Origin of the sequence: Brevibacillus sp. B_LB10_24 (genome assembly GCF_046036945.1) — a bacterium.
In the GTDB taxonomy this organism is placed as follows: Bacteria; Bacillota; Bacilli; order Brevibacillales; family Brevibacillaceae; genus Brevibacillus_C.
Genome location: NZ_JBJQOQ010000015.1, coordinates 1 through 115,343, shown reverse-complemented (window position 1 = coordinate 115,343; position 115,343 = coordinate 1). Strand labels below are relative to the sequence as shown.

At 52.4% G+C, this 115,343-nt stretch carries 106 protein-coding genes and 2 pseudogenes (1 of these 108 running past the window's edge); 68 read left to right on the top strand and 40 right to left on the bottom strand.

Going from position 1 to position 115,343, the window contains the following annotated elements; all coding sequences use genetic code 11:
- Positions 1–1,021, top strand: the 3' portion of a protein-coding gene (locus ACI7RC_RS15340; protein WP_408109097.1) for a glycosyltransferase family 2 protein. The gene continues 170 nt to the left of window position 1, outside the view; the window shows 1,021 of its 1,191 coding nt (coding positions 171–1,191); its start codon lies off the left edge, out of view; its stop codon occupies positions 1,019–1,021.
- A gap of 70 nt (positions 1,022–1,091) precedes the next feature.
- On the opposite strand, the gene sspK is transcribed toward ACI7RC_RS15340, so the two are convergent.
- Positions 1,092–1,223: a small acid-soluble spore protein K gene (sspK, locus tag ACI7RC_RS15335; RefSeq protein ID WP_408109096.1), complete on the bottom strand. Its 132-nt coding sequence runs from the start codon at positions 1,221–1,223 to the stop codon at positions 1,092–1,094.
- A gap of 86 nt (positions 1,224–1,309) precedes the next feature.
- Between sspK and ACI7RC_RS15330 the strand changes: the two genes are divergently transcribed.
- The 3 genes from ACI7RC_RS15330 to ACI7RC_RS15320 all read left to right on the top strand — a co-directional run bounded on the left by ACI7RC_RS15330 (position 1,310) and on the right by ACI7RC_RS15320 (position 3,316).
- Positions 1,310–1,579, top strand: coding sequence for a DUF3886 domain-containing protein (locus ACI7RC_RS15330; RefSeq protein ID WP_408109095.1), 270 nt, complete (start codon positions 1,310–1,312; stop codon positions 1,577–1,579).
- Between the two features lie 143 nt (positions 1,580–1,722).
- Entirely contained in the window at positions 1,723–3,084 is a 1,362-nt protein-coding gene (locus ACI7RC_RS15325; RefSeq protein WP_408109094.1) for a glucose-6-phosphate isomerase, read from the top strand.
- A gap of 1 nt (position 3,085) precedes the next feature.
- Entirely contained in the window at positions 3,086–3,316 is a 231-nt protein-coding gene (locus ACI7RC_RS15320) for an excisionase family DNA-binding protein (protein WP_019121529.1), read from the top strand.
- Positions 3,317–3,326: 10 nt separating this feature from the next.
- On the opposite strand, the gene ACI7RC_RS15315 is transcribed toward ACI7RC_RS15320, so the two are convergent.
- The gene (locus ACI7RC_RS15315) at positions 3,327–3,707 is read right to left on the bottom strand and encodes a DUF1259 domain-containing protein (protein WP_408109093.1); all 381 of its coding nucleotides are present in this window, start codon (positions 3,705–3,707) and stop codon (positions 3,327–3,329) included.
- A gap of 139 nt (positions 3,708–3,846) precedes the next feature.
- Between ACI7RC_RS15315 and ACI7RC_RS15310 the strand changes: the two genes are divergently transcribed.
- The 3 genes from ACI7RC_RS15310 to ACI7RC_RS15300 all read left to right on the top strand — a co-directional run bounded on the left by ACI7RC_RS15310 (position 3,847) and on the right by ACI7RC_RS15300 (position 6,470).
- Positions 3,847–4,983, top strand: a complete 1,137-nt coding sequence (locus ACI7RC_RS15310) for a zinc-dependent alcohol dehydrogenase (RefSeq protein ID WP_408109109.1) — start codon at positions 3,847–3,849, stop codon at positions 4,981–4,983.
- Positions 4,984–5,142: 159 nt separating this feature from the next.
- Entirely contained in the window at positions 5,143–5,550 is a 408-nt protein-coding gene (locus ACI7RC_RS15305) for a YugN family protein (RefSeq protein ID WP_408109092.1), read from the top strand.
- A 125-nt stretch (positions 5,551–5,675) separates the two neighbouring features.
- Entirely contained in the window at positions 5,676–6,470 is a 795-nt protein-coding gene (locus ACI7RC_RS15300) for an NAD kinase (protein WP_408109091.1), read from the top strand.
- Between the two features lie 74 nt (positions 6,471–6,544).
- On the opposite strand, the gene ACI7RC_RS15295 is transcribed toward ACI7RC_RS15300, so the two are convergent.
- The gene (locus ACI7RC_RS15295) at positions 6,545–6,793 is read right to left on the bottom strand and encodes an AbrB/MazE/SpoVT family DNA-binding domain-containing protein (RefSeq protein ID WP_019121526.1); all 249 of its coding nucleotides are present in this window, start codon (positions 6,791–6,793) and stop codon (positions 6,545–6,547) included.
- 228 nt (positions 6,794–7,021) lie between these two features.
- Between ACI7RC_RS15295 and ACI7RC_RS15290 the strand changes: the two genes are divergently transcribed.
- The 5 genes from ACI7RC_RS15290 (at position 7,022) to spoVAE (ending at position 10,095) form a co-directional block, all read left to right on the top strand.
- On the top strand, positions 7,022–7,228 hold the full coding sequence (locus ACI7RC_RS15290; RefSeq protein ID WP_408109090.1) for a DUF1657 domain-containing protein: 207 nt from the start codon (positions 7,022–7,024) through the stop codon (positions 7,226–7,228).
- 136 nt (positions 7,229–7,364) lie between these two features.
- On the top strand, positions 7,365–8,225 hold the full coding sequence (locus tag ACI7RC_RS15285; RefSeq protein WP_408109089.1) for a DUF421 domain-containing protein: 861 nt from the start codon (positions 7,365–7,367) through the stop codon (positions 8,223–8,225).
- Positions 8,226–8,249: 24 nt separating this feature from the next.
- A complete protein-coding gene (gene spoVAC / locus ACI7RC_RS15280) occupies positions 8,250–8,723 on the top strand; it encodes a stage V sporulation protein AC (protein ID WP_408109088.1) in 474 nt (157 codons plus the stop codon).
- A 3-nt stretch (positions 8,724–8,726) separates the two neighbouring features.
- The gene (gene spoVAD, locus ACI7RC_RS15275) at positions 8,727–9,731 is read left to right on the top strand and encodes a stage V sporulation protein AD (protein ID WP_408109087.1); all 1,005 of its coding nucleotides are present in this window, start codon (positions 8,727–8,729) and stop codon (positions 9,729–9,731) included.
- A 13-nt stretch (positions 9,732–9,744) separates the two neighbouring features.
- On the top strand, positions 9,745–10,095 hold the full coding sequence (gene spoVAE / locus ACI7RC_RS15270; protein WP_408109086.1) for a stage V sporulation protein AE: 351 nt from the start codon (positions 9,745–9,747) through the stop codon (positions 10,093–10,095).
- A gap of 56 nt (positions 10,096–10,151) precedes the next feature.
- On the opposite strand, the gene ACI7RC_RS15265 is transcribed toward spoVAE, so the two are convergent.
- Positions 10,152–10,298 (bottom strand): hypothetical protein, encoded by a 147-nt coding sequence (locus tag ACI7RC_RS15265; RefSeq protein WP_408109085.1) that lies wholly within the window; start codon positions 10,296–10,298, stop codon positions 10,152–10,154.
- Between the two features lie 81 nt (positions 10,299–10,379).
- Positions 10,380–11,162 carry an undecaprenyl-diphosphate phosphatase gene (locus ACI7RC_RS15260; RefSeq protein WP_408109108.1) on the bottom strand — a complete coding sequence of 261 codons (783 nt, stop codon included), beginning with the start codon at positions 11,160–11,162 and terminating at the stop codon, positions 10,380–10,382.
- 224 nt (positions 11,163–11,386) lie between these two features.
- Between ACI7RC_RS15260 and ACI7RC_RS15255 the strand changes: the two genes are divergently transcribed.
- The 3 genes from ACI7RC_RS15255 (at position 11,387) to ACI7RC_RS15245 (ending at position 15,112) form a co-directional block, all read left to right on the top strand.
- Positions 11,387–12,307 carry a CvfB family protein gene (locus ACI7RC_RS15255; RefSeq protein ID WP_408109084.1) on the top strand — a complete coding sequence of 307 codons (921 nt, stop codon included), beginning with the start codon at positions 11,387–11,389 and terminating at the stop codon, positions 12,305–12,307.
- 135 nt (positions 12,308–12,442) lie between these two features.
- Complete coding sequence (locus ACI7RC_RS15250) at positions 12,443–14,068, top strand: peptide ABC transporter substrate-binding protein (protein ID WP_408109083.1); 1,626 nt, start codon at positions 12,443–12,445, stop codon at positions 14,066–14,068.
- Positions 14,069–14,305: 237 nt separating this feature from the next.
- Entirely contained in the window at positions 14,306–15,112 is an 807-nt protein-coding gene (locus tag ACI7RC_RS15245) for a CPBP family intramembrane glutamic endopeptidase (RefSeq protein ID WP_408109082.1), read from the top strand.
- A gap of 5 nt (positions 15,113–15,117) precedes the next feature.
- On the opposite strand, the gene ACI7RC_RS15240 is transcribed toward ACI7RC_RS15245, so the two are convergent.
- The 9 genes from ACI7RC_RS15240 to ACI7RC_RS15200 form a co-directional block, all read right to left on the bottom strand.
- Positions 15,118–15,864, bottom strand: a complete 747-nt coding sequence (locus ACI7RC_RS15240) for a cyclase family protein (RefSeq protein ID WP_408109081.1) — start codon at positions 15,862–15,864, stop codon at positions 15,118–15,120.
- Positions 15,865–15,906: 42 nt separating this feature from the next.
- Positions 15,907–17,220 (bottom strand): ABC transporter substrate-binding protein, encoded by a 1,314-nt coding sequence (locus ACI7RC_RS15235; protein WP_408109080.1) that lies wholly within the window; start codon positions 17,218–17,220, stop codon positions 15,907–15,909.
- A gap of 280 nt (positions 17,221–17,500) precedes the next feature.
- On the bottom strand, positions 17,501–18,286 hold the full coding sequence (locus tag ACI7RC_RS15230) for an IclR family transcriptional regulator (RefSeq protein WP_408109079.1): 786 nt from the start codon (positions 18,284–18,286) through the stop codon (positions 17,501–17,503).
- A 116-nt stretch (positions 18,287–18,402) separates the two neighbouring features.
- On the bottom strand, positions 18,403–19,491 hold the full coding sequence (locus ACI7RC_RS15225; protein WP_408109078.1) for a C45 family autoproteolytic acyltransferase/hydrolase: 1,089 nt from the start codon (positions 19,489–19,491) through the stop codon (positions 18,403–18,405).
- Between the two features lie 132 nt (positions 19,492–19,623).
- Positions 19,624–21,195, bottom strand: a complete 1,572-nt coding sequence (locus ACI7RC_RS15220) for an ABC transporter substrate-binding protein (RefSeq protein ID WP_408109077.1) — start codon at positions 21,193–21,195, stop codon at positions 19,624–19,626.
- A gap of 53 nt (positions 21,196–21,248) precedes the next feature.
- Positions 21,249–22,835 carry a N,N-dimethylformamidase beta subunit family domain-containing protein gene (locus tag ACI7RC_RS15215; RefSeq protein WP_408109076.1) on the bottom strand — a complete coding sequence of 529 codons (1,587 nt, stop codon included), beginning with the start codon at positions 22,833–22,835 and terminating at the stop codon, positions 21,249–21,251.
- Positions 22,836–22,837: 2 nt separating this feature from the next.
- Positions 22,838–24,172: an aspartate aminotransferase family protein gene (locus tag ACI7RC_RS15210; protein WP_408109075.1), complete on the bottom strand. Its 1,335-nt coding sequence runs from the start codon at positions 24,170–24,172 to the stop codon at positions 22,838–22,840.
- Positions 24,173–24,175: 3 nt separating this feature from the next.
- Positions 24,176–25,198: a transketolase family protein gene (locus tag ACI7RC_RS15205; RefSeq protein ID WP_408109074.1), complete on the bottom strand. Its 1,023-nt coding sequence runs from the start codon at positions 25,196–25,198 to the stop codon at positions 24,176–24,178.
- Entirely contained in the window at positions 25,176–26,033 is an 858-nt protein-coding gene (locus tag ACI7RC_RS15200; protein ID WP_408109073.1) for a transketolase, read from the bottom strand. Before ACI7RC_RS15200 ends, ACI7RC_RS15205 begins: the two co-directional genes overlap by 23 nt.
- Before the next feature lie 277 nt (positions 26,034–26,310).
- On the opposite strand from ACI7RC_RS15200, the gene ACI7RC_RS15195 reads away from it, so the two are divergent.
- The 12 genes from ACI7RC_RS15195 (at position 26,311) to ACI7RC_RS15140 (ending at position 38,292) form a co-directional block, all read left to right on the top strand.
- On the top strand, positions 26,311–27,264 hold the full coding sequence (locus ACI7RC_RS15195; RefSeq protein ID WP_408109072.1) for an ABC transporter permease: 954 nt from the start codon (positions 26,311–26,313) through the stop codon (positions 27,262–27,264).
- 53 nt (positions 27,265–27,317) lie between these two features.
- Positions 27,318–28,238, top strand: a complete 921-nt coding sequence (locus ACI7RC_RS15190) for an ABC transporter permease (protein WP_408109107.1) — start codon at positions 27,318–27,320, stop codon at positions 28,236–28,238.
- A gap of 12 nt (positions 28,239–28,250) precedes the next feature.
- A complete protein-coding gene (locus ACI7RC_RS15185; RefSeq protein ID WP_408109071.1) occupies positions 28,251–29,276 on the top strand; it encodes an ABC transporter ATP-binding protein in 1,026 nt (341 codons plus the stop codon).
- Positions 29,248–30,249 (top strand): ABC transporter ATP-binding protein, encoded by a 1,002-nt coding sequence (locus ACI7RC_RS15180; protein ID WP_408109070.1) that lies wholly within the window; start codon positions 29,248–29,250, stop codon positions 30,247–30,249. Before ACI7RC_RS15185 ends, ACI7RC_RS15180 begins: the two co-directional genes overlap by 29 nt.
- A gap of 24 nt (positions 30,250–30,273) precedes the next feature.
- A complete protein-coding gene (locus tag ACI7RC_RS15175) occupies positions 30,274–30,423 on the top strand; it encodes a hypothetical protein (protein WP_408109069.1) in 150 nt (49 codons plus the stop codon).
- A gap of 40 nt (positions 30,424–30,463) precedes the next feature.
- Positions 30,464–31,321, top strand: coding sequence for a LysR family transcriptional regulator (locus ACI7RC_RS15170; RefSeq protein WP_408109068.1), 858 nt, complete (start codon positions 30,464–30,466; stop codon positions 31,319–31,321).
- A 217-nt stretch (positions 31,322–31,538) separates the two neighbouring features.
- Positions 31,539–32,663 carry a C45 family autoproteolytic acyltransferase/hydrolase gene (locus ACI7RC_RS15165; protein ID WP_408109067.1) on the top strand — a complete coding sequence of 375 codons (1,125 nt, stop codon included), beginning with the start codon at positions 31,539–31,541 and terminating at the stop codon, positions 32,661–32,663.
- A 40-nt stretch (positions 32,664–32,703) separates the two neighbouring features.
- Positions 32,704–34,311 carry an ABC transporter substrate-binding protein gene (locus ACI7RC_RS15160; protein WP_408109066.1) on the top strand — a complete coding sequence of 536 codons (1,608 nt, stop codon included), beginning with the start codon at positions 32,704–32,706 and terminating at the stop codon, positions 34,309–34,311.
- Between the two features lie 76 nt (positions 34,312–34,387).
- A complete protein-coding gene (locus ACI7RC_RS15155) occupies positions 34,388–35,338 on the top strand; it encodes an ABC transporter permease (RefSeq protein WP_408109065.1) in 951 nt (316 codons plus the stop codon).
- 17 nt (positions 35,339–35,355) lie between these two features.
- On the top strand, positions 35,356–36,273 hold the full coding sequence (locus tag ACI7RC_RS15150; RefSeq protein ID WP_408109064.1) for an ABC transporter permease: 918 nt from the start codon (positions 35,356–35,358) through the stop codon (positions 36,271–36,273).
- 17 nt (positions 36,274–36,290) lie between these two features.
- Positions 36,291–37,301 carry an ABC transporter ATP-binding protein gene (locus ACI7RC_RS15145; protein WP_408109063.1) on the top strand — a complete coding sequence of 337 codons (1,011 nt, stop codon included), beginning with the start codon at positions 36,291–36,293 and terminating at the stop codon, positions 37,299–37,301.
- Positions 37,291–38,292 (top strand): ABC transporter ATP-binding protein, encoded by a 1,002-nt coding sequence (locus tag ACI7RC_RS15140; protein ID WP_408109062.1) that lies wholly within the window; start codon positions 37,291–37,293, stop codon positions 38,290–38,292. Before ACI7RC_RS15145 ends, ACI7RC_RS15140 begins: the two co-directional genes overlap by 11 nt.
- 323 nt (positions 38,293–38,615) lie before the next feature.
- Here ACI7RC_RS15140 and ACI7RC_RS15135 read toward each other — a convergent pair.
- Positions 38,616–39,532, bottom strand: a pseudogene (locus ACI7RC_RS15135) (TRAP transporter permease); the annotation flags it as partial.
- On the bottom strand, positions 39,505–39,687 hold the full coding sequence (locus ACI7RC_RS15130; protein WP_408109061.1) for a hypothetical protein: 183 nt from the start codon (positions 39,685–39,687) through the stop codon (positions 39,505–39,507). The pseudogene ACI7RC_RS15135 and the gene ACI7RC_RS15130, both read right to left, overlap by 28 nt.
- A gap of 191 nt (positions 39,688–39,878) precedes the next feature.
- On the opposite strand from ACI7RC_RS15130, the gene ACI7RC_RS15125 reads away from it, so the two are divergent.
- On the top strand, positions 39,879–40,940 hold the full coding sequence (locus ACI7RC_RS15125) for a tetraprenyl-beta-curcumene synthase family protein (protein WP_408109060.1): 1,062 nt from the start codon (positions 39,879–39,881) through the stop codon (positions 40,938–40,940).
- Here ACI7RC_RS15125 and ACI7RC_RS15120 read toward each other — a convergent pair.
- A complete protein-coding gene (locus ACI7RC_RS15120) occupies positions 40,937–41,110 on the bottom strand; it encodes a DUF5325 family protein (protein WP_408109059.1) in 174 nt (57 codons plus the stop codon). The two genes, ACI7RC_RS15125 and ACI7RC_RS15120, sit on opposite strands and share 4 nt — an antisense overlap.
- Positions 41,111–41,418: 308 nt before the next feature.
- Between ACI7RC_RS15120 and ACI7RC_RS15115 the strand changes: the two genes are divergently transcribed.
- The 3 genes from ACI7RC_RS15115 to ACI7RC_RS15105 all read left to right on the top strand — a co-directional run bounded on the left by ACI7RC_RS15115 (position 41,419) and on the right by ACI7RC_RS15105 (position 43,689).
- Positions 41,419–41,769 (top strand): hypothetical protein, encoded by a 351-nt coding sequence (locus ACI7RC_RS15115; RefSeq protein WP_408109058.1) that lies wholly within the window; start codon positions 41,419–41,421, stop codon positions 41,767–41,769.
- A 157-nt stretch (positions 41,770–41,926) separates the two neighbouring features.
- Positions 41,927–42,421: a cation:proton antiporter regulatory subunit gene (locus ACI7RC_RS15110; protein WP_408109057.1), complete on the top strand. Its 495-nt coding sequence runs from the start codon at positions 41,927–41,929 to the stop codon at positions 42,419–42,421.
- 53 nt (positions 42,422–42,474) lie between these two features.
- A complete protein-coding gene (locus ACI7RC_RS15105; protein WP_408109056.1) occupies positions 42,475–43,689 on the top strand; it encodes a cation:proton antiporter in 1,215 nt (404 codons plus the stop codon).
- 62 nt (positions 43,690–43,751) lie between these two features.
- On the opposite strand, the gene ACI7RC_RS15100 is transcribed toward ACI7RC_RS15105, so the two are convergent.
- Positions 43,752–44,243 carry a cation:proton antiporter regulatory subunit gene (locus tag ACI7RC_RS15100; RefSeq protein ID WP_408109055.1) on the bottom strand — a complete coding sequence of 164 codons (492 nt, stop codon included), beginning with the start codon at positions 44,241–44,243 and terminating at the stop codon, positions 43,752–43,754.
- Between the two features lie 284 nt (positions 44,244–44,527).
- On the opposite strand from ACI7RC_RS15100, the gene ACI7RC_RS15095 reads away from it, so the two are divergent.
- The 4 genes from ACI7RC_RS15095 (at position 44,528) to ACI7RC_RS15080 (ending at position 63,142) form a co-directional block, all read left to right on the top strand.
- Positions 44,528–52,150, top strand: a complete 7,623-nt coding sequence (locus ACI7RC_RS15095) for a SpvB/TcaC N-terminal domain-containing protein (protein WP_408109054.1) — start codon at positions 44,528–44,530, stop codon at positions 52,148–52,150.
- Positions 52,150–52,962 carry a formylglycine-generating enzyme family protein gene (locus ACI7RC_RS15090; protein ID WP_408109053.1) on the top strand — a complete coding sequence of 271 codons (813 nt, stop codon included), beginning with the start codon at positions 52,150–52,152 and terminating at the stop codon, positions 52,960–52,962. The genes ACI7RC_RS15095 and ACI7RC_RS15090 overlap by 1 nt, the downstream gene beginning before the upstream one ends.
- A gap of 212 nt (positions 52,963–53,174) precedes the next feature.
- Complete coding sequence (locus tag ACI7RC_RS15085; protein WP_408109052.1) at positions 53,175–62,822, top strand: Tc toxin subunit A-related protein; 9,648 nt, start codon at positions 53,175–53,177, stop codon at positions 62,820–62,822.
- Positions 62,819–63,142, top strand: coding sequence for a nucleotidyltransferase domain-containing protein (locus ACI7RC_RS15080; protein ID WP_408109051.1), 324 nt, complete (start codon positions 62,819–62,821; stop codon positions 63,140–63,142). Before ACI7RC_RS15085 ends, ACI7RC_RS15080 begins: the two co-directional genes overlap by 4 nt.
- 172 nt (positions 63,143–63,314) lie before the next feature.
- Here the strand turns inward: ACI7RC_RS15080 and ACI7RC_RS15075 are convergent, their stop codons facing one another.
- Entirely contained in the window at positions 63,315–64,733 is a 1,419-nt protein-coding gene (locus ACI7RC_RS15075) for a sigma-54 interaction domain-containing protein (protein ID WP_408109106.1), read from the bottom strand.
- A gap of 479 nt (positions 64,734–65,212) precedes the next feature.
- Between ACI7RC_RS15075 and ACI7RC_RS15070 the strand changes: the two genes are divergently transcribed.
- Positions 65,213–66,133 (top strand): proline dehydrogenase family protein, encoded by a 921-nt coding sequence (locus ACI7RC_RS15070; RefSeq protein WP_408109050.1) that lies wholly within the window; start codon positions 65,213–65,215, stop codon positions 66,131–66,133.
- 100 nt (positions 66,134–66,233) lie between these two features.
- Here the strand turns inward: ACI7RC_RS15070 and ACI7RC_RS15065 are convergent, their stop codons facing one another.
- The 3 genes from ACI7RC_RS15065 to ACI7RC_RS15055 all read right to left on the bottom strand — a co-directional run bounded on the left by ACI7RC_RS15065 (position 66,234) and on the right by ACI7RC_RS15055 (position 69,648).
- Entirely contained in the window at positions 66,234–67,124 is an 891-nt protein-coding gene (locus ACI7RC_RS15065) for an RNA polymerase sigma-70 factor (RefSeq protein WP_408109049.1), read from the bottom strand.
- 15 nt (positions 67,125–67,139) lie between these two features.
- Positions 67,140–68,420 carry a phytoene desaturase family protein gene (locus ACI7RC_RS15060; RefSeq protein ID WP_408109048.1) on the bottom strand — a complete coding sequence of 427 codons (1,281 nt, stop codon included), beginning with the start codon at positions 68,418–68,420 and terminating at the stop codon, positions 67,140–67,142.
- A 184-nt stretch (positions 68,421–68,604) separates the two neighbouring features.
- Entirely contained in the window at positions 68,605–69,648 is a 1,044-nt protein-coding gene (locus ACI7RC_RS15055; protein WP_408109047.1) for an acyltransferase family protein, read from the bottom strand.
- 132 nt (positions 69,649–69,780) lie between these two features.
- Here ACI7RC_RS15055 and ACI7RC_RS15050 point away from each other — a divergent pair, with 132 nt between their 5' ends.
- Positions 69,781–70,713, top strand: coding sequence for a DNA-3-methyladenine glycosylase family protein (locus ACI7RC_RS15050; protein WP_408109046.1), 933 nt, complete (start codon positions 69,781–69,783; stop codon positions 70,711–70,713).
- 86 nt (positions 70,714–70,799) lie between these two features.
- Positions 70,800–72,107 (top strand): bifunctional DedA family/phosphatase PAP2 family protein, encoded by a 1,308-nt coding sequence (locus tag ACI7RC_RS15045; protein WP_408109045.1) that lies wholly within the window; start codon positions 70,800–70,802, stop codon positions 72,105–72,107.
- Between the two features lie 80 nt (positions 72,108–72,187).
- On the opposite strand, the gene ACI7RC_RS15040 is transcribed toward ACI7RC_RS15045, so the two are convergent.
- Positions 72,188–73,111, bottom strand: coding sequence for a DMT family transporter (locus ACI7RC_RS15040; protein ID WP_408109044.1), 924 nt, complete (start codon positions 73,109–73,111; stop codon positions 72,188–72,190).
- Between the two features lie 146 nt (positions 73,112–73,257).
- A complete protein-coding gene (locus ACI7RC_RS15035) occupies positions 73,258–73,725 on the bottom strand; it encodes a DinB family protein (RefSeq protein ID WP_408109043.1) in 468 nt (155 codons plus the stop codon).
- Positions 73,726–73,961: 236 nt separating this feature from the next.
- Between ACI7RC_RS15035 and ACI7RC_RS15030 the strand changes: the two genes are divergently transcribed.
- Positions 73,962–75,332 carry an MDR family MFS transporter gene (locus tag ACI7RC_RS15030; RefSeq protein ID WP_408109042.1) on the top strand — a complete coding sequence of 457 codons (1,371 nt, stop codon included), beginning with the start codon at positions 73,962–73,964 and terminating at the stop codon, positions 75,330–75,332.
- 101 nt (positions 75,333–75,433) lie between these two features.
- Positions 75,434–75,943, top strand: a complete 510-nt coding sequence (locus ACI7RC_RS15025) for a phage holin family protein (RefSeq protein ID WP_408109041.1) — start codon at positions 75,434–75,436, stop codon at positions 75,941–75,943.
- Positions 75,944–75,954: 11 nt separating this feature from the next.
- On the opposite strand, the gene ACI7RC_RS15020 is transcribed toward ACI7RC_RS15025, so the two are convergent.
- A complete protein-coding gene (locus tag ACI7RC_RS15020; protein WP_408109040.1) occupies positions 75,955–76,857 on the bottom strand; it encodes a DMT family transporter in 903 nt (300 codons plus the stop codon).
- A gap of 48 nt (positions 76,858–76,905) precedes the next feature.
- On the opposite strand from ACI7RC_RS15020, the gene ACI7RC_RS15015 reads away from it, so the two are divergent.
- From ACI7RC_RS15015 to ACI7RC_RS15005, 3 genes are all read left to right on the top strand, one after another.
- The gene (locus tag ACI7RC_RS15015) at positions 76,906–77,352 is read left to right on the top strand and encodes an aminoacyl-tRNA deacylase (RefSeq protein ID WP_408109039.1); all 447 of its coding nucleotides are present in this window, start codon (positions 76,906–76,908) and stop codon (positions 77,350–77,352) included.
- A 235-nt stretch (positions 77,353–77,587) separates the two neighbouring features.
- Entirely contained in the window at positions 77,588–78,511 is a 924-nt protein-coding gene (locus ACI7RC_RS15010) for an FAD-dependent oxidoreductase (RefSeq protein ID WP_408109038.1), read from the top strand.
- Positions 78,512–78,540: 29 nt separating this feature from the next.
- A complete protein-coding gene (locus ACI7RC_RS15005) occupies positions 78,541–78,780 on the top strand; it encodes a glutaredoxin family protein (protein ID WP_408109037.1) in 240 nt (79 codons plus the stop codon).
- Positions 78,781–78,862: 82 nt separating this feature from the next.
- Here the strand turns inward: ACI7RC_RS15005 and ACI7RC_RS15000 are convergent, their stop codons facing one another.
- The 6 genes from ACI7RC_RS15000 to ACI7RC_RS14975 are packed head-to-tail and all read right to left on the bottom strand — an operon-like array spanning position 78,863 to position 80,830.
- On the bottom strand, positions 78,863–79,087 hold the full coding sequence (locus tag ACI7RC_RS15000; RefSeq protein WP_408109036.1) for a spore germination protein: 225 nt from the start codon (positions 79,085–79,087) through the stop codon (positions 78,863–78,865).
- Positions 79,088–79,097: 10 nt separating this feature from the next.
- Entirely contained in the window at positions 79,098–79,472 is a 375-nt protein-coding gene (locus tag ACI7RC_RS14995) for a spore germination protein GerPE (RefSeq protein WP_408109035.1), read from the bottom strand.
- Positions 79,473–79,494: 22 nt separating this feature from the next.
- Positions 79,495–79,707, bottom strand: coding sequence for a spore gernimation protein (locus tag ACI7RC_RS14990; RefSeq protein ID WP_408109034.1), 213 nt, complete (start codon positions 79,705–79,707; stop codon positions 79,495–79,497).
- Positions 79,704–80,327, bottom strand: coding sequence for a spore germination protein GerPC (gerPC, locus tag ACI7RC_RS14985; RefSeq protein ID WP_408109033.1), 624 nt, complete (start codon positions 80,325–80,327; stop codon positions 79,704–79,706). Before gerPC ends, ACI7RC_RS14990 begins: the two co-directional genes overlap by 4 nt.
- Before the next feature lie 48 nt (positions 80,328–80,375).
- Positions 80,376–80,582, bottom strand: coding sequence for a spore germination protein GerPB (locus ACI7RC_RS14980; RefSeq protein ID WP_408109032.1), 207 nt, complete (start codon positions 80,580–80,582; stop codon positions 80,376–80,378).
- A gap of 2 nt (positions 80,583–80,584) precedes the next feature.
- Positions 80,585–80,830: a spore germination protein gene (locus ACI7RC_RS14975; RefSeq protein WP_408109031.1), complete on the bottom strand. Its 246-nt coding sequence runs from the start codon at positions 80,828–80,830 to the stop codon at positions 80,585–80,587.
- Positions 80,831–81,009: 179 nt separating this feature from the next.
- On the opposite strand from ACI7RC_RS14975, the gene ACI7RC_RS14970 reads away from it, so the two are divergent.
- Entirely contained in the window at positions 81,010–81,231 is a 222-nt protein-coding gene (locus ACI7RC_RS14970; protein ID WP_408109030.1) for a hypothetical protein, read from the top strand.
- Here the strand turns inward: ACI7RC_RS14970 and ACI7RC_RS14965 are convergent.
- The gene (locus tag ACI7RC_RS14965; protein ID WP_408109029.1) at positions 81,195–81,707 is read right to left on the bottom strand and encodes an Hsp20/alpha crystallin family protein; all 513 of its coding nucleotides are present in this window, start codon (positions 81,705–81,707) and stop codon (positions 81,195–81,197) included. The two genes, ACI7RC_RS14970 and ACI7RC_RS14965, sit on opposite strands and share 37 nt — an antisense overlap.
- A 237-nt stretch (positions 81,708–81,944) precedes the next feature.
- On the opposite strand from ACI7RC_RS14965, the gene ACI7RC_RS14960 reads away from it, so the two are divergent.
- Genes ACI7RC_RS14960 through ACI7RC_RS14950 form a run of 3 tightly spaced genes read left to right on the top strand, consistent with a single transcriptional unit; the run spans position 81,945 to position 85,324 of the window.
- Complete coding sequence (locus ACI7RC_RS14960; RefSeq protein WP_408109028.1) at positions 81,945–83,021, top strand: Fe(3+) ABC transporter substrate-binding protein; 1,077 nt, start codon at positions 81,945–81,947, stop codon at positions 83,019–83,021.
- Entirely contained in the window at positions 83,022–84,677 is a 1,656-nt protein-coding gene (locus ACI7RC_RS14955) for an ABC transporter permease (RefSeq protein ID WP_408109027.1), read from the top strand.
- The gene (locus ACI7RC_RS14950) at positions 84,674–85,324 is read left to right on the top strand and encodes an ABC transporter ATP-binding protein (protein WP_408109026.1); all 651 of its coding nucleotides are present in this window, start codon (positions 84,674–84,676) and stop codon (positions 85,322–85,324) included. The genes ACI7RC_RS14955 and ACI7RC_RS14950 overlap by 4 nt, the downstream gene beginning before the upstream one ends.
- 6 nt (positions 85,325–85,330) lie before the next feature.
- Here ACI7RC_RS14950 and ACI7RC_RS14945 read toward each other — a convergent pair.
- A pseudogene (locus tag ACI7RC_RS14945) lies at positions 85,331–85,411 on the bottom strand (S-layer homology domain-containing protein); the annotation flags it as partial.
- A gap of 145 nt (positions 85,412–85,556) precedes the next feature.
- On the opposite strand from ACI7RC_RS14945, the gene ACI7RC_RS14940 reads away from it, so the two are divergent.
- The 21 genes from ACI7RC_RS14940 to qoxD all read left to right on the top strand — a co-directional run bounded on the left by ACI7RC_RS14940 (position 85,557) and on the right by qoxD (position 106,338).
- A complete protein-coding gene (locus tag ACI7RC_RS14940; protein ID WP_408109025.1) occupies positions 85,557–86,009 on the top strand; it encodes an AfsR/SARP family transcriptional regulator in 453 nt (150 codons plus the stop codon).
- 149 nt (positions 86,010–86,158) lie between these two features.
- The gene (locus tag ACI7RC_RS14935; RefSeq protein WP_408109024.1) at positions 86,159–86,749 is read left to right on the top strand and encodes a hypothetical protein; all 591 of its coding nucleotides are present in this window, start codon (positions 86,159–86,161) and stop codon (positions 86,747–86,749) included.
- Between the two features lie 38 nt (positions 86,750–86,787).
- A complete protein-coding gene (locus ACI7RC_RS14930; RefSeq protein ID WP_408109023.1) occupies positions 86,788–88,290 on the top strand; it encodes an outer membrane protein assembly factor BamB family protein in 1,503 nt (500 codons plus the stop codon).
- Positions 88,291–88,303: 13 nt separating this feature from the next.
- The gene (locus ACI7RC_RS14925) at positions 88,304–90,082 is read left to right on the top strand and encodes a DUF2207 domain-containing protein (RefSeq protein WP_408109022.1); all 1,779 of its coding nucleotides are present in this window, start codon (positions 88,304–88,306) and stop codon (positions 90,080–90,082) included.
- A gap of 16 nt (positions 90,083–90,098) precedes the next feature.
- Positions 90,099–90,647 carry a LemA family protein gene (locus tag ACI7RC_RS14920; RefSeq protein WP_408109021.1) on the top strand — a complete coding sequence of 183 codons (549 nt, stop codon included), beginning with the start codon at positions 90,099–90,101 and terminating at the stop codon, positions 90,645–90,647.
- 75 nt (positions 90,648–90,722) lie between these two features.
- On the top strand, positions 90,723–91,052 hold the full coding sequence (locus tag ACI7RC_RS14915; RefSeq protein WP_408109020.1) for a DUF3870 domain-containing protein: 330 nt from the start codon (positions 90,723–90,725) through the stop codon (positions 91,050–91,052).
- A 242-nt stretch (positions 91,053–91,294) separates the two neighbouring features.
- Positions 91,295–92,542, top strand: coding sequence for an ABC transporter substrate-binding protein (locus ACI7RC_RS14910; RefSeq protein ID WP_408109105.1), 1,248 nt, complete (start codon positions 91,295–91,297; stop codon positions 92,540–92,542).
- A gap of 15 nt (positions 92,543–92,557) precedes the next feature.
- The gene (locus ACI7RC_RS14905; protein ID WP_408109019.1) at positions 92,558–93,433 is read left to right on the top strand and encodes a branched-chain amino acid ABC transporter permease; all 876 of its coding nucleotides are present in this window, start codon (positions 92,558–92,560) and stop codon (positions 93,431–93,433) included.
- A 20-nt stretch (positions 93,434–93,453) separates the two neighbouring features.
- Positions 93,454–94,476: a branched-chain amino acid ABC transporter permease gene (locus ACI7RC_RS14900; protein ID WP_408109018.1), complete on the top strand. Its 1,023-nt coding sequence runs from the start codon at positions 93,454–93,456 to the stop codon at positions 94,474–94,476.
- Positions 94,473–95,993 (top strand): ATP-binding cassette domain-containing protein, encoded by a 1,521-nt coding sequence (locus ACI7RC_RS14895; protein ID WP_408109017.1) that lies wholly within the window; start codon positions 94,473–94,475, stop codon positions 95,991–95,993. The genes ACI7RC_RS14900 and ACI7RC_RS14895 overlap by 4 nt, the downstream gene beginning before the upstream one ends.
- A gap of 18 nt (positions 95,994–96,011) precedes the next feature.
- A complete protein-coding gene (locus ACI7RC_RS14890) occupies positions 96,012–96,323 on the top strand; it encodes a DUF3870 domain-containing protein (RefSeq protein ID WP_408109016.1) in 312 nt (103 codons plus the stop codon).
- Between the two features lie 156 nt (positions 96,324–96,479).
- Positions 96,480–97,496 carry an LLM class flavin-dependent oxidoreductase gene (locus ACI7RC_RS14885; protein WP_408109015.1) on the top strand — a complete coding sequence of 339 codons (1,017 nt, stop codon included), beginning with the start codon at positions 96,480–96,482 and terminating at the stop codon, positions 97,494–97,496.
- 22 nt (positions 97,497–97,518) lie between these two features.
- Positions 97,519–98,061 carry an NADPH-dependent FMN reductase gene (locus ACI7RC_RS14880; protein ID WP_408109014.1) on the top strand — a complete coding sequence of 181 codons (543 nt, stop codon included), beginning with the start codon at positions 97,519–97,521 and terminating at the stop codon, positions 98,059–98,061.
- 5 nt (positions 98,062–98,066) lie between these two features.
- Entirely contained in the window at positions 98,067–99,020 is a 954-nt protein-coding gene (locus tag ACI7RC_RS14875; RefSeq protein ID WP_408109013.1) for a hypothetical protein, read from the top strand.
- A gap of 14 nt (positions 99,021–99,034) precedes the next feature.
- Entirely contained in the window at positions 99,035–100,303 is a 1,269-nt protein-coding gene (fahA, locus tag ACI7RC_RS14870; protein WP_408109012.1) for a fumarylacetoacetase, read from the top strand.
- A gap of 19 nt (positions 100,304–100,322) precedes the next feature.
- Positions 100,323–101,477: a homogentisate 1,2-dioxygenase gene (locus ACI7RC_RS14865; protein WP_408109011.1), complete on the top strand. Its 1,155-nt coding sequence runs from the start codon at positions 100,323–100,325 to the stop codon at positions 101,475–101,477.
- A 138-nt stretch (positions 101,478–101,615) separates the two neighbouring features.
- The gene (lepB, locus tag ACI7RC_RS14860; protein ID WP_408109104.1) at positions 101,616–102,173 is read left to right on the top strand and encodes a signal peptidase I; all 558 of its coding nucleotides are present in this window, start codon (positions 101,616–101,618) and stop codon (positions 102,171–102,173) included.
- 325 nt (positions 102,174–102,498) lie between these two features.
- Positions 102,499–103,440, top strand: coding sequence for a cytochrome aa3 quinol oxidase subunit II (gene qoxA / locus ACI7RC_RS14855; protein ID WP_408109010.1), 942 nt, complete (start codon positions 102,499–102,501; stop codon positions 103,438–103,440).
- A 68-nt stretch (positions 103,441–103,508) separates the two neighbouring features.
- Positions 103,509–105,455 (top strand): cytochrome aa3 quinol oxidase subunit I, encoded by a 1,947-nt coding sequence (gene qoxB, locus ACI7RC_RS14850; protein ID WP_408109009.1) that lies wholly within the window; start codon positions 103,509–103,511, stop codon positions 105,453–105,455.
- Entirely contained in the window at positions 105,455–106,051 is a 597-nt protein-coding gene (gene qoxC, locus ACI7RC_RS14845; protein WP_408109008.1) for a cytochrome aa3 quinol oxidase subunit III, read from the top strand. The genes qoxB and qoxC overlap by 1 nt, the downstream gene beginning before the upstream one ends.
- 2 nt (positions 106,052–106,053) lie before the next feature.
- A complete protein-coding gene (gene qoxD / locus ACI7RC_RS14840; protein WP_408109007.1) occupies positions 106,054–106,338 on the top strand; it encodes a cytochrome aa3 quinol oxidase subunit IV in 285 nt (94 codons plus the stop codon).
- A gap of 21 nt (positions 106,339–106,359) precedes the next feature.
- Here the strand turns inward: qoxD and ACI7RC_RS14835 are convergent, their stop codons facing one another.
- From ACI7RC_RS14835 to ACI7RC_RS14805, 7 genes are all read right to left on the bottom strand, one after another.
- A complete protein-coding gene (locus tag ACI7RC_RS14835) occupies positions 106,360–106,587 on the bottom strand; it encodes a hypothetical protein (protein ID WP_408109006.1) in 228 nt (75 codons plus the stop codon).
- A gap of 174 nt (positions 106,588–106,761) precedes the next feature.
- Entirely contained in the window at positions 106,762–108,165 is a 1,404-nt protein-coding gene (locus tag ACI7RC_RS14830; RefSeq protein WP_408109005.1) for a M20 family metallopeptidase, read from the bottom strand.
- Between the two features lie 40 nt (positions 108,166–108,205).
- On the bottom strand, positions 108,206–109,462 hold the full coding sequence (locus ACI7RC_RS14825; RefSeq protein WP_408109004.1) for an amidohydrolase: 1,257 nt from the start codon (positions 109,460–109,462) through the stop codon (positions 108,206–108,208).
- A gap of 49 nt (positions 109,463–109,511) precedes the next feature.
- The gene (locus ACI7RC_RS14820; protein ID WP_408109003.1) at positions 109,512–111,047 is read right to left on the bottom strand and encodes an AbgT family transporter; all 1,536 of its coding nucleotides are present in this window, start codon (positions 111,045–111,047) and stop codon (positions 109,512–109,514) included.
- Positions 111,048–111,367: 320 nt separating this feature from the next.
- The gene (locus ACI7RC_RS14815) at positions 111,368–112,687 is read right to left on the bottom strand and encodes a hypothetical protein (protein ID WP_408109002.1); all 1,320 of its coding nucleotides are present in this window, start codon (positions 112,685–112,687) and stop codon (positions 111,368–111,370) included.
- Between the two features lie 102 nt (positions 112,688–112,789).
- Positions 112,790–113,770: an MBL fold metallo-hydrolase gene (locus ACI7RC_RS14810; RefSeq protein WP_408109001.1), complete on the bottom strand. Its 981-nt coding sequence runs from the start codon at positions 113,768–113,770 to the stop codon at positions 112,790–112,792.
- 123 nt (positions 113,771–113,893) lie between these two features.
- Complete coding sequence (locus ACI7RC_RS14805; RefSeq protein ID WP_408109000.1) at positions 113,894–114,727, bottom strand: protein-glutamine gamma-glutamyltransferase; 834 nt, start codon at positions 114,725–114,727, stop codon at positions 113,894–113,896.
- Positions 114,728–115,343 lie beyond the last annotated feature (616 nt).

The window sequence follows — 115,343 nt, the reverse complement described above, 5'->3', positions numbered from 1 at the left end:
CCAGCTTCGACCGGTCTGTTTGCAACAGCCGCAGAAGTACAGCGAGCTTCTATACGAGGGAGTGAAGGCAGCCAGGGGAGACCTGCTGATTTTTTCCGGCGCCAATATGATTGTCCCTCGTTCTTTTGTAGGTACGCATATCCAGGCCCATCGCCAAAAGGAAAAAATCATATTGGTCGGAACCATGTACCGTCGTGTCTACTCGGTGTTTTATCCGAACTTCTCAGAGCGGCAAAAATCCGAATGCCTCGCCTGGCTGCAGGACTATCCGCAGATCAAGCGGCCGCACACCATGGATCGGATCGTGCCGCTGCTGGATGAGAAACAGGTGGAGACGGAATACCTGACGGAAATAGGGCTGACCGGAAAAGAAACGGACGAATGGGAGGAGCCGCATCGGAGGAATGACACTTATTCAGATGATGAACCCTGGCGCCTGTTCCAGACGCAGCACCTCTCCGTTGAAAAGTCAGCGTTTCAGCTAATCAGGCAGATACCTCCTGCTTCCAACCAAGCGGAAGCGAATCGGAGGATTGGGTTTCGGCTCTTTCATGCCGGGTACACATTCCAGTTGAGCGATAAACTCGTCGGCATTTATCAGGAGTATCCCCAAGTTCAATGGGGCGCGGGCAGGCAAACGCCGCAGGAAGCGGAAGCTGAGCTGAGTCGGATCGAACCGGAGCCGCCGCCGACCGATCCGCCGACCGATCCGCTGACCGGTCAGCAAGGAACAAGTCCCCAGCCAGTCAGTCACGTACCGGTTTACCCGCTGCCGCATGTGCCGATTCCACAACACAGTTCAAGGCAGCCAGGGCGGCGAAGCGCAAGGCATGCTGCAAGCGGCAAACGGAAACACTCGGCTCGACGGCGGCGCAAGCGCAGGCAAAGGCAGCGGTCGCGAAGCAGACAAAAACAGGCGGAAGGACAACACCCCAAACGAAAAAGCCGCTCTCGGCGAGAACGGGGGAAGCACTCCCGGGGAGAACGGAAAAAGCGGAAAAAGAGCAAGAAAAAACGATGATTTCCGAAGTGAATCGGGTATGCGGAAAGGGATCCGCCTGGCACAGCGTTCGTCTATGCCAGGCGGGCGTTTATCTGTTCTCTTTCATTCGCTCCTGTGGCTGACTGTTGATGGAGCCGTCAGAGCGGACAGCCTCTGACTGGGATTTGGGGCCGCGTATGTCAGCCGTCTGCCCGAAGTCTTTTTCTTTGTTGCGAACCATGCTCATCCCTCCTCTCATTGGCTCTCCCTAGTATGGCCGGAAATGGTACAATGGATGAGACGCAAATTGGGGAAAGGGGCTTATGTATGGCTAAGAAACAAAAAAAACAGCAGGGCCGTGCGCCTGCCGCACCCATGCCAGAGCAAAAAGCGGGACAGAGCTTGAAAGATCTGCTGGGCGATGAGGCATTGGCCAAGCTGAAACAGGTGGAACGCGAGCTGAAAACCGCGAAACAAGAGGAAGAAGCGGCAGAGGCAGAGCGCCGCCGCCGCGAGCTTGCCGAAAAAGAAAAGAATAAATCATTCGCCGAGCTATTGGCCGACTACGATAAAAAAGGCGGCGGAAAATACAGTTAGGGCAAAGGCGAAAGTATTTGCCACCTCTCTCATAAGGTAGTAAAAAAGCTTCTGCCCTCTGCGTGAAGCTTTTACCCGAGCATGCGCCAGATGCAGACATCGGGGTACTTCTTTATGCGAAAGGAAAGGGGTGGCTGCACCGGATGAGCCAGCCAATTCGCTTTGACTTTGCAAACGCACGGCCTTTTGTCAAAAGCCACGAGTGGGAATACCTGGGCCCGGCGGTACGGCAGGTACACGACATGCTGCATCGCCGCTTAGGTCCGGGAAACAGCTCGCTTGGCTGGCTCGAACTGCCGCTATCCGCCGATCCGGCAGAGCTTGTCCGGGTCAAACGGGCAGCCGCAAGAATTCGGAATGACTCTGAGGTGTTTGTCACCATCGGCATCGGCGGTTCCTGTCTGGGAGCAAAAGCAGCCATAGAGGCTCTTGGCCATACTTTTTCCAACGTGCTTCCGCGCAAGCTGCGGACGTCGCCGGAATGTTATTTCGCCGGGAACACGCTTAGTCCCGTATACGTCTCTCATTTGTTCGATGCTATCGAGGGGAAAGAGATATCGATCAACGTGGTCTCCAAGTCTGGCTCAACGATCGAGCCGGCAGTGGCATTCCGCCTGTTTCGCGATTACCTGGTGCGGAAGTACGGGACGGAAGGAGCCCGGCGCCGCATCTATGTGACGACGGACACACAGTCCGGCATCCTGCGGAAGCTGGCCGATAGCGAGGGCTATGAAAGCTTTGTCATCCCCGGCGATATCGGCGGCCGTTATTCGGTGCTGACTGCTGCCGGGCTGCTGCCCATTGCGGTGAGCGGCGCCGACGTCGACGAACTGCTGGCTGGCGCCGCCGCTGCCTGTGAGCTGTGCCAAAGCCCGGAGCTGGACGAGAACCCGTGCTATCAATACGCGGCAATCCGCAACCTGCTCTACCGCAAAGGGAAGGAAATCGAGCTGTTTGTCACCTGTGAACCGCAGTTCCGGTATTTTTCCGAATGGTGGAAACAGCTTTTCGGGGAGTCGGAAGGGAAGGACGGCAAAGGGATCTTTCCCGCATCCGCAGAGTTTTCCGCCGACCTTCACTCGCTTGGACAGTACATCCAAGACGGACGACGCGATTTATTTGAAACGGTGCTGTCGATAGCCACCCCGGCCCGAGACGTGATACTGAAGGCAGAACCCGCCAATTCCGACGGACTTAACTACCTTGCCGGAAAAGGCATAGATTATCTCAATAAAAAAGCACAGGAAGGCACCTTGCTGGCCCATACGGACGGGGGAGTGCCCAATCTGGTAATCGAGGTGGAAGCGGCTTCGGCTTACCACCTGGGAAGTCTTTTCTATTTTTTTCAAAAGGCGTGTGCAATCAGCGGGTATATGATGGGAGTCAATCCGTTTGACCAGCCTGGAGTGGAAGCGTATAAGGCAAACATGTTCGCTCTGCTGGGAAAACCGGGCAGTGAAGCCCAACAGGCCAGACTGATTGAACGGCTGTACAGGAGTAGATAGTATGTATTTGACAGTAAAAGAGACGGCGGCGTATCTGGATCTGCCGGAATCATTTATCCTGGAAAAAATCTCGGAAGGCAGAATACGCGCCGTCCACAATGGCGAGGAATACATGATTAACAAGGAGCAATTCCACTTTCATCTGGAACAGATCAAGAAGCTGAAAGAATTTGAGCGTGAAGAAAAATTTGAACCGATTCCCGAGAGTTACGATTACAAGGATGAGGACTAATGGAGCTGCGTTATTTCAGCACATTGAGTGCTTTTCTAAGTCTTTTTGCAAATGTTACAGGGTTTTCCACTACTTCGATATGAACATACATTAATCGGGGCTTCTCGAATAGCCAGTGGTTATGGATCGCAGTTACCTTAAAACCTTGTTTGCGGGCAGCATCAACAAAACGATTGACTTCTCTTTGCAAGACCGTGATTTCCCCCGTGTTTAACGTTCTGCCTTGCTTATCGGGCGATTGAATGACGATCTCGTGCTCCGTGTCATAATTCCTGCCCAGGATCTTGGCGTGAAGATTTCGCTTGATCATGATGGAGCAGGTGTCGTTCGACATGCCTTTTCCGCCTAATATGCGAGCTAAACGGCTGCACAGCTGCTTGGATATTTTCATTGCTTGTTCCTCCTTTACCATTTTTCTCGTACACAATATGCCGGAAACGAAAAGTTGTACTAGACCTCTTGCTCAATCTTTCGCCTTTCAGGATAATGCCTTTCGGAGTTGGGGAGTAATGTAGGGAGAGGTGATGGAAGTGAGAGCAGTCACGTATCAAGGCATCAAGGATGTCCAAGTCAAAGAAGTAAAGGATCCCGTCTTGCGGGAAAAGGAAGATATTCTCGTTCGCGTGACCAGTACGGCTATCTGTGGTTCTGATCTCCATTTGGTTCACGGATTTATTCCCAATATGTACGAGGATTACATTATCGGGCATGAACCAATGGGCATTGTCGAAGAAGTTGGACCAGAGGTGACCAGGGTGAAAAAAGGGGATCGCGTCGTCATCCCTTTCACCATGGCGTGCGGCCGCTGCTACTACTGCCAGCACAATCTGGAGAGCCAGTGCGATCATTCCAACCCCCATGGAGATGCGGGAGGATATCTGGGCTACTCGGAGACGTTCGGAGGATTTGCAGGGGGACAGGCGGAGCTGCTCAGGGTGCCATACGGAAACTTTACCCCTTTTGTGGTGCCCAAGGAGTGTGAATTGGAGGATGAGAAGCTGTTGTTTCTCTCCGACATTATCCCTACGGCGTACTGGGGCGTGGATAACGCCGGCGTCAAGCCGGGTGATACGGTGGTGGTCCTGGGATGCGGTCCAGTCGGTTTGCTGACCCAAAAATTTGCCTGGATGAAAGGGGCCAAGCGAGTCATTGCCGTCGACTACATCTCCTATCGATTGGAGCATGCGAAGAACAAGAACCGTGTTGAAGTCTTTGACTTTACCCAGATCGAAAACATCGGCAGCCACCTGAAGGAAATCACGGGCGGCGGCGCTGACGTCGTGATCGACTGTGTCGGCATGGACGGGAAAATGACCGTGTTAGAGTTGGTAGAAAGCGCTCTGAAGCTTCAAGGCGGCGCGCTGGGAGCGATCGTCATCGCCAGCCAGGCTGTTCGCAAAGGCGGCACGATCCAGCTGGTCGGAGTGTACGGCGCCCGCTACAACGCGTTTCCATTGGGCGATCTGTTCGGGCGCAATATCACGTTGAAAATGGGACAGGCTCCGGTCATTCACTACATGCCTGAATTGTATCAGAAAATCGTCCGAAACGAATTCGACCCGACCGACATCATTACCCACCGACTGCCGCTTGAGCAGGCGGAGCACGCCTATGAAATCTTTGATACCAAGGAAGACGGCTGCATTAAGGTCGTATTGAAGCCTTGACGTTTCCGCTGCCGGAAAAAAGGATCAGCTTGTTGCTTGTGAACAAGCTGATTTTTTTTACACAAACAACGTTTTTACCGGCGTGGCGCGGAAGGTACAGAGTACAATTCTGCCTTTTGTCGCAAACTACTGTTGAAACAGGGAAAGGCAGGGATTTGCATGCAGAGCATCAACAGCAGAATCGAGGGGCAGACAGGCGAATTTGGCGTAATTGGCGAGATGCTGGCTGCGGACGGCTTTACATTGGCCAGTAATTGGGATTATGACAAAGGGTTTTTTGACAGGCAGTTGGACGATCAAGCAATGGTCTTTTTGCGAATCCCCTTCGTCGTCCAACGAGGTGTGCTGGACGAAGCTGACGCCGATATTGAACTGCACAAGCCGTTTGTTCTCAAGCACATCTACCAGACCGGCGTGGATGAGGATGTCAGCGCTTATACCGGTCCGGTTGCCGCGCCGATGCTGGATCAGTTTCAAGAGCCGCTCGAGAAGGACGCTGAAGTCGAGCCGGAATGGGTGGATAAGGCCGCAGAGGTGCTGCGGACGGTCGAGTCGCGTTTTAGCTGAGGGCTTTCACACATAGAAAACGGGTGAGGACGAGAGAATCCTCACCCGTTTTCTGCTGTTCAAATGCTGTGATTCTGCACATGTGGTATAGTGGAAGCAACGAAAAATAGAGTGAGGCCGGTTACATGAAAATTGCTATGGTATTGCGAAAAGACGAATATACGCGGGAAGTGGAACAACAGGTAAGAAGAAAACTGCTGCAATCAGGGGCCTATCAGTTTGTCGACGATCCCGCCGGGGACCCGGATCTCGTCTTGTCGATCGGGGGAGACGGCACGTTTCTGGAAGCGGTGCACCAATACGGATTTGCCCCCCATTACGTCGGCATCCACACCGGACACCTGGGGTTTTACGCTGATTGGCGTCCGGATGAGATCGACCAATTCGTTCAGTCGCTGGCAGAGGGAAATCCGGTCATTGTGGAATATCCGACAGCGGAGTGCCAGATTCATACAGCGGATGGAAAGACCCATACAGAATGGGTGATCAATGAAATTGTCCTGCGCAATGCCTCGCTCTCCACTCTGGTCGTTAGCGTCTTTATCAACGGCAAAGAGTTTGAGACGTTTCGCGGCGACGGCCTGATCGTCTCCACGCCATCCGGAAGCACCGCCTACAACAAAGCAGTGGACGGGGCGATCGTCCATCCCTCGATCGAGGCAATTCAACTGTCCGAAATCGCTTCGATCAACAACCGAATGTACCGGACCATCAACAGCTCGCTGGTACTGCCCAGGCACCATGAGATTGAACTGATCGTCATGAATCCGAAGATCATGATCGGCCTGGACCGCGAGCAAGATGTCTGGAAAGGCGTTCGCTCGATTACCTGCCGGGTCGGAAGCAAAAAAGTAAAATTCGCCCGGTACAAACAGCTGTCTTTTTGGGAAAGAGTCCGCAAATCGTTTATCTCGGAATAGCGCAAAGACGCATGACAAGCGAAACCGGCTTTTGAGCTTGAACAAGTCTCAAAATCCGGTTTCGTTTTTTTATTTTATCCTTTTGTCACCGGTATCTCATTTAAACAAGTGTGGCAAACCATCTTCCCTTTAAAATGGGTGACGTTGTCTGCCATTCCGCAAAAGATGCAGGCAGGGGCGTATTTCTTCAAGATAATCCGCTCGTTGTCGACAAAAATTTCCAAGGCGTCTTTGATGTCGATGTCGAGAGTTCGTCTTAATTCGATCGGAATGACGATTCTTCCCAGTTCATCCACCTTTCTTACAATGCCTGTCGCTTTCACGTATGTATTCCCCTCTCATACTTTTTTCCACAAGCAAAAATTGCTTTGTTGGTTTTTATTTTACCAATATTCCTAATAATTGTCACTTGATAAATGTTGTCTTTTCTTCGAGTTCGAGATTTCAGTCAGTCCTTGTTGGGCGATAGGCTAAAAAAATCACACGAAGGCAGGCATAATGTAGTGCTTTTGGTTGAACATAAGAGTTGTAACGTAAGGAGGTGACTAGTCATGACCGTATCCAGCCAGGTAAAACAAACACTTGCCAGCCTGAAAGGCGCTCAGGCTAACTTGGAATCCTTTGCGCTCGCTACCCAGAACAAGCAGGCGAAGCAGCTGTTCACCCAAGCAGCCCAAACAACACAGTCCATTTGCGACACCTTGGAACAGCGCGTGGTGCAATTGGAGACTGAGGAGCCGCAATACAAGGGGTTTTAACCAAACCCTGTCGGGAGAGGCCGCCCTCTCCCTCTCTTCTCTTAAGATACGAGCACATATAGCTTCCTTGTAGAAGAACCAGCTTCTTCGAAGGGTTTCAAACGTAGCTTTTCTTACCTGTAGGGGAGGTTGTCTAATGCCCGAGTGGCTAAATATCGTCATCCGGTCGATCGGATCACTGCTGTTCTTATTTCTACTGGCAAAAATTCTTGGCAAGCGTCAGCTTCGGCAATTGACATACATCGAATACATTGTCGGAATCTCGATTGGCGAGATCGTCGGATTTATCGCGACCGATCTGGAAGGTTCCTGGCAGATGGGTTTCTTGGCCATGGCGATCATCGCGATGTTTCCCGTGGTCCTGCAGTGGATTTCGATGAAAAGCAAGAGCATTCGCAACGTCGTAGAAGGCAACTCCACCGTTTTGATCAAAGACGGCAAGGTATTGGAAGATAATATGAAAAAAGAGCGGCTGTGCACCGATGATTTGATGGAGCATTTGCGAATGAAAAACGTCTTTCGCGTCGCCGATGTCGAATTCGCCGTGCTGGAATCGAATGGTGATGTAAGCGTCCTTCTCAAGTCGGAAAACCAGCCGCTCACCGCTAAGCATTTAGGCATTGTGCTTTCGCCGGAACGAGAGCCGCAGACGGTCATCATGGACGGGGAGATTATGGACGAACCGCTTGCCACCATCGGACTCAACCGCGGCTGGCTCAGAACGGAGCTGGAAAAAGCAGGTGTTACACTGGAGAATGTCTTTATCGGGCAGGTCGACAAAAACGGGGAGCTCTTCCTCGATCTTTACGACGACAAGCTGCAGGTTCCTCAGCCGCAAGTGCCAAAAGCGACCTATGCTACCTTGAAAAAGTGCCAGGCGGACCTGGAATTGTTCGCTTTGTCGACGCGTAGTGAAGAGGCGAAATCCAGGTACAGTTGGGAAGCGAAGCGGCTGCAGCAGGTGATCGACGATCTGGTTCCGCTGTTGACCCGCTAGTGAAGAGAGTGAAGGTGATGAAGAATGGCTAACAACAAGAAAAAGAAGCTGACTCCGACCCAGCAGCAGTACCAGGAACTGGCAAAACGGCATGAGCCGCCCCGCCCCCTCGCGAAAAACTTCGTCCGCGCCTTTCTCGTCGGGGGAGTGATCTGTTTGCTTGGTCAAGCAATCCAGGAGGTGTTTATCCGGTATTTCCATTTTACGGAAAAGACGGCCGGCAGTCCGACGCAGGCGGTGCTCATCCTGATCTCCGTCGTTTTGACGGCAATTGGCTTATACGACCGGATCGCACAATGGGCAGGGGCGGGAACGGCGGTACCTGTGACCGGCTTTGCCAATTCTCTCGCTTCGGCAGCAATCGAACACAAGAGCGAAGGCTACGTACTCGGCGTAGGCGGCAATATGTTCAAGATAGCCGGACCGGTTATCGTCTTTGGCGTTTTTGCCGCGTTCGTGATCGGTCTGATCAAGACGCTGATTACAATGGGGGGCTGACCAATGCTTATAGGGCATCAAACATGGGTGTTTCCCTCAAGACCGGTGATCCTGTCATCGGCGGCTGTCGGCGGTCCATTTGAAGCGGAAGGGCCGCTTTCCAGCGATTTTGACACGCTGCACGGAGATACTTTTTTAGGCCAGGACAGCTGGGAAAAGTCGGAAAGAACCCTTCTGGAGGAAGCGTGCGACAAGGCAATTGAAAAAGCAGGGCTGACGAAGGAACAGGTGCATTTTTTCCTCGGCGGCGACCTGATGAATCAGATCATCTCATCCAGCTTTGCCGCCCGGACGCTGACGATCCCCTATCTGGGCCTGTTCGGGGCCTGTTCCACAACAATGGAGGGCCTGGCTCTTGCTGCCTTGATCGTTGACAGCCAATCGGGTGACTACGTCTTGACCGGCTCGTGCAGCCACAACTCTTCCGCGGAAAAGCAGTACCGCTACCCGACGGAGTACGGCGGACAAAAGCCTCCGACAGCACAGTGGTCCGTCACCGGAGCGGGCGCGGCAGTAGTAGGCAGCAAGGGGAACGGGCTGCACGTTACCTCGGCGACGATTGGCCGCGTTGTCGACATGGGGCTCAAGGACCCGTTCAACATGGGAGCGGCGATGGCCCCGGCGGCGCTTAACACGATTGAAACGCATTTCCGCGAACGCCAGCTTCCCCACGACTATTACGATCTGGTCGTCACGGGCGATCTGGGCCGGGTTGGACACGGCATTCTCTCTGAACTGCTCCCCAAGCATAAAATCAACCTGCCGCTTGACCGGTACCGCGACTGCGGCATGCTCATCTACGGGGACAACCCCAGCGTTTGGTCGGGAGGCAGCGGAGCCGGCTGCGTGGCATCGGTTACATACGGACATCTCTTGCGCAGCATGGAAAAAGGGGCGTGGAAGCGGATCCTGGTGGTGGCAACCGGCGCCCTGCACTCGCCGATGACCTATCAACAGGGGGAGAGCATACCCTGCATCGCACATGCTGTCTCGATCGAATCAGCATAGGAGGAAGTGGACGATGATCTTTGTCTGGGCTTTTATCGTCGGAGGTATCATATGCCTGATTGGTCAATTTCTCTTGGACGTGGTCAAATTGACGCCCGCCCATACCATGACCTTGTTGGTAGTGGCAGGAGCCGTTCTCGACGGTGTGGGGCTTTACGAGCCTTTGATCAAATTTGCCGGAGCTGGGGCATCGGTACCGATCACCAGCTTTGGCAATGCACTGGTTCACGGGGCGATGGCAGAAGCGGAGCGGGACGGCATCATCGGCGTCATCACCGGGATTTTCGAAGTGACGAGCGCCGGAATCTCCGCCGCGATCGTTTTCGGCTTTTTTGCCGCCCTGCTGTCCCGGGCCAAGGGCTGACTTGTGGCCGTCTTCATGGCGAAAAAAAAGAACGCGGGGTCTTTTTTCCCCGCGTGTTATTGTTTCTTCTGCTGTTTGCGACGGCGGCTGCTCTCCCCTTGGTTCTCCCCGGTGTGGAGGTCGTCTGCAATTGTGCTGCTCGTCAGTCCTGTGACTGCCAAACCTTTTTCGTTTAGCGGATCAGGCGTCGTTCTCTTGCTCATGCTGGTCACCTCTTTCTTGGATGTAATGCTAGTTTGGCGCTATAGGAGAAGCGGTAACCATCCAGATTTTGAGCGGGGTCTTCACCAGTGTCCCAGCCACTGTGTCAACAAGATCGCTGCACCGAGCACCCAGACGTACAAGGCAAAGCCCTTCATCGTCCCGCTGCTGATGACCCGCACCATCCAGCGGATCGCAAAATAGCCAAATAAGGCGGCAAATCCGGTTCCTGCCAGCATCGGCAAGAGCGAGACGGATTCCAGCTTGTCGTCCAGCAAATCTTTGGCAGAAAGGGCCGTTGCCCCGAGGATCGCCGGAAGCGACAGCAAAAAGGAAAACCGGGCGGCATCTGCGCGATTGATCCCGCGCATCAGCGCTCCGGCGATCGTCAGTCCGGAACGGGAGATTGCGGGAAGGATCGCAGCACCCTGCAGGGTCCCGATCAGCAAACTGTCGAGATAGCTGATCTGCTCAAAAGAACGCTGCCCTTTTGGCAGTGTTTCGACTGCCCAGAGTATCAGTCCGGTCGCGACGAATTCAAATCCAATTGTCTGGCCGGTACGGGAAATTTCCTCGAAATAGTCCTTAAACACCAGGCCGATCACTGCGGTTGGAATCGTCCCGGCGATCAATAGCCTTGTCAAACGGCTGAACGGATGGGTGATGACGTACTTCACCTCCGGCCAAAAGGCGATGACCACAGCCAGCAGCGTCCCGAAGTGGAGCAGGGTGTCAAACAAAAGACCAGCCTCTCTCAGCCCGAACAGCTTGCCGAACAGAACCAGATGGCCGGTGCTGGAGATCGGCAGGAATTCGGTCAAGCCTTGGATGATCCCAAGAAAAATCGATTCAATCATGTCAGGCATGTTCATCTCTCCCGATACATTTTGCGGTTGGATGGACAGGGCACTCTGTTTCATCTTTATGACAACCGCGCGCCGGACATGCCAGATTTCTGCCGGCCTGTAGTTTTTGCGGTGGGATGGCGTCAGATATGACCGCTTGCGGTCCACTAAATCATGACCGTTTCGTGTATAATCAGGAGGTTACAGGTAAATTCTACATTAATGAATGGCGAGGAAGTGGTACTGTGAAGCGAACATCTCCCGAAAATCGGCTGCAGGCCGGAACAGTGGCAACCATGGAGGTTGTCCGGACAGCGGCGTTTGGTTATTTTCTGTCAGACCAGCAGACAGAGGTTCTCCTGCATCACAATGAAGCGACCAGACAGCTGACCCAAGGAGAACGTGTGGAAGTCTTTCTCTACCACGATCACCAGAATCGGCTCGCGGCTACGATGAAAATGCCTTTTGTGAGCCTGGGGGAGTACGGCTGGCTGGAGGTAGTGGACGTCAATCCGCGAATGGGTGTTTATTTACATAACGGCATCGCCAAAGACCTTTTGCTGTTTATGGACGATTTGCCGAAGCTCCGCGATGAGTGGCCGCGTGCCGGTGACAAACTGCTCGTCACCTTGCAGTTGGACAAACGGGGGAGACTTGCGGCCAAACTGGCCGGTGAGGAGGAGATCGGTAAGATCGCAGTCCCGGCAGATTCCGATCTGATGAACAAGTGGTTGGAGGGCACGGTGTACAAGGTAATAGGCAGCGGCGCGTTTGTCCTTACCGAAGGGGAGCACATCCTGTTCGTTCACCGCGACGAGATGACCAGCCCGCTGCGGTTGGGCGAGGATGTCAGCTGCCGGGTCAGCTACGTGAGGGAAGATGGACGGCTCAACGGTTCGATGCGGGCGCGTAAAGAGCAGCGGTACAGCGAAGATGCCGCGCAGCTGCTGCGCTATATGACGAGCCGCGGCGGGGCCATGCCGTATACAGATGATACTCCTGCCGAGATCATCAAGGAAAAATTCGGGATCAGCAAAGCCGCTTTTAAACGGGCGCTGGGCAAGCTGCTGAAAGAGCGAATGATAGAGCAGGAGCCGGGGTGGACTCATCTGAAGCGGGAGGTATTGCACAAGAGCCTGCAAGAGCAAGAGGAAACCGCTGAGTGACCCTTAATATTTATTTAGGAAACTTCATCAGATAGAACGAAAAATAAATTATGGTTAAACTATTATCGTTTACCTTTCATACGATTTTGATCTGGGGTATCTTTAAGAAAAGATCGACATCAAGGGGGAACTATCTTGAAGAAAAACGTGTTAGTGTTAGCCAGTTCTATTGTGATTCTCGGTGCTGCACTAGCTGGATGCGGATCGGCTCCGGCAGGCGATACCGCCGCGAAAAGCTCGGCTCAAGCGGGCAGCACCGGCGGGAAAGATTTGCGCATCAACATTCCTTCCGAACCTCCAACCATCGATCCGGGCTTGGCGGAGGACTCTACGTCCAATACGGTCATCAAGGCGATCTTCGACGGATTGTACCGCCTGGACCAAGACGGCAAACCGCAGCCGTCCGTAGCGGAGAAGGTAGACATATCGACAGACGGACTCACGTACACCTTCCATCTGCGCGACACCAAGTGGAGCAACGGCGACCCGGTTACGGCGAAAGATTTTGAATTCGCCTGGAAGCGGGCGCTTGATCCAAAAACAGCTTCCAACTACGCATACCAACTGTACTATCTGAAAAATGGCGAAGCTTACAACAAAGGACAAGCCAAGGCTGACGATGTCGGAGTCAAAGCCAAGGATGACAAAACACTGGTCGTCAATTTGGAAAATCCGACTCCCTTCTTCTTGGAGCTGACAGCATTTACCACATATCTCCCGGTGGAACAAAAACTGGTAGAGGAAAATCCGAAATGGGCGAATGAAGCCAGCACGATGGTTTCCAACGGCCCGTTCAAATTGGACACCTGGGAACATAAAAGCAAAATCACGCTTTCTAAAAACGACAATTACTGGGACAAAGACGTTGTCAAATTGGACAAGATCCAAATGAGTATGATCGATGCCGATGACACGGTCCTCAACATGTTTGACAACGGCGAGCTGGATTGGGCAGGAGCCCCGTTGAACTCGCTGCCGACCGATGCCATTCCGGCACTGAAAGACGCCGGCAGACTGCATATCTATCCGGTATCCAGCGTGTACTGGTACAAGTTCAACACGGAAAAACCGCCGTTCAACAACGCGAAGATCCGCAAGGCGTTCGCCTACGCGATCAACCGCCAGGAGATCATCGACAACCTCTTGCAGGCCGATCAAAAACCGGCACTCGGGGCAGTACCGTCGGGGATGTCGCTCAACCCGCAGGGCTACTTCAAGGACAACGATGCTGAGACCGCGAAGAAGCTGTTGGCGGAAGGCATGAAGGAATTGGGCATTGACAAGCTGCCGCCGATCACTTTGTCCTATAACACCAGCCAGGGACACCAGCAAATCGCCCAAGCTGTGCAGGATCAGTGGAAGAAAAACCTCGGCGTCGATGTGAAACTGGAAAACCAGGAGTGGAAAGTATACATCGACTCGCTGCATCAAGGAAACTATCAAATCGGCCGGATGGGCTGGAACGCCGACTTTAACGATCCGATGACCTTCCTCGATGCGTTCAAGGAGAAAGACGGCGGAAACAACGATACCCACTGGGAAAATCCGAAGTACAAAGAACTGTTGGATCAGGCGCTGAAGGAAGCAGACATCGAGAAGCGCAAAGCACTGATGAAAGAGGCGGAACAAATCCTGATGGATGAGATGCCGGTTGCGCCGGTTTACTTCTACACCAGTTCTTATGTGGCCAATCCGAATCTGAAAGGCGTCGTGACCGACCCGTTCAACCATATTGACTTCAAGTGGGCGACGCTTGAATAGATGAGAAAACGACTTGGGTGCTCTTAGAGAACTCAAGTCGTTTTATCGTTCAGCATTGTCAGTTTTATTGTGTTCAATGATATTTCCAACGGGATTGAAGAGGACGTTCTGGATGCATTAAAATTACTTAGAAGGCAGCATCTCAACTTTCTGGCAAAGATCTAGGAAGAAGGAGCAAGAGCATAAAAGAAAACATGTGAAAATGTTAAATGCAACAAACATGGGAGTCAAAAGATTATGAACATAGGTAATAAATCCTCAAATCATTCTCCCTGGATCTTTTTCTTATTGGTTTTCATTCTCGCCATTCCGTTCTGGTTAATGGGAATGGCAGGAGAACAATTTTTGCAGAAAGAAATACACATAAACCTTCCCCTCAGTGCGCTTATGTTTGTCTGCCCGACAATCGCGGCTTTGATCCTTGTCCGCAGGAATGATGGATCAGATGGCATAAAACAACTAGTAAAGGCGGCTTTTCCTTATCGGATCAAGAAAAAGATCTGGTATGTACCTGTCTTTCTCTTGGAGCCTTTTATCATGATTTTCGCATATGGATTAATGAAAATAATGGGGGAATCGATCCCTGACTTGCAAATTACCGTTTTGAAGATACTAGCCTTTTTCTTGGTGTTTTTAATCGCAGGAATATGTGAGGAGATAGGCTGGCAAGGATATGCCTATGACGCGATGGAGAAACGGTGGAATGCTTTATGGGCTAGTATCATGTTAGGATTTGTGTGGCAAATATGGCATATAATCCCTCACCTTCAAATCCACCCGCCTGAATGGATCATATGGCAATGTGCTGGCTCGGTTTTATTGCGAGTTCTGATTGTTTGGCTTTATCAAAACACAGGAAAAAGTATACTAGCAGCAGCTATATTTCATGCTATGAATAACGTTTGTTCATTTTTGCTTCCCAATTACGACTCAAGTATCGCCCCATTCTCAGTCTTTATCATCACAGCATTCGTAACGGTAATCATTACATTTTTATGGGGTTCGAAAACATTAGCTTGTTATAGATTCAAACGCACAAGTTAACGGGGTTAACCAAGCAAGAACGGTCTGATCGGAGAGCCGGAGCCTGCTTTGATTTTAAGCGGGATTGCAAGGAAGATTCCGGTCGCCGGAGCCTTGTCCATGTTGTGAAACCCTTCCATAATCAGTATATTCTTCGGCAGAAAGTACTTGCGGTGACCATAGGCGCTTGTAACGACACCGTCTTTTACGGAAATATCGACGGCAGCCGTATCAGCGCCGATCGCCTTGATTCCCGCTTCGCAGAAGTAGCGGCAGACCTCCTCTGTCAATCCGGGCTCGTTTTTCTCCCACCAGGTTCGCTCTTTGGGGTTGGTACTCTCCGGTTTATAGTATTGGTCCCAGCCGAAATCCAGGAGCACGATATCACCCTGGTTTGGCGAAAAATTCTCTTTGCGTTCGACCTCTTTGATGATCTGCAGTGTCACCGGTTCACCTGGTTGCGGGTTGTATGCGGAAAGATCGTATTTCTTATAAGGTCCGATCAGATAATCTGCCGGAAAGTCGTCGATCGTGGCCAACTCGGGAAAATTGTGACGCGGGGCATCGACGTGTGAACCCGTGTGTTCTGACATGACAAGTGTCTGGGCGTAGTAACCGTTTTGATCGAAATTTCTGGCATTTGTGATCACCCCTAATTTATCGTGGGTTGGCCAGCCAGGCATGTTGTGCTCGAACAAAGGTGATATATCATAGACGGTGAAAGAGTGAAAGAGACGCAAAAAGGTCTGCACAGCGTCGTTGTCGGTACTCATTTTCGTGATTCCTCCTTGATATCTGGCGGCGCGGAAGACGAATTATTGTGAATTCCTGGTATTCCAGAGTACAGGACCTTCAAAGTAGTGATATCCCTCTACCTTCTTAGTTACTGCCCAGATATCTGTATAGTCTCCGATTTTTACAAAAGGAAGGTACTCCCATGAGTATGCCTGCAATTCATCCCACAGTTTCTTGGCATCTTCTTGAGACTTCGATGTTTTGATCGCGTACAACAAATCGGTGATTTTATCATCTACCGGGCCGCTGAAAAAGCGGGAATTTAAAAAGACGTTTTCTACCGGTGTCGAGACGATCGGATATCCGGTGATCAGTAGATTCCACTTTGTCGGATCCTCCCGCATGCTCACGACGGTCGCCCAATCATAAGTCTGCAAGTTGACTTTTATCCCAATGCTTTCAAGCTGCTCCTTGACGATGACGGATGAATTGTAATTAAATGGATATTCACGAGTGGCCAGGAAGGTAATTTCTTCCCCGTTGTAACCAGCCTCCTGCAAGAACTGTTTGGCTTTCTGCGGATCAGACAGGTTGTATTGTTCGCCGCCAGCTTTACTGTACCAATTTACTTGTTCCGGGAGCATATAACTGGAGTTCATCCTGGACAGATCCTTGTCGGAGAAGGCGCCTAGCAGTATTTTTTCAGAATCCAGGGCAGCGTTAACAGATTGTCTCATTTTTACATTGGCAAACACACCTTGTTTCTTATTGAAGATGAGGTTTAGTTCGCCGGCAATGTTCGTGCCTGTCTCCAGATCTGAACGGCTCTTTAGTTGTTGGTAATTCTCATGCGGCAAATACAGGCCAACGTCGTACTGCCCGGTTTGAACTCCGGCAATCCGAGTGGATGCGTCTTTGACGATCTCGAAGTAAAGATCGTCGACAAGGGCTGCTTTTTTTCCGGATATTCCGTCTGCAGGCATCTCCACGGATTGGTAGTCAGCATATTTCGTCAAGTGGATGTATTGGTCGGGCTTCCATTCGTTAAGCTGGAAGGGCCCTGTCCCGACGTACTCTTTTACACCTTTGGCATCGGCCGATTCAATGATTTCCTTCGGCATGATCGCGGCAAATTGAGTTGAAGCTGCCAGTGCCGTTAAAGCCAGGGAAGAAGGCTCTTTCAAATGCAAGGTGACGGTGTATTCGTCTGCGGCTGAAAATGTCGCATCGCTTAGAATCACCTGGACTGATGAAGATTTCTCTTTCCACCTGTTCATAGAGGCGACGACATCTTCAGCGGTCATCGTTTTTCCATTGTGGAACTTCACGTCTTTTCGCAAATGGAACGTGTAGGTCGTTTTATCTTCGGTTTGGTCTATGGATTCAGCCAACATCGGAACAACTTCGTATTTCGAGTTTAACGTTACAAGAGTCTCAAAAATATGCCTGGCAACATCCCTTGTAGGCGACGACGTCGTTACGTGCGGATCAAGTGTTGGCGGTTGGGAGGGGTACGCTATTCTTAATTCGCCGCCGTCAGGATTACTGCCCGTATCAGAGCTTTCTGTTGTGTTCGAACTGCATCCGAACAAAGGTAATGCCAACAAGAATACAAATATCAGAGATTTGATTTTTACGGCTCCCATTTACAATCCTCCAGATATGATTTTTTGTCTAAGGAGCCCACCCCAGCGATTTAGAGATCTGTTTAGCGGTGTCTACAACAAGTTGGGCAATTTCTTCCTCGCGCTCAGGCGGAATTCTCTGGATCGTGCTGCTGAGACTGATTGATCCGACGACATGTCCCATATGATTGTACACGGGTGCTCCGATACTGGATACTCCTAGCGTTACGTCCTCAAAACTCACAGAATACCCTTTTTCCCGGATATCGCGAATCATCTCCCAATAAACGGCGGGATCAGTTATCTGCAGCGCTTTGGTTTCTAATGGCGCTGACAAGATTTGCGACACTTGTTCGTCATCAAGGTTTGCCAGTATCGCTCTGGGTGCGGCTCCGATATAGAGAGGCCAAGTATCACCGACATTTAAGGTGAGCACTTGGACATCCTTGCCTTCGATTCTCTCGATACATACTGCTTTTAGACTATTTAAGATGCAGAGAAAGCTCGTATCACCTGTCTTCTCGGTCAGGTGGGTTAACGCCGGCAGTGCTGCCTGGCGTAAATTGATCCTTCTTTGGACAATTCCTCCCAGTTCCAGAAAGCGAATTCCCAGACGGTAGGTACCTGTTCGTTCCCCGATCTCCACCATACCGTCACTCATCAGAGTATTTAGAATTCGATAGCAGCTCGTTTTGTTAATACCGGCAAGTTGAGCAATTTCGGTGAGTCCAATACCGTCTTTTGTCTTCTCCAGAACGGAGATGACAGTGAGCGCTTTATCAAGGACGCCAACTGTCTCCTTCATTTTCGTCATTCCTTCACTGTTACGACCCATTTTTTGGCCTCTCTTTCCAACCGCAGTTTTTGCCGTGAATGCTCCAGTATTTTTTGGATAAATGATATTCCTAACCTTTTTTCATAGTTGTATTCCAAAAATGGGATGATTGTAACCTATGGTAAAGAATATTTTTGGTAGGACTCATGTGCCGGCATCCCATCACAAACGTAGATATCTTTTGAGGTGAGGTTCATTACAATCGAAAATACCGTCTCTGTCTGCAGATGCTCTGGAGCCTGGTTATTGATGTAGCGGTTTATAGATTTAGGGGCATTAAACGTATCGCCAAGCCACCTTTGAAACGCGAATTCATCGATCTCGCTTTTTTCTTGTATCGCATTTTCTATCATTTGTTCGGCTCTTCGTTTTCTGATAACCGAATCTCTAAATCGAAGAAGGTTTTGATCTGCTACATGCATAAGGATATCTTGTGTGCAGATATGATTCGTGTGAACTCCATAACAGGCATCCTCATTGGATATTCCGATGCCGAACGGAGAGACTTCAACATGTAAAGCCATGCCCTTGTGCTTTCCTTCGCTGTATCCGATCAAAAAGTTTGCTGATGAAGCCATTTGGCCTTCTTGTACTTTTGCCATCGCTTCATGAAGCGACGAAGAATCCAATATGGAACGGAGCCCCAGATGAATCGGCACGCCGGACGTTTTTTTATCGGTCATAAGGGCATTGAGACAGACACCCAAGGAGTGCTCATTGCAGCCAATCTTCCCAATGATCCCTCCTTCTGTCACCATAAAAATGTCAGGTTTCTTCTCACGCTTTATTTTTACCATCAAAAGGCTTTCTTTTAGTTCAGCTTTCCAGTCCCAATTTTGGCCAATTATCGTGTCAGAAGTGAGGGGGGAAGCTGTCCCGATACTTGTACATCCATCGGGGAAAACAATAGGGGCATCCCCGGCAAGGGCTAGTTCGCTTCTCGCATTTAACGCCAAAACATCTTCCAGATCGATTCCGGCCCCTTCGGCAACTCCCTGCATTTCTTCAAGCAAGGCTGCATCAAAGGCTTCGATGGCGGGTAAATGGACTTTCGCCCGCTCCCTGGCCGTTCTCCAATTTATTCCCTGAAATCCGTAAAACAAACGCTCGTAGATTTCCAGATTTTTTATGATTTCGTCTTTTCCCTGCTCGCCGTGCTGCCGCCCAATTTCTTTCGCATCTCCTTGCAAATGTAATATCTTCATTATATTTCCCCTTTGATTCTAAATTTCCTCGTCTCACATGGAAAAAACCGTCAGGAAGGCCCCATCAAGGATTCACGCTTTTAGCAGGTACGTTTCTCCTCGATGGGCCTTGTGCTTTTTATTTCCTTTTCGCTATTCTTCTTTGCCTGTATTCCAAAGAACCATGCCTTCAAATGCGGAAAAGCCCGTAACCTTTTTATTTACCGCATAGATGTCGTTAAAATTCCCCAGCTTCACTCCTGGCACGTAATCTTTTAACAGGAATTCGCTCAATTTATCATAATCCGCTTGCAATTCGTCATCGGAAGTGGAACTTTTGATGCTGTCGATGATCTTATCTAGTCCGGGGTCACTGGTCCATCCCGGTGAATTGCTATTGAAGATGATATTTTCAGCTGGCGTGATCCAGGTGGTGTATCCGGTCGTTTCCATGTCCCAACTCTCCGGTTTGTTTTCAAGATCGAGGAAGGTGGGCCAGTCGTACACGTCAAGCTTGATGTTCATGCCGATATTTTGCAGCTGTTGTTGAATGACTGTCGCCGCTTGGTAAAAGTGATCATAGTCGCGCGAAGTCATGAGCACGATCGGTTCATTGTTGTATCCCGCTTCTTTCAGCAGTTGTTTCGCCAGCTCCGGGTCTTTGCGATTGTAGAATTCGCTTGCTGCCTCTGAGTAAAACTTCTGATTTTTCTTCATGAATCCGGGATAAATATCGTACAGATCTTTGTTGCCAAACGCTCCGTACATGATGCTGTCCAAATCCAGCGCAGCGCTGATCGCTTTCCTGATTCTCACATCGGTAAGGGGGCCAGTTTTTTTATTGAAGTTCAAAATCTCATAGGAGCGCTGGTCGGTCACGGTTTCAATGGAAGGATCGCTTTTGAGCTGCTCGTAGTGTTCCGGCTGAATATTCATGGCGATATCGTACATACCCGTTTTCACGCCGGACAGACGAGTCGATGGGTCTGTGACGACATCGAAGTACAAGTCCTGCACTTTCGGCGCCTTGCTCCCCGACAATCCATCCGGACTGCCGTCCCGACCGACGTAGTCAGCGAATTTGGACAGGTGGATATATTGATCCTGTTTCCACTCTTCAAATCGGTAGGGGCCGGTACCGATGAATTCCGTCAGGTTGCCCGAGCTGTCTGCGGAGTCGATCGCTTCTTTGGGATAGATGGCTGCAAGCTGTTTGGCCGTAGCCATCGCATTTAACACTCCTGACGAGACCTTTTTCAAGGAGAGGACCACTTTGTAATCGCCGTCTGCTGTAAAGGCGGCGTCTTCCCCCAGGGACTTTTTCGCAATGGAAGATTTGTTGAGCCAGCGAGTCATCGAAGCCGCGACATCTTCCGCCTTCATTTCCTTCCCGTTATGAAACTTCACGCCTTGTCGCAGCGTAAATGTGTACGTCAGCGAATCCGGACTCACCTCTACGGATTCGGCCAGCATCGGGACAGGTTCATATTTTGCATTCAACGTCATCAATGTCTCGAAGATATTTCTGGAGATCACACTGGTCATAGAGGCTGTCGTCTGGTGAGGGTCGAGCGATGTCGGCTGTGCGTTAATGGCGACTCTCAGTTCGGCAGCCATTTCCGGCTGTTGGCCGGAGGCTTCTTCTTTCGTTCCGGCACTCGAACAACCCGCCGCCAAGAAAACAGCCAACATGATGAAACAGAAACGGTACATCTTTTTTCTCATCGAATTACCCCCGATCTCATAATTGATGAATGACAAGTGACTGATCTTTCCTTTTATTTCGTAAAGGTGTCAATCACGTTCTTGGTAATAATCTCCACGAACGGATCATTGCCCGTCAAACCGAAGGCCCATTCCACATTCCCGCTGTTAAAGACTTTGCCCTTCCCTTTGTCAAAAGCGACGATCATCGCGTGACCGTAACGAAAACGATCGCGGTTCTGCTCGTTGTCTTCACCCAAAATCTCCTGGGCAAATCGGGACAGACTATCTTGTTTGACCAGCAGTTCTGCTTCATTGTAGCCCTGGTCCAGACGTTCTGAGTTGGTAACAGGCGATATGGCGAGAATTTCCATGTTTTTCGGCGAACCGTCTTCCCCGGTGGGCTCTGGCCTGCCGTCCACGAATGTAAAAGCGCAGCCGTCACATTCGTAGCCAAGGATTGAATTTGTCGCTCCGAGAACATCGCCGTATTCCAGGCCTGTCCCTTGAAACGCCCAATGTTCGGGCCGATAGACCGTGTACCCTCCCGAACCGCGGGGGACTGTCATACCTGTTCGAGCGTAACCCCCACGTGTAAAGGAAAGCCCAGTAAGTGTATTTTCCGGCCGTCCGATAATCGATGAGGACCACATGGTGGTCGTGTATTTCTCTTCACCGGTTCCGACGACCGGGTCTTTTGTGAGCGCCTCGTTTTTGTAGCAGACCATGGTTCTTCCATCGTCTTCAAAGCGAACCTGCCAGAATATCGAGTTGCCCGAGAATAAAGCGAAGTTACCTCCGCCTTCTACCCAAGTTTCAATGGCTTCTCTTTCTTTCCAGCTCCAGTACTCGTCGTGTCCCACACTCAGGCAGAGTTTATAGGAATCGAGGATGCCGGGATTTTGATTCAAATCGTATTGCGTAATGTAGTCGACAGCATAGTTATTCTTTTCTAAAAATTGGACAAAAATCTCTTCCCAACGTCCACTGAAGCCGGAAGCCACCGTCCAATAATCGATCCCTTCCGCGATGGAAAAGGGGAGGTAGGGGCGGCTTTGCTGCTCGCGCGGTCCTAGCTGCTGGCTGGGCGGGAAAGTCGTTCGCGGCGCGCCGGGATACTTGCTCAAAAGTCCGGGTTCGAAAGGCCGCCGCGTAGAAACGCGATAGGGTTTTCGCTTGGTGTGAAAGGCGTAGCTGTCTTTGAAGGAGTAGAGGTTGCCGCCTCCCCAACTGTTATACGCATGGTATGTGTTGGTCGACAAGACGAACAAAATCTTGTTTTTGGGCTGGTTCTGTCCGGGGCGGACCACAAAAAAATGTTCGGATTGAGCTGTTCTGCCTTCCGCTTCATCTGCTTTTACCAGCACCTGATAGTAGCCGGAGGACAAGCTGCGAGGTAGGGAGTAAGTATGAGCGATCGGCCACTCGCAACCAGTTTCATAGGCATTCTCGGGAATGGGGTGCCAGGCTCCAGCAATTCCCGCTTCTGCATAGACAACCTTGCGTTCCAATCCGATTCTGGCAATTTCAATCGAAAAGCGCTCACTTTTACAGGAAACGCGGAAATGAACGTCATCTCCGGGCTCAAAACTCAAGTTGTCGGTGTAACACCAGATCAGGCCGCTTTGTTCGTTGTTAAAGGCTGCGCCAGTTCTCATCATCATCACTCTCCTGCTTGCGTTTTGGATACATCGTCACTTACTTTTGCCATCGCCTCGTCAAGAATGTCTAATCCTTGGTTCATAAGCTCTTCGGAGATGACCAACGGCGGCATCATCCGAATCACATTTCCGTAAAGTCCGGTAGGGGAAATCAGAGCCAAGCCTCGCCCGATAGCCTCGTTGACGATTGCGTTCGCTAAGGCGGGGGAGGGCACGCGGGTTGCTGGATCCTCGACAATTTCCAACCCGGTGACCAGGCCGATCGAGCGGCCTTCGCCCAGGAACGGGTATTTTTGTTCCAGTTCTTTTAACCTCTTCGCCAGCACTTGGCCCAACGCTTCCGCCCGCTGCACCAGTCCTTCGCTTTCGATCACATCCAAGACCGCCAGAGCAGCGGCACAGGACAGGGGATTCCCGCCGTACGTACTGCTCGCCGATCCGGGCGGAAGAGCCTTCATCAAACCTTCGCCGGCCACTACCGCGCTGGTAGGAACGCCTGCCGACAAGCCTTTTGCCAGGCAGACGATATCGGGGACGACTCCGTAATGTTCAAAACCAAACATCTTTCCGGTGCGTCCGAAGCCGGCTTGCACCTCGTCGACGATAAATACGATGTTATGCTGGTCGCAAAGCTGCCGAACACCCTGGACAAAACGGGCCGGAGGGACAACGCAGCCGCCGCTCCCCAGGTAGGATTCCATCACGACGGCCGCGATGCTGCCTGTCGATGAAGTGGCCATCGTCTCTCGCAATTGCTGCAAGCAACTGTCTACGCAGGCTGCTTCATCCCTGTAATAGGAGTGGTAGACGTAAGGAAAGGGGGCGTGAACCACGTTGGATGCCTGCGGTCCAAAGCCTTCCTTCGTCTGCCGAATCCCGCCGATGCTCATCGTCAGATGGGTTTTTCCATGAAAAGAGCCGTTAAAACTGATGATCTCGTTTTTGCCCGTGTAGGCCTTGGCGATTTTTACCGCCGATTCAATTGCCTCCGCCCCGGTCGTCAGCAGCAGGGCCCGATTTAACTTGCTGGGAAAGAGAGCGGTAAGCCTTTCGCAAAGATCGGCTCGCAGCTGGTGGGCGGAATTGTAGGCATTGAGAAACTTTCCTGCCTGTTCTTGAATCGCTTTTACTACTTTTGGATGGGAATGGCCGACGTTCGCAACGAGAATACCTGACGTGAAATCGATATACCGATTGTCGTCCACGTCGACGACGGTCGCGCCCAGTGCTTCTTTCCAAACTATCGGCGTGGTAGCGGCGGCGGCTGCACAGAGGTACTTGCTTTCCTTCTCCAGGACGGCCCTAGCTTTATCTCCTGGCAATATCCCGTTCGCCAATTCTCACACCCCCTTTTTTGAGCCTTTGACAAAATTCCGAATCTCTTTAGCGACGCCTTCCGCATTCAAATGATAGTGATCGTACAAGGCGAGCGGCGGTCCAATCAAAACGTATTCATCGTAGATGCCGTGCCGTTTAAACTGGCAGTCCAGGTTGTAGTCAGCGATGACTTCGGCTACACAACTGCCAATCCCGCCGATGATGTTGTGCTCTTCCACGGTCATGATCTTCCCGGTTTCCGCTGCCGCCTTTTTTACGGCTTCGGCATCGAATGGCTTGATCGTATGCATATCCAGGACTTTCACGTGAATGCCTTCCGCCTTTAACAGATCAGCGGCATCGGCGACTGCTTTCAGCGTCAAACCATTGGTAATCACAGCGACATCTTGCCCGTCACGCAGTTCTACGGCTTTTCCCAGTTCGAAGGGCGCTGTGTGCTGATCGTAAACCTGTGCTTCCCGTCCGCGACCGAGACGGAAATAGATCGGCGTCGGGTGATCTACCGTCGCTCTTAGGGCAGCTTCGATTTGTATCGCATCGCTGGGGCAAATGATCGTCATGTTGGCCATCGCACGAATAATCGACAGGTCTTCCAGGGCGTGGTGCGACGTGCCGTAAAAACCCATGGTCATCCCGGCATGATGAGCGAGGATGCGAACAGGCAGACCCGGGTAAGCGACTGAAGTCCGAATCTGTTCACAGCCAAGCAGGGAGAGGAACGAGGCAAAAGATGCGATATACGGGATTTTTCCCGTCGTGGCAAGACCTGCGGCCGCTGTAATCATATTCTGTTCGGATATGCCAAAGTTGAAGAACGAGTCCGGATGTTGTTTGGCAAAGTCAGACATTCTGTTGGAAAACATGAGATCGGCCGTAAAGACGACGATGTCTTCACGTTCCTGGCGCATCTGCGCCAACACTTTTCCGCTTACTGCCGACTCGCCCATCCGGGCAGAAATGCTGACGTTCCAGGAACCCTCTTTCAAATTGCGATCCAACTGTTCATGAGCGGGGTTGTAAACCAAGGTTGATTTCCTCCTCTACCTTTTTTCGATCTTCCTCGACCAGATATCCCAGATGCCAATCATTGTTCAGCTCCATGCCTTTAACGCCTTTGCCCTTCACGGTGTCTGCGATGATGACCAATGGTTTTTCCCGCGGAGCCGATGTTACTTCGTCAAAGAGCTCCAGCAGCGCAGACAGGTCATGGCCGTCCACCTGCCGAGTATCCCAGCCAAATGCGCGGAATTTTTCATCGATCGGATGGACCGGCATGACATCTTCTGTAAATCCGTCAAGGGACATTTGATTGCGATCAACGATGGCCACAAGGTTGTTTAACTTGAATTTTGCCGCCGACATGGCTGCTTCCCAGATTTGCCCTTCATTCAGTTCACCGTCGCCAAGCATGCAGTACACCGTATAGCTTTTTTTATCGATTTTTCCGCCGAGCGCCATCCCTACCGATACAGACAAGCCCTGGCCGAGCGAACCGGAACTGAAATCAATGCCCGGCACCTTTCGCATATCCGGATGATCGCCAAGCGGACTGCCGACACGGGTATAGGAATCCAGCCAGTCTTTTGGGAAGAAACCGAGGTCCGCCAACACAGGATATAGGCCTACGGCTGCGTGGCCCTTGCTTAATACAAAGCGGTCGCGATCGGCCCATTTGGGGTTCTTGGGATCGACTGACATGACGTGGTAATACAAGACGGAAAACAGCTCTGCGCAAGAAAAAACACTGGTATAGTGGCCACTCTTGGCAATGTCAACAAGTCGAACTGTCTCCAAGCGGATAAACTTGGCTTTCTCTGTCAGTTCCAATAATCGCTCTGCTTTTTTCATAGCTTTCGTCAATGAGACATCCACCTCTTTACTCTATTTGGGTTCGCATTCAGGAAATAAAGTTCTTTATCAGAACCTAGACCCATGTTATAATAGTCCGAAAAGTAGGTCAATAGGTAATTTTGTATATTGACGATTAATTGCGAATTGTTATGGTGTGGATTCGCCAGCGGTTGGCGCACCGGCGTAATGGGCAAAGGAGGGAAAGCTGAGAGGCCATCGATGAAGCGGATAGGGAGGAACCTTCCTGACTTGGAAATCTACTTGGCAAAGGAGAGGGTAGTATTTTATGGCTGTCTATATTTTGAAAAGAATTCTTTCTCTTATCCCCGTATTATTTATTGTCTCGCTTGTCATTTTCTTTATCGTCCACTTTACGCCCGGCGATCCGGCTTCCTACATTCTCGGCAATGAGGCGACCGTTGAGCAGGTAAATGAACTCAGAGAGCAGATGGGATTGAATGATCCGATCCCTGAACAATACCTGCATTGGCTCGGCGGCGTCTTAAGAGGCGACCTCGGCACTTCCTACTTCATGAAGCAACCCGTGTTGACCAGTATCATCGATCATGTCGCACCGACTTTTTCCCTCGCTGTTTTTGCGCAGATCATCGCGATCGTAATCGCGATTCCGCTGGGGATACTTGCGGCAATCAAACGGGGCACAATGACTGATCAATCCGTCATGTTTTTATCGTTGATCGGGATGGCTATTCCCAGTTTCCTGCTGGCGTTGTTTCTTGTGCTCCTCTTCGGCGTACATTTGGGCTGGCTTCCCGTTGCCGGCTACCAAACGCTTCAAAAGGGGTTGTGGAATCACCTTCAATTTTTGATCCTGCCGGCGATTTCTTTGGGAGCGATTCAAGCCGCTTTAATTTCCCGTATGACCCGTTCTTCCATGCTCGAAGTGCTGAATACGGACTACATCAAGATGGCGAGGGCAAAGGGTACGAAAGAAATCACAGTCATCTGTCAGCATGCGCTAAAGAATGCTTTCCTGCCGATTTTAACTGTGATTGGACAAACATTCGGAGCTTTAGTGACGGGAGCTGTTGTCACCGAAACCATTTTCAACATCCCCGGGATCGGCCAGTTGATCATCAACTCGATTGAGCGGCGCGACTACGCAATCATTCAAGGAATCGTACTGTTTGTCACCTTGATCTACGTTTGCCTCAATCTCATCATCGACCTGATGTACGGGTTCATCGACCCGCGCGTGCGTCTGCAGCAGCGCAAATAAACCAAGGAGGATTCGCGGTGGAAAAGACAGCATTAACAGAAATCAGGAAAAAAATGAAAAAAGAACAGCGGTTTCTTATGCGGAAAAGGTTGCTCTCCAATAAACTGTTAATCACCGGCGTCATGATCATGTTGTTCGTCATCATCCTGGCAGCGATCGGTCCGGCGATCACAAGGTACGACGCTTATGAAATGATGGTAGAAAACCGCTTGAAAGGACCGGGCGGGGAGCATCTGTTCGGGACGGACAACCTGGGACGCGATTTGTTCGCCCGTGTGGTATACGGCGCCAGAGTCTCCCTGAGCGTAGGGCTCTGTGTCGCCTTCATTACTTCTGTGATCGGCATGATGATCGGTTTGCTGGCCAGTTATTACAGGACGATGGATCATATCCTGATGAGAATCTGCGACGGACTCATGGCGATTCCGGGCATTCTGTTTGCGATCGCTCTGATGGCGGTGATGGGTCCAAGCACAAGCAATGTCATCATCGCACTTGGCATCGTCTTTACCCCGCATATTGCCCGTGTCGTCCGGTCTCGCGCGTTGTCGATCCAGGAAGAAACCTACATTGAAGCCATGAAGTCGCAGGGTGCCGGCCCCTTACGGATCATTTTTCTGCATATAGCGCCTAACGCCTTTTCGCCGCTTATCGTTCAGGCGACGTTTATCTTTGCCGAATCGATCATTACCGAAGCGGCTTTAAGCTTTCTCGGCGCAGGCGTTCCGACACCCGATCCAAGTTGGGGAAACATCCTCTACGATGGAAAATTGGTGATCTTCAACGCCTGGTGGATGACGCTTTTTCCAGGGGTGATGCTCATCCTCACTGTCGTTGGCCTCAATTTTCTCGGTGACGGCCTGCGCGATGCGATCGATCCTCATACGAAACCCGTGACGAAAAAACGCCTGGGCTTATTCAGGCCGTTCAAACGCGAAACCAGATCTGTTCCCACTCAAAATGCAAGCAGATAGGAGGATCTTTCTATGGGAAACCAACCTCTGTTGAACATAAGGAATTTACGCACCCATTTTTATACGGAAAAAGGCCGAATGACGGCGGTAGACGATGTCACATTCGAGATTCAGGCAGGGGAAATCGTCGGACTTGTAGGCGAGTCAGGCTGCGGAAAAAGTGTCACCTCGCAATCGATTCTCAGGCTCTATGACGAAAACATGGTCGATTACGAAGGGGAAATCTCACTCAACGGCAAAGATTTGCTGAAGCTGCCGAAAAAGCAGATGCAAAAGGTGCGCGGCAATGAAATCTCGATGATCTTCCAAGATCCATTAAGCTCGCTAAATCCCGTCTTTACGATTGGCAGGCAAATTGCCGAACCGCTCATGCTGCATCAAAAAAAGTCAAAGCGCGAGGCCTATAAAAGAGCGGTCGAACTGCTTGAGATGACCGGCATCCCCGCCCCCGAAAAAAGAGTCAACGAGTACCCCCACCAATTGTCGGGCGGGATGCGCCAGCGGGCCATGATCGCGATCGCGCTTGCCTGTGAGCCGAGCTTGCTGATCGCGGATGAGCCGACGACAGCGTTAGACGTGACGATTCAGGCGCAGATCTTAAGCTTGATGAAGGAGCTGAATCAAGGCGCCAATATGGGCATCATTTTCATCACGCACGATTTGGGGGTTGTCGCCGAGTTATGCGACCGGGTCATGGTCATGTATCTTGGGCAAATCGTGGAAGAAGCGGATGTAAATACCTTGTTTGAGCGCCCGCTGCATCCCTATACAAAAGGCCTGCTCAAATCCATTCCTCAGTGGACAGGTGACCGCTCGCAAGAACTTCATGTCATCCAGGGCAATGTGCCGGCATTGACGAACAAGCCAAAAGGCTGCCGGTTTTCAACGCGATGCCCGCATGCCGATGAGAAATGCCGGGAGGAATTGCCAGGGTTGCAAGTCTACAGCGACAACCAAAAAGTAAGGTGCTGGTATTTCGAAGAGATCGTGGCAAAGGAGGAAGGCGGATATGTCGCAGCAGCACAGCAAAAAATCTGAAAGCGATGTACTGATGGACATCCAGGGCTTAAAAAAGTTTTTTCCCGTAAAAAAGGGACTGAGTCGATTAGAAAAGGGAAGCACGCACGTGAAGGCAGTAAATGATGTTTCCTTTCAGCTGCGCGATGGAGAGACGTTTGCTCTTGTAGGCGAATCGGGTTGCGGAAAGAGCACGACAGGCAGAACCATTTTGCGTCTGACGAATCCTACGGAAGGAAAAGCGATTTATAAGGGCCAAGATATTTTTCAATTCAATCGAAAAGAGCTCAAAGCGATGCGTAAGGACCTGCAGATGGTCTTCCAAGACCCGTATTCTTCGCTGAACCCCCGAAAACGAATCGGACAAATACTGGAAGAACCGCTGATCATCCATAAAATCGGCACGAAGGAAGAGCGAACGGAGAAGGTAATGGAAATCATGGAAAAAGTAGGGCTGCAGATGGAGCATTATTACCGGTACCCGCACGAATTTTCCGGCGGTCAGAGACAGCGGATTGGACTAGCCCGGGCTCTCGTCGTCGATCCGAAAGTGGTCATATGTGATGAACCGGTTTCGGCATTGGATGTGTCGATTCAATCCCAGGTGATTAACCTGCTGCAACGCCTGCAAAGAGAATTAAAGCTTACCTACCTCTTTATCTCCCATGACCTAAGTGTCGTTCGCCATATCTCGGATCGGATCGCAGTCATGTACCTGGGGAAGGTGATGGAAGAGGCGGCAACTGATCAGTTATTCGAAAACCCGCTCCATCCCTATACACAAGCCCTGTTAAGTTCCGTTCCGCTGCCGGACCCCAAAGCGAGGAAAGAACGAATGATCTTGAAAGGCGATATTCCTTCGCCGTTAAACCCGCCGTCGGGCTGTGTGTTTCATACGAGATGCCCCCACGCGATCGAAGTATGCAAGCAAACAGCGCCTGTGATGAGAGTGGCGGGAGACGGACACAAGGTGAGTTGCCATCTCTTGGACTAACGCTTACCGGCAAGGAAAAGCCGTATGGCTGATCATAATGTTGAACAGTCGGGTGAGATAGCTGCCGCCTTGACTGTTCCTTTTTGTTTTTTTTGTGTACATGACCAAATCGAAGAACGAGAATTTATCCTGCCGCTAGAAAAATCTGCTGAATCGGATACGGAGCAGCGCTAAAATGAAAGCGAATGGTTGTGTAAGACAGGGAGGGAATCCGATGAACGAGAAGGACTGTCTGATGTTGAAGTACATATTTGAGATGCAAAACCTCACCAAGGCGGCGGAACTGCTTTACATGACACCGCCGGCTTTGACGTACAGGCTTCAGCAGCTGGAGAAGGAGTTTGGCGTTCAAATTATGACAAAAAACGGGAGAAGGATCGAATTTACCCCGGAAGGGCGGTATCTGGTTCAATACGCCAAGAGAGCGCTGCTGGAGCTGAGAAAGACCAGGGAACACATGCTGAATATGGGGAGCGAGGTGCAAGGCACCTTAAGGCTGGGCGTATCGCGGGCAATCGCGCTTTACAGGCTTCCCCCCATTCTGAAGAATTTTTTGGACCTTTATCCCAAGGTGGAAATTAATGTGAACACCGGCATCAGCGACGAGGTGTTCGAACTGCTGCGGGAGGAAGACATCCATGTAGGGATCGTCAGGGGGAATTACGCCTGGTCGGAAGAAAAATACCTGATTCGGGAAGAAAATGTTTATATCGTCTCGAAAGATCAGATCGATTTGCGCGATTTGCCCCGCATTCCCCGGATCAACTACAAGAACAGCTCAGATTTTAGCGAGGAAATCAATAGTTGGTGGTACGAACGCTTTAACGAACCTCCGCGCATCACGATGCAAGTCGACAACTTTGAAATCTGCAAAGAGATGGTGAAAAATCGCCTCGGTTACGCCATCATACCGGAAATATTTTTATCGCCGGAGGACCAGCTGCTCGTCACAGAAATGGTCCACCAAAATGGACAAACCATTTCCTTGAAGACGTGGATGTTTTATCGGGAATCATCCAGACAAATTACGATAGTCGACAGGTTCGTGAGTCATATCGTGTCCCATATTTAGCAATCAACCACATTCTCATCTTCTGCTGCGGCCAATTGTTAAAATTTTTTTAATAATGACCTAAAATTTATTAAATTCACTTTAAGAGTAACGAATGATACACTTTCGGTACGGAATATTCAAAAGAATACAACGCGAGAGGCAGGTGATTGTTTAGCTACCTTCGAACATGTAAGGGCTTTATCCGAAAAACTATCAAATTGAAGGAGATTGTACGATGCAGACGCAAAACACAGGCACCTTTGAGGGACAAGCAGCAAAATTTTTTCCTTCTTACCGCTTTCAGGGGACGCATCGGCAGATCGGCCGCCAATATGGCGAGGCATGTTCCGCTTTGATCGCCAAACACCTCGAATATGTAACCAAGCGGTTGAATCATCGCTTTTCTGTATCCTCGAATCAATTGGAGGAAGCCGTTTTACGCTACCGGCCTTATGTCAAAAAATACGCAGCCGCCTTTGACGAAGAGGTTGAGGGAATCGCGGAAGGGGCCAATATTACCGTAGAGGAAGCGTATCTGCTTCAACTGAGAGCCGAAGTAAACCACTTCTGCAAATCAAACACTGAATGCACGACTTTTGCCGTCTTGCCGGAGGCGGCTTCCAATGGCGTTCCGCTGATTGGACAAAACTGCGACCTCCCGGCATTCTATTCCGAACTTGGCGTGGTGATCGAGTACGTTCCTGACGACGGGCCGGCCCATCTGGTTTTAACGCCTGCCGGTCAAATATCCTACATTGGCATCAATCAGCTGGGGTTGGGGGTATTTGCTAATTTTATTACCTGTGATGGCTGGAGAGCAGGCTTCCCGCGCTATATGCTGTCCCGACTGGCTCTTACCTGCGGCACAATTGCCGAGGCTGTTTCCTTGGTGCAAAAGGTCGAGCGCGCCTCTTCGAGAAATCTGATCATGCTGGACGCACATGGGGGAGCGGTCAGTATGGAGAACACGCCAACACGGGAGGGACTGATTCCCCCGGATAACGGACTGCTTGCCCATTCCAATCATTTTATCGCAGAGGGCCTGCTTGATGCCGAGAAGCTGGGCGGGGTGGAATTGGAGAATTCACGTGTCCGCCTGGAGCGGATGAGCCATTTGCTGCAAGAGAACCACGGCCGGCTCAATGTCGAAGTGATGCAGGGCATCTTGAGGGACCGCGGCAGTTATCCCCACTGTTTGTGCCAGATGCCGGGTGACGAGGAAGTACAGGCGCCTGGTGAAAAAGCGGCGGACATTATCACTTTTGCATCGGTCATCGCCGAACCTACCGAGGGCAATCTATGGGTCGCGATTGGCCCGCCCAACCAATATGAATACAAGTGCTATTCTTTCCGTAAATAGATTGAATATTCGGTTAATATCCGACAAGGGGGGAATAAAGATGACAGGCTGGCAAGCTGCCAAAAAGGTAAGTGCTTTGTTCTTGGCGCTTTCACTCGTCGGTTGTTCGGCGGGAACCGGACAGAACGAGGGAGCGGCACCGGAAACCAAAACAGAAACAGCCCAAGAGGCAAAAACAGAGACAAAAGGGGGAGGGGAGCTGAAGATCGCGTATCAAGCGCAGCCTCCGACGCTCGATCCCTATGTGACGACATCCCAGGCGACGGCAACGATCGGAAGAAACGTGTTTGAAACGCTCGTCACAGTCGACTCCCAGTATCAGATTCAGCCGATGCTGGCCGATTCCTGGGAGCAGAGCGAGGACGGCAAGACGATTACGTTTCACTTGCGCAAAGGCGTAAAGTTCCACAACGGCAAAGAGCTGACAGCAGATGATGTGGCCGCCTCCATGAACAGGTGGATCACCGCGTCAAGCTCCGGAAAAGATCACTTCAAAGGCGCTTCCTTTGAGGCGAAGGATGCCGAAACTGCCGTCCTGCACCTCGAGAAGCCAACCTCGACCGCTCTGCCTATGCTGGGGTATGCGGGGGGAAATTATCCCGCGATCATGCCAAAGGAACTCATCGAATCGGCGGATAAAAAGGGCGTAAAGGAGTATGTCGGAACAGGTCCCTTCCAGTTCAAAGAGTGGAAGCAAGATCAGTATATTCTGCTGGCGAAGTTCCCGGATTACCAGCCGCGAAGCGAAGCGGCGGACGGCTTGGCGGGAAAACGGGAAGCCCTTGTGGACGAGCTTCGCTTTATCTTTACGCCTGATGCTTCGACACAGGTAGCCGGGCTGCTCTCCGGCGAATACGATGTGGCTTCCGACGTGTCCTACGATAATGTGGAGCAGCTGGAGAGCAATCCCGACATGGAAATCAAAACCTCTCCCACCGGGATGCTGAATATCTACTTCAACAAGCGGAAAGGTCTGTTTGCCAATGCGGCAGCCCGGCAGGCGGTAGGGGCCGGAATCGATGCGCAAGCGATCTTGACCGCCGCTTACACCGATCAAAAGTACTACGAGCTCAACCACAACATGATGATGTACTACCAGACGGGGCAGTGGTCCAGCGAGGCCGGCAAAGACAAGTACAATCAAAACAACCCGGAAAAGGCGAAAGAAATGCTGAAGGAAGCGGGGTATCAGGGACAGGAGATCAAAATCGTCACCAGCAGGGATTACGAGGATATGTACAACGGTGCCGTGGCTTTTCAGCAGCAAATGGAAAAAATGGGCGTGAAGACGAAGCTGGAGGTGTACGATTGGCCGACTTTCACCGATCTTCGTGAGGATGAAAACAAGTTTGACATCCTGGTGATCACCAATACGCCAAAACCGGAACCGAGTTCTCTGGCGTTCATGCGAAAGGATTTCACCGGTTGGACCGACAGCCCGGAATTGGACAAATTGCTGGCCGAATTCAGAGGGGCTCCTACTCTGGAACAAGCCAGGGCAGTCTATGACGACTTGCAAAAGTGGTTCTACGAATATGTTCCGGTCGTCAAAATCGGCGACGGCAACAGCATCCTGGCCTGCCAAAAGTCGGTTAAAAACGTGCAATGGCTGGACGGCAATATCTTTTGGAACGTGTCAAAAGAATAACACAATCGCACGTCCCTCCCCTTCTTCCAGACAAGCGGGGGAGGGCGGCGATGTCTGGACAAGTGGAGGATGATCTATGAATGTCTATCTGGTAAAGCGGCTGTTCGCTTTGATCCCCGTTTTATTCGTCGTCTCAGTCGTCATCTTTTTGATCATCCACTTGACGCCCGGCGACCCTGCGGCTGTCATGCTGGGGGAGTCAGCCACCCGGCAGGAAATTGCCGAATTGCGTCAGCAGCTGGGGCTTGACCTTCCGCTGTACCAGCAATATGTGAACTGGATGGCGGATGTCATACGCGGGGATTTCGGCGACTCTTATTTTATGAAGGAATCTGTCTCCCAGGCGATTTTCAGCCATTTGAAACCGACGATATCCCTCGCGATTCTCGCCCAGATCGTCGCCTTGGCGATCGCCATTCCGATCGGCATCATGGCGGCGCGGCGCAGGGGGACGGTTGCCGACCAGACGGTGATGGGATTCTCTTTGTTGGGGATGGCAGTTCCCAGCTTTCTGCTGGCCCTGTTTTTTATTTTGCTGGTCGGCGTAAAGTGGAAGCTGCTGCCGGTAGCGGGCTACAAGCCTTTGGATGCAGGGCTGTGGAATCACGTCAAGTACCTGATCCTCCCTGCCATTTCGCTCGGAGCCATACAAGCAGCGCTGATTACGCGCATGACCCGCGCTTCCATGCTGGAGGTGTTGAATGCCAATTACATTAAAACAGCTCGCTCGAAGGGAGTCAGGGAGCGTGCCGTCATCTACAAACACGCCTTGCGAAACGCGTTCCTCCCCATCCTGACGGTGATCGGGCAGACGTTTGGCGGCCTAGTAACAGGTGCCGTGGTGACAGAAACGATATTTAACATTCCCGGGATCGGGCAGCTGATCATCAATTCCGTGGAACGACGCGATTACGCCGTCATCCAGGGTGTCGTGCTGTTTGTCACCTGTGCTTATGTGTTCATCAATCTGCTCGTCGACGTGCTGTACGGCGTGATTGATCCAAGGGTGAGGCTCGAGAGGAAGTAGGGAGGAGGAATATGGATATGGGAGCGCTTGAATTAAACGCTGACAAAGTGGAGCTATCCAGTCTCAAACACAGCCTGAAAAAGCAGCAGCGCCGGCTGTTCATGCGCCGCTTCTGGTCAAACCGGCTGATGGTTACCGGAAGCGTGATCATCGCTATCTTACTCATCGTAGCCATCGCGGGACCGGCATTGGCCCCCTACGATCCGTATGAGATGGAACCGGCCAACCGGCTGCAGCCGCCAAGTGGCGAGCATTTGCTGGGGACGGACAACTTCGGCCGCGATCTCTTCACCCGCATCGTATTTGGCGCGCAAGTCTCGATGGGCGTCGGCTTTGCCGTCGCCGTCATCGCCTCGTCGATCGGGTTAGTCGTCGGTTTGTACGCCAGCTACTACCGGACGCTGGATCAGATTCTGATGCGGATCTGCGACGGGTTGATGGCGATTCCCGGCATCCTGCTCGCGATTGCTCTGGTGGCAGCGCTGGGGCCGCGCCTGGAAAATGTCATTATCGCGCTTAGTGTCGTGTTTATCCCGTCTATTGCCCGAGTCGTTCGTTCTGCTGCCCTCGTGGTCCGCGAAGAGACCTATATCGAGGCGATGAAAGCGCAAGGGGCCAGCACCGCACGGATCATCTGGCTGCACATCGCGCCCAACACGCTTTCACCGCTCGTCGTACAGGCCACGTTCGTCTTTGCCGATGCCATCATTACGGAAGCGGCGCTGAGCTTTTTGGGCGCTGGCGTGCCCACACCCGACCCGAGCTGGGGAAACATTTTATACGACGGCAAGCTGGTGATCTTTAAAGGCTGGTGGATGACGGTATTTCCCGGCATCCTGCTCATCTTGACGGTGATGGGGTTGAATTTTTGCGGTGACGGAGTCCGCGACTTGATCGATCCGCATGCCAGCCAGTCCGGCAAGAGAAAAACCTAAAGCGAAGGGGGATCATCATGGCGGAACAACCGCTTTTGGAAGTAAAAGGGCTTACCGTTCACTTTCATACGGATCGCGGCCGGATTACGGCAGTCGACGACATTTCCTTCCATGTGGAGGAAGGCGAGATACTGGGCGTGGTCGGCGAGTCGGGCTGCGGCAAAAGCGTCACCTCTCAAGCCATTCTCCGGTTGTTTGACGAAAAAAACCTGGTTGAATACGAAGGGGAAGTACGCTTTAAGGGACATGATTTGTTAGATATTTCCATATCCGATATGCAGAACATTCGCGGCAACGAGATTTCGATGATTTTTCAGGATCCGCTCAGCTCGCTCAACCCCGTCTATACAATCGGCTATCAAATCGCAGAATCGATCATGCTGCATCAGGGGGGGGCAAAAAAAGCGGCCTATGCAAGGGCGGTGGACCTGCTCCGGCTGACGGGAATACCGTCACCGGAAAAACGGGTTCACGAGTATCCGCATCAATTGTCGGGAGGGATGCGGCAGCGGGCGATGATCGCGATGACCCTGGCCTGCCAGCCCAAATTGCTGATCGCCGACGAGCCGACGACAGCGCTGGATGTGACGATTCAGGCACAGATCCTGGACTTGATCCTGCAGTTGAACCGGGCGCAAGGAATGGGCGTGATCTTTATTACCCACGATCTGGGAGTCGTCGCGGAGATCTGCTCCCGGGTGGTCGTGATGTATCTCGGGCAGATCGTGGAGGAGGCAGAGGTGGATGCCCTGTTTTCCCGTCCCCGCCATCCGTACACCCAAGGGCTGATCAAATCCATTCCACAGCTGGACGGCGACCGCTCGCAAAAGCTGCACGTCATCGAGGGAATGGTTCCGACCTTGCACAATATTCCCGGCGGCTGCCGCTTTGCTCCCCGCTGTCCCCATGCAGACCGCATGTGCCATCAGCAGCCCCCCGAGCTGACGGTGCTGGCAGACCGCCACAAAGTCAGGTGCTGGCACGCCGACAAGATCACCCAAGCCGAGGAGGAAAGCTATGTCTCTTGAGGCCGGCAAAACCCCCAAAAAACCCCTGCTTGATGTGCAGAGGCTGAAAAAGTTCTTTCCCGTGCATGGCCCATTCGGGAGCCTGGGCGGAGTTAAGGGACACGTAAAGGCGGTGAATGATGTCTCCTTTCAGCTATACGAAGGGGAGACGTTTGGCGTGGTAGGAGAATCCGGCTGCGGCAAAAGCACGATGGGTCGAACCATTTTGCGGCTGACCGAGCCGACGGACGGAAAGGCGCTGTACAAAGGCCGGGATATCTTCCAACTGCCTGGAAACGTGATGCGGGATATCCGCAAAGAGCTGCAAATGGTGTTTCAAGACCCTTACTCATCACTAAACCCGCGAAAGCGCATCGGCCCGGCGCTGGAAGAGCATCTGGCCATCCACTCCATCGGCCGGAAGGAAGAGCGCATCGAACGGGTGATGGACATCATGCATAAGGTAGGACTGCAAATGGATCACTACTACCGCTATCCCCACGAGTTCTCCGGGGGACAGCGTCAGCGGATCGGGCTGGCAAGAGCGCTGATCGTCAGTCCGCAGATCGTGATCTCGGATGAACCCGTCTCTGCCCTTGACGTGTCCATCCAGTCGCAGGTGATCAATCTCTTGCAGCAGCTGCAGGAGGAGTATACACTCACCTATCTCTTTATCGCTCATGACATCAGCGTCGTCCGTCACATATCCGACCGCATCGGAGTGATGTATCTGGGGCAGATGGTGGAACAAGCCTCGACCGACAGCCTGTTTGCCACCCCGCTGCACCCGTATACACAAGCCTTGCTGTCGGCGGTACCAGTGGCGAACCCGCGGCGAAAAAGAGAGCGGATCATCCTCAAAGGGGAGATCCCGTCCCCCTTGCACCCGCCGTCCGGCTGCATTTTTCACACCAGATGCCCGTACGTGATGGATGTCTGCAAAACAGAAGCACCTGTGACGCAGCAAATGTCGCCACACCATCAGGTATCCTGTCATTTGTATAGTCACTGATTCAGGAAAAAGCCCCGGGAGACTGAGAAAAATGGAGCGAGTGCAGGCCTTGGCACGCCTCCCCAGTCGGAACGGAAAAAAAGCGGCACATGCTTGTCGACCAATCACTTCATTGAGATACTTCCGCCCGTAGGGTGGATTTTGGTCGACGTGCCGCTTTTTTGTAGTGGAGACGGACATCCCCGGCTCCCTTGCAGGCGTGCCACGAACGGAGCGAGCCCATTTTTCTCAGTCTCCATGCACAATGTTCTCCAAAGCCAAAGCAAAAGCCAAAGCAAAAGCCAAAGCAAAAAACCGCGGGGAAGCATCCCGCGGTTTTAACCTTACCCATTTACCTGTAATTGCTGCGGAGCCGACTTGGACCGGCGATACGACAGGAAGAAGACCGCTGCCAGAATCACGATTCCGATGGTGTCACTCCATACGCCGGGTACGATCGCGCACAATCCTGCGGCGATCGAGGCGATCCGTTCAACCGGATTTAATCTGGACATCCAATATCCGATCATACCGGCCCCGACACCGATCATACCCAGAACGGAAGTGATCATAACCCACAGCGACTGCATGAATGTCGTGTCGATCAAGAGCAGCTGCGGCGACAAGACAAAGATATACGGCGCCAGGAAAGCCGCTATCGCCAGGCGTGTCGACTCGACACCGGTCTGGATCGGTTTTGACTTGGCTAGACCGGAGGCGGCAAAGGCGGCAAGTGCGACAGGAGGCGTAATATCGGCGACAATCCCGAAGTAGAACGTAAACATATGAGCCGACAAGGCCGGAACACCCAACTGGATGATCGCCGGAGCGGCAATCGTCGAGGTGATGATGTAGTTGGCAGTCGTCGGCGTGCCCATGCCGCCAAGGCATCCAGTATGTCCTTGAACGACATCCGGGTCTCTTTGCGGAAGGCTCCGACGACGATGGAGGAGACGATACCGCAGATGGCGCTGAATTCCGCCGAGCGGCCAGCCATCAATACTCCGATGATGACGAAAATAGGGGCGAGCATGTACAGCTTTTTCAGGATTTCTTTCTTATTCGGGATTTCCTCTCTGCTAACGCCGCGCAGTCCCAGGCGCTTTGCTTCAAAGTGCACCATGATCCAGATGCCGGTGAAGTACAGAATGGCTGGAAGCACGGCTGCTTTGACGATATCCCAGTAGGGTACGCCGAGAAATTCCGCCATCAAAAACGCTGCTGCTCCCATGATCAGCGGCATGATTTGCCCCCCGGTGGCGAACTGCTGGCTTGTTGGCCGCCTCCGGAGCCGCTGCTGCTTTCACCGCCTGCAGGAGCGCTGCCTCCGGTGCTGCCGCCACCGCCGCCGCAAGCTGCCAGCAGAAGCATGCTCGACAATAGGACCGAGGAGAATAAAACCTTTGCTTTTTTCAATGAGAAAGCCCCCTTTATATGTATGATGTCGGACACAATTGTGGCCATTCACCCATTATTTTAAGTCAGTCTAATGGGAACCTACAGAATACTACGAAAAGTGACGGAATGGGTAAAAACGAGAAGAGAGGAGAGACAAGGGGCATTTATATGATAAGATGTAGCTATTGGTGAAAAAGGAGGAACAATGCGTGGACGGGAAACCAATTCGATACCCATGGCAATTGATTTATCGCGTATATCGCTACGTCAAACCACAGCTTGATGACACATTTGCAGCTTGGTATCGGCGTGCTGGGAACATTCCTGACCGCGAGTTGAGGAAACAAGCTTTAGCCAGTATGGAGACCAAAAAATTTCACTGTCAAGGGGGGACGGTCTACGCCACCCAGGCGATTCCCTTCGTGGATACGCTGGTGCCGCTGATCGTCGCGTACCAGACCATAAGCGATTACCTGGACAATTTATGCGACCGAAGCACATCCCTGGACCCGCAGGACTTTCGTCAACTCCACCTGTCCATGCAGGACGCCCTGACGCCGGATGCGCCGCTCCGGGATTACTACCGCTACCGGACAGAGAAGGACGATGGCGGGTATCTGAATGACCTGGTCAAAGCTTGCCAACAGCAGGTAAAAAAGCTTCCTTCGTATTCGATCGTACAGTCGCGCGTACTGGAGCTCTCGCTTTTGTACAGCGATTTGCAGGTATACAAACACATCGCCCGCGAGCAGAGGGAAGCAGAACTTCTCTCCTGGTGGGAAAAGTACCGCGCCGACCATCCGCACATCTACTGGCAAGAATTTTCCGCCGTGACAGGCTCTACGATTGGCATATTCGCCCTGCTTGTCCTGGCCACAAAAGAGCATGTGGACCTTGCGGAAATCGACGCGCTCAATTCGGCTTACTTCCCGTGGATCTGCGGACTCCACATCCTGCTCGACTACCTGATCGACCTGGAGGAGGACCGGCAGGGCGGGGATCTCAATTTTGTCAGCTATTACCGGTCTGACGAAGAAGCACTGGCCCGGCTGAGGTACTTCATCGAACAGGCCAAACAGAGCGCCGAAAAACTGCCCGATGCTGCCTTCCACCGCATGATCATAGACGGATTGGTTGCTTTCTACCTCGTCGACCGCAAAGTCAACCCCAGCCAACCGCAGATTTACGCCATCGCCAAACAACTGCTGCGGCAGGCGAACGGTCTGACCTCCCTGTTTTTTTATGTGAACAGCCTGTTCGTCCGGCGTTAGCGGTTGTGCTTGCGCTTGTACATAAAGCCGCCGCCCATGAGCACGGTTGCCGCAATCAGGCAGGCAAAGATGCCGATCACACTTTGTTCCCCGATAGCGATGCCTACTCCGACAAGGCTGAAAGCAACTCCGACAGCCAGTGCCAATGTAACTGCTTGATAGCGATTCATCTCGTACGACCTCCTGTTTGGAATGAAAAGCTTCTTTTAGATAGAAGCCTGTTAATCCGGATAAGAAAGCTTCCTGCAAGTTTCTGATGGAAGCTTTTCTTATTATACAGCATTATGGCCTCTTGCAGGGGACGACCCTGTATCTTTCTTGTACGGTGTGGTCGGTGATTTGACTTGAAAATGTCGACATGATTTAATAAAAGGGATAATCGCAATTTTTCACAAGCTTGCGGACAGGAGGAAAGAAAGCTTGCTTGCGACCAAACGGACAGCAAGCAGCATGCAATGGTTTCAAAGGAGGTGCACGAATGATGTTTTCCCGCTACATTTGCCGTTTGCTGACAACATGCGCTTGTTTCGTGCTGCTCCTGTTTTCCTTTGCACCTGTCTCTTTGCTTGCCGCGGACAGTCAAACCTCCCAAGGCAGCTCCGCAGAGTATTTTCCGCATCTTAACGCCAATAAGGCAGCTGCCTTCAGGCAAAAAATCTCCCTCAAATTTCACTGGCAGCTAAAAGTTTTGGCGTTTATCGCTTTGTTTCCACTGTTGTTGGCAAACCTCCCCATCACTTCCATCCACAGACAATTCTTTTTTATCCCCATTGCGTTAAAACGTTTATTTCTCATGCCCATCAAGTACACAACCACCTTCCTCGTGTAAGTTCATGACGCCCATTTACCCTAACCAAGCTATCTTTTTTGACAGCCTGGAGGACTGTCATATTGGATTAAACCTCTGTAATCCCAGTTGAAAACTTGGATAAATATCTGCAGAATATGTAATTTTTACCCAAAATAACATATTGGAGGTAATCGCTATGACGATTCGCGAGTCTGATCTGCCGGGCATTGGCCGTAAATTTCAATTTGAGGCCCGCAGCGGGGAAAAGCTGGTCATCATCATTCATGATGACGGGCGCCGGGAGCTCTATCATTTTGACAGCAAGGATCCAGACGAAAGCTTGTCCATGGTGACCCTGGACGACGATGAGGCCAGGCTGGTCGCCGGGATCCTTGGCGGCATGACCTATAAGCCGAAAGCTTTGGATACGATTGAGGTTACACTGGAGGATTTAGTGATTGAGTGGTACAAGATTGAACCTCACGCCAACTGTATCGGGAAGAAAATCGGAGAAATGAAAGTCCGGGAAAAAACAGGGGCAACGATCATTGCCGTGGTGGAAAAAGACCATAAAAAACAGATCAACCCCGGACCTGATTACGTGTTTGCCGCTCATTCAACCCTGATCGTCGCCGGGGAAAGGCGACACCTGAAAATGTTAAAAGAATACATGCAAAAGGGGCTTGATTAGATTGTCCCGGCTGTTTGCACAAGGCGAATACAACAGGAAACAGGGGGGATTTGATGGATACTCTTATTTTTGAAATAGGGTTGGCCCTCGGGTTGATTACCCTTGTCGGCTTGATTTCCACCAAGCTTCGTTTTTCCGTGATACCGTTCTATATATTGGTCGGCATGGCGGTTGGGCCGCATGCACCGCATTTTGGAATGATCGACCTGCGCTTCATCGAAAGCTCCGTGTTCATTGATTTTATGGGCCGGATCGGCGTCCTTTTTCTCTTGTTTTACCTGGGGCTGGAGTTCTCCGTAGGGCGGCTGATCAAATCGGGCAAGTCGATCATCGTCGGCGGTTTGTTTTACGTGGCGCTCAACTTCGTCTCCGGACTGCTGCTCGGCTGGATGATGGGCTTGCCGCTGAAGGAAACGCTGGTCGTCTGCGGGATCATGACGAGTTCTTCTACAGCGATCGTCGCCAAGGTGCTGGTAGACCTGAAGCGAACGGCCAATCCCGAGACAGAGATCATCATGGGCATGATTATGTTTGACGACTTGTTTATCGCCGTGCACATGTCCATCTTGTCCGGGTTGGTGTTAAGCGGTGCCACCTCATTTATGGGCGTGCTGTTCACTTCGCTGTCGGCCCTCGTCTTCATTCTGCTGTTCTTGATCATCGGCAGAAAAATCATCAAGTACATCGACAAGCTGTTCAACATACAGTCATCAGAATTGTTTTTGCTGCTGGTCGTAACCTCGCTCTTTTTGGTTGCCGGCTTTTCAGAGACCCTGCACGTGGCAGAGGCGATCGGTGCGCTGTTGATCGGGCTGGTTTTGGCCGAATCAAAGCACGTCAAGCGGATTGAACACCTGGTCCTGCCGTTCCGCGACTTCTTCGGCGCTCTGTTTTTCTTCAGCTTTGGCCTGACGATCGATCCGCTGTCTTTGGGCGGGGCGGTGTGGATGGCGCTTATCGCTGTCGTGCTGACGATCATCGGCAACCTCGTCGCGGGGATGATCGCGGGGCGTATCTCCGGCATCTCCAATCGGGCCTCGGTCAACATCGGCTTTACGCTGGTGTCGCGGGGGGAATTTTCCATCATCATGGCCAATATCGGCAAGGCGGGAGGGCTGCTTCCGACGGTTCAGTCGTTTGCCGTTCTGTACGTGCTGATCCTGGCTGTCCTCGGTCCGCTGCTGACGAAGGAATCGAAAAACATCTACAACTTCTTCCAACAGCTTTCATCCAAAGGGCAGGCGCAAAGCCAGCAAGGAAAGATGTGAAGAAAGAGAAGCAGGCAGCAGGAGACAGTCGATTAACTGTCACCTGCTGCCTGCTTGTATGCTTATTCACCGCTGGCCAAAAGCTGCTTGAACGCTTTGACATGCTGTCTTTCCCCGACCACGATGAGCGTGGAACCGCCGGCGAGGATTTGGTCCGGACCGGGGTTGATCTTTTTATAATGACCGGCCTCGATGACTGCAATGATCGTCGCGCCGGTTTTTTGCCGAACGGCTAACTGTCCGATCGTTTTTCCGATACAAGCGGCCTGCGGTTCGACTTTATGCCATTCGATCACCAGATCGTTCAGAGTGATCTCGATATTTTCCAAAGCTTTCGGCTTGTAGTTCATCCCTCCGATGATTCCGGCGATTTTCATGGCTTCCTCATCGTCGAGAGTGATTGTCGAAACGCATTCATCAGGGTTGGATTGATCGAGATGATAGATCTCCCGCCGGCCGTTGTCGTGAATGACGATGATCAGCTTATCCCCATTGCGGGTTTCCATTTGGAATTTGCGGCCAATCCCTGGTAAATCGGATTCCCAAATGTTCAATGCGCAAACCTCCTTTGCCAGCCGAAATGACCCAAATATTCCTTCCATTATACACAAGTGCACAGATACAAGCCAGGTCGCGGAAGAGTGCTGAAAGGTTTTAAAAATTAACTGAAAAATCTGTAATTTTGCAGTATAATGTTCAAAAAGGCATGGTTTTTTCTGCGGCTGCCGATAATTCACCCCTAGAAAAGTCAATGAATCTATACAGGTCATGGAACATAAAAATACTTTAGTCGTCAGAATCCCCCGACTCCACTTCGCACGTGAAAGGAAGAGAACGGATGATAGATAACCATTCAGATACCATAGACGGAGGGCAGAAACCGTTTACAGTCCCCTCCATTACGCTCCCGAAAGGGGGAGGGGCAATTCGTGGAATGGGGGAGAAGTTTTCCGTCAATCCCGTCGTCGGCACCGGTACCTTGTCTGTTCCGATCGGAGTCAGTCCGGGACGTTCCGGCTTCGGCCCCCAACTCTCGCTAACCTATAACTCCGCCTCGGGCAACGGGCCGTTTGGCTTAGGATGGTCTCTCTCGCTTCCGAGTATCGTGCGCAAGACGGACAAGGGACTGCCGCAATACCTGGACGCGGAAGAATCCGATGTATTTGTGCTTTCGGACACCGAGGACCTGGTTCCGGTCGCCGATGATGAACCCCCACCCATTCCGGGGTATACCGTTTATCGATATCGTCCGCGAATCGAAGGAGCCTTCGCCCGTATTGAACGGTGGATCCGTGACAGCGATGGCGATGTGCATTGGCGTTCGATTACCCGGAATAATGTTTTGACCATCTATGGCCTGGATCTCAACGCCCGAATACATAACCCGGTAGACCCCAGTCGCGTCTTTTGCTGGCTAATCAGCGAGATGCGCGACGATATTGGCAACGCCATCATGTACGAGTACAAACCCGAGGATGGAACAGGTGTCGATCTTGCCCAAGTTCATGAACGAAATCGGGGAGAACGAACGGATCTCCGGCGCACGGCCAATCGCTATCTCAAGCGCATCCGCTACGGCAACCGCACGCCCTTGCTCAACAGCGAAGGACTTCGTCCGGATTTTCTTGATGCGAGCCTGCTCGGGCAGACAGATTGGTTGTTCGAGACCGTCTTCGATTACGGTGAACATGACAGCAATCTTCCCACCCCGAACGACACCGGTCAATGGGCCTGTCGTCAAGATGCTTTCTCGACCTATCGGGCAGGTTTTGAAATCCGTACCTATCGCTTATGCAAAAGGGTTTTGATGTTCCATCATTTCGAACACGAAGCCGGAGTTGGCACCAATTGCCTGGTGCGATCCACGGAATTTTCCTACTCCCTAGATCAAGACCCTGCAAATCCTCGCAACTTTGTTTATACATACCTCTCAACAGTCACCCACACCGGATACAAGCGAAAAGAAGACGAATACGAAAAAAGCGCCCTTCCACCGGTTGCCTTCACATACAGTCAGCCCGTCATACAGGATAACGTGGAAACGTTGGACCCCGATAGCCTTGACCATTTGCCGTCGGGAATCGACAACAATGCTTATCAGTGGACAGACTTGCATGGGGAAGGCATTCCTGGCATTCTAACGGAACAGGGCGGCGGATGGTTCTATAAACGCAATCTCAGCCCCATCAGCCAGCGGCCGGTCGAATTTGCACCTGTCGAAATTGTAGCCGTAAAGCCCAATCTGTCCTTGACCGGCGGGAAAGCCCAGTTTATGGACTTGGACGGCGACGGCAGACCCGAACTTGTCATGCTGGAGGGACCCGTGCAAGGGCTGTACGAGCACGACGCGGAAGAAGGGTGGCAGGCGTTCCGTCCCTTTTCCTCACCGCTTAATTGCGACATGCGCAATCCCAACCTGCGGCTTGTAGATTTGGACGGTGATGGTCATGCGGATGTGCTGATCACGGAACAAGATACCATAGTCTGGCATCCTTCACTTCAAGATGAGGGTTTCGGGCCGGCACGCCGCATTTCGCAAGCGCTGGATGAGGAACAAGGGCCGCGACTTGTATTCGCGGACGGGTCGGAGTCCGTCTATCTCGCTGATATGTCGGGCGACGGCCTGAATGACCTTGTGCGGATTCGCAACGGTGAAATTTGCTATTGGCCCAACCTGGGACATGGCCGATTCGGTTCCATGGTAACGATGGATGCTTCTCCTGTATTCGATGCACCGGATCAATTCGAGCAAAAACGCATTCGGCTCGCCGATATTGACGGTACGGGGACAACCGACATCATCTATTTACACGGCGACGGGGTTCGCCTCTACTTCAACCAATCCGGCAATCGTTGGAGCGATGCGAAAATGCTGGATGTGTTCCCGCACGTGGACGATCTCGCGGTTATCGCGGCAGTCGATCTGCGGGGCAACGCCACGGCCTGTCTGGTCTGGTCGTCTCCCTTACCGGGTGACAGCGGGCTGCAGATGCGTTTTGTGGATCTAATGGGCGGGCAGAAGCCCCATCTGCTCATCCGCGTCGTCAATAACATGGGTGCAGAGACCCGCATCCAGTATGCGCCTTCCACCAAGTTCTATCTCGCAGACCGTATAGCAGGCAGGCCTTGGTTGACTCGTATCCCGTTTCCTGTTCATGTGGTGGAACAGATCGAGACTTATGACCATGTCAGCCACAGCCGATTCGTCACCCGCTATGCGTACCATCATGGCTGCTTTGATGGAGAGGAGCGGGAATTCCGCGGCTTCGGAATGGTCGAACAGTGGGATACGGAAGCGTACGAAGACTATGCGGCTGGCGTCCAGCGGTTTGATGGGAGCCAGGAATCTGCGCCGGAACTGTATCAATCACCGGTCACCACCCGTACCTGGTTTCACACCGGCATGCTACTTGGCCAAAACGGCATTTTACACCCATTCCACAGCGAGTATTATCAGGGAACACAGCATCTTCCCGAGGTGGTACTGCCTGAAAAAATGAGCGACCGCGAATGGCTGGAGTGCCTTCGCAGCATGAAAGGATTGCCGCTCCGCCGGGAAATATACAGTTTCGACGGGTCGGAGCGGGAAAAGCATCCGTACAGCGTCGTAGAGAACACCTACGAGATCAGGCGAATCCAACCGCTCGGCACGTGCAAACATGCCGTATTCCTGCCAGTAGCACGGGAATCCCTGACAATCGGTTATGACCGGAACCCGCATGACCCCCGCATCTCGCACAGTCTGCAGCTCGAAGTGGATGAGTACGCCAACGTATGGAAATCATGTACGGTTGTGTATGGCCGTCAATTGGTTGACACCGACCTTCCGCCAGAAGTCACTCGCGATCAACAAAAGATGGTAATCACCTATTCAGAAACCGACTACACCTCGGAAGCAGCGTACAGCCATCCGGTATCCGCCTATCGGTCGCGCGTTCCTTTCGCGTCCAGAAGCTATGAGATTACCGGTGTATCATCCGATTCCGATCTGTTCGGGTTTGAAGAAATCCGTCTGAAGATTGAAGGCACTTCCAAAATCGCGTATGAAACCTTAGCAGACGAAACGGTTCCGCAGAAGCGGTTGCTATCCTGCAGTCGAACCTTGTACCTTGACAACGGCTTGAGGCCGCTGCCGCTCGGTCAGTGCGATTCGCTTGGCTTGATGTATCAAAGCTATCAATTGGCTCTTACACCATCGATTATCCAACTTTATTATGCGGATAAGGTGACGGATGCTGAGTTTTCCGCTGCGGGGTATGTCCATTTCGATGGGGACGACAATTGGTGGATCCCGTCAGAAACAGCCGTATTTGCGGACAATTCCGCCGCGCATTTTTACATGCCCGTCGGCATCAGAAGCCCCATGGGCGTGGAGACGATCATGACGCCGGATCCGTACGATCTACTGACAGAACGCGTGCAGATCAAGCAGGCATCCTGGAATGTGATGACGGTGAAGAACGATTACCGCATATTGGGGCCGTCCCTAATTACGGATGCCAACGGAAACCGTTCTGCGGTGGAGACCGATGCGCTCGGGATGGTCATCTCGTCAGCAGTCATGGGCAAGAAGGGGGGCAAAGAAGGAGACAGCCTTGACGATCCGTCGGTGCGAATGGAATACGACCTGTTCAATTGGCAGTTGAACGGCAAGCCGACTTACGTGCGGATTCTCTCCCGCGAAAAGCACGGAACTTCCGATTCCCGCTGGCAAGAAAGCTATGCATACTGGAACGGAAGTGGCGGCGTGGCCATGGTCAAATCCCAGGTGAATCCAGGCATAGCACGGGAGGCGAATCCGGATGGGACCGTGTCGGAGGTTGAGACAACTGCGCGCTGGGTGGGCAACGGCCGTATCGTTTTAAACAACAAGGGCAACCCCGTCAAGCAATACGAACCATATTTCAGCACCACGTTCGAATACGAAGATGTTAAATCCCTTCGTGAAACTGGTGTTACCCCGATTTATTATTACGATGCATTAGGCCGAAATATCCGAACCGTGCTTCCAGACGGAACCTTCACCCGGACAGTGTTTGAACCTTGGAAGAAGCAAACGTACGATGCCAACGATACGGTTAAAGAAAGCGGATGGTACACTGACAGGGGTGAACCGGATCCTGAGGCCGATTCCGAACCGCTGCACGATCCCGAAGCTAGGGCGGCATGGCTGGCAGCCCGCCATGCCGATACCCCCGGCACCGTGCATTTCGACAGTCTCGGACGATCCGTCTGTGCTGTCACCGACTATGGCGGAGGTATAACGGCATCGGTGCGCTCACAGAGCGATACAACCGGTCGCTTCTCCAAGCTGTTCGATCAGTCCAACCGGGAGGTATCCAGCGGTTTCGTCAGCATGACCGGTGCTAACGTATATGGCGAAAGCGCCGAAAAAGGGCGGCGCTGGACGTTCCAAAATATCTCGGGCGCAATCGTTAAAACATGGGATGAATACGGCCGGCAATTTCGAACCGAATACGACCCGCTGCAGCGGCTGCTTTCAATCTTCGTACAGGAAGCCGGGCAGTCCGAGATTTTGTTCAATTATATCGTATATGGGGATCGGCATCCGGACGCCTATCGCCTTAACTTGAACGGTGTCGCCCATCAAATATTCGATCCAACCGGGATGGTATGTGTCGCGGAAGTAGATTTTAAAGGGAACACGTTGCGGGTGGAACGCATATTAGCCAAAAGTTACCAGATCTGTCCCGACTGGCAGGTGCTGGCGGAACAACCCGATTATTGGGCCGTGCATTCTGCCGCCGAAGCCGAGCTGGAGAGTGACGAGGTTTTTGTCACCGCGACAGAATACGACGCCCTCAACCGGCCGATCCGTGCGATCCTTCCCGACAGAACCATATTCGTGCCAACCTACAACGAGGCCAATTATCTGGTCAAGTTGAACGTGAAAATACGAGGTCAGGGCAACTTCGTCGAATTTCTGGCCGATCAGGACTTTGATGCCAAGGGACTTCGCCAGTACGTCCGCAAAGGAAATAACGTGATCAGCCGGTATTTCTATGACGCGAAAAATTTCCGTCTCACCGATCTGCTCACCGTCAAATCCGGCGATGATGCGGATGTGAAGGCGCTCCAAAAGCTGCACTATACGTACGATCCTGTTGGCAATATCACACAGATCCGCGATGAAGCACAGCAAACATACTTTTTCAATAATACGGTCGTCAAACCGGAAAGCTTATTCGCCTACGATGCGAAATATCAGCTGATCCGCGCGACTGGCCGGGAGCATGCGGGGGATGTAAACAACGCCATTCGCACCGACGCGGATCTTGATTACGTCCCGCAGCTTCCGCACAACAATAATGCTGGAGCGGTACGAACATACATCGAAATATACGAGTACGACCTGCTGGGCAACATCACTGTCATGCGCCACCACTACAAAGCCCACAACGGCAGCGGCAACGGATGGACCCGCTATTACCGGTATGCCTATGAGAGCGACCCGAACGATCGTACGAACCGGCTGACCAAGACCGCCATGCCGGGTGATCCGGACGCTGGGCCTTACAGTGGGATTTATGCATATGATGTGTACGGCAATATGACCCGGATGCCGCATGTAACAGAGATGAATTGGGATTTTTTGGATCAATTTCGGCGTGCGGATCTCGGGGGAGGAGGCACGGTTTATTACGTCTACGATACGGAAGGGCAGCGCATCCGGAAGGTGATCGAGCGGCAGGGCGGCAGCCGATCCGAACGCATCTATTTCGGCGCGGTGGAAATATTGCGCGAGCGTAAAAGCGGCAGTACGGATCCGCATTTCGAACGATACACCTTGCACATCGATGACAACGGTGAGCGGATTGCCCAGGTGGATATCAAAACACGGGACGATAACAACAAAGACCCGGATAATCCCCTTAACGTACCGTTGATCCGGTATACGTACAGCAACCACCTCGGATCGGCCGTACTGGAGACCGACGGGAACGGATCCGTTGTCTCTTATGAGGAATTTCATCCATATGGCACCTCCGCGTATCGCTCGGCCAAACCAGGATTCGATCTGAGTTTGAAGCGCTACCGCTTCAGCGGCAAAGAGCGGGATGATGAAACGGGCTTGTACTGTTTCGGAGCAAGGTATTACTGCGCATGGTTGGGAAGATGGTCGTCCGGTGATCCCGCCGGGTTCGCGGGAGGCCTCAATCTGTTCCGGTACTGCACCAATAATCCGATTATGTTTCGTGATCCTGATGGAAGGCAGGAATGGCGGACGGACTATCAAGTTTGGGACAGTTTGAGCACCGGCGGCGATGATGGTGGACCTGTCGATACGCTTCCGGAATTCCAGAGATGGGCGACGGATCATAACATCGAGTATGAGGGCACCCCGAAGTTCGGGCCCGACGGCTGGCAAGTAGATAAATGGCGAATCGTGGAAAGAGGTCCGCCCGACGGTTCCGGTCAAGCAGCAGGCGATTCTCCGGGGGATTCGACAGAGGGGGGCGGTGAACAAGGGGCCGGAAGTGAAACGGACGGCAATCCGTCAGATCATGGGTCGGGAGATGGTCAAGGCCAAGGCTCCGGTGAAGGCTCCGGTGAAGGCAGCGGAGGAGGAGAAGGAGGCAGAAGTTTCTTCACCAGCAGTTTTTTTCGAGGAGTGGTGGTCGGGCTTGCCATCACCGTAGCGGTCGTGGCGATCGTCGCTACGGGCGGCGCTGCATTGGCGGCGATTGCCCCTGCTGCATCCGCGGCAATTGCCTCTTCTACGGTCATCGGCACGGGATTGACCGTTGTCGGATATGCCGGAATGGCAGCGACGGCCTACAATACGGTGCAATCGATTCGCCAGCGCGATATCTGGGATAACCCGATATCCGAAGAAGAAGCCAACTATAACCTGGGCATGGGAATCGGTTCTATTATGGGGGGCGGGATCGCCAAATCCGTCGCAAGCGTGGGCAGCTCGGTCGGAGGGCAGATTGGAAATTCGATCAACCGTGCAGGGGCAGCCATCGAAACCATGGGTATGGGTCAGTTTGCCACAGCTAACGGCGCTTCACTCGGAAATGCCATCTCTGTTGCTCCTTCGGCCGTATCCGGGGTCAGTACGACCACAGCGGTAGGGGCATCTGGAACGGGGATGGGCGCAGGTGTCATGATGTCCCGCCACCATGCGGATTGGGAGCATCGGGATTCAGAAGGACGCTTTATTACCCGCGGCAACGAAACGAGCGGTTCGGATACTCCGCCGGGAAGGCGTCTGTCGTGGGATGAACAGCTTTCCGTCCATACGGAGCGCAAAATTTTGGAACAGCTTGGCGGACAAGTGAAGCCCGGCGAAATTATCACAATACGGGGTACGAAACCGCCGTGCGACCCCGGCGGCAGAGGCTGCGCGTCGGCCATGCAGGCATTCGCGGAGAAATACGGCGTTAAGATCATATATCAAAATACGTTGACAGGGCAAACTTGGAGGTATCCATGATGATGGAGCAAAATAGCAAACGACTTGGCTTTCAAATGGAACGGATCGACACAGAGCACATCCACAAGCAAATCGCTTCCGCTTTCGGCGGCGAATTTATGCCCGACAATCAGCCTGGAACAACATCCTGGCCGCCGGCATTTATCCATGAACCGTCCGGACAGCGGTTCCGGTATATCCCAGGCGGTCAGTTCCGCATGGGCTTGTCAGAAGGAGAAGAAGCCGCTGCACGGAAGCTCTGCAACCCCTTCCCGGCCAATATTGGGGAAATGAGGCCAGTTCGGCTGATCAAGATCTCTCCGTTCCTGATGGGGGAACGTCCCGTCTTGACAAGAGAGCTCGGAGGAGAAACAGGGAATTATCCGAACGCCGCCGCGTACGTTAGCTTTGATACCGCCCGCAAACATGCACATCGATATGGGATGACCCTGCCTTCGGAAGCACAATGGGAATACGCCTGCAGAGCAGGGACTGAGACCTTGTTCACTTTCGGGGATCGCTTGCCGGAAGAATCCGAGCTTGCCGAATGGCTGACCTTTGATTTTTCTGCGGGATATGGGCGTGCCAACGGGTTCGGCATGTACGGTCTGTTTATAGGAGAATGGTGCTCGGATGTTTTCACTGATTCCTATGAACCCGACTTGGGCAAATCGAATGACGGACCCAGGGTTGTTCGCGGCGGCGGCGCTTATTTCTGGCCATGGCAAGACCAGGAATGGGTCTGGTGCATGTCCGCGATGCGCTGCCCCTCAACCGATCTTCCGGATGGGGAATGCGGTTTTCGATTCGTAAGGAATCTCCCGGATTCTTAAACAGTCAATTTTCCCGGTCAGGGAAAGGGTTTTTGCCCCAATTTTGTTTGAAATTCCCTGACCGTGGGAACCGAAAATTCAAGCAGTAGGAGCAGCCCGCTCATTTCCGCGTGATTTGTTGTTTAACTGGTATCCCTATGTGCTTAGAATAAAAAATTTTTGCTCAAAGCAAACCTAATATGCCTTGAGCGAAGCGAAAGGAATGGCTGCGAATGATATACCAATTCGGGCACATCAAGATACCGCCGAAAATCAGTGTGCGAGAACAGGACAGCAAATCGATCGGTGATATTCAGTCTGCTCTTCAGGCGTTAGAGATCGACATCTCGCCGGGCGAACTTGCACGCAAAGAGATGGGGGAGTCTACCGCGGCGGGAATCAAAGCTTTTCAGGAACGCTCGGGCCTGCCGGCCGACGGCAAACTCACGCAAGCGACCGTGGATAAGCTGAATTCGGAGCTTATACACGACTTTGTGGTCAGGAGCAAAACGAGGACGCAGCGCTTGCAGCAGTTGCTGCAGCTTGTCGGACTGCAGATAGATTCGGAAGAAATCAAGAACAGGGCATTCGACCCCAGCACCAAAGAAGGACTTATACAATTTCAGAAACTAGCCGGACTGCTGCCAGACGGCCGGATTTCCGAAGACACCATTACAAAGCTCCGCACAGAGGCGATCAAGGTACGCTTTTCATCCAAGTCGCAAGTAGGCCAGCTTCAGCGTACCCTGCTTCGCGCATTGAATATTGCCAAGATCAAAGATGTGACGGTGGATCAAGGCGAATTGAAGGAGAAGAAGATTGGACCTACCATGCAATCGGCCATGAAAGCCGTCCAGAAAAAATACGGGTTGCCAGTCACAGGCGAACTGACTCCTGAAACCTACGACCTCCTTGTCTCGTTAGCAGCAAGTATTCCAAAACCGATCAACAAGATGAAGTCTGTTCAGGCGACAGAACTGAAACCGATCAAGAAAGTGGTCCGGCTGAACATGTGGGGCCCTCACGTCAATGACTTACAAACAGCCTTATCGCACCTGGGCTACCCGATTGATGAGACAGAATACAAAAATCAGCAGTTCGGCAAATCGACGAGAGAAGCGGTGCTGCAGTTCCAGCGCAGCCGGTCTCTGCCCGTAACCGGTAAGGTCGAAGGTGAAACCATGGCTGCACTCAACAGCGATATACGGCAGGTCAATCCTCAGGCTTTCAACAATATGTATCCCTGCCGTATTCGCGGCTCGGTACGTGATGAACTGTGGGTAGGCATGCCCGGCATCAAGGTGCAAATTTGGGTAAAGCCGATTGTTGGCGAACCGGTTTTTCTGGCTGAACGACAGACGTCCAGAAACGGCTTCTATGACATTCCATATGAAGCACCGTGCGATCCGTACACCGGGAAGGTACAGTCGGGGTTCTCGCTGCTTGTCAAGGCGATCGAAGCCGACAAACGGGAGATCGGCAGCCGGCAGATAACCAATCCACCCTTGATTTCCTGGGCCAACTTTACGCTAGGGAATTTTCCGTATCGCGGCAAATCCGTGTTCGAGGAAAGGACGGCGGCCGTTCAGAAGGTGATCGGAGGAGGCGTGATTGCCAAATTGGTCGAGATGGGAGAGAACAGGCAAATCAGTCAGACGGCAATGATGGCGGGGCTTTCCCCGGAGGACGTGATGCGTCTTGTACTTGCCTATCTCGTTTCTGCCGAAATTGGACATGACATATTAGGACCGGAAGTGTGCTACGCTTTTATCGGGCAAAATTTGCCGCCTGGCCTTCCCGGAGATCTGCTTCGGAGCACCGAAGAATGGGAACTTATCGAACATCTGGTTGAATTGACCGAAAGCGGTCTGGTATTCATGGACATCGGCCTGCAAGCTTCTGCTTTCAAGAATGCGATCGAGTTGAACCTGATTCCCATCGCCGTAATCCGGCAGCAGGAAGCTATTCTCGCTGCTCTGTCATCCCTGCAGCGATCATATGCCCTTGAAAAGCCAATTCTCATCGGCAACGGAAGCTTGAAAGCACTGATGGATGCCTCACCCATGATCCAATCGCACGCTGATGCCGTAGTCGATGCCTTTTTGCAATATAAAAACATGGATACAGATTTCTGGAATCATTTGAAACAAAATCCTGGCAAATTCGGCGGCACCGCCGCCGTGAAAGAATTTGAAACCGCAGCAAGCCTGGGGCATTTGACGAAAAATTTCATCCCCATGCTAACGCTGCTCAAGAAGAAAATTGCTGATTCGAATGTTCGGAATATTACGTCTGCACGTGCGCTGGCCAGACTTACGACCGATCAATTCATTGATCTGATCAAAGAGAACGGGGGACAGGTGCCTCCAAACACAGATGGCGATACACCGGAAGAACGGATACGGACATACGCGGCAACACTTGCCAGTCAGTGTGAGCAAATGTTTCCTGCAGATGTGCTGGCTGCTTATGTGGCACGCAGCGCCAACAGCCCGTTGTCGCGCGTATCGGACATACAGCAAATGCTTGTCGACCATCCTGATCTGGACCTGCGCAAGACAAACCTGGACGCTTTTTTTGCGGAACGGCAAATTTCCGATCCGGAGCTTTTGACTGAAGCGCGCGTGATGCAGCGGGTGCACCGTATTGCTCCTGCCGCTGCAACGGGAAAGGTACTTCTTGACCGAAAAATACACAATTCATCCCAGATTATATCCCTTGGCAAGGATCGGTTCTTGGATCTCATGACATCCACTGGACAGGTTAACCGCCGTACGGCCCTTACTGTGTACAGTATGGCAGAATTTCAGTATGCGCAAGTACTGCAGCGCATAACTGAATACCGCTTTGAGATGCATCGTGCCGATCCAAAAGCCATTATCGACTATACGTATCATCCCGACGAGCTTCCGACGCCCCTGGACATTCCAACTCTTGAAACACTTTTCGGTTCGCTTGACTACTGCAACTGCTCCCATTGCCAATCGGTATATAGTCCCGCAGCCTACTTGGCCGATGTACTGCAATATCTCGACAGCCACGACTCGGCTATAGCAGGCAAGACGGTCAAAGACATACTGTTTGACCGGCGCCCCGATATCGGAAATATCAAACTCAACTGTGAGAACACCGAGACCTCGCTCCCTTACATCGACCTGGTATGCGAAGTGCTGGAAAACGCCATCTCCGCTCCATCACCGACACCCGACTTTAACTTCCAGACAACAAGAACGGCTGAGGAACTGCGGGCATTCCCCGAGCATGTCAGGACAGAGGCATATGATACCCTCAAGACCGCCGATTACCCGCTTGATGTAAGCTTCCACCTGCAGCAGGAAGAGGTACGCGTATTCCTGCGGCATTTGGGGGTGCAGAGATGGGAATTGATGGAGAAATTTCAGGGGTTGGCTCACGTCGTCCCGACAACGCCGAGCGATGTTAGCATTGCCGGAGAGTACTGGGGCATGTCGACCCACGAGACAACAATCATCACCACACCTGCGAGTACCGTGGCGAAACAGACCATATATTGGGGCTTCGATGCAAGTGTTGCGCAGATTACCGTTGCCGCATTCATGCGCCGCAGCCGGCTCACCTACGGACAGCTCCTTGAACTGCTCAGCGTACGTTGGATCAATCCTCCTGAGGGGCCGAATCCGATGGCGGTCGAACGGCCGAACGCAACGTGCAATACCGAAGAACAGAAGCTCGTCGGTCTTACTGTCGACCGGCTCGACAAAATGCACCGTTTTTTGCGTCTGTGGCGGCACAGCGGCTGGATGATGTGGGAGTTGGATCTGCTCATTCGGAATGCATCGCTGGGCAGCAACCGGCTGGACAACGACGCGTTGGTGCATCTTAAACAATTCAGGCAGCTGCAGCAGCGCCTGGGATTGGGGATCGAGCAAGCGCTTATGCTGTACGGCGACATCAATACCGAAGAACGGTTCCAGCCCGATACGCCAGAGCGTAAGATCGAACCGCTGTACAGTGCGATGTTTCTCAATTCAGCCGTGATTCGGCCGACGGATCCGGCATTCGTCCTGCCGCTGGCGGGCACTGATCATCTGTCTGAACACAAGGCCGTCTTGCAAGCAGCCTTCTCGGTAAACGAAGAAGAGCTGAACCGTCTATTGGAGCAGCTCCCCAACGATAAACTCATCCTGCCGAACCTGTCCATGATCGGCCGCCGTGTATATCTGGCGCGCAGTCTGAACATGGAGATCAAGGATTTTCTGACGATGGAGGTGATGACCTCTACCGTTGGCGCATTCGCTTCACCGGAAGCAACCCTTGCAGTCATCGAGCAGATCGAGTGGACCAATAGGGCGGGAATGACAGCCGATGAACTGGATTATTTGCTGCACGATCGGAATGACTCGTTATTCAGCCTGCGCAGCGAGGCCATCGTGCAATTTGTAGAAGCGCTGCGCGAAGCACTGCGCAGCAGTAATGCTGAGGATCCCCGCGGAACGATAACTGCGCAGATTGCCAGTGCATTCGCGCTGCCTGCCGAGCAGGTACAAATGTTGCTTGTTACGGTTCAACTGGGCGGCAGCACCCTGGACGCCATCCTGAGCGACAAGACGCTGACCGAGCGAGATGATGCCGGAGCTTATACGAAGGACGTCACGGCAACGAACTTCCCGGCCATCTTTAAGGTCTATCGCTTCATGCACAAGGCCGCTATGCTGCTTACACGTCTTAAAGTCACTGCAGTCGATCTGAGGTGGCTTTTAACGAAGGCTTCAGGATTACAGTTGCTGGATCCGAGCGCGCTGCCGGTAGACGGCGATCCCTTGAGGCCGCTGTTTCCCGCCTGGTTATCCCTGTGCCAATGGCTGTATTTCAAGGAACAGTACCCCGAACCGGAGGATGTCAGCCTGAGATCGATCTTCGACAAGGCTTTAAACGCCCAAACACCTGAAGTCGAAATGAGGTCAGACATTGCCAGACTGATGCAGTGGAGTTCAAAGGAACTGGACGAACTTGCGGCCGGATTGGGTCTCCAACACGGCGGCAGCACATCCGACTATGGCCTCGTCTCCACGTATTTGCGCTTGCATGAATGCTTCATCCGGATCAAGCGCATCGGCGTTGGCGCCGGCTCGCTGCTGGCTTGGTCAAACCGCGATAATGACACGGACGGGGCACAGGCCGTCACGTCTCAGCAAATCCGGCATGCGGTCAAATCCAAGTATGATTTCAATGTCTGGCTCGAAAAGATCACCTCAATGGAGGATGAGATCCGCGAGAAGAAGAGAGACGCCTTGATAAGTTATTTGGTAGAAACCTCGCTGCGATCAGCCGATCCCGTCATTGTAGAGAACGGGAAAAGCTATCCCAATCCGGCCTATTGGGCCGATGCTAACGATCTACTAAACTATTTCTTGATCGATGTGGAAATGTCAGCTTGCCAGTTGACCAGCCGCATCAAGCAAGCTATCAGTTCGACGCAAATGTTCGTACAGCGATGCCTGCTCGGGCTTGAGCGGCCCTTTGTCGAAGTATCGCGGGCCGAATCGCAGGAGACCTCCTCCGATAACAGCTGGAACCAGTGGAGGTGGATGAAAAACTACCGGATATGGGAAGCCAACCGCAAGGTGTTCCTCTATCCTGAGAATTGGATAGAGCCCGAGCTTCGCGATGACAAGACGCCGTTCTTCGAAGAGCTGGAGTCGGAGATCATGCAGAAGGAGATTACCGACGAGAATGTACAGGCGGCCCTGCTGAACTATGTACAAAAAGTGCACGAGGTAGCGCGTCTCGATATAACTGGCGCCTATTACGAACTCGACGATACTAATCCGCAGCAAAACCTTCCGCCCGATATCAACGTGTTGCACGTCATCGGACGTACCCGGGCCCAACCCGCAATCTATTACTACCGGCGATTCGATCTGAACGACGGCGCATGGTCAGCCTGGGAAAGGATCGATCTGGACATTCAGAGCAACCAGGTGATACCTGTCGTCTACAACCGACAATTGTACTTGTTCTGGCTGACCTTCATCGAAAAGCCGCAGAAGGTTAAGAAACAGCCTCCGGCCCGGCCAACAAACGATACGACCGTACCCGAGACTCCTAATCAATTGGAAATCCAGTTGGCCTGGAGCCTCCGCAAAAACGGAGGCGGCTGGTCGGCCAAGCGGGTCTCGAAACAGAAGCTGATCCATCCGTGGCAGCGACCGCATTTCGCTTATAACCTGAAGCCGCGCTACAAGATACGAGAAAATCAGCTGTGGTTGGATCTCTATGTTTCCCAGACGCTGGAGTTCAACAATACACGGTTCTGGGATGCCTACCGCAACCAGCCGGATTTTGTCACGGGCACCCGTTTTCAAGAGAACGCGCGACCTTGGCATTCTTCTTCATTCGTGTTCGACGGCGAGATCGTGGATGTCAAAATGAAGGGACTGATAGGCAACTATCGTGTGCTTGGCAAAGACGGTATTGCATCCGATTCTACGACGCTCTCGACTTCCTATGACTTTGTGCACGACAACTACGGCGATGACGGGAGGAACATTCATCGGTTCTCGGGTCATTACGAGATCGCGCCGCGACTGCCTCTGCCGGAAGGCATGCACTATCACAATACACGCCTGGTCAACAACAAGTATACACTCAATGCCAACCGGGCCAACGTGCTTGAGAACGGCCACACCCGCACGTTGTTGAACGGAGCCAAGTCGCCGTTTGAGATTGTCTTTTCACAACACCAGCTCGCTTTCGACACGACCGCATGGGGACAGGTTCCATTCTTCTATCAGGACAACTTCCGTGCATTCTTCATCAAGCCGAGGGTGCAACAGGTGAGCATCGGGTACAATCAGACGCTGCAGACCTGCAACTATGATTTTTACCCATTCTATCATCCTTACACCGCATTGTTCATGAGGGAGCTTAAACGATCGGGCGTGGAAGGGCTGCTCAATCGCCGGATCCAAATCAAGCCGCAGGATTTTTATCCCAGCAACAGCTTTGACTTCTTAAGCTACTCTCCCGCTGCGATGAGCAAACCGGATCAGACAGCCAAACGCGACATTCTCGATTTCGAGCGTTACGGCGCTTACGCCATCTACAATTGGGAAATTTTCTTCCACGCTCCATTGATGATCGCTTGCAAGCTGAGCGCGAATCAACGGTTCGAGGAAGCGATGCGCTGGTTCCACTTCATCTTCGATCCGACCAATACCGAATCTTCCGAAGTGCCGCAGCGTTACTGGATCACGCGCCCATTTTACGAACAGAACAGTGAGGACTACCGCAATCAGCGGATCGAAGTGCTGCTGCAGAACATCGAGCAGCACACCGACGAGCTTAGGACTTGGAAAAATAATCCTTTCAAGCCGCATCTGATCGCGCGCTTCCGGCCGGTGGCTTACCAAAAAGCCGTGGTAATGAAGTACATCGACAATTTGATAGCCTGGGGTGATCAACTCTTCCGACAGGATTCGATCGAGACGATCAACGAGGCCACCACGCTCTACGTATTGGCTTATGAATTGCTGGGCCGGCGGCCGGTAAAAGTCCCCAATGTGGAACATGAAGACCGCTCTTACAACGAATTGGCGGCAGACGGTGCCTTGGATCGGTTTGGCAACAAGAGAGTGGATATCCTGATGGAAAATTTCACCGGTTCTCCCATACGGATCACCCGGACGTCGGAAGGAGCCGAGCCGCTGCCGAAACTGGATACATTCTATTTTCGTATCCCTGACAACGATAGCCTGCTTGAATATTGGAACACGGTGGAGGATCGGTTGTTCAAAATTCGCCACTGCATGAATATAGATGGCGTCGTACGTCAACTACCGCTGTTTGAGCCGCCGATCGATCCGGCTCTGCTGGTGAAGGCAGCGGCCAGCGGGGTGGATCTGGGCAGCGTGTTGTCCGATGTTACAACCGGACCGAGTCCTTATCGATTCCAACGGGTGGTTCAGAAAGCCAGGGAGTTGTGCGGAGAAGTCAAAGCACTGGGTGACAAGCTGCTCTCAGTGTTGGAGAAGTACGATGCTGAAGGCCTCTCCCTGCTTCGCTCAACCCAAGGCATCCAACTTCAGCAAGCCGTTCGCGAAGTGCGCAAGCAACAGATCCAGGAGGCAAACGAGATCTTGGCCAGCCTGGAACGGAGCAAAACGATGGCGCAGCAGAAAAAGGATTATTACGGTGGCCGCGATCTAATGAATGCCTGGGAATTTGTGAGCCTCGGGTTGGGCGGTACCTCCGCTTTGATTACGGGGACGCTTGGCATCGGTTACAGCTTGAAGGCCGCACTCGAACTCGTTCCCAAAGTGACCGCAGGCGCATCCGGGTTTGGTGGATCGCCGCATGTCACGGCTGATCCGGTCGACGGGGCGAAGCTGGGAGCCTCAGCCGGAGCCGCTTTGCAAGCGGTCAATACCGTGGCCAGTACCCTGGATAAGCTTGGCGCGTTGGCGGCCACGATGGGTAATTATACGCGGCGGAAAGAGGAATGGGACTTTCAGAGCGAGCTGGCAAGCACGGAGATTAAGCAGCTTGATAAGCAAATTGCTGCTGCGAAGGTAAGATTGGCCATCGCCCAGAAGGAGCTCGATAACCAGGATCTCCAGATCGACCAGTCTCGGGCGGCAGATGAGTACATGCGAAGCAAATACACCAATCAGCAATTGTATGATTGGCAAATCAAGCAACTCTCGGCCATCTATTTTCAAAGCTATCAGATGGCCTATGAGATGTCGAAGCGGGCTCAGCAGTGCTATCAGTTCGAGATAGGGGACTGGACGGAATCCTTCGTCCAATTTGGTTACTGGGATAGCTTGAAGAGGGGGCTGCTGGCCGGTGAACGGCTGGCCAACGATATATCCCGAATGGAATCAGCTTATTTAGAACAGAATAAGCGAGATTTTGAGATCACCAAACATGTTTCGCTGGTACAACTTGCACCACTGAAACTGGTGGAGCTCAAGCAGTCTGGAGCTTGTACCGTGACCTTGCCGGAATGGTTATTTGACATGGATTATCCGGGTCACTACCGACGCCGCATTAAATCCGTCTCGCTCAGCATCCCGTGCGTGGTCGGGCCGTACACCAGCTTGAACTGCACCGTGTCGCTTACCAACCACGGCATCCGCATGAAGGATGAGGTCGGAGGGAATTACGGGGATCCGCTGGTCGGCGGAGATGCCAGATTCTACAAGAGTCCGGCTCCTGTGACGATGATAGCCACCAGCCACGGTCAGAACGATGCCGGGATATTCGAGTTGAATTTTCAGGACGAACGTTTTCTGCCCTTCGAGGGGGCGGGGGCTGTTAGCGAATGGCGTCTCGAGCTGCCTCAGGAGAATAATCAGTTCGACTTGTCCACCATCTCCGACGTGATTCTGCACATTCGTTACACGGCAAGAGCAAGCAGCAATCAGGGTTTGATCCATGCAGCCCAAACCAACCTGAGAACCGTGCTTCCTTCAGCAGGTATACGATTACTAGTGTTAAACCACGAATTTGGTACGGCTTGGCAACGGTTCCTACATCCCGACGGAAACAGCGAACAAATCCTCGCTTTTACGCTGGAGAGGATGCACTTGCCGTTCTATGCGCGAGGCAAGACCAATATCAACCTTACGCATGTGGATCTGCTTGTAGAGGGCAAAGAGACCGGCAGCTTTGATGTCAAGCTAAAGGTTCCCGGAGTTTCCGCATCCGACGAGACAATGGACCCCGATCCGTCTTACGGCGAAAGGCAGCATCTTGTCAAGAGCGGTTTTGCTTCCGGTACGCCTTTCTTGGGAGAGTGGAGACTCCAGATCAAAAAAGTTGCGGACGGGGATTTCCGCTCCCTGCAGCCTGGTGATATCCGCAATGCCTATTTGGTCCTCGGATTCAAAACGTCATGAGACCGGTGCGAACTTTGCGGAACATGGCTGACGTAATTGTCCGCTGCTGCGCCCCCGAACAGATCCTGCTCTTTGGCTCCTATGCCAAAGAACAGAATAACCGGTACAGTGATTTGGATATCTTGGTAGTCGGCGATTTCCAGGAGCCATTCCATTTGAGGGGAGGGGAAGTACGGCAGTTACTTCGGCAACGCTATCCGATCCGAGTCGACCTGCATTTCCTCACGCCCGAAGAAGTCGCGGCTGAAGCGAACAAACCACATGGATTCGTCCATTCCATATTCGAGAGTGGGATGGTAATCTACAGGAAAACTGAATAAAACGAATATAGACAATAATCAAACTCCTGTGATATACTTAAGCCAAGCGGAAGTACTTAAAGTCGAAGTATTGTTGCGGGATTTTCTCAAAAGGAAAGGCTACGGCATAAAAAGACTTCTGACCAAAACAAGAGTCCCCACGGCCAAAATTTGCCCGTGGGTCTCTTTATTTCTATACATCCGCAATACCGTATTTCTGCAGCTTGTTGTACAGCGTGCCGCGCGATATGCCAAGCAGCTCGGCGGCCGCTTTTTTGTTGCCGTAGGTCTTGGTGAGTGCGGCCAGAATGCGGCTTCGTTCATCTTCCTCCCGAGCGAACGCCGCTCTCTCGGCTGTGAGCGGTATCGATTGGACAGCCGCGCGATATTCACTGACAGAAAGCCGCACACTCTGGCTGCGGTAGGAAGCGGGAAGGTGCTCAGGCTGCACGACACCGTCTTCCTGCAGGATGATCAGACGCTCGATCATATTGCGCAATTCGCGGATATTCCCCGGCCAGCTGTAATCGAGCAGCGCCTGCATGACTTCCGGCGCAATCCGCGGCACCGGTTGGTCGTGTGCGGAGGAGTACTCTTGCAAAAAGATCTGCACCAGCTCGGGCAGGTCTTCTTTTCGTTCGCGCAGGGCGGGAATCTCCAGAGAGAACACGTTGAGCCGGTAGTAGAGGTCCTCGCGAAACCGGCCTTCCGCCACCATCTGCTCCAATTGGCGGTTGGTGGCTGCGATGATGCGCGTGTTGACGGTGATCGGCTCCGTACCGCCTACCCGATAAAACTGACGCTCCTGCAGCGCCCGGAGCAATTTGACCTGCAGCTCCAGCGGCAGCTCGCCGATTTCGTCCAGCAGCAGTGTGCCGCCGTGCGCCAGCTCCATCTTCCCGGGTTTCCCCTTCTTTTCAGCACCCGTAAACGCTCCGCCCTGATAGCCGAACAGCTCGCTCTCGAACAAGGCCGCCGGGATCGCCCCGCAGTTGACGGCGATAAACGGCTTGTCGCTGCGGCGGCTGGCCTGGTGAAGCGCCCGGGCAAACAGTTCCTTGCCCACGCCGCTTTCCCCATACAAGAGTACGGTGGCATCCGTCTGGGCGACCTTTTTGGCCGATTGGATCGCCTGCTGGATGGCGATGGAATGCCCTTTGATCGAATAAAACGGGTCATCGGTCGCCTGGTAGCGGTTCATTTCCTGCTGCAGCGTGTGGAGATGGGCTGTAGTATGGGCCAATTGCTCGTGCAGCCGGACGAGCTCGGTAATATCCTGTTCAATGGAGAGCGCACCGATAATTTCCCCTTCCCGGCGAATCGGCGAAGAGTTGATCAACACATGCCGATCCGGCCGGGGAATGTGGTACAGCCGCTTTACGGCCATCCCCCCGCTGAGGGCATCCTTGAGGCGGATGGACTCGCTGGCGAAGTGGCGGTCAAGCGGCGTGCCGATCACGTTGTCGCCGGAGATTTCATAGATGTGTTCGGCAGCCGAATTCCAGTAGAGCACGGTATTGGACTTATCGACGATCGTGGTCGCTTCGCTCATCGTATCCAGCAGCGTCTCCAGCAGGACAGTCTGGTTGTCCAGGGCCTCCGAGAGCAGCATCAGCAGTTCGCTAAGCGGCAGCCAGCCCACGGGAGTCTGATCGGCATCGGTCGCGATGAGGCAGGCAGGAAGTTCCGCCTGGCTGTTTTCCAGGCCGCTGGTCAGCAGACGGCAGGCCTCGCGCAGGACCAGCTGGGAATCGATCGGCAGAGCAGTGAGCGCCTCTGCCTTTGTATGAGGGAAGCTGACACGCCAGAGCGGCTCGTCGCGTAAAATGACAGCATCAGGAGGTAATGGTCTCAGAAACAGGCCTAAAGGCCGATTTGGTGAAAAGAACGGCTTCAAAAGATCACATCCTCTACAGAAAGAAGGTTTGTTTAATCACCAGTGTATAACATTAGACATTGATTGTACATAAGTGTTAAAATATGAACATAAAGTGACGAAAGTTTGTCTGTTTTCTCTTTATTCTACTGTTGGCATGGTACTTGCTATGAACAAGTATAGAAGGAATGACCAACAAGAGGGGGATAAAAGCGGTGGAACAAGCAATGAGAAACTTTTTTCTGTTCCTGTCGAAAAACAAGTCGTTGAACGCGGCCGCTAAGAAGTGGGGGCTGCGCTTTGGAGCCACCCGATTTGTCGCTGGGGAGACGATATCCGAAGCGATACAGAAAGTCCGGGAGCTGAATGAAAAAGGCTTGCTTTGCACGCTGGATCATCTGGGGGAATTTGTCTTTAGCGAAGAAGAGGCAAACGAATCCGCTGACTACTGCATCATGACGCTGGAAGCGATCTGCGCATCGGGAGTAAACTGCAATCTTTCGCTTAAACTGACCCAGTTGGGATTGGATATCAGCCGTGATCTGTGCCTTCGCAACATGCGCCGGATTCTGGAAGCGGCGAAGAAAAATGGAAATATATTCGTGCGGATTGACATGGAGGATTACGCCCACAACGAAGTAACCCTGCAGATTTTGGACGAGTTGCTGCAGGATTTCGACAACGTCGGCACCGTCATCCAGGCGTACCTGTACAAATCCGCAGACGACATCGAGAAACTAAAAGACAGACATGTCAATCTGCGGCTGGTCAAGGGGGCGTACAAAGAGCCCGCAGAGGTAGCCTACCCGGAAAAAGCAGATGTCGATGAAAACTACAAAAAGATCATTTCGCAGCATATCTTGAACGGCAATTACGCTGCTGTGGCTACGCACGACGATCAGATTATCCACTACGTCAAGCGGCTGGTCGAGGAGCACAACATTCCCCGGGACCGCTTTGAGTTTCAGATGCTGTACGGGATCCGGACGCAGTCACAGATAGAACTGGCCAAGGAAGGATACCGCATGCGCGTCTACGTGCCCTACGGCAACGACTGGTACGGCTACTTCATGCGCCGGTTGGCGGAGCGTCCCGCTAACGTCGCGTTTGTGCTTAAGGGAATGGTCAGCAAATAGAAGAAGAGAGACAGGCTGTATGCGAATCGACAGCCTGTCTCTCTTTATTTGCGATTAAGAACATGACAGCTCCTCTACGGACACACCCCAAGCCAGAAGCCTATAAGCTGATATGCGCTAGTTTTTCCGGATTGACAACCAGATAAATGTGCGATATTCTGTCGCCCCGATATTGAAAAGTCCAGACCGACTGATATTCGGCAGAATGTGCGATCATTCCGGGCTCGCCGTTAACGGAGCAGAGTTGATACGAGACACCTGTAGTTGATTTTCCCATGATGCCGACAAAGAAACGGACAATTCGCTCCGCCGTGTAGATCGGATTGATCGGTGCTTTGACTTTCCCACCTCCATCGGAGAACAGAATGGCGTCTGGTGATAACAGCAGCAGCAGCTTCATGATATTGCCGGATGCAAGGAACTCTGCAAACTGTTCGACCTGAACCCCTTTCCTTACGTTCAGTTCAGCGCTGTCTTCGGGAAAGTCGCCGATGCTGCGCTTCGCCCGATGAAAAATTTGCCGGCAGTTCGAGCTGCTCTTGCCGACCATGGCAGCGATTTCGTCGTATTCGTATTCGAACACCTCGCGAAGCAAAAATACGGCTCGTTCTACAGCCGACAACTGTTGCAGCAAAAGTAAAAAGGCGGTAGACATTGATTCCTTCTGCAAGAAGGTGCTGGACGGATCGTTGTTTGCACCGCTGTTGCCGCTGCCCCCTTCCCTGACGCCGACGATCGGTTCGGGCAGCCACGGCCCGACGTACATCTCCCGCTTTTTGGCGTTTGACCGCAAAATATCAAGACATCGATTGGTGACGATTTTACACAAGTACGCTTTCATGTTGAGGATTTTATCCCTGGAAGATGCTTCGCTCAGGGAGAGAAAGGCTTCATGCACGATGTCTTCCGCATCCATGACGCTCCCCATCATGCGGTAGGCCAGCGAAAACAACAGCGGTTTGTAGGTGTGGTACAGTTGATCCGTATCCACAATATACCCTCGCTTTCATTTCAGGATCGGTACGGTTTTCAAAATGTGAAGCGCCGCTCGTTTGGCGCTGGCGAATGAAGCATCGACAAGCAGCTCGCCGTGTCCGGCCCAATCTCCGGCCACATACAGACCGCCGATTTGCGGCACCGCTGGCCCCGGCGACTCCCTGCGGCCTGTATGGTCGAAGTCCTGCAGCACCGTAATATTCGGCAAATACTGACGAACGGCCACTTCTTTCCGCCATCCAGGATGGAGCGTATCCAACGCTTTCTCCAGCATCGCTTCATCCGCTTTTGCTTCGCCTTTTTGCACTCCGTTGTATTTGATCAAGTGCACGACGGCCGTTCCGTCATCGCTCAATTTGGCGGCTCTCGACTGGTTCGTAAACAGCAACGGCTGATCGATCCCCATCGCAAACTGATGATTCGGATTTGGCAGCCGGCGCAAGCCAAGATCAAGACAGGCCGCTTTTACCGGCAGCGCCTGTTGCTTCCACTTCCACAGCGAAGTGCGCTCCGCATCTTTGATCATGCGGCAAGCCTCGGCAGGAGGAGCAGTGACGATTACCGCGGCGGCATCCAGAAACTCCCCGTTCGAACAGCGTACCTGACGAACGAGACCATTCTCGTGAATGATTTCTGCTGCGTTTTTGCCGGGGAATATCACCGCCCCGTACTTTTCGGCCAGGCGTTGCAGCTTCGCGACGATCGTTTCCCAGCCCCCGTCCACGTACAGAACGGATTCGTTCAGTGCTCTTTTTACCTGCTTTAGAGTCGACTGCGCCCACAGCAAGTCGGGATCGTTCACATACGTAGCGGTTCTGGTCAAAGCGTAGAACAAATGGCGGACCATCGGATCACGCACCTCCCGTTCTGTCCATTCCCGTAAAGAGACCGGCGGAACGGCATCCGTGTTGATTTTACCCAATTTCATCATGAGCCGTGCAAATTCCATTTTGCCTGATACGGAAAGCAGCGGAAAAGAAACCATGGACAGCAATCCGGTCGGCACCGGGAGCGCACTATTTTTCCACAACCCATAGGTTTTACCGGAGGGGATGCCCCCTTCAGGAGTAATGCCGAGCTCCTGTAATATCTCATACGCTTCCCCGCCACGGTATAATGCGTGGCCACCGAGATTCAGCTTGACGCCGTTTTTCGTAATCGTGTCCGCCCTGCCTCCTAAACGTTCCGATTTTTCCAGTACGGCAACCTTCTGGCCCGCCTTAGCCAAATAGACTGCAGCAGTCAGACCGGCAAGCCCTCCGCCTACGATCACCACATCGAATTTGTACATGATCTGCACTCCTTTTTATTATGGTAAAAACAAGACGGGGAGGGAAACGATTTTGTGACAGCTTTTCGGGAAAAAATTCTACCGTTTTGCCGATAGCAAAAGTTGATATAACGAAAGCTTAGGCAAAGAATGCACTGAAAACAAATAAAAAAAGACTCCCGGGTTGGAAGTCTTTTGAACAAGCCTATTGCGAAGTCTGCTTGAGCAAACGCCTCTGCTCTCTGCCTGCCCTGAGGGCACCCAGTATTTTTTCCATCGCCTTGACGCAGAGCAGCGAAACGACATAGGTCGCAATATAAATAGCGAACATATACAGAACCGAAAGCGATCTGTGGAAAAAGACTGTCTCCAGACGGTAGAAGGATTGAACCGCCTTGTCCCCGATGATGATAAACAGCGGGTGGAGCAGATAGATGTGAAAAGTCAGCCCTTTTTTGAACGGAGGGTGAATGTAATCCACCACACGGTTCAGTACGGCTGCTCCGGACAAGAGCAACAGGAACGATGCGATGACGAATACCAGATGATTCGCCGTGTAAAGCTTCGGCGACAGCACAAAGTAAATCGCGGAAAGCAGCGCCAATCCGGTTAACGTAAAGAGCACCAGGCGATGTTTTTCCATATAAAGGAATATGTTCTGCCGATACCAATACAGCAAGTGACCCAGGTACAGCGTAAAGATCCAGGTCGGCAGGAAATGGCGAATGCCAAGCCCCAACCAGCCGTGGGCGACGACATTGATAAACAAATACTGCAGGACGAAAAACAGCAGGCAGACGAAAAAGATGTTATTCTTGGTGATAAACCGGCGGAATACGTAGGCAAATACGTAATACTGGCAGATCATAAAGATAAAGTAGAGATGTCCTGCGGTATTGCCGAAAAATATATTTTTTATGTCTTCCAGTGTAGCAGGCACTCCCTTTTGCATGACGAAAAAGTACAGAATGCTGCTGAGTAGAAACGGGAGGTACACATAGGTGAATTTCCCGGAGAAATACCGCTTCCCGCTCGCCTTTTTTCCCGTTAGGCTGTGGGCAGTAAAAAATCCGGTAATCATCGTCAAGAGTACCGTGCCGTAACGACTGATTTGATTTAGCGCATCTTCCCAAATGGACCATTGGATATATCCGCTGACATCGGCGGTGTAATGGCCGGCCAGAACAAGAAATGACGAGAAAAGCTGCAAGAGAAACAGCGAGGAAAACAATCGCTTGTCCGTATACATTCCGAGCCCCCCGAAATAGATTTCCAGTCTTGGACGTCTGGGACGCATTATGTTGTATTATACCGTTTAGACGGACAAACACAATGTAAAATAATGTAAATCCTACTCCTACAGCAAAGGAGCCATTTTCATATGTTCCAACAGACGATCGTCATCAAGCCTCCCTACTCATTTCAACGGCTGCTGCACAGACTTGAATTTCATCCGGATCCGCAGCTGAGAATCGAGCGGGAGAGCAACACGCTGCACCGCGCCTTTCGCGTTGGCGGCCAGCCTGTGTTGGTCAGCCTGCGTTTTGACGGCAGTGTGGAAGAACCGCTGCTGCACATTAATACCCATGCCGCGCTTACGCCAGCTCGCCAGGCGGAGCTGCTTAAGCTGATCAGGCACAGCTTCAGCACAGACGTCGATTTGGCGCCGCTTTACGGCCACATGGCGGAGAATGAGCGTTTGCGCCTTTTGGCCGAACGGTTTCGCGGCTTGCGTTTCCTGCTGGATTCTGACCTGTTTGGCTCCATGGTGCGGACGATTCTCGGCCAGCAGGTAAACCTGGCGTTCGCCGCTGCGCTGACGGATCGGCTGCTCACACTGGCCGGAGATGTACTGGAGGACGAGCAAGGGAACCGCTATCTGGCCTTTCCTACGGCAGAGGCGGTTGCCCGCTTGGAGATCCCACAGTTGAGAGAATTGCAATTCAGCCAGCGGAAGGCGGAGTACATCATTGACTTTGCCCGGGCGGTGGTTGACGGGAAAGTAGACTTGGAGCGCTTACAGAGCATGACGGACGACGAAGTGATCGCCTGCCTGACTCCGCTGAGGGGGATTGGCCGCTGGTCCGTCGAATGCCTGCTGATGTTTGGGATGGGCAGGCCCGACCTGCTTCCGGCAGCGGACATCGGGCTTCGAAATGGCATTCAATTGGTGTACGGCATCGACGAAAAACTGTCGGAGGCCCAGATTCGCAGCATTGGGGAAGCGTGGGCGCCTTACCGCAGCTACGTCTCGCTGTACATCTGGGAAGCTGTGGGGGCGATGCGCAGAGGAGAGTGGCAGACAGACATCTGATCGGATGTCTTTTTTTGCGGATTCAGGCTTCCGTTCATGGGTATACTTAGCAAAATGCAGCCCATGGATTGGAAAGCAGGGGGATTATGCTTGACTGGATCATGCATTGGATAGACCAACACGGCTATATGGTGCTGTTTTTTGCTCCCATGCTGGAACTCCTTTTTCTGCCGATTTCAGCAGAAGTAGTGATGGGGTATGGCGGCGTTCTGGTTTTTCAGGGGAAGCTGAATTGGCTGGCAAGCATTTTCATGGCGGGGGCAGGGAGCACAATCGGCATGACCATCGCCTACTGGATCGGGTATAAGCTGGGTATTCCCTTTTTTGAAAAATATGGAAGCTGTATCCATATGGGACCGGAACGATTAGACAAGGCTTCCATGTGGTTTCAAAAGTACGGCAATAAAGTGATCATCGTCAATTATTTCATTACGGGCGTCCGGCATATCACAGGTTATTTTTCAGGTATTACCTGCATTCCCTTTCGAATGTATATCCTCTATGCCTGTACCGGTGCTTTCTTGTGGGCCGCAGTTTTTGTTTCCTTGGGCAAGCTTTTCGGGCCGCAGTGGGATCGGTACCACAACACCATCAAAAAATACCTGCTCATCATCACGGTGCTGGCCGCTGTTTTGTTCATTTTGTATTTCCTATATAAACGGTACAAGCTTCAGATTATCGAATTCACCGCAAGCACACTGAAACGAGGGGTGAAGATCTTTCATTCCTCGGGCCGTGTAAAAGCATTGGTAGCCGTGACGTTCGCCGCCTTTTTAACGCTTTTCGCGCTTACGGTCAGCTTGATCCAGGATTTTTTGGCAAACGAATTTTTGGATTTTGATCTGCTAGTCATGTTCATGATCCATTCGTTGTTCAATGAGAGTTGGGCGGCTTGGATGAATGGGTTCGCCTTCCTGGCTTCTTCTCTGGTATTACTGCCAGTTATTATCCTCACATTTTTGCGGATTGTGTGGAAAGGACGAGATCGTGCGCTCGAAGCTGTCTTTTTGCTGATCGTCGTCATCGGCGGAGAATTGTGGGAGGAGGGACTGCGGCGTCTGTTTCACCGGGTAGGACCGTTGTCTGCAAGCGGGAGGGAGCCATTAACGTTTCCCAGTGAACAGACCTTTACGGCCCTTGTTGTCCTCGGGTTTGCTGCTTTTATTTGGGTGCGGCACTCGAGTCAAACGTGGGTGCAGTATACTGCTCTTGTCACGGTGCTGGCCGCACTTGTATGCGTAGGACTTAGCCGCGTTTATTTTGACGTGCAGTATCCCAGCGATGTGGTGGCGGGATACGTATTTGGCGGGGTTTGGCTGAGTCTTGCTATCATGCTGCTGGAGATATTCCGGTTATTGCGAAAGGACAACGTGAATTCTCCCCGTCCCTCTTAAGCCGAATATCGGGAAAAGGCTGGCCTAAACGTACAAAAAGCCCCGTTACGGTCTTTATGCCGACCGCAACGGGGCTTGGCTTACATGGTCCCTTCGGGCGCTTCGCTGGATGCGCCCTTTTTGCTGACGTTGGACAGCGCCACGCCAAGCAGGATGAAACAAGCTCCGAGAAAGAATCCGAGGCTGAGATGCTCGCCCAGCAACAGCCAGCCGAACAGCGTGCCGACGATCGGTTGGACGAAGAAGAACCCGGCGGCGCTTCCCGCGCTCATCAGCTCAAAGCCCTTGTTCCACAGGTAGAAAGCGACGGCCGTCGAGATGGCGCCAATGTACAGGATGCCGAGCAAGGTCTGCCAGCCAAGCGACCAGTTTACCGGTGTGACGGCCAGTTCCCAGACCATCAGCGGGCTGCTGAACAACAGGCCAAACAGCGCGGCATACGCAGTCACGACCAGCGAGGAGTAGACTGCGGTAAACCGCTTGCTCATCACCGTGTACAAGCCCCAGCTTACCGCGGCGGCAAGCAGTATCAGGTTGCCTAGCAGCGAGGAACTGGTATCGCTGCCATCCGGGATTCCCACCACCACCAGCACGCCTGCGGTAGCCAGCACAATCCCTGCGATCTGGTAGAACGACAGCCTTTCGCGCAGCATCCAAACGGCAAACAGCGCGATAAAGGCCGGCGAGGCTGAAGTAATCAACGCGCCCATATGTGCCGTGGACAGCTTCGTGCCAAGGAACTGGGCGCCGATGGAGATCGTGACGCCGACAAATCCGATCGCCATCATGGCCGGCAGGTCTCGCCTCGCCACGTAACGCTTTTGCGCTACGACGATGCCGCCGAGGATAACAAGGGCAATGGCAAAGCGTATTTCCAGGAGCGTGAAGGGCGGGATGACGTCCAGCACCACTTTGCTGACGACGTAGACACCTCCCCAGATCGCCGCTGCCAGCGATAGGCAAATGCTTCCCCAGAGTTGTTTTTTCCACTTTTCATTCATCACAGATACATCCTCCCGGTTCTCATGTTAATAGGAAGCGATTCTTGCGAGCCGGGGGAATTACGTTCAGAAATCCGTCTTCATTCCCGTCCGGCTAGGAGAGGAATGAGCCGGGTACATCACACTCGAACAGTGTCTTGCACATGCGTTCACACCTCCTCTTTCATTTCTCCGCCGTATTTTCTGATCAGCCCGATTTGACCGGCGTGATACCCCATGTGGTAGGTAAGGCGACCCAGTGCCTCGCGGGGAGTCAGGACGCCGATTGGGGCTTCGACAGGCACGTCCCAGCTTTCAGCAGGCAGCGACTTCATGGCATCCAGCAAATGGGCGGAGGCTTGTTCCATAAATACCTGAAGCTGCGGCCAGTCGGTGTAGACGCCTTTGTCCTTGACCGGGCCAATGGTCGTCAAGGTTACCGATTCCGGCAGCGGGCGGGCGAAGAACATGGAAGCGAAGCGGTACTCTACTTCGGCGTTGTGGCGAACGAGAAATCCGAGCGAATTCGACCCCGGCGCGACCTTCCACGACAGCTGTTCCGGCTGCATGTCGGACAGGGTAGAGAGGTAGCGCTCACGGGCTTTAAGCCACAGCGGCTGCAGCGGTGCAAACGACATATACATCCTCCTTCAAGAGTTGGTGGCAAATGGGAATTGTCTGAAAAGACGCTATATTGATTATAACGGGGAAAGGGAAAAAAGGCACGAGTTTGAACGAATGGCTCAACAGGTTTCGTGAATCCTAATCAAGCGAACGCAGGCATCTTTACGACTAACTAAACATTTTTGATTGACAAGTTGAATTAAGTTAGTGATGATGGAATAATCAAATGGATTAAAGGGGTTACACCGGAATGAACAGTTCGAAGCGCAACACGTTAATTGCCCTCTTGGTAGCTACTTTTCTGACGGCGATTGACACCACGGTCATGAGTACAGCCACCTCGACGATCGTGCGCGATCTCGGGGGAAGCGAACTTATCTCTTGGGTATTTTCCATCTATCTGCTGACGACGGCAGTGACGACGCCGATCTACGGCAAGTTGGCCGATTTATTTGGCCGCAAGCCGGTCTTCCTGTTCGGGACAAGCCTGTTTTTGCTCGGTTCGGTACTGTGCGGGCTGTCCGGGTCGATGACACAGCTGCTGGTGTTTCGCGGCTTGCAGGGTCTTGGAGCCGGGGCGGTCCAGCCGATCACGCTGACGATTATCGGGGACATTTTTACCAAAGAAGAGCGGGCCAAATTGATGGGGCTTTTCTCCGTCATCTGGGGTGTGGCGGGCCTGGTTGGTCCGCTGGTCGGCGGCTTTTTCGTCGATTTTGTCACCTGGCACTGGATTTTTTACATCAACCTGCCTGTCGGTCTGGTCTCGATTCTGCTCGTCTCGAGGTTTTTTCACGAGCAGATCGCCAAGAAAAAGGTGTATATCGACTACGGGGGAGCGATATTATTTTCCCTCTCCATCGGACTCTTTTTGTATACGCTGCTGGCCAGCGGAGAAGGGAATGTCAGTATGAGCGGGGGAAGCTATCTGCTGCTCGCCTTGAGCATCCTGCTGTTCGTCCTGTTCCTGCGGCTGGAGGCAAAGGTGCAGGAGCCGATGCTGCCGCTGCCGTTGTTTAAAAACCGCATGATCGCCTTCGCCCAAGTGGTCTCTTTTTTACAGGCAATCGTATTGATCGGTTCCTCCGCGTACATGCCGATCTGGATTCAAAACGTGCTGGGGCATTCCGCGATGTTTGCCGGTTTTATGATGCTGCCGATGTCGATCGGCTGGCCGATAGCCGCTTCGCTCAGCGGGAGAATGCTGCTTAGGACCGGGTACCGGCGGGTTACTGTCATCGGCATGGTCCTGTTGCTGGCAGGTACTCTCGGTCTGATCATGTTGACTCCGCAAAGTCCGCTCTGGATGATTCCGATTCTGCAGATTTTCCTCGGGGCCGGGTTCGGCTTTGTGTCAACGGCACTGACGATTGCCGTACAAAGCAGCGTGGGCTGGCAGCAGCGCGGGATCGCGACCGGTTCGCTGCAATTCGTCCGGACGATGGGGCAAACCGTTGGCGTAGCGCTGCTGGGCGCCTGGCTTAACCTGTATCTGCCGGCCAGCCAGGCAGCGGGATTGATGGGGATTTTCAAGTGGATGATGCTGACGACAGCAGTCGGCCTGGTGCTCTCGTTTTTCCTGCCGTCCCATACAGAAGAAGTCCAACCAAATCAAGGGTAAGGAGCCATCCGGGATGGCTCCTTTTTCTTATGGGGAAGGTTTGACACAATAGTGCAATAATTCTAAGATGGAATTATATTGGAAGAGAAAGGAAAGGCGTTATGAATACAACTCCCAAGCAAACCGAAAGTCAACGTACCGCCCGTGAAGCGGCGAAAGAACTAACGATGTTAGTCATCGGCATCGCTCTTTGCCTGTTCGGGGTGATTTTGCTGGCCGGAACGTTTGCCAGTGATTCGGACTTAACCCTGCTCTCGGAATTGGTTCCGCTTCTTGTGCTGTCAATCCTGCCGCTGATAGTGGGCACCTGGCTGTGCATCACTGCCCGCAAACGGACGAAGCGGCGGAAGGCAGATGAACTGGAAAACCAGATCCTGCAGCTGGCACAGCAGCTTGGCGGCAGCTTGACCACAGCGGAACTGGCCATGCACACGAGCTTTTCCTTCAGTGAAGCCCAGCGGATCTTGGACGCCTACGTCAAGATGAAGATCGCCTTCATCAAGATATCGGATAATGGCACGATGATTTATGAGTTTGAAGGACTGATCAGCCAGGAGGAAAAGCAGAGGGCACAGTCGTTGAAGGAATTGATATATTCGCCCTGGGAGTAGCAGGTCATTTTTCAGCCGTTCCCCCTGATTGTCTGCAGCTTTTTCTCATGTCTCGTCCCTGCTGCGATTGCACACAGCACTAGCAGCATTCCCAGCGCGTGCAGCCAGGTGAATGCCTCGTGTAAAAAAAGGGCAGAACTGATGGCAGCGCTGATCGGCATCATCCCTGTAAACAAACCCGCGATAGCTGCAGGAACTTTTTTGACTCCCAGATACCAGAGCGTAAAGGAAAGCACACTGGCGGTAACTGCATAGTAGACGATCAAGCCCCAGGTTTGGGCGTGAATCCCGGCCAGGCTAAACCGGGAGAGGTCCCAGAGCGCCAGCGGCAGAAAGAGGATGAAGCCGATCGCATTCACCCCGGTCGCCATCTGAAACGGCGTGAGCCGTCCGGACAGCTTTTTGGCGTAGATCGTAAACAGCGCTTCGGCAACAACGGCCAAAAACACGAGCAAAATGCCGAGCGCGTGAGCGGAACCCGGTTCGGAGCCGTCCTTGCTGAAGGTGACCAGGGCAACTCCCAGGACCGAGAGGCAGACGGCAGCGACGTTGTTTCTCGTCAGCTTCTCTTTTAGCAGGAACAGGGAGAGCAGGGCAATGCAGGCCGGGACTGTACTTGAGATGATCCCCGCCGCTGCAGCCGTCGTCATTTTGACTCCGTACAGCATGCAGACGCTGAATAAAAAGACGCCGAAGAAGGCCTGCCAGAAAAGGGACAGCCAATTCTTTGGCCGCAGGGAGCAGCGCCACTCTTTTCGCGCCGTCAAGATCGTCCCCAGGATGAGCAGTGCGATCAAAAACCGGATCTCGGAAAACAGGAAAACGGGCACCTCGCGGACGACTTCTTTCCCGACGGCTATGTTGATGCCGACAAAAGCCATCGATAAGGCAAGCTGCAGATACGCTATGTACATCTTTCAATTCCCCTTTGTTTTTTGTAAAAACAGTCTGGGAGGATCTCTATGATAGATATGAAGAGTATTTTAGAAAAGAATAACATTTCTTACCAATTAATCAACCATGAAAATCCGATCCGTACGGCGAAGGAAGGGGCGGAGTTTTTCGGGTGTGAACTGGGACAGACGGCGCCTACGTTGATCATCAAGACGGAGCGCGGCTTTTTCGCGCTGATCGTGTCGGCCAGGCAGGGCGGGGTCGATTTCGCAGAGGTGGCTGCCGTTCTTGGCTGCAGGGACGCACAACTGGCGAGCAAAGAAGAGGTGAAGAAGCTGACGGGGTGTTCCGTCGGCAGCGTTCCGCTTGTGGGCCACAACCTGCCGTGTGTGATCGACAAGCGGCTGCTTGGCTATTCCGCCATCTACGGCGGGAGCGGACAGGCCACCTGTACGCTGAAGCTGGATCCTGCCGCGTTGTTTGAAGTAAACCGCGTCGTCGCTACGATAAATTGAACCGCCAGGGACAGGGCAGCATGCTGCCAAAAGTACATGTGTATCCCCCTTTTGACCGAAGGGGGATTTTCTTTTTTTATAAACAGACATTCGAATCGGGAACTGTTATCCCTATAATCAAATTAGAATTATTACAAAAAAGTATTGACTTTCGCCTATATTTCACGTTAAATTAAATATATCTAAGATAATAATAATTATTATCTAATATTGATTTTGAAAGTGAGGGGTGGGCGTGTACGATGTGATCGTGATTGGCGGCGGGCCGGCAGGGGCGACAGCCGCGATCTACACGGCTCGCGGCAATTTGAAAACCTTGGTCATCGACAAGGCGCCGGGAACAGGGGCGTTGGCACTGACGCACAAGATCGCCAATTATCCCGGTGTGGAAGGCGAATGGAGCGGAAAAGAACTGCTGGATAAAATGCGAAACCAGGCGAAGAGCTTTGGCGCCGAGTTTATACAGACGACGATTACCGCCGTTGACGTGGAGGATGAAGTGAAGAGCATCTACACGGCGGACGGCACGTTTGAGGCCAAGACCGTGATCGTCGCGACCGGTTCGAAAGGGCGGAACCGGATGCTGCCTGGCGAGGAGCGTCTGCTGGGGCGGGGCATCAGCACCTGTGCGACCTGTGACGGCGCCTTTTACCAGGACAAGGTGGTTGCGGTCATCGGCGAATCGGAGGAAGCGTTGGAGGAGGCCGCGGCCCTGACCAAGTTTGCCAGGGAGATTTTTTTCATCGTGCCGCGCGCTGAGCTGCAGGGAGTCGAATCGGCGCCTGAGCTTCCCAACACGCACTTTTACTACCGCACCCGCCCCGTAGAGATCGTAGGGGAGAAAGGCGTTGAAGGGGTCAAGATCCGCAAGGCGTCAGGGGAAGAAGAACTGCTGCCTGTCGACGGGGTATTCATCTTCCTGTCCGGGAGCAAGCCGGGCACCAGTTTCCTGGAGGATCAGGTGCCGTTGGATGAGGAAGGCTACATGGTCCTGGACGAATTCATGCAGTCGGCGGTTCCGGGCGTATTCGGAGCCGGGGAAGTGCGCCGGTCGCCTGTCAAACAGGCAGTAGTAGCGGCAGCCGACGGAGCGATCGCGGCGATGGCCGTCGACAAATACATCAACAAACGGTCCAAAATCGTTCCGCAGTACAAGTAAGGAATCAGATGAAAAAGGAGATAGATACCATGGCACAAGCAATCGTATATTCGAGCACCAATTGCAACTTTTGCAAGCAGTTGAAAACATATCTGACCGAACAGAACATCCCGTTTGAGGAGCGCAACATCGACGAGAATCCTGCCTACCACGAAGAGTTGAGCCGTCTGGGCATCATGTCTGTGCCGCTTACGTTGATCGGCGAAAAACAGATTCTCGGCTTCAACCCCAACCGGATCAAAAAAGCGTTGGCTGCCCTTGAGGTGTAAGGCGCCTTCTGCCTTGGCAAACCGGCCGTCCAAAACAAAAGCAAGAGCCAACTCGACTTTTCGGGTTGGCTCTTTTCCTTCTTTACGCATTCGCCACCTGCACCTGATCATTGAGGTGTGTATCAGCCGTATTGGTCATGCTCGCGCCGCTGTTTGCATTTATGAGATTCCCGATATTGCCTGCGCCGGCACCGTTGTACGATTTGGAATAGCTTTTTTGCGACACGTTCAAGGCATCCCCAAAATTGACGGATCCCGAGTTGCTGTTAATATTGACAGCTCCGACAATGGACGGCAAAAGGAACACCTCCCATAGCTTATTCTTTTTCTCGCAAGAGGTGCCGAATCGTTTTGACACGGGCTTCCGAATGCAGGATCCTGCTTGAGCCCAGGTGCAGGACAGATGAAGAAACCATGTTGTTGATCTTGATATTATCAACGTTCAAAAACGGGGATTTGTTGATCGTTTCCATCTTAAGCGGTTCGACGACAAATGGTTGGGGGATCCTCTCTGTAAACATCGGATAGTCACTCAGCGGAAACTCGCTTTCCAGGAAGATCGCCTGTTGGCGCTGAACGGCTATGGCTTTCGTGATCGGGTGGACGTGAAAGGAGTCACCAACCTCGAAAATGGAGTAAGGGTCGATGTTGAGAATACTGACATGCTGGACAGATGAGATTCTGCTGTTCACGGGTAAGCTCCTTCCACATTTTTCATCGTATCGGAAGGGGAGGAGTAACAGGCGGTACGGGGGGCGGCCCGATGGTTACCCCTACGATCAGCGACTCGGGAGGTGTTTCAAGAATAGATGATAAGCAAATCGTCTTGACATCGCCTGCGAATACCGTTGAGGAGGAGGAGAGATCTTTGATTTTTACGTCTTTGACAGAAAACTCCCCGTTGATGACGGAATACTTCATGATCAAGCCCCGCTTCTCCTTGGCAGATTTTTTACAAATGCTTTCAGCGTGTTGCAGATATCTTCTTTGATACACTGTACGGTCTGCTCTTCCAGACGAGCCAGCTGATCCGGTTCAGTCGGCAGCGGTTTGCTTTGATTCAGGTAGTAATGAATCCGCTGGTCAAGCTGTCTTGCCACGTCGTCCAAAATAAATTGACGGTAGACGTCGTCCAGAGGGCAGGCGTACTTGTCTTCCATGTATCGAAGCACTTCGCGTGCCTCAGTGTTCATGTAACCATGAATTTGCTGCCGGATTCTTTCGAACAGGTTGGGTTCCTGTCCGGCTGGCGAAGGAACGTCCATGGATTGATCGACGGAAAGCTCTTCGATGGACGATTCGCCGCCTTTTTCCGCACCTTTGGGATGTATGCCGATGTTCAGCGTTCCTTCCAGCCGCTCGATCTTTAACAGGTCGAATTTATACTCATTATGGACGACGGGCTGGCTCGCATCCCCCTTTAGCTTATTGATATCCTGCTCCATTTGTTTCATCCTCTTGTTCATCTCGGTGATTTGTTTGGTCTGCTCCTGCAGATAACCATGAAGCTGATGAAAGTAATTCATCATGTCAGATTCCATATACATACAGATCAACCTACTTTCAAGCTTGCGAAAATGCGGATGGCCCCATGCTCAGCGGGTGGGTTCAACCAGGGGGACGTAAGGAACCGATTGCGGAGGAATGGCAGGTGGAGCCGGTCTGGTAAAGCCTCCCGTGTTGAACAACTGGGAGAGCGGCTTGATGATTCCCGCACTCCCGATCTGACAGACAGATGAGTTGGAGATGCTGTCAATTTTCAATGTGTGGATGGAGATGTTTTGATAGATGTAAAAATTCATCGTCATGTCCGCTCCTTGCTGATGGAGCCGTCTCGCTCCTGGATAAATACGGCTTGGTCGCCTGAATCCGTATCGTATACGTTAATCACGCTCGGGGCGTTGTTGACGGTCAAGTTGGTTCCCGAGCTGAAAGACCCTCCGCCGGCGAACGTTTTGACGATAGCGGTGGGGGTAATGGAGTTGACGTCACCGATGTTGAAAACTCCGCTCAAGCTGTTTATGTTTACTGTTCCAACGATGGCTGGCATCTTGCCTGCACCCTTTGCAGAAAGCCTTGATGGTATTGTATGTGAAAGGAATTCTGGGTGTTCATCCCCTGTTCGCAAATTTGGAAGATTTGGCCGCCTGCAGGCTGACATCTATCCGCGCCGCCGCATAGGATATCAACGCACTATGTCAGGGCTGACTTCAAAGGAGGCATGTTTTGATGAACATGAAGGTAACGAACCGGAAATTGGCGGTAAATAACATCGAATTCGACGAGGTGATCCGTTCTTCGCTTGTCTTGCTGGGTGATGCCGAGGTGATCACCTGCTCAAGCGTTTTTGACACGCCGGCGGACTCGCTCATCTTCAGTCCGGTGATTCCCTTTGTACCGCCGAGCAGAGCCAGTCACCAATCAGGGGCTGCGGACCGCTTGAAGAGGTGAAGCTCCAGCAGCCCATCCTTGTACAGCCGCTTCATCCCTTTGGTGGATGCCGGGCTGGGGAGTTCGATCTGCCGGGAAAAGTTTCCGTAAGACCGCTCCCGTTCCACCGATAACCCTGGGTGCCGCCGTTTCTTGATTCTTCCTCGTACCGTCAAAAAGCGGCTGTCAGAGATGGAGATATCCAAACTTTCCAGATCCAGGCCAGGTATTTCGCAGCATACGATGATTTTTTCGTTTGTTTGAAACACATCCGCTTTCGGGGTAACAAAATTCTTGAACTGGTCTTGTACGGCCTTGGCCTGGTCAGCATTTCCGCTGAAACTGGCCAGCCCCATGATATTCTGCCAAAATTTTTCGTCAAACAGCGACTGCATTTGGCTGATCGTTTTCCAGGGTGATTGATCCGTGCTGTTTAATTGGCTCAGCGATTCGGTGATGCGCTGCAGATGCTTCATCGTCTCACTCAGATCATTCAATCTAACCGCTCCCTTTCGATGCGTATAATGATTCCGTTTGTAATATATGTCAAAGTGTCTGGGGAACGTGTCAATGTTCAGAAATACCGTCTCGCTTCCCGGATTTTTTTCCCGTTGCAAAGTACTCGTATCATTTAGAAAATAACTTGTTGACAATATAATTATGCCTTGATATGATCAAACAAGTTATTGATAATGGTTCTTATTATCAACATCGGGTAAAGGGGCGTATACATAATGAGCAAGAAAAAAGTTTTTTCCGGTTTGCTTGCCGCAGTCCTGGCAGCTGGTTTGTTAGCAGGGTGCGGTTCCAATGCGGGAGATGGAATAGCTCCGTCAGAAGCCCAGGGAACAAGCAAAGAACAGGCAGTCAATGTTTATACGGCCCGGCATTATGAATCAGACGACAAGCTGTTCGAGACGTTTACCGCCGAAACCGGCATCAAGGTAAACGTGGTCAAAGGCAAAGCGGAAGAACTGATCGAACGCCTGAAGCGCGAAGGCGAAAGCACAGAAGCCGACCTGTTTATCACGGTGGACGGGGGCGTTCTCAATACAGCCAAAGAAGCGGGCGTGCTGCAGCCGATCCAATCGGAAGCGGTGGATCAGCGCGTACCGAAGCAATTGCGGGACAAAGACAATCAGTGGGTGGGGATTTCTACACGGGCGCGTGTGATCGCCTACTCAAAAGAGCGGGTAAAACCGGAGCAGTTGTCCACCTATGAAGATCTGGCCACAGACAAGTGGAAGGGCAAAGTGTTGGTTCGCTCTTCGACGAGCCTGTACAACCAGTCCCTGCTCGCTTCTTTTATCGAACTGAACGGCGAGCAGCAGGCAGAAGAATGGGCCAAAGGCATCGTAAACAACATGGCCCGCAAGCCGGAAGGGGCTGACCGCGACCAGGCGAAGGCGATCGTGGCCGGAGTCGGCGACGTCGCGATCATGAACACCTATTACGTAGGCCTGTTGGTGAATTCCAAAGATCCGGAAGAGGTAAAAGTCGGAGAGAGCATTGGCGTCTTCTTCCCCAACCAAGAAACTACCGGGACTCACATCAATGTCAGCGGCGCCGGGTTGACCAAACACAGCAAGAACAAGGAAAACGCCGTGAAGCTGATCGAATTTTTGACGGATAAAGAGGCTCAGACCCTGCTGACCCAGGCCAACTACGAATTCCCTGTCAACGCCGAAGCGGAAATGCCGGAACTGCTGAAGTCATGGGGAGAATACAAAGCGCAGGAAATCGATTTCGCGGCATTGGGAACTCATAACAAGAAAGCCCTGGAGATCTTCAATAAAGTAGGTTGGAAGTAGATGTACAGACGAACGTTCCTGAGAAGCTTTGCGAGGAATCGAAACGGTTGGGTGGCAGTAAGCCTGCTCGGGGTAGCGGCGGTCCTGCTGCCCAACCTCTCTATCTTGTTGAACCTGTTTCACCAGCCAAACGAAAACTGGCAGCACATCAAGGAATACATGCTGAAGGATTACGTGCTCCAGTCGCTTTGGCTTGTTCTGTGTACGGGAATATGCACGGTACTGATCGGCGTCACGCTCGCCTGGCTCGTCTCCGCCTGCGATTTTCCGCTTAAGCGGTTTTTTCGTTGGGCGCTGATTTTGCCGCTGGCGATTCCCCCCTACATTGCAGCTTACACATACAGTACGATGTTTAGCTACACCGGTGCCATTCAAAAGTTTTTCCGCTACCAGCTGGGTATGACCGTGGATCAGAAATACTTTGACTTCATGTCGGTGAAGGGCGCCATTTTTATTTTTACGATGTTTTTGTTTCCCTACGTGTACCTGATCACCAAAGCCTTTCTGGAACGGCAGAGCGCAGCCTATATTGAAAGCGCCCGGCTGCTTGGGAAAAATTCGCTGCAGATCTTCTTCCAGGTGGTCCTGCCCATCTCGCGCTCAGCGATCATCGGCGGCGTCAGCCTGGTCGTCTTTGAGGTTTTGAGCGATTACGGCGTGACGAGCTATTTTGGCATTCCGACCTTTTCCACGGCGATTTTTCAAACCTGGTTTGGCATGTACGACCTGGATTCGGCTGTTCGGCTGGCGGCGATGCTAATGGTGGGAATCATCGGTTTATTTCTAATGGAAAGGCTTTTGCGCAACCGGATGAGGTTTCATTCCTCCACCAGCAAAACCAGGCCGCTCAAACCGAAAAAGCTGAGGGGGGTGCCTGCAGCAGCGGCGTTTTTGTTCTGTCTGGCGGTCTTTTCCTGCGGGTTTTTGATCCCGTTCGTCCAACTGGTCGCCTGGGCCAAGCTCAGCTATCAGGATGTCGTCAACCGCTCTTTTATCCAGTTGACGTTTAACACGCTTTCCGTCGCCGTCATTGCAACGGCGGTCATCGTGGTGCTGGCGGCGGTCGTGGCCAACGCTAGCCGGATTCGGGAGTCCTTCTTCTCCCAGGTGTCGGCTAAGCTGATCGCGATGGGCTATTCGATCCCGGGGGCGGTCATCGCCATCGGTGTGCTTTCCGTGTTCATTTCGCTGGATCAACAGTTGAGCGGGTTTTACAGCTGGCTGGGTTGGGGCGAAAAAAAGCTGGTGCTCAGCCTGTCGCTCGTCATGCTGATCTTCGCCTATGTGATCCGCTTTCTGGCTGTTGGCTTCAACTCGATTGAGGCTGGATTTGAAAAGGTGGGCAAGAAGTATTACGAAGCGTCCCGGTTGTTGGGATTGGGGATGACCAGGACGTTTTTTCGGGTAGATCTGCCGATGATCAAGGGAGCGGTTTTAAGCGCCTCCATCCTGGCGTTTGTGGAGATTACCAAAGAACTGCCGCTGACATTGCTGCTGCGGCCGTTCAACTTTGAGACGCTGGCCACGAAGGCGTACCAGTACGCCAATGACGAACAGATTATCGAGGCGTCGATACCGTCTTTGTTGATCATCGGGATCAGTATGATTTCCGTATTGCTCTTTCACCGAGTTGGAGAGGAGAAGCAGGAGCGATGAACTTTTTTGAGATACGAGATCTCTTCTTTCGCTATCAGAATGCGAAAGAATGGACGATCCAAAACTTCAGCCTGTCTATCAGCCAGGGACAGATCGTCGGGGTTCTGGGCCAGAGCGGAAGCGGGAAAAGCACCCTGCTTCGACTGATTGCCGGATTGGAGGAACCAGCAGGAGGGACGATCGCGATTGCCGGAAAAGTTGTGGTTTCGCAGCGGAATTTTGTGGAGCCGGAAGCACGCGGTGTTGGCATGGTGTTTCAGGACTACGCGCTGTTTCCCCATATAACGGTTTCGCAAAACATCGTTTTTGGCTTGCAAAGATTGTCCCGGACAGAGAGAGCCAAGCGATTGGACGAGATGCTGGAACTGGTGCAGCTGCGAGGATACGAGCGGCGCTACCCCCACGAGTTGAGCGGAGGACAGCAGCAGCGTGTGGCATTGGCCCGGGCGCTTGCCCCCAAGCCGGCCATCCTGCTGATGGACGAACCGTTCAGCAATCTCGATGCCGACCTGAAGGGAAAGATCAGGCAGGAACTCAAAGAGATTTTGAACAGGGCGAAGATGACGTGCATTTTTGTTACCCATGATAAAGAAGACGTAGATGCGATCTGTGACCGCATCGTGGTTATGGAAGCGGAGAACACGTGAAGTGTTCTACCGATTCCGTCGTGAATATTTTTCCGTGATATTTGCGTTCGGCCGGAAGGTGCCGTCCGGATAACCGTTTACAATCCCTCCTTCTTCGGGCTAGATCTGAGGGAGGTTTTTTGCTTTTCATGTGGTCATGTAAGTTTCAACCGTCAGTACTTCTCTTGATAGAATGACCGTATGAATTAGGATAAAGGGTAATGAACGGAAAATTTGACGGGAGGTTTGTATTTTGGTCGGTTTCCGTTTCCGGTTATTGGGTGGCCTGCAAATCATCCTCGACGATAAGGTCATCACTGCAATTCCCGGCAGAAAGATCAAGCTGCTGTTGGCATACCTGATTCTCGGATTTGACATGCCGCAAAGCAGAAGGCAAATCGCCTTTGATTTTTGGCCGGATTCCACTGAGAAACAAGCCCAGGCCAATTTACGAAAACGAATCCATGATCCGCGAAAATGCATGCCGCAAATAGATCGGTACCTGACGATTGTCGGCAATACGTTGACAGAGCGCCATTCGTCCGATTTATTCGCCGCGACCGGCGGCAATCCCAACGAAGCGGAAAAAGCTTACAGGCAATGGCTGGAACGTAACGCATCCTCCGTTTCGCTCCGGGAACGTTCTCTCTGTGAAGTGGCGCTCGGAAATTGTTTGCGTGTGCTGGGAAAATACGAAGAATTTTGAAACGCCCTCTTCTCACGTATGAATCTGGATGAGGGCTTTTTCATTTTGAAACGCTTTTGAAACGTCCCCTTTTTTAGAATAAATCTGGTGGAGGGGATTTTTGTGGGCGCCAATCGAATAAATCTTTAATTTTCTAGGGGGGTGGAAATGTGACATTAACAAAGGTTGTTCAGGTATTTGCAGTGTTCGGTATCTTGGGGCTTTTTGTTCAGATTGCAAGCATTATTGTCAACATTTCAGGATTGGAATCCACCTTTTCTATCTATTTGAATGTTTTGGCCTGGATCTTAGTCATGTTCGGGGCCATCGCAGTTTATTTACGTCAATTTGAGAATCTGGGGAAACTCGGATTTTTCAGCATCGTTATCATGCTTATCGCATTCGTATGGACAATCGGCTATGTCGAATTAGTCGGGTTTTCTTTACCTGTGATTCATGAACTGAATCCATCTGCGAACTTTGAGAACCTTTCGGATTATGGGCCAATAAGTGAGGCGGGATTTACGTCCTCCATCTTGATTCTGGTCGGCGAGGTTCTTTACGGTTTGTCCATTTACCTTTATAGCAAACTAACACGTTGGCCCGGAGCGCTGATTATGATTGCCGGAGTACTGAATGTCTTCGGCTCCCTAATCGACATATTGGGGTTAATAAGTTACATCAGCTTACCAATCGCGATTCTCTGGATGTGCATCAAGGTGCTAAAAACAGGACGCATTGCAAGCAAGGGCCATAATTAGAGTATTGTTTAGCAAGCAGCATGGAAAGGAACGTTGCGATGATTAAGAGGAAATGGTTTTCTGCTGTACTCACTTCCGTGTTTCTCTTTGCCGGCCTGTTTCCGCTCCATTACACAAATGCAAATGCCATTGAACCGAACCTGGATCTAAAGCTGAATAACCCGGATGTAAAATTGAATCCGGATCAAAACGTAAACCCTGATGTCAAGCTAAACCCTGATGTCAAGCTAAACCCTGATATCAAGCTAAACCCTGATATCAAGCTAAACCCAGATGTTAAGCTTACCCAGGAAATCGTCAAGTCTCTTGCCGTGTCAAGTTCAAACGGCCGGCCTCGCTGGACGTTCAAGACAAAGGGGGAAATCCGCTCCACACCAGCGATCGGAGCGGACGGCACAGTCTATTTTGGTTCGGGCGACAAAAAGTTTTACGCTGTGGATCGGAAAGGAAAGAAGAAATGGGAAATCGATTCCGAAAGCGAAGTCTTCGCCTCCCCGGCGATCGGGAGTGACGGCATCATCTATGTCGGCATGGAAAATAAACTTTATGCGATCTATCCAGATGGAACGATAAAGTGGGAGTTCGCAACAAAATGGGACATAGACTCGACTCCCGCTATTGGTGAAGATGGCACGATTTATGTGGGTTCCGGCGATGGAAATTTGTATGCAGTCAATCCGGATGGAAAGCAGAAATGGAAGGCCAAAACAGAGAAACCGATCTACTCCTCACCTGCCATCGGAGCAGACGGTACCATCTATATTGGTTCTGGCGATACGAATCTGTATGCGATCAAGCCGAACGGAACGACAAAATGGGCATTCAAAACAGGCGATTCCATTTACACCTCACCTGCAATTGGAGCAGACGGCACCATCTACACAGGGTCTGGTGACAGAAAATTGTATGCGGTCAATCCGAACGGCAAGAAAAAATGGGAACTCGCTGATGTAGGCTTTCAATCCTCGCCCACAGTAGGCGCAAACGGCATCATTTACGTCAGTGCCGGCTCCAAAATCTATGCGCTCAAACCGGACGGCAAGAAAGAATGGGAGTTTGCAACAAATAAGGAAGTGTCATCCGCGCCCGTCGTAGGAGCAGATGGTACCATCTATGTCGGTTCTGAAGACAAGAAACTGTATGCGATCAATCCGAACAACAAGAAAAAATGGGAGTTCGCTACAGGAGGTTTTATCGCATCCTCACCGGCAATTGGACCCGATGGAGCTGTCTATATCGGCTCGTATGATCACAATCTCTACGCTGTCGGGATGGTCTCCGTAGCCGGAGTAGTCCTGAATAAAACCGAACTTTCGCTGAAAGCCGGGCAGAGCGAAACCTTGCAGGCGACGGTCACGCCGTATAACGCTACATTCCCGGACCTTGCGTGGTCCAGCGACGACGACAAGATCGCCACCGTGGACGATACCGGCAAGATAACGGGTGTCGCGGCGGGCAAGACAAGGATTACAGCGACCGCGGAGGATGGAGGATATTACAGACAATGTGTTGTGACTGTAACCGCGGCTGATATCCCATGAAGGGGGCGCGAAGATGACCTTTTTTCAGAAAATCGTCGCCGGGCTCACAAGTTTGCTGTTTCTGTTCCTGCCTGGCGCCCCCGTTCATGCGAGCGAACGTTCGTTTGATATCACTGATGTGGTTATTCATGCCCGAATCGACCAGAATGGCGACATGCTGGTGACGGAACAGGACACGTACTGGTTCAACGGGGATTTTAACGGCATTCTCGTACTGCTCGATTCGTCCGGATCGGACGGTATCGAGAACTTCCAGGCCTTTGAAGCGGGTCCCCAGCAAGAAATTCCGCTCACCTTCGAAACGACAGGCAAAGGCGAGCAAATCGAGTATAAAGTGTACGATCAGGCACACGATGAAACCAAAGTCTTCAAATTTACGTACACTTTCAAAAATGTCGTGAAGCTTTATGAAGATACCGCCGAGCTGTACTGGAAGTTTTTCGATGACTCCAATCCGAGCAGGTTGGGCTCAGTGCGTATTGAGATTGAGCTTCCAGGCGGGGTAGGGCAGGAGGAGATCCTGGCGTTCGGGCACGGCCCCCTGTCAGGATCAGTGGAAATTCCGGCTGATGGCGTGGTCCGGTACCAGGTTAGCCCCTTACAAGCAGAACAAATGCTGGAAGCTAGAGTCTTGTTTCCCAAGGAATATGTCCCGGACAGCTCAAAAATCGAGAACACTCCGATGCTGGACAATATCAGGCAGCAGGAAGTAAAGTGGGCGGAAGATGCAGACAAACAGCGGGAAGCGGAAAAAAATCGGCCCTGGAGATTGCTCTATTACGCCATTGCCCTGTTCGTCGCCAATTTGGCAGTCATCGTGATTCTTTTCATCAAATACGACAAGGAGTACCGGCCGGCATGGAGCGGAAAGTACTGTCGCGAACTTCCCGAAGACGTGACGCCTGCGGTTGTGAGCTGCCTGATGGATTACAACATTCAGTCCAAGGACCTGATGGCGACGCTGATCGATCTGGTTCGAAAAAAATACGTTGACATGCAAGTGGTCAAGAAAGATGGCGGTTTGTTCCGCAAAGAAAAATACGATTACCGATTTACACTGATCGACGAACAGACAGACGGGTTAAAGCAGCACGAGGCCTATTTGATCGACTGGCTTTTCAGGCAGCTTGGCAAAAACAACGAAGTATCGCTCTTGGATATCCGCGATTACACCAAAAAAAAGGCCAATGCCCGAACATTTGTCAACCGGTTGAGCGAGTGGGAAAACATGGTAGTACAGGAAGCAACTCGGAAGGACTATTTCGATTCATCCAAAACCGGCCGGAATATTGCCATCGGCATCGCTTTGGCACAAATCGCCGTTTTGGTCTTCTTCGCGCCCGACACTGTGAAATGGCTGTTGATTTGCGCGTTTCCCCTCTTTTTCTATGGATTCAAGATCAAAAGGCGAACGAGATCAGGTGCAACTGAACGGGCTAAGTGGAAGGCGTTCAGAAGGTTTTTACAGGATTACAGCCAAATGGCCTCGAGGGAACCGCTAGCCGTTCATTTGTGGGAGCACTATCTCGTCTACGCCATTTCGCTGGGTGCAGCCAAAAAGGTCATCGCCATCGCAAATACCGACCTCGTTCGGCCGGATCTTCAACAGCATGCCGTTTACTCGGCGGTAACTGACGGCGGTCTTCATCAGCATTTTGACCATTTTGCCGATTCATTCGACAGGACAGTCTCTGCCGCGAAGAGCAATCTTCCCTCTTCAAGAGGGTCGGGCGGCGGATTCTCTTCCGGCGGTGGAGGCGGCGGAGGAGGCGGCGGCCGCGGCGCATTTTGAGAAGGAGGGTTTGCAAATGGGTTTGTATATTACGATCGGAATCGTCATTCTGTTGTTCTTGTGGATCATACTCTCTTACAACCGCCTGATCTTGCTTAAAAACCGGGTTCGCAGCAGTTGGTCGCAGGTGGATGTCGTCTTGAAAACCAGGTTCGACCTGATCCCCAATTTGACTGAAACAGTCAAAGGATATGCGGCGCATGAAAAAGAAACGCTTACCCGCGTGACCGAGCTGAGAACGAAATATGTCTCCGCGGGGTCGGTTCAGGACAAGGCTGCAGTCAGCGGCGAAATCAGCGGAATTTTAAGCAGATTATTGATGGTAGCGGAAAGCTACCCCGACCTGAAAGCGAATGAAAACTTCCTCTACTTAAAGCAGCAGCTGACTTCGATCGAGGACAAAATCCGCTTTGCGAGACAGTTTTACAACGACAGTGTCGAAGCATTCAACACGGCGGTCATGAGCTTTCCGACCAATCTGTTTGCAGGCATGTTCGGCTTTCAGCAGGAACCGTTCTTTCACATCGACGAAGCGGAAAAGTCTGTTCCACAGATTAAGCTGTGATACGTATTCACAAACATCCTAATAATGAGTAAAATCATCTCAGAAACTCTGACCAGTAATAAAGGATGGTAGAATATGGACTGGAAAAACAACCCGCGATCTGTTCTCGTAGCTGGCTTCGCCCAACTCCCGAAAGGCACGACTCTATACGAAGTGCAAAAAACGGTCGGCTGTGTCTTGATTATCGACAGGGATACGGATCTGATCCTGGATGTTTCTTTTACGTTTATCATGGATGTCACCAATGAATTTATCTGTTCGCTGGTGAGGGGGAGATCGGTGCGGAATGGGGTAGACGAGATCGTCCAGGAGATAGAGGAGCGTTTCCTGGCCCCGGCGCAGCGTGCCATCATTCAGTCCCTGCGGGTCGCGCATGAACGGTATTGCGAGATGGTTCAATATTAATCTCTAATAAAAGCGCTTGCAATAATCCGAGTTTTTATAATATAATCATAAGCGTGAATAGTAAAGCTGGACTATCTATGCAGGAAGGGACAGGAGCCCGACCTGGGTGAAGTAGATACACAACCAGCGGGATGGAAGACAGGAAAGTGAACGGCCTATTTGGCTTGTTCTCGCTTCTTCTCTTCTGTTCTGCTGGTTTTTTCATTTTCTAAAACAAATATGGGGGGATTGTGTTGAAAAGAATGCGCTTTGCTTTGGCGGTACTCATGGTATGTATTCTATCGTTCAGTTTGGCGGCTTGCTCCGGCACCCAGCCTGGTTCAGGCGGATCGGCGGCTGGAGGAGCCGGGGAGAGCGGCTCAGGATCAGGCACAGGCACCCAATCAACCGGAAAAACAGAGAAGCCGGCCAGCTATAAGATCGGGATCAATCTGGAGCTGACGGGAGGTTCCTCGGTATGGGGCGTGCCGCAGAAAAATGCGGTAGAGATGCTGGTAGAAGAGCTGAATCAGAAAGGCGGCATTAACGGCGTTCCCATTGAACTGGTCGTCTATGACAACGAGTCTAGTGAAACGCAATCTCTCGTGGTGACGAAGAAGCTGGTAGAGCAGGACAAGGTATTGGCCGTGATCGGCGGCGGGACGACTCCGACGACGATGCCGATCGTGCCGTATATGAATCAGCAGAAGGTAACGCTGGTGTCCGTCGGCTCCGGTGACGGGATCGTGGAGCCGGCCAGCGAGCGCCCGTATATCTTCAAGACGCCGGTCAACAACAATAACAATGCACACAGCATCGCCGCGTTTTTGAAGGAGAAGGGGAAGACCAATGTGGCGTTTATGTCGATGAACAACGCCTATGGAGAAGACGGCAGAAAGGCGTTTGAAGCGGTTGCCAAAGAATTTGGGCTCAACATCGTGGCAGAAGAGAAATTCGGCGGGGGCGACAAGGATATGAAGCCCCAACTGACTAAGATCAAAGCAAAAAATCCGGACGCGGTGGTCGTCTGGGCAATACCCCCTTCCGCTTCGATCGTAAACCGCAATTTCTGGGAGTTGAAGCTGGATTCCATGCTGATCTATGGTGCCGGGGCCGGGTCCAACGCCTTTGTGGAACTGGCGGGATCTGAGGCAGCGGAGGGAACGTACATGGCTTCCGGAAAGGTATGGGTGGCCGATCAGCTGGCAGACAGCGATCCGCAAAAAGAGCTGCTTACGAAGTACGTCAAGGATTTTGAATCCAAGTTTAAGACGGGTGTCAGCCCGATCGACGGGATGGCCTACGATACGATGCTGCTTTTGGCCAAAGCGATCGAGATGGCGGGAGACCAGGTAAACCGGGAGACGATCCGGGAAAACATGGAGAAGATTCAAAACCTGGTCGGCACGACGGGCGTCTTCAATCTCAGCCCTGACGATCATCAGGGGTTGAAGCCGGAGGATGTGATCATCATCCAGGTAAAAGGCGGCCGATGGGAAATGGCGAAATAACGAGGAGAAGGTAGGATGAGTTCAGATTTGGTCCAATTGTTGTTTTCCGGCCTGACCGTAGGCGGAATCTATGCGCTGATTGCAGTGGGATTCGTTACGATCTACAACGTCAACGGCGTGATCAACTTCGCCCAGGGGGAGTTTGTCATGGTGGCCGCCATGTCGGGGGCTGCGATGACTTCCGCCGGTGCACCGCTGTGGATTGCCTGCATCGCCGCGATCCTTGTCTCGGCAGCGGTCGGGGGCATCGTGCAGAGGCTGGCCCTGTATCCTGCCAGGCACAGCAGCGATGTCGTCCTGATCATCATCACGATCGGGCTGTCGACGACACTGCGGGGACTTTCCCAGCTGCTGTGGGGGAGCAGTCCCTTGACCCTTCCGCCGTTCATGGCGGGAGAGCCGGTCAGCTTCCTCGGTGCGGTGATTCCCCGGCAGGATTTCTTCATCGGAGGGATCGCCCTGATCTGTATGCTGGCGCTGTTTGTTTTCTTCGAGCGGACGGCGATGGGTTCGGCGCTCAGGGCCTGCATGATGAACCGGGAGGTAAGCCGGCTGATGGGGATTTCCCCGAATCGGATGGCCCTCTTGTCCTTTGTCCTGGGGGCGGGACTGGCGGGGGCAGTCGGCGTGTCGGTCGCTCCGGTCTCTCTGGCTACCTATGACATGGGCCTGATGATCGGCTTGAAAGGATTTGTCGCGGCGGTGCTGGGAGGGTTGGTCAGCATACCGGGGGCTGTCGCGGGCGGCGTGCTGCTCGGTGTCCTGGAATCGCTCGGAGCAGGGTTGGTCTCATCCGGGTACAAGGATGCGATCGCCTTTCTGATCCTTCTCTTGGTGCTCATCTTCAGGCCGCAGGGGATCCTTGGTGCAAGAAGCGGGAAACGGGTGTAAGAGAGGTGGGCCAATCTAACATGGAAAAAATGCTGGAACAGACAAAACCGACCCATCCGATGCGCATCAGAAGCCGGGCGTGGCTTTGGCTGCTCCTGCTGCTGCCGGTTCTGTTCGCAGGGCCGCTCCTGTTAGGCAGCTATCTGACCAGTGTGTTTGTGATCATGGGAATCTACTGTATCGCGACAGTCGGGATTACGCTGTTGATGGGGTTTGCCGGCCTGGTATCGCTGGCCGGGGCAGCATTCTGGGGCATCGGCGCCTACGTTACCGGCACAGGAGCGGTTCAGCTGGGGATTTCTCCTTTGCTGGGCATTCCGCTGGCGGTGATCGTATCCGGCTTGATCGCTTTCGGCTTGGGGCTGATTACGAGAAATTTGCAGGGACATTATTTTTCGCTGGCCACTCTCGGCTTTGGCATCGTCGTCAACATCGTCCTGATCGAAGAGACGGAGTGGACCGGCGGGTCTTCCGGTTTGATCGGAATTCCCGGCCTGCAGGCAGGCCCGCTCCAGGTTTCGGGCGATGCCGCCTGGTTTGTCTTCGTGTGGATCGCGGCTATCGTCTGTTTGATCTTGTGCAGCAACCTGGTCAAGTCCGGCTGGGGCCGGAATCTTCGTTCGATGCACGCCAGTCAGGCCGCTTCGGAAGCGATGGGGATTGATACCGGCCGGTACCGTCTGCAGGCTTTTGTGATCAGCGGGATGTTTGCCGGTTTGAGCGGAGGGCTTTACGCCTGTTACATGGGCTTTATCAGCCCGGCCGTGTTTCATTTCGACATGTCGATCAAGTTTGTGGTGATGGCCGTACTGGGCGGGCTGGTTTCCGTCTGGGGAGCGATGGTGGGCGTGCTGGTCGTCACGCTGTTGGTCGAACTGCTCAGGGAATACGTTCCGCTGTTGATCGGGCAGGCCAGCTCCGGCGGCTCGATCGAAGTCATCTTCTTTGGACTATTGCTGGTGCTGATGATGATCTACATGCCGAACGGGATTATCGGCATCTTCCGCAGCGCCAAAGCCAGACGAAGAGGTGAAACCCCATGAGCACTTGTCTGCTTGAATTTGAAAAGGTAACCAAGCGATTCGGCGGCGTGGTGGCGGTCAACGACAATACGTTTCAGGTAGAGCCTGGCCGAGTCGTTTCTCTCATCGGCCCAAATGGCGCAGGGAAAACCTCCACGTTTAACTGCATTACCGGGATGTACACGCCGGATGCGGGGGAGGTGCGGTTCCTCGGGCGGAAAATCGACAATCTGAAGCCGCATCAGATCGCTGCGTTAGGGATTGCCAGGACGTTTCAAAACCTGCAAATTTTCCATAATTTATCAGTCGTTGAAAACGTCATGGTCGCTCTGCCCAAAACGCGGACACCCAGCATGCTCCCGTCGATGCTCAGGTTTGCTTCCGTGCAAAAGGCGGAGGCGGAAGCCAAAAGGGCTGCCATGGAAAAGCTCTCCTTGGTCGGCCTCGCTCATCTGGCAGATCACCCTGCCAAGGATTTGTCCTTTGGCGAACAGCGCCTGTTGGAGGTGGCCCGCGCCTTGGCTTTGGAGCCGAAGCTGCTGCTTCTCGATGAACCGATGGCCGGGATGAGCCGCGAAGAAGTGGCGGGGATGGTCGAACTGATCAGGCGTTTGAAGGCCGAAGGGCTCAGCATCTTTCTGATCGAACACGATCTCGCTACCGTCATGGAGGTGTCCGACAAGATCATCGTCCTCGAGTTTGGCAGCAAAATTGCGGAAGGAACTCCCGAGGAGATCAGCCGGGACGAACGCGTCATCGAGGCCTACCTCGGCCGCGACGTCCAGCGGGAATACGCGAGAAAAAGCCGCACCGAACAGGAGCAGCCCGTCCTGCAAGCAGACGACCTGCACGCCCTCCGCGGTGACATACACGCCCTCAAGGGAGTTGCGCTGCGTCTGTATAAAGGAGAACTTGCCGTCATCATCGGGGCCAATGGGGCGGGGAAGTCGACACTGCTCGGTACGATCGCCGGGCTGTATCCGGCAAAGGCGGGAAGGGTCACGTGCCAGGGCAAAGACATTACCGGCATCCCGGCGGAGCAGCTGGCCAGGCAGGGGATCAACCTCGTGCCCGAGCGCAGGGGGATGTTCCCGGAGCTGACCGTGGAGGAAAGCTTGCGCCTTGGAGCCTACTGCAGCAGGCATGGCCAGCAGCAGGTTGCCGAAGACGTAGAAAAAATGTATCAGCTGTTCCCGGTACTGAAGGAAAGGCGCAAGCAGCTGTCCGGCACCTTGAGCGGAGGCGAACAGCAGATGCTGGCGATCGCCCGCGGACTGATGTCCCATCCGGAGGTACTGATGCTTGATGAACCGTCTTTAGGTCTCGCTCCGATGATTGTCGAGGAAATCTTCGACAAGCTGTACCAGTTGAAGCAGATGGGGATGAACATCCTCCTCGTAGAGCAGAATGCGCGGGCGGCCATGAGAATCGCTGATTACGCTTACGTCTTGGAAAACGGCAGGATCAAAATGGCGGGCAATCCTGATCAACTGATGCACGACGATCGAATCCGGGCGGCCTATTTAAGCGGACACTAACGAGAGGGGGCTGCTCCATTGGCAGAAAACACGGTACTGGTTGCCGGCTTTGCGGAAATACCGAAAGGGACCTCTATGTATGAAGTGTATAAACTGGTTGGCTGTGTCATGGTGATTAACCGCGACACGGATATCATCGAGGATATATCCTTTTCCTTCGTGATGGACATGACAAATGAGTTTGTCAGTCATCAATTGCGAGGGATGAGCGTCAAAAATGGCCTTGGCGAAGCAAAGGAGAAGCTGAAGTCGACCATGCTGGTCCCCGGTCAGGGCGCAATTCTCTATGCGCTGCAGCAAGCCTATGATCGCTATTGCGAAATGAAATAGTTCCCTGCTGAGTTATCTACGGGGGAGAAGCGCTCCTTCTCTTCAGGTAGTAGGTATCAACCAGCCGCTCAAAGAGCCCTTTTAAGGCCATTTGGCGCGCTGGTTTTTCCTTTTGGAAATAAATTACATCTCATAAGATCTAGGAGGACAAACGCGATGAAATTTGGACTGTTTACCGTATTTGACAACTACCAGGCAAAGTTTGACCGCACGCCTGCCAAGCTGCTGCAGGAGGTACTGGAGCAGACTGTGGAGGCCGATCGCCTCGGATACGAATCCGTCTGGTTTGCGGAACACCATTTCAGCGAGTATGGCATCCTGACGTCGCCGCATATCCTGCTGACGGCTGCAGCCGAGCGGACAAAGAGAATCCGGCTGGGTGTGTCGATCGTCTCTCTGGTCTTTCATAATCCGATACAGGTGGCCGAGGACTACGCCTTGGTGGACGTGCTGAGTGACGGGCGGTTGAATCTGGGGCTGGGAAGCGGCTACCTGCCCCATGAATTCGCCGGATTCAACGTCGAAGGCAAAGACAAGGCCTTCCGCTTCAACGATGCCCTGGCCGTGATCGAAAAGGCCTGGACGGGCGAGACATTCTCGCATCAAGGAGAGTACTACCAGTTCACCGATATCAAGCTGCAGGTCATCCCCAAACAGAAGCAGGTCCCGCTCTGGATCGGCGCCCTGCGGTCACAGGGAGCCCAGTACGTCGGGAAGATGGGCTACAACATCATGGGCGTGCCCTACGTCTCCAGCAACAGCATCGAGGAGCTTCGCCAGGTCATCAGCGATTACCGGACGGCGTATCTGGAAGCGGGGCATGACGAGCGAAAGATCAATACACCGCTTGCCGTCCATACGTTTGTAGCGGAGACTTTAGAAGCGGCGGAGCGAATCGCCAAGCCCCATGTGAATCTGTATCTGGAAACCCGCCAATACGGAAAAGGGGCTCAGTATGAGGATCTGGAAGCCCGCGAGCAGCTGCTGATCGGCACGCCCGAAGATGTCATCCGCAGGCTGAAAAAATACAAAGAAGCCGGCTGCGATCATATCATGATGTTGATGAACTTCGGCGGACTGCCGCATGAACAGGTGCTGAAGTCCATGGAGCTGGTTGCCCGCGAAGTGATGCCCGCTTTTCGGGAACAGGCCAAGGAAGAATCTGTCGTCTAAACCGCAAAAGGAGTGATGGAGGATGAAGCTGCTGGGGATTTCCGGCACCATTCTGGGGGCAAAAACTGCGAGCCTGGTAGAGCAGATCCTGCAAGAGGCCCGGCAAATCGCCCCTGACGTAGAAGCGCGCATGCTGGATTTGCGCGGCTGCGAGCTGCAGTTTTGCGATGGAAGAGATCCCGCTCAATACAACGACGACACCAGGATGGTGATCGCCGAGGTGACAGACGCGGATTTTTATCTGATTGGCTTTCCGGTCTTTAACGGGTCCATCCCGGCTCCGTTAAAAAACGTGTTTGATCTCGTTCCCCCTTCCGTGTTTCGCCACAAAGTGATGGGCTTTGCGGCCAATGGCGGAACCTATCAGCACTATCTGGTCATCGAAAACCAGGCAAAGCCGATCGCCGGTTACTTCCGCGCCTTTGTCGCTCCCAGCTATGTGTACGCCCATACGGATCATTTCAACCGGGAAAATACAATCATCGACGCAGAGGTAAAAGAGCGTATGAAGAATTTGGCAGCCGAACTCATACACATGCAACAAGGACTCAAGCGAAAGGAGTGAGTGAAGTGAGATTGGGCAGTCTAGACAGGTTTTTGGAAGGTCTGTTCGATTACGCGGGGCTGTTTCCGCCCGCCAGTCTGCCGCTCGAGGAGTCGATCCGCCGCTACGCTGCTTACCAAGAGAGCGATGACGCCTGGATGCTGGGGCGCTTTATCGTCCCGGCGGCACGGTTGAACGAGCTGGAACCGCATCTGTCGCTGTTTTTAGCAGAGCGTCCTTTGAGCTGTGCTGCCTTGGGGCGGAAGAGTGAGGATGAGGCGGAATGCCTGGCAGGACTGCGTAAAGACCTGACGCAGATTCAAGACTTTTGCCAGCGGTACGCGGACATCGCAGACATCGGCGTCCTGGAACTGCCGCTTCCCCCGGCTGCCCCGCCCGCTAACGGGCTGCTGGAGACGATTGCGGCAGAGGCGCAGCGGCATGGGCTGGAGCTGTTTTGCGAAGCCGCATACCCTTTTGCTGCGGACTGGAGGCGGCAGATGACGGCCGCCCTGGATGCGATTGCAGCGTACAATGCCAGCAAGGGCGGAACCATCACCATCGGCCTCAAGTTTCGGACCGGCGGTCTTCACGCTGCTGCCTTTCCCTCGCCGGCGGAGCTGGCCTTCGTCCTTGCAGGCTGTCGCGACCGCAGGATTCCGTTGAAATTTACCGCCGGGCTGCACCATCCGATCCGGATGTATCGTGCCGAAGTGGGCACCCGCATGCACGGCTTTGTCAATGTATTTACAGCCGGACTGCTGGCCCATGAGCGGAATGCGCCTGAGGAGCTGATCGAGCAAATCCTGGCCGACGAAGATTCCGCCAGCTTCTCTTTTACTGCCGATGGATTGGCCTGGCGGGGGATTTCGCTCTCTGTCCCCGCCATCGCCCGGCTGCGTGCCTCCATGCTGCGTTCCTACGGCACCTGCAGCTTTGACGAGCCGCGTGACGATTTGCGGGCCTTGCATATATTTTAGAAGGAGGAGATACAGTGGAGCGTTCATTTATCGAGACAGCGGCGGATTCCCACTTTCCCATTCAGAATTTGCCTTACGGGGTGTTTCGGCCGAAGAGCGGCGGCAGCCCCCGCGTCGGCGTCGCGATCGGCGACTGCGTACTGGATCTTTCTGTACTGGAGCTGGCCGGTTTTTTTGAGGACACGTCCCTGGCGGGCAGGAAGGTGTTCGGGCAATCTTCGCTCAATGCCTTCATGGCTTTGGGGCGGCCCGTCTGGCGGGAGGCGCGAGCGAGGATTCAGCAGCTGCTCAGCGATGAGGAACCCGCCTTGCGCGACAACGATGCGCTGAGGGCTGAGGCCATCCGCTTGCAAAGCGAGGTGGAGATGCTCCTGCCTGCACAAATTGGCGACTATACGGACTTCTACGCTTCCAAGGACCATGCGACAAATGTCGGGATCATGTTTCGCGGCAAAGAGAACGCGTTGATGCCAAACTGGGTGAATCTGCCTGTCGGCTACCACGGCCGAGCCAGTTCTGTCGTAGTGAGCGGCACGGATGTCCGGCGGCCGCTAGGGCAGATGAAGCGGCCCGATGAAGTACGTCCGACCTTCGGACCATGCCGCCAGCTTGATTTTGAACTGGAGGTCGGCTGGCTGATCGGACCGGGCAATGAACCGGGTGAACCGATCCCGATCGATCGCGCCGAGGAGCATATCTTTGGGCTCGTGCTCGTCAATGACTGGAGCGCAAGGGATATCCAGGCGTGGGAGTACCAGCCTCTCGGCCCGTTTCTCGCCAAGAACTTCGCTACATCCATCTCCCCCTGGGTGGTGCCGCTCGAGGCATTGGAGCCGTTTCGCGTCCAAGGGCCGCCCCAGGATCCCGAGCCGCTGCCCTATTTGCGGCAAACAGGGGCGGGATCGTTCGACATCCAACTGGCTGTCGATCTCCAAGGCGGGCAGATGGCTGAGCCGCAGCGGATCTGTACGAGCAACTTCCGTTACCTCTATTGGAGCATGGCACAGCAAATCGCCCACCACACCGTCGGAGGGTGCAACCTGCGCCCGGGTGACCTCTTGGCATCGGGAACGGTCAGCGGCGCGGAAAAATCATCGAGAGGCTGCTTGTTGGAGCTGACCTGGCGCGGTGCGGAACCGCTTCAGCTGGGAGATGGGGAGCAGCGCGTCTGGCTGGAGGATGGCGACAAGGTGACGATGAGCGGCTGGTGCCAGGGCGATGGCTACCGCATTGGATTTGGCAGCGTAACGGGCCGGGTATTGCCGGCGCGAAGGGAGAAGTAAGCACGAAGGAGGGTTCTACATGCCATTTTATCGTCAGATGGGGGAAATCCCGCGGAAGCGGCATACGATTTTCCGCAAGCAGGACGGCACTTTGTATCGGGAACAAGTCATGGGCACGAAAGGATTTTCCGGCATCCAATCGATCCTGTATCACCACAATCCGCCGACCCGGATCGTACACTCTGCGCTGCTCAAGGACTGCCGGCCAGTCTATGAAGAGCAGGCCGATCTTTGCCATCGGCACTTTTTTACCCATCCATTTGTGGAGCCCGGGGATGCTGTCGAAGGCAGGCAGTATTTGCTCGGAAATGATGACGTGCAGATCGCCGTGGCCCGGCCTGACCGGCCGATGGACTATTTTTACCGAAACAGCGACGGCGACGAGGTGTTGTTTGTCCATGCCGGAACAGGCAAGGCGGAGACGATGTTCGGAACCTTGCGCTACCAGCCCGGGGATTACATCGTCATGCCGGTAGGGACGATCTACCGGATCGTGCCGGATCCGGGGGAAGCGAAGTTTCTCGTGATCGAGACGACGAGCTGGATCACGACCCCGAAGCGCTACCGGAATCATCACGGACAGCTTCTGGAGCACAGTCCTTTCTGTGAGCGGGATATTCGCGGACCGGAAGTACTGGAGACCCACACGGACCAAGGGGAGTACGAGGTTCGCACCAAGTCAAGAGGGTTCCTGCATTCCCACTTGTTCAACCATCATCCGCTCGACGTCGTGGGCTGGGACGGTTACCTCTACCCCTGGATTTTTAATATTGGCGATTTTGAGCCGATTACCGGACGGATTCACATGCCGCCGCCGATTCATCAGACGTTCGAGGCGAACAATCTGGTGATTTGTTCGTTCGTCCCGCGCATGTACGACTACCACCCGGAGGCGATCCCCACGCCTTATTACCACAGCAACGTGGACAGCGATGAGGTGCTCTACTATGTGAAGGGGAATTTCATGAGCCGCAAGGGCATCAGCGAAGGCTCGCTGACCCTTCATCCGTGCGGAATCCCCCACGGTCCCCACCCGGGCAAGGTAGAAGCGAGCATCGGCAAAAAGGAGACGCAGGAGCTCGCCGTCATGCTCGATACCTTCCGTCCCCTGCACGTCGTCAAACAGGCACAGGCGGTCGAGGATCCGCAGTACAAATACAGCTGGAATGCGTAAGCGGCAGGGGCCAGCCTGCAACCAATGCCATGATAGCGGGTTACCCGGTGTCATGGCATTGTCATTGTCCCTGCCAATCCAGGCTGTGGTATAATGGTTCGTATCTGACATGGAGAGGCAGGGAATCTGGTGAATATTATAAAAGAGGTGTGGAGCTGGATCCGCTCTTTGGGGATAGCTGTCATACTCGCTCTGTTTATCGGCATATTTGTATTCCAACCTTTCAAAGTGGAAGGCCATTCGATGGACCCTACCTTGCATGATCAGGAACGGGTCATTGTATCAAAGCTTTCCCATACTTTTTCCTATCTTCCCGACTACGGCGATATCGTCGTCATCGACAGCCGCGTGGATCGACAGCGTACTTTCAAGGATGACTTATTGGAGAATCCGTTGTTCGGTCTGTTTCAGAAGACAGAAAACCACTTCCTTTATATAAAAAGGGTGATCGGCAGGCCCGGGGATGTTTTGGAGTTTAAGGATCACAAAGTGTACCGCAACGGCCAAGCCCTAGAAGAGCCCTATATCAAGGAGACGATGGATTTTGTGGCCGACGGGGAATGGGTTGTTCCGGAAAACCATATTTTCGTCATGGGGGACAACCGCAACAACAGCAGGGACAGCCGAGACATCGGGTTTATCCCGCTCAATCACGTGTTAGGCAAGAGCGTGTTTGAGTTTAATTTCTTTCAATAAACGGACCCTCTCCTCGGTTTTACGGGGAGAGGGTCCATTCCTTTCCTTAGCGTAAAACAACGGGATTTATAGCTCTGGGACATTCAACTAGTAGGACAAACCTCTTTTTACAAATTCAAGATTCCAGTTCGTTACCTTCTCAATTTCGACACGATTTAGCCGTCATTCCGTAACAAAGTGGACAGTGAGCGCATGAATGGCGATGTTATCATGAATGTAACATTCCAATAAAAAAACACCCGCATGTTCCATGAATTCTCTTACTTCAAGCAAGAATGATTGTGAATTTTTTCACTTTCCAAGAGCAATTGAAAGGGGAAGCTGTATGAAAAGGAAATGGGCTTTAATAAGCATTGCTCTGGCTGTCATGACGGTACTGACCGGTTGTGAACCATTACTGGTATTAGACCCGAAAGGTCCTCAAGCGCAAACGCAAGCCAAAGACATTATGCTGTCTATCGGGATCATGTCGTTTATCGTGATTGCTGTTTTCGCTTTATTGGCCTTTATGCTAATCAAATACCGCGCATCGAAACAGCCTGCAGATTATGAACCTCCGCACATTGAAGGCAGCAAGGTTGTCGAAGCGATCTGTATCGGGATTCCTGTTATCATCGTCACCTTCCTTTCAGTTGTTTCGGTGCAAAGCAACAATAAAGTAGAGGCAATGCCAAAAGGCTACGAGGATCAAAAGCCATTGGTGGTTTACGCTTCCTCCTCCAATTGGAAGTGGCATTTCAGCTATCCGGAGGAAAATATCGAGACCGTTAACTACCTGTACATTCCAACGAATCGACCGCTGGAGTTTAAGCTTTATTCCTACGGTCCCATCACCAGCTTCTGGATTCCGCAGCTTGGCGGACAAAAGTACGCAATGAGCGACATGGTGAACACGTTATACCTGGCAGCTGACGTCCCCGGGGAATACATGGGGCGAAATGCAAACTTCAGCGGAGAAGGGTTCGCTGAAAATACGTTCAACGTAAAAGCGGTGTCACCGGATGAATTTGATAAATGGGTGAAAGAAGTGAAAACGACTGCGGCACCTCTCACGGAAGAAAAATTCAAGGAGCTGTTAGAGCCTGGTCACGTTGGCCAATCCACGTACACGGGTACCCATTTAGCGTTTATGCCGGCTCCGGAAGGTGAACATGGCGGACATCATCATGGGTCAAGCGATGCCGGTGAACAGGCTGGACATGATCATGAGTCAAGCGATGCCGGTGAACATACGGAGCAAGGAGAATCAAACCACGATCATCATTAATTTTCATCGCATGTATAACATCGGTTTACTCGGCAAGCAATTAGGTTTTCTGAAAGGAGACGCACAAGATGGGTTTTTTTGACCGGTTTGCCATACCTCATCCAAATCCTGCTATTTACGCGTCGATGGTTGCCATCGGTTTAACGGTGATCGCAATCGTTGCGGGCTTGACTTATTTTAAAAAATGGGGTTATCTCTGGCGTGAATGGCTGACAACCGTGGACCACAAACGCATCGGCATCATGTACCTGATCTCCGCTTTGCTGATGCTTTTCCGCGGCGGGGCAGATGCGATTATGATGCGCGCCCAGCTCGCCGTGCCGGACAACACGCTGCTGGATGCCCAGCACTATAATGAAATTTTTACAACACACGGGGTCGTGATGATCATCTTTATGGCCATGCCGTTTATTATGGCCTTGATGAACTTCGTCGTTCCGCTGCAGATTGGCGCTCGCGATGTAGCGTTCCCCCGTTTGAATGCGTTAAGTTTCTGGCTGTTTTTCATGGGGGCCATGCTGTTCAACATCTCTTTCGTGGTTGGCGGTTCTCCCGATGCAGGTTGGACGTCTTATTTCCCGCTTGCAGGCAATGAATTCAGCAAATCTGTCGGAACAAATTACTACATGATTGCGATCCAGATCGCCGGTATCGGTTCCTTGATGACGGGTATTAACTTCATCACCACCATTCTGAAAATGAGAGCGCCTGGCATGACTTTGATGAAAATGCCGATGTTTACATGGTCTTCTCTCATTACCAACGTGATCATCGTGTTCGCTTTTCCCGTGTTGACGGTGGCGCTTGCGATGGGGACGTTTGACCGGCTGTTTGGGGCGAACTTCTTTACAACAACGAATGGCGGCATGGATATGCTCTGGGCCAACTTGTTCTGGGTATGGGGCCATCCCGAAGTGTATATCTTGATCTTGCCGGCATTCGGTATTTACAGTGAAGTGATCTCAACCTTTGCGCGGCGCAACCTCTACGGCTACAAATCGATGGTTGCCTCGATGGTGGTCATCTCGCTCTTCTCGTTCCTGGTCTGGGCGCACCATTTCTTTACCATGGGCCAGGGAGCCGTAGCGAACAGCATCTTCTCGATCACGACCATGGCGATTGCCGTTCCAACAGGGGTGAAGATCTTCAACTGGCTGTTCACGCTGTGGAAGGGAAAAATCGTGATTACCACTCCGATGCTTTACGCCATGCTGTTCATTCCGCTGTTCACGATCGGCGGGGTGACCGGGGTGATGCTCGGGATGTCTGCTGCCGACTACCAATACCACAATACGATGTTCCTGGTGGCTCACTTCCACATGGTGATTATTCCGGGTGTTGTATTTGCGATGCTGGCCGGTCTCACCTACTACTGGCCAAAGATGTTCGGGTTCATGCTGAATGAAAGAATCGGGAAAATCACGGCTTGGATGATCGCAATCGGCACACTCCTGGCATTCATGCCGATGTTCTTCTCCGGTTTGGATGGGCAAACGCGCCGGATGTACACGTACTCGGCATCAACCGGATTTGGCATGTGGAATATGATTTCATTCATCGGAGCGCTTGTACTCGCGGCAGGATTTGTTTTGATCGTGTACAACATCTACTACAGCATTCGTTACGCTTCAAGAGATATCGGTTCGGATCCATGGGATGCCCGCACGCTGGAGTGGGCTACGCACAGTCCGGTGCCAGCATACAACTTTGCCGTAGTACCGCAAGTCAATTCCATTGAAGCATTCTGGGATGCGAAGAAAAATGGGCATGACTTATTCCCAGGCAAATACGAGAAAATTCATATGCCAAATAACAGCGGTGTGCCATTTATCATGGGCTGTATCTTCTTCGCCTGGGGCTTTTCATTTATCTTCAGCATGTGGATTCCGCTCATCATCACGACCATCGGGATCTTTGCTTGTATGGCTCTCCGTTCCTTCGAACAGGATCATGGCCATTACATTTCCGTTGAAAAAATTGAGGAAACAGAGACGAAATTGCGGGGTGTTAGCTAATGAAAATAGATCACTCGCTGCCGCTTGAATACAGTACCGAAGAAAATCGCTTAAAGGTGTTGGGCTTCTGGATTTTCCTTGGCGCCGAGATTATGCTTTTTGCCACGCTTTTCGCTTCCTACTTCACGTTGGTGAATCGCACCGGCAACGGCCCAGCCGGCGCCGATATCTTCGAAATCACACCGGTGTTGCTGGAAACGATCGTACTGTTAACGAGCAGCTTTACCATCGGCCTTGGCGTACATGCCATGCGCCTCGGCAACAAGAAAGCGATGCTGTTATTCTTTGCCGTCACCCTGTTGCTTGGCGCCGGATTCCTGGCTGTGGAAATATCGGAGTTCGCTCACTATGTACACATTGGTGCAGGCCTGCAGACCAGCGCATTCACATCGATTCTGCTGACGACGCTGGGTACGCACGGAGCGCACGTTACCTTGGGGATATTCTGGGGATTGTTCATCATGCTGCAAGTGAAAAAACGCGGCTTGACCCCTGAAACAGCCAATAAATCATTCATTTTCTCGCTTTACTGGCATTTCCTGGACGTCGTTTGGATCTTCATCTTCAGTTTCATCTACCTGAAAGGAATGATGTAGGGATGAGCGAACTGTTCCCGCGCAAACAAGTACTGGGCTTTCTGTTTTCGCTGCTCCTTACCGCGGTGGCGCTTGGAGTTTACTTCTTTGACTTGTCATTTGCGGTCGGCATGACCATTCTTCTCGTAACAGCATTCGTACAGGCAGGCCTTCAGCTTGTCGTGTTTATGCACGCTGGTGAAACGAAGGATAAAGGGGCCATCTACACGAATGTTTACTATGGAATATTCATTGCCTTGGTCACGATTTTCGGAACGTTGCTTTGCATGATCTGGGGCTACTTGTAAGCCGATAAAAAAGAGGAGCGTCTACAGCGGCGCTCCTTTTTTTGTCTTCTCCAGCATCTCTTCCGTCGCGACAAAAAACATGCCGATGAGAAAGATGAAGACAGCTCCAATTACCGTACCGATGCCAATCGAAGTTAACAGGGAGTAACCGTTTTCAAAAAAACCGAGTAAGAAAAGAATAATACCTAATGTAAGAACCGTGATGCCAATAAAGTTTACAGACTTTATCATTTTCCCTTTCGAGTCCATGTTCGTTCAGCTCCTTTCTACATATTATCGCATCTTGTTCACAAAAATGTCAATTATTAAGAAGATAAATTCAACATTTAATCAGATAAATCAAGTACATGTGAATTTTTTGATCAACTCCAGGTAAGCAGAACGCAAAAAAGGGGCTGCTTTTACGCAGCCCCTGCCCGTTTGCTACTTCTTCACGGAAGGCTTGACGCCTGCCGGAATAGGATTTTTGTATGTTTCGCTGCCCAGCCGCTGTCTCAGCTCGCTTTTGGCTTGTTCGATCAGCTCCGGATGGTTTAACATGTCGATTGCGGTAGCCGCCATGACTTTGCCGGCGTGCAGCATCCCTTTATGGCCGATGGAGGTGCCGCCAAGGGTGACCCATTGCCAGGAGTGAAGCGTCGAGCCGTTGACAAAGCAGGCTGTATTGCATTGAGCTGTAGGGGTGATCCAGCTGACGTCGCCTACATCTGTGGAACCGTTCAGCGGAATCGGATCGCCCGTGTAAGGCATCAGCCAATCGACCATATCCATGTCGGGGGCATCCGGCGACGCTTTTACCGATGTGCGTCTTTCCTGTTCGGTAAGCGTAGCGCGAACTTCTTTGGCCAGCTGCAGTTCCGTTTCGTCAAACACCGGAACACCCAATCCCTGGAAGTTTTTGTACATGACCGATTCGATGGTCTTGTTCTGCACCAGGTTGGAGCAGGCTTTGTCGAAGACGATTTCCAGTTCGGTCTCCGTCATGAGCGCAGCCCCTTGGGCAATCTTGCAGACCCGCTCGTATATTTCCTGCACCTGGGGTACCTTGGGGGCCCGCACCAGGTACAGCACTTCTGCATTGGCCTGCACTACGTTGGGGGAGTGGCCGCCCGCATTGGTGATGGCGTAGTGGACTCGCGCATCGGTAATGATGTGTTCCCGCAGGTAGTTCACGCCGATGTTCATCAGCTCCACGGCATCGAGGGCGCTTCGTCCCAGGTGCGGGCTGGCCGCTGCGTGAGCGCTTTTCCCTTTAAACCGGAAGTACACCTGGTAATTGGCGAGGGAGTCGACAGCCATGATCGCATTGTAACCCATCGGATGCCAGCAGAGGGCAAAGTCGACGTCATCGAACAGCCCTTCTCTGGCCATGAAGGTTTTGCCGGAACCGCCTTCCTCGCCTGGGCAGCCGTAGTAGCGGACCGTCCCGGAGATGTTGTTTTCCTCCATGTACTGCTTGACGGCTACCGCGGCGGCCAATGACCCAGTCCCGAGCAGATTGTGGCCGCATCCGTGTCCGTTTGCGCCTGGCACAAGCGGCTCTTCCTTGGCACAGCCGCGCTTTTGGCTCATACCGGACAAGGCATCGAATTCACCCAGGATGGCGACGACCGGAGTTCCGCTTCCGAAGCTTCCGATAAAAGCCGTCTCGATCCCGCCGACTCCTCGCTCAACCGAAAACCCTTCGGCCTCCAGTGTCTTGCAGAGGAGCTCGGCGGAACGAAATTCCTCAAAGCGGGTCTCCGCATACTCCCAGATCTGATCGCTCACCTGGATAAAAAGGTCACGCTTCTGCTCAATCATTTCCGAAATTCGTTTTCCATGCATGCTTGATTACTTCCTTTCTTTTTACAGTCCGTTGAAGGCATCACTTCAGCATACGTCTGGCAATGCGGTGCAGCAGTTGGACAGCCCGCGGCAGGATCTCCTCCTGAATATCAAACTTGGGATGGTGATGGGGGGCAGGGATATCCGTGCCGATGGCCATATACGTTCCTTTTCCGCCGCGCTCCTGCACTCGCCGGATCAGGAAGCTGGCATCCTCGCTTCCCATGGAATTGGCAGCATCAATCTGGAATGTGGTAAAGCCTTCGACCTGTTTGGCCTCCTCGATCGCCAGTTCAGCCAGCTCCTTGTCGTTATCAATCGGGATGGCGGCGCCGATGACCTCGATTTCATGCTCCAGCTCGTGCATGGCTGCGCTGTGGGCAATGATGTTGCGTACCCGCTGCTCCAGGTCACGGTTCACTTCTTCGGTCACCGAACGCGTCTCCACGATCATTTTGGCATAGGAAGGGATGATGTTGGCCGCGGTGCCTCCTTCCAGGACCCCAACATTGACGCGGGTAGAACCCGAACTGAATCGCGGGACCGCATGAATGTTCAACAGGGCGGTAGCGGCTCCCAGCAAGGCGTTCCGCCCTTTTTCCGGAGTAGCCCCGGCATGGGAAGAGACCCCGTGAAAATGAACGGCCAGTTTCGTCGTAGCCAGGAATCCGGAAGACGCGCCGTGGATCTCGCCCAAGGGAAGATTGGTTCCGAGATGGTGGCAAAAAATGTAGTCGACATCGTCCAGCATCCCTTTTTGTACGATGGAATAGGCCCCGCGCACGCCTTCTTCGGCGGGTTGGAAGATCAGCTTCACGGTTCCGGCAAAATCCCCGTCCGCCAGTTGTTCCGCCAGCCCCAGCCCGATTGAGGTATGGCCGTCATGGGCGCAGGCATGCATATTGCCTTCATACACGGAGCGGAACCCTGCCGATTGCGGGAAGTGGTCGGCATCTGCGCTCTCGGGAACAGGGAGGGCATCCATGTCGAAGCGGAAAGCGACGGTAGGGCCGGCTGCTTTTCCCTTCAAGATGCCGATGACCGCCGTATACCCGCCCCTCATCTGTTCAACGATGGCGGGATTTGCCCCGTCCCGCAAGGCTCGCGCGTAAGCTGCTTCCAGCACTTCTTCTGTCGGCAGCCCGCGGCGGGAGGGGCCGTCCATTGCGTCTTTGCCATAGATGACCTCATAGCCGAGAGAAGTCAAGATCTCTACCACTTTGGAGGCGGTGCGAAATTCAGTAAATCCTACTTCGGGATGCATGTGAAAGTCTCTGCGCAACGAAATAATATCCAAAACTACGTCATCTCCCAACGAAGGTTTTTTCAGTGATGTCTACAGAGGGCTACATTTTGGGATATACACCAGGACCGATCGGCAGACCCAGGAAATACCAGACAACCAGCAGGAGCGTCCAAATAATGAAGATGGCGATGGGGTAAGGCAAAATCAAGGAATAGTACGTCCCTAATTTGGCATCTTTCTGGTACTCCTGCAAAAAGTTCAAGAATAGCGGAATAAACGGTGAAATGATCGCGAACGGGATGACGGAAGAGTCAGCAACACGGAACGCGATTTGCGCAAAGGCAGGATGATAGCCAAGCGCCATGAACATCGGAACAAATACGGGTGCGAGCAAGGACCAGATCGCAGAGCCGCTGGCGATGAACATACAGAGAAATGCAGACAGGAACATCAATCCGACAAATACAGGCGCGCCCGACATGTTCAATTTTTCCAGCAGGTCGGTGATAAACAGGGCGAGGAAGCTTCCCATGTTGCTCCAGTTGAACATCGCTACAAACTGGGAAAGCGGGAAGACCATCACGATAAAACCGGCCATGCCTTTGATCGGATCTGTTAACAGGGCTGGGATGTCGTTCTGCTTCTTAATCGCTCCCACGGTGATCCCATAGGCGATCGAAACCGTGAAAAAGAAGAGCAGGATAACAGGGACGATTCCCGAGATGAATGGAGAGGGAACGATGGTCCCGGTCTTTGGATCGCGAAGAATGCCGTTCTCCGGTACTACCAAAGCTGCCAGGATGGCAATAAACACGAGTGCTGCAATACCTGCCGCCCGCAGGCCTTTCTTCTGCACGGGTGTCAAATCTTCCAATTTTTTATCGGTACTGCCTTGATACTTGCCCAGCTTCGGTTCGATGAACTTGTCTGTGATGAAGCCGATAATCGCTGAAAGCAGGAAGACGGAAGTAGCCATGAAGAACCAGTTGTCCAGTACGCTTACCGTCACATTCGGATCAACCGATTTGGAGATCTCCGAACTGATTCCCGAGAGCAGAACATCCGTCGTGACGATGAGGATATTCGCGGTAAATCCTGAGCCGACACCGGCAATGGCGGCAAGCAAGCCAGCTACGGGATGGCGTCCTACGGCAAGGAAGATCAGCGCGCCAAGGGGAGGCATAATGACGAATGCCGCATCGGATGAAACGTGGCTGAAGAATGCGATGAACGCAACGAGATAACTGGCGTATTTCGCACTGACGCGTAAAGACATTTTGCGGATGACGGTCTCCAGCAGGCCCACCTTTTCTGCCAAGCCTACACCGAGCATCAGGGTCAAGATGGACCCCAGCGGCAGGAAGGAGGAGAAGTTTTTGATGATGTTAGGCAAAAGCCATTGCAGACCTTCCTGGCTGAGCAGGTTTTTTACATGGACTTGTTCGTTTTTGATCGGATCAATCGCTGCAACATTGAAAATGGATAAGATCGCTGTCAAAAGCATTAAAAAGGCAATTAAGTAAAGAAAGAGCATGAAGGGATTGGGAAGCTTGTTTCCGATCCTCTCGACCCATTTTAAAATTCCTGTTGCCTGGATCCGCTGCTCTTGTTGTGTATCCATTTGTTTCGCGCTCATTGCAATCCCCCTTGGGCAATTCTTTTGTTCAATACCATCTTCTTTCTGTTTGGCTGCATCTGCTGGGGCTTCGCCGCAAAAAGGGAATTCGCGGTCGGCGTTTCCATGTAAGCCCTTACTTAAATCACGAAAGAATTTTCAATAAATCCTGTGTTTCCGGCAAGCTCCTTTCTTTCGGGAATGTTAATCTCTTTAAAATCCAATTAAACGAATATAAAGAGAAATTTTCGTTAAATAAATTATATAGGGACGTTAACCTAATTTCAATACAGTTGTTATTTTAAGAAAACTAGAAAAAACACCCAAAACCGTTTGGGTGTTTACGAATGTTCCTTTTTGATTAATCTGTACATTTTTTTGGGCCTGCCGCGAAGCGACTGGAGTTCTTCCCCTTTCAACTCGGCCAATCCGCACTCGCAAAGGCTTCCCATGATCCGCTGCGCATTTCGCACAGTCATGGTGAGGTGAGAGGCGATGTCAGAGGTGGTAAACGAGTTCCAGCCCATCCGGTGCACCAATGCTTCGATTCTCTTGTACGTTTTGATGCTGACATTGACCTTGTTTAATTTCTCGAGCAAGCCTTTGTCGCTGGAGCGATAGGCGTAGGTTAACTGGTCGAACCCGCCTGCGTATTCAATGATGATGCCGTCATCCTGCACGATCACAATCCCGAATTCAGGCTTGTCCTTCGCATGCTGCAGCGCCCTTCGCGCATGGCTTTCCGCTGAAAATGCAGTCTCGCCAAATCCGATCCCTACCGCAACAGAGACGTCGGCCTCAAGGGACAGCAGTTGAACAGTTTGGCGGAGCTCATCGATTTCCCGTTCAATCGCGCCGCGGGAGCTGAATATCTGGTAGCGCCCATTTCCGTTGTCCAGCAAGGAACCATCCAGTTTTTCGCAGAGAAGCAGCAAGGTCTGCTTGATCTTCAACTCCAAATGCTGCAGATGGTAGCGCGCGTTTGACTGTTCCGCTATCTTGTCAAATTGTTCGATCTCGATGATTTCCACGCCGATCTGCGAATCCTTGAAGTAAGAGCTGCGCGCCTTCTCGATGACGATTTTCATCGCCTGCCTGATTTCCATTTTGGTCATCAGCACCCGATACACGGGAACGCCTTCCTGCTGCAGGGCGCGATAGACGGAGAGCAGCGTCGTAAAAGCCCCCTGGGTTTTTCCCTCCCGCCACAGTCGAAGGTGGAATTGCGCGATGGACTGGGGATCGTAATGTTCGTCAAATGTCCGCACATAGGTTTCTTCCGGCGGAATCTCCAATTCGGCAAATGCTTCCCGCAGGTGCTCTCCCTCAGACTCGATCATGTCGACGGAGACCCTTCTCACCACGATGTCATGCTCGAAAGCCATTTGCAAAAAACACCTGTACAGGTTGGAGCCCGTAGGGGGACAGTACACACAATTGGCTTCCGAATTCAGGACCTTGCGAGCAATCGTAAACGGAATCGGTCCGGAAAAAAACCACCCGTTGAATTCCGGGTTGTGCTCTTGGACGATGCCGCTTACTTCTTTCGCGTCTTCATACGGAAAGGGGACAAACTCTATTTCGTCGTGTTCAAACTCGTTGGCAACGTCAAGGATTCGCTCAATGGATGGAGGCGGCCCGACAACTCCAATTCTATACATAGTCTCCCTATACTCCTGTTGTTTTTGTTTTATTTCTATTATTGATTATAGCAAAGTTTCCGGTGCGGCTTCGACAATGACGCGGTGTCTCGCAGGGGAGGCTCATTCCTTTTGCCCAGCGGCATAGTAGTGCCAGACACCGTGTTTGAGCTCTTTTTGGACAGTATGCCGGACCTCCATATAATCCAGCAGACCGATGATTTCCGACATGACCAGGGCAAACTGGCTGTGGTATTTATCCTGATAGTAGGCTTGAGCCAGCTCGCTCGCTGTTGTCATTCCGGATTCGAGCATACTCCGGATTTTCGCTGCCTTCTCCTCGATTCGGCTCAATCTTTTGACAATGAGCTCTTGATGGTTGCGAATGAACGTGCCGTGTCCGGGAAACAGCGTATCCGCATCCAATGCCATGCAGCTGCGAAGCGAATCGACGTATTGACACAGGGTGAGGATCCGCCTGCCTTCCCGGTCGGGTTCGACAAGCGCGTTGCTGGAAATATGGCTGATCAGGTGATCGCCGGAAAACAGCCACTTTCTCTTCGAATCGAGAAACACCAAATGATCGGGAGAATGGCCGGGTGTTTCGATGGGCTGCAAGCCTGCGATAGGATCTGTTCCCGATAGCGGAGTGACGTTGGCCTGGATTTTATCTTTCTCATTGTCCCGCACGGCCTTTTCCAATTTTTGCACCTGCAGTTCCCCGGTTTCGCCGCACCCCATCTCCCGGTACAGCTGCCGGAAAAATTCTACCCGCAGCGAGAAGAACGCCTTGTCCCGTTTCAGCCGGTGAATCGACTCCGGATGGGCATAGACGGGCATTTCTTTCACGGCAGAAATGCGATTGATCAAACCGATGTGATCCTGGTGGTTATGGGTGAGGATGATCCGATCCAGGTCATGTACGGAAAAGCCGTTTTGATGCAACGTCTGGATGAATTGCTCCCAGCACGGTTCCGTGTCGATGCCGGCATCGAGCAGCGACAGGGAACCGGCTTCCTCTATCAGATAAAAATTAAAAGACTGCAGGCTGTAGGGTGTAGGAACGATCATCGGATAAAGAGTGCAGCCCTCTTTTGACATCATCAAATGAACTCACGCCCCTTGCTTCGCATTCGCTTTCCGTCACCTCTGCCTGGATGACAGGGTGGCGGGCTTGGTCGTGATTTTATTATATAATAAGCCGGCAGATGAAAGGACAGCATAGTTTCACAATTCCAAATAGGTCGATCCAATCTGCACGCCGATTCGTTCATACTGGGTCTGTCGAACCAGGGGGGATTGAGCCGCCGCGCTGGTGGCGTGCTGGGACAAAAAGACAAAATCAGGGCGAATGACCTCGTCGAGCAGATAAGCCGAACGTGTCGCCCCCGGCCTTCTCTGGTCATTGAGCGAATCGATGATTTCTTCTGCGCTGGTAATGCCGATCCCGTGTCCATAATAGGTATTGCGGCCGAAAAATACAGCGTTTTCCCCCTGCCATTCCGGGGTCTCCGGATCGTAGTCAGGGTTGTCGAAATACACGATATCTCCCGGGAGGACTTCCGTTTCTGCTGTTGTCAGTACCGTTACCTTCAAGTTGTTCCCATACTGCCAATCGTATAACAGGATATCCGGGAACAACCGGTCAAACGACTCAGCGCCGTTAGTTGAAAGCACGGCTCGATACAGTAAGATGACCATTGCGGTCGAGCACTCGAATGCATACCTGGAACCATGGGTGAAGATATCCCGGATCGCATCCGATGGCCTTACTCCGTCGCGGAGCTGGAATCCTCCGTATTCGGTGCGGTGCCAATACACCGGGTTGCATCGCGATTCGGCATAGGAGGTAAAGGCGGCACCGCTGTCATTTAAGGCAACGGCAGCATTCACGATGTTATTTCTTAGCGTCAATTCAAATTGGAGCTGTTGGAGAGAATCGTAGGAGAATGTGGTCCGGCTTGCCGCCATACGGTCGACGATCCTGGCCTGCAGTCTGTTCAAACGCAGCTCACTTTTAAGCGCTGCCGAATCGACAGGCGATGAAGAGATTTCGATCATGATGTTTGTTCCCCCGCTTTCCATGATGGTTATATGTATGCAGGGAATTCCCAAACCGTTTGCGATTTTACCAGGTTTCTCCGGACGCATGGGGAAAAGTAAACAGACTTATATCATTTAATTCCATAGTAAACATTGTTACATTATGCAAATGTAATCGCATTCTTTTTTGGAGGTGATTTAACAACTTGCGTCAGAAGTCTCCTTCCTCAGCGAAGCAGATGGGAGATGAATGACGCCATTCCCGAACCTCTTCGCTGGAGATAGGCAGGGAAGCGTGTATTTGTTCTCGTCATTTNACATTATGCAAATGTAATCGCATTCTTTTTTGGAGGTGATTTAACAACTTGCGTCAGAAGTCTCCTTCCTCAGCGAAGCAGATGGGAGATGAATGACGCCATTCCCGAACCTCTTCGCTGGAGATAGGCAGGGAAGCGTGTATTTGTTCTCGTCATTTTGATGCGGAAATATTCCCTAAACAAGAACGTATGTGTGGTATAATAGAATATAGAACAAATGTTCTTGATAAGGGGTGTTTCCATGATTCGTGCTCAAATCGTACGGTTTCATACCTCAAAACGAGATATCGAGCGACTCTATGCCTGTAATCGCGAAT

Bases quoted from the DNA above. Each gene is read 5' to 3' on its own strand.
- sspK (WP_408109096.1), bottom strand. From the start codon at position 1,223: ATGGTTCGCAACAAAGAAAAAGACTTCGGGCAGACGGCTGACATACGC.
- ACI7RC_RS15330 (WP_408109095.1), top strand. From the start codon at position 1,310: ATGGCTAAGAAACAAAAAAAACAGCAGGGCCGTGCGCCTGCCGCACCC.
- ACI7RC_RS15325 (WP_408109094.1), top strand. From the start codon at position 1,723: ATGAGCCAGCCAATTCGCTTTGACTTTGCAAACGCACGGCCTTTTGTC.
- ACI7RC_RS15320 (WP_019121529.1), top strand. From the start codon at position 3,086: ATGTATTTGACAGTAAAAGAGACGGCGGCGTATCTGGATCTGCCGGAA.
- ACI7RC_RS15315 (WP_408109093.1), bottom strand. From the start codon at position 3,707: ATGAAAATATCCAAGCAGCTGTGCAGCCGTTTAGCTCGCATATTAGGC.
- ACI7RC_RS15305 (WP_408109092.1), top strand. From the start codon at position 5,143: ATGCAGAGCATCAACAGCAGAATCGAGGGGCAGACAGGCGAATTTGGC.
- ACI7RC_RS15300 (WP_408109091.1), top strand. From the start codon at position 5,676: ATGAAAATTGCTATGGTATTGCGAAAAGACGAATATACGCGGGAAGTG.
- ACI7RC_RS15290 (WP_408109090.1), top strand. From the start codon at position 7,022: ATGACCGTATCCAGCCAGGTAAAACAAACACTTGCCAGCCTGAAAGGC.
- ACI7RC_RS15285 (WP_408109089.1), top strand. From the start codon at position 7,365: ATGCCCGAGTGGCTAAATATCGTCATCCGGTCGATCGGATCACTGCTG.
- spoVAC (WP_408109088.1), top strand. From the start codon at position 8,250: ATGGCTAACAACAAGAAAAAGAAGCTGACTCCGACCCAGCAGCAGTAC.
- spoVAD (WP_408109087.1), top strand. From the start codon at position 8,727: ATGCTTATAGGGCATCAAACATGGGTGTTTCCCTCAAGACCGGTGATC.
- spoVAE (WP_408109086.1), top strand. From the start codon at position 9,745: ATGATCTTTGTCTGGGCTTTTATCGTCGGAGGTATCATATGCCTGATT.
- ACI7RC_RS15265 (WP_408109085.1), bottom strand. From the start codon at position 10,298: ATGAGCAAGAGAACGACGCCTGATCCGCTAAACGAAAAAGGTTTGGCA.
- ACI7RC_RS15260 (WP_408109108.1), bottom strand. From the start codon at position 11,162: ATGCCTGACATGATTGAATCGATTTTTCTTGGGATCATCCAAGGCTTG.
- ACI7RC_RS15245 (WP_408109082.1), top strand. From the start codon at position 14,306: ATGAACATAGGTAATAAATCCTCAAATCATTCTCCCTGGATCTTTTTC.
- ACI7RC_RS15240 (WP_408109081.1), bottom strand. From the start codon at position 15,864: ATGAGTACCGACAACGACGCTGTGCAGACCTTTTTGCGTCTCTTTCAC.
- ACI7RC_RS15235 (WP_408109080.1), bottom strand. From the start codon at position 17,220: ATGTTGGCTGAATCCATAGACCAAACCGAAGATAAAACGACCTACACG.
- ACI7RC_RS15230 (WP_408109079.1), bottom strand. From the start codon at position 18,286: ATGGGTCGTAACAGTGAAGGAATGACGAAAATGAAGGAGACAGTTGGC.
- ACI7RC_RS15225 (WP_408109078.1), bottom strand. From the start codon at position 19,491: ATGAAGATATTACATTTGCAAGGAGATGCGAAAGAAATTGGGCGGCAG.
- ACI7RC_RS15220 (WP_408109077.1), bottom strand. From the start codon at position 21,195: ATGAGAAAAAAGATGTACCGTTTCTGTTTCATCATGTTGGCTGTTTTC.
- ACI7RC_RS15215 (WP_408109076.1), bottom strand. From the start codon at position 22,835: ATGATGAGAACTGGCGCAGCCTTTAACAACGAACAAAGCGGCCTGATC.
- ACI7RC_RS15195 (WP_408109072.1), top strand. From the start codon at position 26,311: ATGGCTGTCTATATTTTGAAAAGAATTCTTTCTCTTATCCCCGTATTA.
- ACI7RC_RS15190 (WP_408109107.1), top strand. From the start codon at position 27,318: ATGAAAAAAGAACAGCGGTTTCTTATGCGGAAAAGGTTGCTCTCCAAT.
- ACI7RC_RS15185 (WP_408109071.1), top strand. From the start codon at position 28,251: ATGGGAAACCAACCTCTGTTGAACATAAGGAATTTACGCACCCATTTT.
- ACI7RC_RS15180 (WP_408109070.1), top strand. From the start codon at position 29,248: ATGTCGCAGCAGCACAGCAAAAAATCTGAAAGCGATGTACTGATGGAC.
- ACI7RC_RS15175 (WP_408109069.1), top strand. From the start codon at position 30,274: ATGGCTGATCATAATGTTGAACAGTCGGGTGAGATAGCTGCCGCCTTG.
- ACI7RC_RS15170 (WP_408109068.1), top strand. From the start codon at position 30,464: ATGAACGAGAAGGACTGTCTGATGTTGAAGTACATATTTGAGATGCAA.
- ACI7RC_RS15165 (WP_408109067.1), top strand. From the start codon at position 31,539: ATGCAGACGCAAAACACAGGCACCTTTGAGGGACAAGCAGCAAAATTT.
- ACI7RC_RS15160 (WP_408109066.1), top strand. From the start codon at position 32,704: ATGACAGGCTGGCAAGCTGCCAAAAAGGTAAGTGCTTTGTTCTTGGCG.
- ACI7RC_RS15155 (WP_408109065.1), top strand. From the start codon at position 34,388: ATGAATGTCTATCTGGTAAAGCGGCTGTTCGCTTTGATCCCCGTTTTA.
- ACI7RC_RS15150 (WP_408109064.1), top strand. From the start codon at position 35,356: ATGGGAGCGCTTGAATTAAACGCTGACAAAGTGGAGCTATCCAGTCTC.
- ACI7RC_RS15145 (WP_408109063.1), top strand. From the start codon at position 36,291: ATGGCGGAACAACCGCTTTTGGAAGTAAAAGGGCTTACCGTTCACTTT.
- ACI7RC_RS15140 (WP_408109062.1), top strand. From the start codon at position 37,291: ATGTCTCTTGAGGCCGGCAAAACCCCCAAAAAACCCCTGCTTGATGTG.
- ACI7RC_RS15120 (WP_408109059.1), bottom strand. From the start codon at position 41,110: ATGAATCGCTATCAAGCAGTTACATTGGCACTGGCTGTCGGAGTTGCT.
- ACI7RC_RS15115 (WP_408109058.1), top strand. From the start codon at position 41,419: ATGATGTTTTCCCGCTACATTTGCCGTTTGCTGACAACATGCGCTTGT.
- ACI7RC_RS15110 (WP_408109057.1), top strand. From the start codon at position 41,927: ATGACGATTCGCGAGTCTGATCTGCCGGGCATTGGCCGTAAATTTCAA.
- ACI7RC_RS15105 (WP_408109056.1), top strand. From the start codon at position 42,475: ATGGATACTCTTATTTTTGAAATAGGGTTGGCCCTCGGGTTGATTACC.
- ACI7RC_RS15095 (WP_408109054.1), top strand. From the start codon at position 44,528: ATGATAGATAACCATTCAGATACCATAGACGGAGGGCAGAAACCGTTT.
- ACI7RC_RS15090 (WP_408109053.1), top strand. From the start codon at position 52,150: ATGATGGAGCAAAATAGCAAACGACTTGGCTTTCAAATGGAACGGATC.
- ACI7RC_RS15085 (WP_408109052.1), top strand. From the start codon at position 53,175: ATGATATACCAATTCGGGCACATCAAGATACCGCCGAAAATCAGTGTG.
- ACI7RC_RS15080 (WP_408109051.1), top strand. From the start codon at position 62,819: ATGAGACCGGTGCGAACTTTGCGGAACATGGCTGACGTAATTGTCCGC.
- ACI7RC_RS15075 (WP_408109106.1), bottom strand. From the start codon at position 64,733: ATGCTGCTCTCGGAGGCCCTGGACAACCAGACTGTCCTGCTGGAGACG.
- ACI7RC_RS15060 (WP_408109048.1), bottom strand. From the start codon at position 68,420: ATGTACAAATTCGATGTGGTGATCGTAGGCGGAGGGCTTGCCGGTCTG.
- ACI7RC_RS15055 (WP_408109047.1), bottom strand. From the start codon at position 69,648: ATGTATACGGACAAGCGATTGTTTTCCTCGCTGTTTCTCTTGCAGCTT.
- ACI7RC_RS15050 (WP_408109046.1), top strand. From the start codon at position 69,781: ATGTTCCAACAGACGATCGTCATCAAGCCTCCCTACTCATTTCAACGG.
- ACI7RC_RS15045 (WP_408109045.1), top strand. From the start codon at position 70,800: ATGCTTGACTGGATCATGCATTGGATAGACCAACACGGCTATATGGTG.
- ACI7RC_RS15035 (WP_408109043.1), bottom strand. From the start codon at position 73,725: ATGTCGTTTGCACCGCTGCAGCCGCTGTGGCTTAAAGCCCGTGAGCGC.
- ACI7RC_RS15030 (WP_408109042.1), top strand. From the start codon at position 73,962: ATGAACAGTTCGAAGCGCAACACGTTAATTGCCCTCTTGGTAGCTACT.
- ACI7RC_RS15025 (WP_408109041.1), top strand. From the start codon at position 75,434: ATGAATACAACTCCCAAGCAAACCGAAAGTCAACGTACCGCCCGTGAA.
- ACI7RC_RS15020 (WP_408109040.1), bottom strand. From the start codon at position 76,857: ATGTACATAGCGTATCTGCAGCTTGCCTTATCGATGGCTTTTGTCGGC.
- ACI7RC_RS15015 (WP_408109039.1), top strand. From the start codon at position 76,906: ATGATAGATATGAAGAGTATTTTAGAAAAGAATAACATTTCTTACCAA.
- ACI7RC_RS15005 (WP_408109037.1), top strand. From the start codon at position 78,541: ATGGCACAAGCAATCGTATATTCGAGCACCAATTGCAACTTTTGCAAG.
- gerPC (WP_408109033.1), bottom strand. From the start codon at position 80,327: ATGTATATGGAATCTGACATGATGAATTACTTTCATCAGCTTCATGGT.
- ACI7RC_RS14980 (WP_408109032.1), bottom strand. From the start codon at position 80,582: ATGAATTTTTACATCTATCAAAACATCTCCATCCACACATTGAAAATT.
- ACI7RC_RS14975 (WP_408109031.1), bottom strand. From the start codon at position 80,830: ATGCCAGCCATCGTTGGAACAGTAAACATAAACAGCTTGAGCGGAGTT.
- ACI7RC_RS14970 (WP_408109030.1), top strand. From the start codon at position 81,010: ATGAACATGAAGGTAACGAACCGGAAATTGGCGGTAAATAACATCGAA.
- ACI7RC_RS14960 (WP_408109028.1), top strand. From the start codon at position 81,945: ATGAGCAAGAAAAAAGTTTTTTCCGGTTTGCTTGCCGCAGTCCTGGCA.
- ACI7RC_RS14955 (WP_408109027.1), top strand. From the start codon at position 83,022: ATGTACAGACGAACGTTCCTGAGAAGCTTTGCGAGGAATCGAAACGGT.
- ACI7RC_RS14950 (WP_408109026.1), top strand. From the start codon at position 84,674: ATGAACTTTTTTGAGATACGAGATCTCTTCTTTCGCTATCAGAATGCG.
- ACI7RC_RS14930 (WP_408109023.1), top strand. From the start codon at position 86,788: ATGATTAAGAGGAAATGGTTTTCTGCTGTACTCACTTCCGTGTTTCTC.
- ACI7RC_RS14925 (WP_408109022.1), top strand. From the start codon at position 88,304: ATGACCTTTTTTCAGAAAATCGTCGCCGGGCTCACAAGTTTGCTGTTT.
- ACI7RC_RS14920 (WP_408109021.1), top strand. From the start codon at position 90,099: ATGGGTTTGTATATTACGATCGGAATCGTCATTCTGTTGTTCTTGTGG.
- ACI7RC_RS14915 (WP_408109020.1), top strand. From the start codon at position 90,723: ATGGACTGGAAAAACAACCCGCGATCTGTTCTCGTAGCTGGCTTCGCC.
- ACI7RC_RS14910 (WP_408109105.1), top strand. From the start codon at position 91,295: ATGCGCTTTGCTTTGGCGGTACTCATGGTATGTATTCTATCGTTCAGT.
- ACI7RC_RS14905 (WP_408109019.1), top strand. From the start codon at position 92,558: ATGAGTTCAGATTTGGTCCAATTGTTGTTTTCCGGCCTGACCGTAGGC.
- ACI7RC_RS14900 (WP_408109018.1), top strand. From the start codon at position 93,454: ATGGAAAAAATGCTGGAACAGACAAAACCGACCCATCCGATGCGCATC.
- ACI7RC_RS14895 (WP_408109017.1), top strand. From the start codon at position 94,473: ATGAGCACTTGTCTGCTTGAATTTGAAAAGGTAACCAAGCGATTCGGC.
- ACI7RC_RS14885 (WP_408109015.1), top strand. From the start codon at position 96,480: ATGAAATTTGGACTGTTTACCGTATTTGACAACTACCAGGCAAAGTTT.
- ACI7RC_RS14880 (WP_408109014.1), top strand. From the start codon at position 97,519: ATGAAGCTGCTGGGGATTTCCGGCACCATTCTGGGGGCAAAAACTGCG.
- ACI7RC_RS14865 (WP_408109011.1), top strand. From the start codon at position 100,323: ATGCCATTTTATCGTCAGATGGGGGAAATCCCGCGGAAGCGGCATACG.
- qoxA (WP_408109010.1), top strand. From the start codon at position 102,499: ATGAAAAGGAAATGGGCTTTAATAAGCATTGCTCTGGCTGTCATGACG.
- qoxB (WP_408109009.1), top strand. From the start codon at position 103,509: ATGGGTTTTTTTGACCGGTTTGCCATACCTCATCCAAATCCTGCTATT.
- qoxC (WP_408109008.1), top strand. From the start codon at position 105,455: ATGAAAATAGATCACTCGCTGCCGCTTGAATACAGTACCGAAGAAAAT.
- qoxD (WP_408109007.1), top strand. From the start codon at position 106,054: ATGAGCGAACTGTTCCCGCGCAAACAAGTACTGGGCTTTCTGTTTTCG.
- ACI7RC_RS14835 (WP_408109006.1), bottom strand. From the start codon at position 106,587: ATGGACTCGAAAGGGAAAATGATAAAGTCTGTAAACTTTATTGGCATC.
- ACI7RC_RS14830 (WP_408109005.1), bottom strand. From the start codon at position 108,165: ATGCATGGAAAACGAATTTCGGAAATGATTGAGCAGAAGCGTGACCTT.
- ACI7RC_RS14820 (WP_408109003.1), bottom strand. From the start codon at position 111,047: ATGAGCGCGAAACAAATGGATACACAACAAGAGCAGCGGATCCAGGCA.
- ACI7RC_RS14815 (WP_408109002.1), bottom strand. From the start codon at position 112,687: ATGTATAGAATTGGAGTTGTCGGGCCGCCTCCATCCATTGAGCGAATC.
- ACI7RC_RS14810 (WP_408109001.1), bottom strand. From the start codon at position 113,770: ATGATGTCAAAAGAGGGCTGCACTCTTTATCCGATGATCGTTCCTACA.
- ACI7RC_RS14805 (WP_408109000.1), bottom strand. From the start codon at position 114,727: ATGATCGAAATCTCTTCATCGCCTGTCGATTCGGCAGCGCTTAAAAGT.